This is a genomic window from Cytobacillus mangrovibacter (assembly GCF_042865275.1).
Lineage (GTDB): Bacteria > Bacillota > Bacilli > Bacillales > Cytobacillaceae > Cytobacillus > Cytobacillus mangrovibacter.
On record NZ_JBIACJ010000003.1, the window covers coordinates 1 to 112,999 of the forward strand.

A 112,999-nucleotide genomic window follows, 5' to 3' on the forward strand; every position below is an offset into this window, starting at 1 on the left:
TGCGGAAGGGATAAGTGCTGAAAGCATCTAAGCATGAAGCCCCCCTCGAGATGAGATTTCCCATAGCGTCAAGCTAGTAAGACCCCTGAAAGATGATCAGGTTGATAGGTTTGAGGTGGAAGCGTGGTGACACGTGGAGCTGACAAATACTAATCGGTCGAGGACTTAACCAAAAACGAAAGGCGAAGGCGACTGTTCAGCTTTGAGAGACGTTGGAAAGCCAGCACTGCAAATCCTGCTTTTGGATTTGTAGGGATGGATTGAAACGGCCGAAAAGCTAGGAGCCGTAGCTGGACAAATGAATAAATGATTACTCTATCTTCTTCTTCTGCATTATCTAGTTTTGAGAGAATAAAATTTAATTTTTCTCTTGCAAAATTTCAAAAAGACGTTATAATAAGATATGTCTTTTAATAAAAGTTTGGTGGCGATAGCGAGAAGGTCACACCCGTTCCCATCCCGAACACGGTAGTTAAGCTTCTCAGCGCCGATGGTAGTTAGGGGCTGTCCCCTTGTGAGAGTAGGACGCCGCCAAGCTGTTATTATTCCGCAGTAGCTCAGTGGTAGAGCTATCGGCTGTTAACCGATCGGTCGTAGGTTCGAGTCCTACCTGCGGAGCCATAAGGAGAGCTGTCCGAGTGGCCGAAGGAGCACGATTGGAAATCGTGTAGGCGGTTTATAGCTGTCTCAAGGGTTCAAATCCCTTGCTCTCCGCCATTTATATATTGGCCCCTTGGTCAAGCGGTTAAGACACCGCCCTTTCACGGCGGTAACACGGGTTCGAATCCCGTAGGGGTCACCATTTGATATACTAAATATGTATATCGAGCAATTTGGAGGATTAGCTCAGCTGGGAGAGCATCTGCCTTACAAGCAGAGGGTCGGCGGTTCGATCCCGTCATCCTCCACCATATTAACTTTTTAAGTACATATGGAATATTACTATCGCGGGGTGGAGCAGTCCGGTAGCTCGTCGGGCTCATAACCCGAAGGTCGCAGGTTCAAATCCTGTCCCCGCAATTTGGTCCGGTAGTTCAGTTGGTTAGAATGCCTGCCTGTCACGCAGGAGGTCGCGGGTTCGAGTCCCGTCCGGACCGCCATTTATACATAGTGGCTCAGTAGCTCAGTCGGTAGAGCAAAGGACTGAAAATCCTTGTGTCGGCGGTTCGATTCCGTCCTGAGCCACCATGATTTCTATTATGCCGGCCTAGCTCAATTGGTAGAGCAACTGACTTGTAATCAGTAGGTTGGGGGTTCAAGTCCTCTGGCCGGCATGTCTCATAGCTTTTGGAGGGGTAGCGAAGTGGCTAAACGCGGCGGACTGTAAATCCGCTCCTTCGGGTTCGGCAGTTCGAATCTGCCCCCCTCCACCATTTATAGGGGTATAGTTTAAAGGTAGAACTAAGGTCTCCAAAACCTTCAGTGTGGGTTCGATTCCTACTACCCCTGCCATTAATTATGGCGGTTGTGGCGAAGTGGTTAACGCATCGGATTGTGGTTCCGACATTCGTGGGTTCGATTCCCATCAGCCGCCCCATAATTTTAAATGAACAAATTGAATTATGGCGATTGTGGCGAAGTGGTTAACGCATCGGATTGTGGTTCCGACACTCGTGGGTTCGATTCCCATCAGTCGCCCCATTAAATACGAATCACATAAACTTTGTTTAATGCATATATTATTAATAACTAATGGGCTATAGCCAAGCGGTAAGGCATCGCACTTTGACTGCGACATGCGTAGGTTCAAATCCTGCTAGCCCAGCCATTTTGCGGAAGTAGTTCAGTGGTAGAACACCACCTTGCCAAGGTGGGGGTCGCGGGTTCGAATCCCGTCTTCCGCTCCATTATTATTATTTTAAGGCGGCATAGCCAAGTGGTAAGGCATGGGTCTGCAAAACCCTGATCACCGGTTCAAATCCGGTTGCCGCCTCCATATTTTACTAGTATATGATTTTTTAATAGATACGCCGGGGTGGCGGAACTGGCAGACGCACAGGACTTAAAATCCTGCGGTAGGTGACTACCGTACCGGTTCGATTCCGGTCCTCGGCACTTTCCGAGAATAATTTAATATGCCGGTGTGGCGGAATTGGCAGACGCGCACGACTCAAAATCGTGTTCCTTCTGGAGTGTCGGTTCGACCCCGACCACCGGTATCAATACTTTGTTTATTTTAATAAACGTCAATTACAGAAGAATTAAGTAATATCAACGTTTTAAACGTCTCTACAGATAATTGTAGAGGCGTTTTTTTGTGTTTATTTTTGGTTATTTTAAGCACGACAAAAATAGTTCTAAACGTGTTCATCAATCGTGTTCACTGTTACAGGAAGGAGGTACTTTAATTGGCTAGGCGTAAGAATGCTTTAGATAAAAGTGAATTAACCATAATGAAAAAAGAAACAAAATCGTATGTAGAAACATTTGAGGAAGCAATCAATTTATTTGTAAAAGACTGTGAGTTACGAAACCTTAGACCATTTACCATTCAGTACTATTTTAATGAATATAAGGCATTTCTAAATCACCTTTCTGATCAAGGAATTGATATTTCAGTTTTGAAACCGTTTAACGTGACAGAAGAACATATTAAAGATAACGTTATTCTTTATATGAAAAATTATAAAGGAAATAGAGTTGTTTCTATAAACACTCGTTTACGGGCGTTACGATCAATCTTTAATTTCTTATGTAATCATAAGCATATTCCCCACAACCCTATGGAAAATATAAAGCTATTAAAGGATAGAAAACGTGTAATACCAACATTTTCAAAAGAACAGTTAAACAAGCTATTTAGGCAACCTGATCTAACTACATTTACTGGTGTTAGGGATTATACGATCATGCTGCTAATGCTAGAAACAGGGATAAGAGTTAATGAACTTGCTGGGTTATCTTTAATTGACATACGTTGGGAAGATAATTTAATTGTTATAAGAAATGCAAAAAGCTATCGTGAAAGGCTAGTACCTATTCAAAATGATATGAAACAACAATTAAAAAAATATATTGCTATTCGTGGTTATGTTGAAAGTGAGGGATTATTTGTCACTGTTGACGGTACAAAGTTATCAAAAAGGGGGATTCAGCAAAGAATTATTAAATATGGAGAAATGGCAAAAATTCAGGGCGTTCGTTGTAGCTGTCACACTTTCAGGCATACATTTGCAAAGTTAAGTGTTCAACAGGGTGCAAATATATTTGAGTTACAAACTATTCTTGGACACTCAAGCATGGAAATAGTAAAAACATATGTAAATTTGTTTGGTACTGATGTTAGAGATAGTCATAGAAAATTTTCACCATTAAAGATGATAGATAAGCGATCCTGATTTATTATAAACAAAGAAAAGCCACCTATTCGCAGTAGGTGACCAATTAAAGCATTAAATTTCAAAAATTAAATACGAAATGCCGTATTTCTTGCCTTAATTTTAGCGGAAAAATTGAGAATATGCAAGGTATCCTTAGTATTGTCTTTTTTACGGTAATTCCAACGTGGAAACCTAATAACACGTTGTCAAAATAAACTTGATAGGTACTGGTTGTAGCCAATGTAGAAAATACAACCGTAACCACGTTAGCAGTTTTCCTTGTTTACTGGTGGTTACTGGGTGCGAACGACCAGTAAAGGTTCGGTTTGGTAGCTAGGTGTATTACGGTACAGGTAGCAACGAATAGATAAAAGCATATAGGACTAGCTTTGTATGTAGAAAGTTCGTTGTTGGAGGAGTCCAAGCGTTCAAACAAGGTGATACGATGGGAACCTCAGCAAACTCAGTTCAATTCAGTATGAAGGGACGTCTACTTTTATAGCATTTTCCTTTTTAATGCTGTAAAGGTAGTCATTCTCTTGTCCAATGTTTCCTAGACAAATCTAGTTAATTCAGCAGAGGTCAAAACCAAAAGTCAAGAAAAATATAAAAGAATAAAAATATATGGAGGAAACAAAAAATGACAAATAGTGAAGCGTTAGGATACATGTTACTAGCTTGTAAAGAATTGAGGATTGAAAAGGAGACAGTCAGGAAGATTAGGAAATCAATGTACTATCAATTTGATATAAAAACGGAGGATGAAGCAGATGAACAAGGTCATGATTGGTATTATACATTAGAAGAATAAATGAAAGTAAATATAAGTTTCATATCGCTTGTCCTAATTCATGTGATTGTTGTCAGTACAAGTATTGTAAGGGTACTTACAAAATCCTATGAAGAAGGGAAAGTTTTATATGCTATACAAACACGCAACTCAAATGAAAATAAACATTATTGATTCGATTATGGGGAGTGGGAAAACAAGCTGGGCTATCCAACATATGAAAAATGCACCAGCGTATCAGAAGTTTATTTATATTACACCATTTACAAATGAAGTGGAAAGAGTAATTACTTCCGTTAATCGTGATTTTAAACAACCACAAGCCGACTTTAAAGGTGAAACTAAGCTGGAAGATATTAAACGTTTAATTGGTAATGGGGAAAACATTGTTTCTACCCATTCACTATTCCAACGTGTTGACAGTGAAATTATCGACCTGTTGGAGATGGAAAACTACACGTTAATACTCGATGAAGTAATGAATGTTGTGGAACAAATGGACGAATTTTCAAAAGACGATTTAAAGATGCTATATACCAAAGATGTTATTGAAGTAGATGAAAAGGGCTTTGTTCATTGGAAACAAGCTGATTATAAAGAAGGTTTTTTTGAGAAAATTAGAAACCTAGCTAATTCAGGTAACCTTATGATGTATGAGGACGAAAGCAGAGAACCTGTAGCAGTATACTGGACTTTCCCTGCAGAAACTTTCCAATGTTTTGATGATATATATATTTTAACTTATATGTTTGATGGACAGATTCAACGTGCCTATTTCGATTTATTTGGTAGGCATTATATCTATAAATCTATTGAAAAGGAAGGAAATGAATATAAACTAGCTGATTATATTTCTTACAGCAGCGAAAAACGTTCGCAGATAAGAGAACTAGTTAACATCTACTATCCAAGGATTACTGACAAGAAGAATATGAATAAAATTGGCAGTAAAACAACTTCATTTAGTGTTTCTGATTTGAAAAATAAAACGAAAGCAACAGAAACAAAGCGAGTTCTAAAAAATTGTGCTTATAATTTCTATCGCCATAAATGTAAAGTTCCAACGGATGAAGTCATGTGGACTACATTCAAGCAGTTTAAAACTCAGCTAACACCTACAGGGTTAAAAGAACAGTTTGTTAGTGTAAATGCAAGGGCAACAAATGAATTTCAACATAAAAGTACATTGATATATTTTGCAAATATCTACACAAACCCAGTAACGAAAAATTTCTTTAGTAGGCAAGGTGTAGAAGTAAATATGGATTTATTTGCATTGTCAGAACTCCTTCAATGGATTTTCCGCAGCCGTATTCGTACTGGAAAACCAATAAATGTTTATATTCCATCTATGCGGATGAGAACATTATTAGAAAAATATTTAAACAATGAAATGTAAAGTTGTCATTCTTGATTTCTTTGCTAGACACCCCTTAGCAAACAAACGCTGAAAGCATTGGTAATACTGGGTTTATAGGATATTCCCTTATAAGGAAGAGGTAGAAAAATGTTTAAGGTAATAAAATCATCCCTGAATAACATTACAAGGGATAGCCTAAAAAACAGGCTACCCTTTCCATGATTATTCTGGGTATATGATAGCTGTTTTATTTAACACTTACTACTATTACTAGAAATAGTGGTGAGGGTGTTTTTTGCCCGAACACGAGGTGTTTAGCCGAGTTATTGTTTGGATTTTGATTTCTGTTTTTGTTTATTCTTGATTCGAGTTGAAAATAAAACAATAAAAGTTCACAACAATTTTTGTCATTGACTAGAATAGATGGAAAGAGAGGATTTAAATTTGATCAAAAAACACAATGTAACTATTAGTTTGAATGAAGTTGAATTTAAAATGTTAGCAGACCTCAATGAAAAATTAAAGAAACGATCATATAAAGAACCTAATAGAACGGATACTTTGAAATTTGCCATTAAATTTACTAGAGATAACCTTAATGTTCTAGAGTTGGTTGGTGACTTACAAGAGGAATTGATGAAGGTAAAAAAGGAAAGTGATTTATTTAAACATGCCTTCTATCAGTTTCAAGAAAAAGTAAAGTTATGAAGTAACTGAGTAATAGAATCGTTGTTAGGTTAGTAAAACCCGAACTCTTTCATTTCCTTTTTTAAGGGAAGATGTTACCCATTTCTATATTTGACATAGGTAGGAATTAAAGAGGTAAAGATTTAGGTAAGTGGTAACAGGATTTTCCATCACTTTCAGTAAAGAAGATTTTTGCTATGCACAGTACTTCAAAATAAAAGGAATGATACTAATGAGTTTTAATAATGTGAAAATCACGGATAAGGAAGTGTACAAAATTTTATATCTAAACAAGGTGAAAGGTTTTCCACCTTATCAACTAGAAACCATGTTCCCTGTCTCAAAGACAACCATTAAAAATATTGTAAATGGCAAAAGTCGCAAAGATTGCTATTTTGCTTTCATTGATTATATGGAAAAACATCCTAAAGAAATTTTGACACTATTTGAGGTTATTTGATAGTATTTAAAGCTAGTAGGTTAATTTGTTCCTACTGGCTTTTTTATTGCAAAATATCCCTAATCCCCTTTGTATGTGCCCAGTTGTTCAAATATTTTTTATGTAAATTCGTGAATCCTTTGGGGCTGTAAGGACGAAGTACTTTTGGTTAAGTACCAAGCACAAATTCGGAAAAATAAAAAAAGGGAGACACTATTCCCCCCTCAATAATTTTCCAACTCTTTCGCTACAAGGAAAAACTCTTTTCTAATTTGCTTATTTAATTCAACAGGAACAAAGATAGTATGTTTTTTATCAATGGTAAAACTGAATGGTTCATCATCTATCAACCTTGCCATAGCAGATAACCGCATGGTATGAGTTCCGATACAGTCAGGCATATCTATACCATGTCAGACACTTTATTTACCTGTCTGTACGCTTGTATTCTTGAAATAGAATCAAACCTTGTGATAAGGAAACAGCCGTTCAGTTCATTGTAAAACGCAATAATTTGGAGGTCTAATTCCTTTAGAATTATTTGTCAAGTGAATAGTAATAGTACGGATTAAGACTTATTACTATTTTAATAGCTAATTTCTTTACTCTTAAAATCATTTATCTTTGGACACTCTTTCATTTTGGAACAAATTGAGGTAATCGATTTGTGGGTGCACATGTTATAATAGTATATTCAAACAATAAATTTATGTTATTATTTATACAAACGTTTGTTCCGTTTCGAAAGATGAAGAATAATAACTTAAATATAATAAAAATAGGTGGTATTTATGGTTGTAAGTTATACAGAAATCAAAAACAAATATAATTTAGAAATTAAGAAAGTAACAGATAATAAATTAGCGTATATAACTCACTTCCTTCAAAATATTGGGGATAATTCGGCTGAATACTTTAGACTTGAGGCAGAAAAATACTTATCAAATAACGATTTTGATTTCAATAATATAAAATGGAATGTTCCTTTTCCACCAACTGATAATCCTACCTTCAAATTCATTGATTTATTTGCTGGTATTGGTGGTATGAGAACGGCTTTTCAAAATCTTGGTGGGAAATGTGTCTTTAGTTCTGAATGGGATTTGTATGCCCAAAAGACATATTATGAAAATTATGGAGAAGTACCTTTTGGAGATATTACAGAAATAGACGAAAACAGTGTTCCTGAACATGATGTTTTAGTTGCTGGTTTTCCTTGTCAAGCCTTCTCGATTGCTGGTAGACGTGGTGGGTTTGAAGATACTAGAGGAACATTATTTTTTGATGTAGCTAGAATTATTCGTGCTAAAAGACCTCGTGCAATATTTTTAGAAAATGTAAAAGGTCTAGTTAATCATGACAAAGGGAAAACACTAGAAGTTATCCTAAATACGCTTAGAAATGATTTAGGCTACTATGTACCCGAACCAAAAATAATCAATGCAGTTAATTTTGGAGTTCCTCAAAATAGAGAACGTATCTTTATTGTTGGGTTTAGTCTAGAAACAGGGATAAATGAATTTAATTATCCAACACCTAACCCAAATGATTTAAGATTTATTGATATCCGTGAAGAAAATCCTGTATCAGTTAAATATTATCTTTCAACTCAATATCTTGAAACATTAAGAAATCATAAAGCAAGACATGAAGAAAAAGGGAATGGTTTTGGTTACGCTATTATTCCTGATGACGGTATTGCAAGTGCTATTGTTGTAGGTGGCATGGGTAGAGAAAGAAACCTTGTTATAGACAATCGTTTAACTAATTTTACACCAGTAACCAATATAAAAGGTGAGGTTAATCGTGAAGGCATAAGAAAAATGACACCAAGAGAATGGGCTAGATTACAAGGATTTCAAGATGAATTTAATATTGTAGTTTCTGACGCCCAAGCATATAAACAGTTTGGAAATTCAGTTGCAGTTCCAGCCGTTCAGGCTACCGCTAGTGTATTGATAAACAATTTAATTGGTATGGGAGTGGTTTAATAATGGGTCATAGTTACAATAAGGGTGAGTGGAGTGAACCTTATGTTCTCCTTAAACTTCTAGCAGAAGGAAAACTTCATGCTGCTGATGAAAATTTAGACGCTATTCCTCACCTATACTATCCTTTAATTAACATACTGAGATTTGAGGCAAAATCTAAATTTGTCTATGGATATGAAAATTATTCTTTTAAAGATAGTACAAATATCCGTATAACAGATTGCAATAATAATACTTTAGCAACTATTCCTATTAAAGATTTTAAGGAAAAGTCACTAAAATTATTTGAGGAAATAAAAGCTGGTAAGGGAACCTTTCCAGTAAGTTCAAATATAGAGAATTTCTTGAATGCAATTCAGGTAACTCGTAAGGCGGAAAAGCCGACTAGTAAAAGAGATATTACCATTATCGTGCATGATGAAGAAACTGGACATACGCCTGAATTGGGTTTTAGTATTAAATCAAAACTTGGTGGTCCAGCTACTTTATTGAATGCTGGATTTACAACCAATTTTATTTATAAATTGGAAGGCGGAACACCTTTATCAGATATTGAGATTAAGAATATAAACCTAGACACAGCTTTGTTAACGAAAAAGCCTTCTGATAAAACAATAGCTGATAAAAAGAAATATGGTTTTGACGTGTATGAGACTTTGAATAGTTCAGATATCATCCTAACTGAAATAGAAAGTAAAGGATATTCTATAAAATTTTATAAAACAGAAAATGAAATTTTCAGCACCAATCTTCAAATGTTTGATAGTAATTTCCCTTTGGTTTTTTCCGAAATACTATTAGCGAATGCAAGAAATTATTGTACTAACAAAATGGAAGATATACTAGATTATATTGAAACTAAAAATCCATGTAAATATAATTTAGGAAACAATCACCCGATCTATCGTTATAAAATGAAAAATTTTCTTACAGATGCCTCACTTGGTTTAATGCCTGGTCAAGTTTGGACTGGTAAATATGACGCTACTGGTGGTTATATTATCGTTAAGAAAAGTGGGGAATTAGTTTGCTACCATATTTATAATAGAGATGAGTTTCAAGAATATTTAGTTAAAAGCACTTATCTTGAAGCAGCCTCACGTTTCAAACATGGTTACGGATTTGTATATAGAGAAAATGGAGAATTGTTCTTTAAACTAAATTTACAAGTAAGGTTTAAGTAATTGGCGGTTTCCTATAACCGTCTTTTTTTATCTAAAAATATCATACTAATGAAAAAAAAGGAGGCTAACACCTGTTATAGTGTCGCCTCATATTCTTTAACCTTTTTATAGAATGTAGCCTTTTTCATTCCGATAGCATCCATAAAAGCCACTGCTGTTATCTTTCCAGCTTTCCACTCTTTATATATTTTAGTCCATTCTTTAGGAAGTTCTAAAACTGGTCTACCTAAATGCTTACCTTTAGATTTAGCAACAGCTATCCCCTCTTTTTGACGCTGTTTAATGTCCTCACGTTCCTTTTCAGCCATTGAAGTATAAACCTCTATGATAATATTGTTAATCATGTCAATAACCCATTCTTGACCCTTAGGAACATCTTGCATAGTGGTAGGAAGGTCAATGATCTTAACCCTAATACCTTCTTTTTTGAAGTGTTCTAAATACTGTTTAATCAGTTCTTTATTACGTCCTAAGCGGTCAATAGATTTTATGTAAAGAGTGTCGCCACTTCTCATAGCCTTTAACAAGTTCTGAAATCCTTCACGTTCCATATCCTTACCACTAGCCTTGTCTGAATATATGTATTTTTCGTTACTTACATAGGGTTTTAGTGCCTCTAATTGTCTATCTAGGTTCTGTTCTTTGGTGCTTACACGCATGTAGACAAAGTTAATTCCTGTCATAATTTAAACCACCATTTCTTTAAGAATACTATTATATTTATATTCGAAAATAGAATGACATTAAACTTCGTTCCACTCTCTTAATTCTTCCTCAGCTTCTTTTAAAGTTTTGTAGACCCAAGCCCATTGCATGTCCAGTTCTTTTTCATCTTTGTCGGTTTCGTCTATAATACAATATACTTTATTAGCTACTTCTTTACCGTCCTCTAAGGACTTAGCATATTCTTTGCTTTCATATAAGTAATCAAAAATTCTATGCATTTCCTTGATTATTTTTTTATTTGTCATTTTGTTGTTCTCCTTTTTTATTGGATAGTCAAAATATACACCAATAGTCTAATAAGGTCAATTGTTTTATGGACGTTCGTAATGATCGAAATAACTTAGTTAATAGACGTTGAAAAAATGGTTTTTTTAGTATCTATTTAGGTGTACCTTAATAGACTATGTTTTTAAGATGTATTTTTTATAGGGAATCTTTACTACAGATGTGTTCCTAATAACCACGTAAAAATTCGTGATTTAAAATCACACTATTAAAACTGTACACAAGTGATTGACGATAACTATAACCACAGGAACAAGGAGTAAGGTACTATCAAAAGTCACTATCATTCCAGTGTCACTAAATATGGTCATTGTCATAGGCTATAGTAATGTACATAACAATTACCAACCGCCTCACAAAACACCTCACCACAGTTACCAGTAAAGCTATTCGGCAGGATAGAATGAATGTGTGAAATAGTAACGGAAAAGGGAATAGGGAATAGGACTGCAAATGAGGCATGAGAGTAATAGACAATGACTGAACGAATGAAGAACAAGCAAATGGACAAGGGATGAAAGTTAAGTAAGCAACAACGAGTATAGATCATGAGAGTATCTATTAACACAGGAGAAGATTGTTGTCAACTGGTAGCATCCCCCCTATGGGGAAGGCTACTATACCCTAACCCCTCGACTGCTATTTACTATGGATACGTAATTTTATGAAACCTTTTTAGGTACAATGTAGCCAATACACAAGTTGACAAAACTTTAGAAATAGCAAAGCAGCCAAAAAAATTTTGGGGGATTTTTCGTAAACTTTTTAAGGATAGTTTGATTTTCTCACTACTGATATAATAGGAATAAAAAGGAGATTTACCAATGCCCACAGAACCTAAGTTAATATATCATTTCACTAATTATGGGGAATTTGAATTGATCTGTTTAGAAAATGAAGGTTTAGCTTTTCCCGAACTAGAAAAAGTTATGTATGACTATGTATTAAACCAGCCTGAAAAGTCAGTAGAGTTTAAAGAGTGCTGGATTCATCATGAACAAGGGGAAGAAGGGGAAGTAAGAACAGTTCAAGTCACTTTTCAGGACGAGAATATAAATAAAGCTGTTCGCCTTTGGGGTACAAGGGAAATTGAAAGTGGAAAAGTTTTGAAAATGACAATCGACTTTATTGACTTAGATACAAAAGAATTAGAATATGAACATGAATTGGAAGTAAGTAGGATAGTAAATGAGTAATAAACCAATGAACGCTGATCAGATGATTACTTATATAAAAAATATGGACAATCGACTTTATACATTACCAATCTAAGAACCATTTTTATGTAGGAAAACCTATTGATGACATGATCTCAACTGTAAGGAATCATATTGAGGATTACTTAGACAGGGATTTAACAGAAGAAAATACAATCATAAAACTAGCTTATGAAAGTGGCTATAATGTTGGGGTTAGTGTTGGAATGGAGAAGGCTTTTAAAAGTGGGGAATTTAAGGACTAAAAAGGCTAAGGTGCATACCTTAACCCGAATTCTTAAAAATATCCAAACTATAAAAAAGGGTTGAATAATGTAAATCTAGCATTTGGTATTTAATTTTCTTTCAATACCATACAATTTCATATCATGTATACCAAATTTCTCGGCTAAAAATTTTACATCATGATTTAGAATTATTAACTCTTTTTCAATTTTATTTATTATTTTTCGAGTATCCTCAGATTGTTGTACTTCAACTGTATCAAGATACTTCTTTATTTTATAAAGTTCTTCACTTACACTGTCTAAACGATTATCAAACTGTTTTTCTAAAGTATCAAAGCGTTTGTCTATACTTGATTTTAATTCAGTTATTGCCAGTAATATTTCTTTATTTTCCATAGGAGTTACACCTCTACTTTAGTAACTTAATCATAATTAAATATTTATTGAAGTCGTCTAAGGCAAATGATTTAAGCCAATGTAAATCTAATTCGTAATTTCAATACAATTTCTTAAAACTACAGATTGATTAGACTTACCAATGAACTCATTTTTGTTCTCCTTAACAAATATTGAATTATTACTTTTAGTATAATGTATTTCTTTAATTAAATAAATAAAAATAATCAATTATACCATTTTATTAAAAAAATACAATAGTTCAGTGTGAGTTAATATGATTTCTTTCATAGTAAGTTAACTTAACACACTATCAATTTCCAAATAATTTTATACTAAAGAACAAAATCAAGGGGTGCAATCTTAAAAAGCAACCTCTAATTTTTATCTTGAAAAATAGTACTGTTACAGCTATAATGAACAGTGTTGAATAAATCGTGTGAACCGATTGAATGAACAAATTTCAATTACCTGTAGAATTACTTAATATCACTGTATTCAAAGATATTTTTAAAATAAACAAAAGGAACTTTCTGACTCAAAATCGTGTTCCTTCTGGAGTGTCGGTTCGACCCCGACCACCGGTATCAATGCTTTGAACGTCTTTCTACAAGTTGTAGGAAGGCGTTTTTATTTGTTTTTGGCTAAGTTTTCACAAGACAAAATTACTTCAAAACGTGCTTCATAAGGCCGTGTGCACTAACGAAGTAAAAATCTAGTTAATATTTATTAAAAAGGCAAACCAAATCCGTATCCCATTTTTTCATAATGAAAAAGTCGAAATCGCAACTTTCTAAACTCATCATAGTTTTCATCATCTAATTCTAAGACGCATACATCTATAATAATTAATTCGTCTAAATATCCTTTTCCATACTCCTTAAAGTGATGTTCCATTATTTCATCTATCAGCTTTGCACCATCCATTGCTTTTAAAACAACATACTCATGATCTCCGTAAAATTTCCAATGGACATTTTCCATTTAACACCACCTTAATTGTTTTTTCAACCGTTCTGACTTTTGTTTAAACAGTAATCAAAAGTGTTAATTATTCTAGCCTCACTTAATAAGGTCTAAATAAGTACACTGATTTAGAATGACTCTTTATATTTTAAAAATATTTTGAGAAAATAGCTATAAGTAAAATAAAGAATAGAACGAATCGAGGTAAAAAAATTTTGAAAGAAACTATTTTAAAATCCTTATTGAAAATAGAAAAAGATTTTAATGTAAAGATTCTTTATGCGGTAGAGTCAGGGAGTAGAGCTTGGGAATTCCCGTCAAAAGATAGTGATTATGATGTCCGCTTTATATATGTTCATAAAGTGGAAGATTATCTAACAATTGACCACATGGGAATTGGAAAAAAACGAGATGTTATTGAATTACCAATAAACGATTTATTAGATATTACAGGGTGGGAACTTACTAAGGCATTAAGATTATTTAGAAAATCCAATCCACCATTATTGGAATGGTTATGTTCTGGTATCGTATATTACCAAGCCTATTCGACCATTGATCAGATGAAAGAACTTAGTAAAAATATTTTTGCTCCTAATTCTTGTTTGTATCACTTTTTAAATATGGCAAGTAATAATTTTCGAGAATATTTACAAGGGGACCAAGTAAGAATTAAAAAATATTTTTATGTACTTCGACCAGTTTTAGCTGCTAGATGGATAGAAAAATACAATGAGTTTCCACCATTAGAATTTCCGAAACTTTTGGAAGATATATTACCAAATGGTGAATTAAAGAACCAGATTCAAATTTTATTAAAAAGAAAAATAAGTGGTGAAGAACTTGATTTTGAACCAAGAATTGAGGTTATAAACCACTTTTTAAATGAGGAAATCTTGCGACTTAGAGAATATACAAAAACAATAAATATCGATATACCTGACTTTACACACTCTCTTGATCTGCTTTTCAGAAATACTTTAAAAGAGGTCTGGAACTAACTTAATAAAAGCTATTAGATTTAAATCATCATTAACTTGATAATTGCGGTAAGGCAAAAAGAAGATGGGCTTTATACAAACAATGGTGGTTACCTCTTCCACAAATAAAGTATTTACGTCTTTAATTCAGCAGTGTTCACTAACGAAATAAAAGTCCCGTTGATATTTATTAAAAAGGTAAACCAAATCCGTGTTAGAAGATATATATATATATATATATATATACTGGTTATCACTTTTTTAAACGCAACATCTTGAAAGTGCTAACTATAGAAATGGACTTTATGATTAATAGGAGATAAAAAGAGTACATTAGGGAAACGTATAATAAAATGACATGCTCTAGGTGAAATAAATGAAAACTGTTAAAAAGTTTTACATACCCGTCATATTTAAGTTTTGGATTAGTCATGGATTTGCCTTGTTATGGCTGACTTTTTCTGTTTATCTGTCATTGCCTTGGGTTCGTGATTTAGCTACTATTATTGGAATTGTTCCAGCTATTTTATCCATTGCGGGGATTGCTTATTTTCCTGGATATATGAATGCGTTTATGGTCATTAGTCTACTCATAGAAAAACAGCCAAAACTGAAGGTTTTCAATCCAACTGACCCACTTTCGATTTTGATTTCTTGTAAGAATGAAGAAAAAGGAATAAGGGATACACTTAAATTGATCTCCCAACAAGATTACGAGGGGGAGTTAAAAGTTATTGTGATTGATAATGCTTCGACAGATAAAACGAGCATGATGGCATTGAGAGCGGGACAAGACTTCAATCTGGATGTAAAGGTGATCTATGAGGGAAAACCAGGAAAGAACTTTGCACTTAATAAGGCTTTAAAAATAGTTGATACTCCATTTGTCATTACGCTTGATGCTGATACGCTTTTGACCCGCTCCGCTATCCGGTTACTTGTTTGTCGATTGTTATCTGCACCTAAGGAGATTTGCGCTGTAGCGGGAGCTGTTCTTGTACGTAATAGTCGTAAAAATTTTTGGACAAAGATTCAAGAGTGGGATTATTTTTTAGGAATTGCATCTATAAAAAGACTACAAGGATTTTACCAAGGGACTTTAGTTGCACAAGGAGCTTTTAGTTTATATAAAAGAGATACTCTTTTAGAAATTGGCGGATGGGATGATGCGATAGGGGAGGATATCGTGCTAACTTGGAAAATGCTGCATATTAATTGTAAAATATATTTTGAACCTCTTGCTGTAGCTTTTACCGATGTCCCTGAAACTTTTATTCATTTTGTAAGACAAAGAAGCAGGTGGGCAAGGGGAATGATTGAGGCAGTTAAAAAGGTGAAGCCTTGGAATCAACCTACTGTTTTTACACGTTATCTTACGGGATCTAATCTTTTTTTTCCATTTTCAGATTTTGTATATACTTTTATTTGGATTCCAGGACTTATCCTTGCTTTTTTTGGACATTACTTCATTGTGGGTGCCACCTTTATTTTTGTTCTGCCATTAGCATTGATAACGAATTATGTTATGTATAATTTTCAACGCAAAGTGTTTCAATCTTTGGACTTAAAAATCAGAAAAAATATCTTCGGATTTTTTGCTTATGTTTTAACATACCAAATATTCATGTCTCCAATATCGGTTTGGGGATATACACAGGAATTTTTCAAATTGAAGAGGGTATGGAAGTGATTGAAAAAAGGTAAGAACATGAATCCATTGTCCTTACTTTTTTCGATTTATGTTTGTTCAAATCCATTCACAAAGTACTCGATGATTTCTAAATCATCTTCAGTTAACTCACGTCCAAAAATCGAAGACATCTCTGCAGTAATTTCCTCTAGCTTCCCTTTATGTTTCTTTGTTAATTCAGCACTTGTCTTTAATAATGAAACAAAGGAAGAAAATTCATCTTTTGTTAAAGGGGCTGGATGATGAGAGAGGAAGAAATATGTAGCATCATAGCCTTCAATTTTCTCCAAAAGCTTATTCATTTTTTCAATCGTATAATGCCATTTTTCTGCGTACATATTTGCATAGAGGCAATCACCAAGAAATAGCGCCTTTTCCTCCTCTATATAGATGAGATTTGAATCAGATGAATGATCTCCACCAACATGCTCGATGATACAGGTAACCCCACCGATATTCAGTTTTATTTGCTTTTCAAAAAGGATAGTGGGATCTGGTATGATAACTTCTCTTTTACTTCCAAGCTCTAGCTTGATTGCATCTGCACAAAATGGAATTTCAATCCCTGCTTCGACACGTTCATCCAACTGCTTGTCTTCCCATGATAATTCCTGTAGTTCTTTAATCTTGTCATAGGTTATGGAGTTAGCAATGGAAGGCATATTCATTTCACACAAGCCAAATACATGATCCCAATGCCAATGTGTAAGAGCCAGCATATCTCCGGTGATATGATAGGAAGCTAATTGCTTCTTGAAGAGATTAGCGTGACTAGAAGAATTCCCAGCATCAATTAACAGTGTATAATGGTCCCCTACAACTGCAGCTAATATCGGCCGATCTGTTTTTTGATAGGGAGGCAGGTAGAAGAGTCGATCGGAAAGTTTTACTAATGATTGCATGTGTTAGAACTCCTTTAAAAATGATTGTAACGTTCATTATATACTCTTTACAGAGATGACAAAACAATACTAGAGGTATTTCTACTTTTTATAAAAGTAACGGGGGCTATTCTTCAAGAAGGAGAATAGAATTTTATTAGATAAGTTTTTTTCTAAATCTGAGGATACAATATTTTGATAAAGGGTGTGTAATTATTAAAGCGATCATTTTTGATTTTGATGGTACTCTTGCTGATACTTTGCCAGTTTGTTATTATGCCTTTCAAGCTGTTTTTAAGGAATTTGATCATATTGAAGTGACTTCAGATGAAATTAAGGCCATGTTTGGTCCATCTGAGACAGGAATCATCAGAGAAAACCTCATGAATTCAAATCATGATGAAGCAATTGAATTATATTATGAAAAATATCGTGAAAAGCACCGAGAACTCGTTCTTGAAAATGAGGAAATAAATAATTTGCTGCAGCTTTTAAAAAGAGAAGGCTATCAATTAGGAATTGTAACAGGAAAAGCAAGCAGAAGTCTGTTTATTTCTTTAGAATATCTTAATATGAATGACGTATTTGATGTAATCATTACTGGTGATGATGTGAATAAACCGAAGCCTCATCCAGAGGGAGTAAAAAAGGCATTGGAACAGCTTAACATAAGTAACACCGAAGCTATTTTTCTAGGAGATAGTGATGCTGATATTCTGGCTGGTAAACAAGCTAATGTACATACAATTGGAGTACAGTGGTTGCCAAATTACCAGACACTAGAATTTAGTGTTCAACCAGATCAAATGTTCAGTAGCGTAGCTGAATTAATACAAGCACTTAAAATGACGGCTTAAACCGAAAGTAAAAGTAAGCAAGATGTCGGAAGTTTTGGTCTGTTAACAATAGTGTTAGAAATGGGACATATGATACTAGATGTCCCATTTCATTTTTAACATTAGAATATAGTCTATTGGCAGAAAATAATATAGCTATGTTTATTTCATTTAGACTCTTTTCTAAAAGATTATTGTTTTTTGAATAAATGTTGTGAGTGTAAATCAAAGACAAATATGGTTAGTTGATTGTAGCGGAAGGTGCGAGACTCCTGCGGGAGGAGGCTCAGCGCCCACCCCGCGGAAAGCGAGTGACCTGGAGCGGAAATCAACTTCTACGAATTCATGTTAAAAGCAACAATGTTTGCGAAATCTACCAGCCAGGCTCAGCAAGACATTATCCCTAGTAGTGGTTACACACTGCTTGCGGATTTTGTCTTTTTTTATCCATTAAATTATCGTTTCCTGCTAAGAAGATGTTCTTTATATCTCAATACTTAAAAATCCGACAAAAATATACACTATTCTATGTGTATATTCTGTACTATAGACATAATAGGAATAAAATAGTTAGTCGATGATAAGCAAAAGCTAGAGCGATAGAATAATAGCTAAAAGTAAAGGGGGGACACTAATATGATCCCAATAAATATAGATTCTAATCAAATCACTGCGAATTTCCAAATGAGCCTAGAATCCATCGTTGATTGGTTTGATCAAAATAAGGAATCGTTTTATACACTCGGTTGGGCCTATCTTAGGAATCAGGCGCAAATGGAAGAGCTTTTTTATCGAGTGATTTTAAAAATACATAAGGAACTGCCTCGATTTAAAAGAGAAGCTTCATTGGAGATTTGGGTTACTTCTATTTTTATACATATGTGCCGTGAGGTTTCTGCTGATCGCAGTTTAAAAGCTTCAGAGGATAGTGAAATACGTCCGGACGTGTTTAAAGCACTTGATCAATTGAAAGAAGACGATAAAGAAGCGATGGTCCTCACCTATGTCATAGGGTTCTCAATGGAGGAAATAGCTGATATTCTTCAAGTTTCAGTTGAAGAGATTAAGAGGCGTTTGTTTTCTGGCATTCAGTTACTTCGAGAAAAGTTGGGATATGGATCACATTTTGATGGCTGTAAGGAAAATCATAAGCTGTACATTGATTACTTAGGAAGAACGCTCGATCGTCCAGAAAAGGTTGACTTCGAGGTACATATTTATCACTGTCAAAACTGTCAGGAGGATTTGGCTACTTTTCAAGAAGTTATGTCAACCATGTTAAAGCTTTCTGAAGTGGTTGGAGATTTCCATGTGCCATCAGGTTTCATGAAGAAGATTCGGGCTAGACTGGCAGAAATGGAGAAGCGTAGACAACTGAAGGCTAAGAAACAGAAGAAAATAGGACTTGTTTTAGCTGGTGTCTTCGTCGTGTTCATGTGTACTGGCTTTTTAACTGGATGGTTTCCCAAACTTTATTATACGTGGACAGAAGAAGATCAACAGCTGCGCGCCTTTCTTCAACATGATCTAGGCAAAAGGCTGAATCTAGAAGCGGAAAGTGATGGGGTGAAAATCAAGATCAAAAGTGTAATTGCCGATGATGTTCAGACGCTCATTTTTTATGAAATTGAAGATATGAATGAAGATAATCAATATATGATGAATTATTATGATGGGGTTATCGTTGAGAACGAAAATGAAATCATGAACCATGAAGCATTTCCAAAATACTATCCTCCTACTCTAAATAATGAAGAAAAGAATGTGTATCAGGGGAAGATGAGCCTTCTTCCACTTACAGAGGATAATGGGACAATCAAACTGAAGGTTATAAAACTTGAGAAATTGATTCAGGATCCCTCTACACCTGAGGGTTTTAGGGGTTACGGAGAAATTCAATATGAAACAGGGGAATGGAATTTCGAGATTCCTGTAACCAAACATCCTTCGATCGAATATGCACTGGATAAAGAATTAGAAATCGAGGGGATTCCGGTTCAAATAAGTAAACTTACGTTTGCGCCAACAGCAACAATTGTGCAGTATGGCATTAAAAATGAACAGCCAGAGAAGCGGATTGATTTTGTTACTTTTGACAGCCTTGAAGTAAACAAGAAAAAAGTAAAAACCGATCCCTATGGCAACACCAATTTGTATTCACAACCAGATATGAATTGGACTAGTTTTCAAGCACAATTCGACCCTCTATTTGAAGAACAGCCAAAAGAAGTGAATATTCAATTTGGCTCCATTTATTTTATGATCGAAGACCATAAGACAATTGAACTTGATGCTTCAAAGGATGATCCCCAATTGTTTGAATATGCGGGCAGTACAATCTCTATCGACAAGGTGGAAGTTGGTGATGTGAGCACTGTGGTCATAAGTGATTATCAAATTAAGAATCGGCAATATGAGACCTTTCATTTCCGAGTGATTGGAGAGGATGAAACGGAAGTAAGTACAATGGGAATGAATTCTGAAGGAGTGCTCGTTGATAAAAGCGGAAAGGAATACGATATTAATGAACTCTCGATCCCATTTGAACAACTAGAGCAGCCTCGCTATTTCACGACAGTACAAAATATAGAATTGTTCAATGATTACGCTGGAAAAAAGGTGATTCCTAAAAAGTTGGATATTTATGGATATAGTACAACGAAATATGTGGGTGATGTGGTGAAGATTTTATTGGATTGACCGTTAAAGGGCGCAGTTCTGTAGTATGAATTACGTCCTTTCTTAATACCAAATAGTAACATAGAATGATTATTAAACGATGGATTTCAGGAGGGAAAATGGATGGAAATAGAAAAGTTAAAAAAAGCCATCAAAGAATTGCCTGAAGAGGAAGCGAAATCCCTGCTATTTTATGTTCTTCTAAGAGTGGATCTTTTGAGGGAAACAGAGTATTCGGAGACTGAGTTTGTAAGGGATATAGAAAATATATATGATATGGTTTTCGATCGATCAAGAGAACGGTTGAGAATGACTCAAGAGGAAAATTATCAAATGGTACATATTCTTTTCGGTGATTCTCCTGCAGGATCTTTAAAATACGCTTTAAAGGAAATGGGCGTTTCTAAAGAGGAAAAGATTATTTCCTTTTGGGACATGTTCTCGGTTGGTCCAGTTTGGAAGCTGGATGAAAAGACTGGACAGGAAGCAAGATTTGTTTTTATGAAACATGTGATGAATGATGAAAATGATGATTTTCGAGATTATCAGCAAAGATTCTATGAGACTGTTAATCAAATACATTCCATCCCAGCGGATGTACCGATTACTATATGGGTGGCTGAAAATGCTCATGAACAAACGGGACTGCGATATGCTATGCACTTATTAAGAAACAAAATAACTGACATTAAAGTGATTAATACAACAAAAATATTTGCGGAGAAATTTAATCGACCAGATATCGAATATATTGTTTTAAAAACAGGAGAAATAAGTCCGGAAAAACTAAGCGTGATCTATGAGGAAAGTAAAGCGAATGTTTCATTATCACAGCATGAAAGAAAGGAATTGGAAAAAGAGTGGTTAGCCCTAGCAGATACCAAGGAAACTTTGCGTATTTGGCAAAATAACAAGATAAAGAGTGTCAGTGAGGACTATTATGACCAGTATATGATAAATTTGGCGAAAAAACTTCAGGTCGAGCGAGAACGTATGAAAGAGCCTGAAGCGTTTATGAAATCTGCAAGATTAATAGGAGAAGTGATTGGGCATTTAGACCAATATATGGGGGATGAATTTTTTGAGTATCGGCTAAGAGGGCTAATAGAAAAAGGCGTATTTGAGATGGAAGGTAACTTAAAGGCGATGAGATATTATAGCGTGAGATGGAAGGGATGAGTGGAAGATCAGAATGACTTGAACAGGGGTATTCCGAACCGTATGAACTTAAATATTCGAGTGGAGGTAGGTCATGAAAAAGTCGTTTGCTCTTATATGTTTAATCATAATGATTGCCACTGGTTGCGGTTTAGAAACAAAAACCATTCCTGAATTTTATAAAAGAAACCTTGATGAAGTAACTAAGATTGTCATTGTAGATGGTAGTACAGGATACAGAAAAACAATGACAGATAATCTTGTGATCAAGGAATTCTTAGATAAGATTAAGGATATCAAATTCATTCCAGAAGAAAACCAAGAAGATCGGACTGGCTGGCGTTATTCAATTACTCTGTTTCAAGATGAAGAAAAAACTTTTCAATTTGGATTAACACAAGTAAATGAACATTACTATTATACCGATCCAGATATCCACCCGATTGTTGATGATTTTTATAAAAGTCTTGATGGTCAAGAGGAGTAAGCAAGCTGTTTTGGAGATTAGGGCCATCAGTTAAAGTTGAAGCAGCCAAATGATATGTTGAATAAAGCCACATATAATTATTGCTAAAACGGAAAACGGGGAAGTTTCATATGATGGCTTTCTAAAGAATAATCAATGTTGACCTATTCTGTCTTTTATTGTAAACCGATTTAGCTGAAATTCCTTAACTTAAGGACGCGTCCAATACTCCACCAATTTGTCTGTATACTTCATTGCCAATTCCATAAAATATTTTATAGAATTACCAATTGAACAATTGGAGGTATTTAACTTGGGCGTTTTTGGGAAAGAAAAGCCAAACTCTTTAACTGCAGCCGAGGTATCTGCTCTTTGGCTTCAATATTTGGGGGATAGTATGGCAATATGTATTTACAAATATTTTCTTAACATTGTTGAAGACAAAGAGATCAAAGTCATTTTAAAATTTGCTTTACAGTTAGCTGAGAGCCATGTAATGAAGATCACTGAATTCTTAAAAAGTGCTAATTTCCAAGTCCCAATCGGATTTAAAGAAAATGACGTGAATGTTAATGCCCCACGTCTCTTTTCTGACGAATTTTTACTTTTTTATTCCTATATTATGACCATACATGGGTTAACGGCTTATAGCTTAGCTATTACTAACTTAGAGAGAAAAGACCTTCAAAGTTATTTTTTTGAATGTACGACATCTGCTAAGGAACTGTTTATAAAAATAGTAGAATTGGCTAAAAATCAGCCGAAATTTACAAGTGTTCCAACCATTCCATCACCTGATATGCCGAAGTTTGTGGATTCAACAGGATTTATTGATAATTTAATTGGAGACAAAAGACCATTAATTAGTTCGGAAATCAGCACGCTTTTCTTTAATTCAATGAAAACTGGATTTATCAGTTCATTAAGCCTAGCCTTCAGTCAAGTAGCTGTACAGGAAGACGTTCGGCATTTTATGTTGAAAAACGTAAAATTATCAAGGAAAGATGCTCAAAGCTTTGACTCAATTTTACAACAGGATCATTTGCCAATACCTGAGAAGTGGGATAATGAAATTACTGATTCTACTGTAAGTCCTTTTTCTGACAAATTAATTATGTTTCACGCAGGTTTTTTAGTCAATGCGGCTCTAACTTATTATGGCGCTTCAATAGGTTCGAGCTTCAGATCAGATATTATCTTGAACTATTCTAAAGTATTTACCCATGCTATGCAGGCGGGGGCACTTTCTTACAATATTATGGTTAAACATGGCTGGTTTGAAAAACAACCTGAAGCGATTGATAGAAAATCTTTGGCACAAGGTTCCAATAAAAGAGAGGGGAATCTGTGAAAACTTAAAAGCATAGGAGATACGAAATATGAAAATCCATCGAATCGATCATGTAGGCATAATGGTTAATGATCTTCCTGCTGCGAAAGCCTTCTTTCTTGACTTTGGCCTTGAAATGCTGGGTGAAGCAGAAGTGGAAGGCGAGTGGATGGAGCGGATGATAGTGCTTCACGATGTTAAAGAGGAAGTTGAAAAGTTGGAAGTTGTAATGTTGCGAACGCCAGACGGTGAAGCAAATATAGAACTAGTAAAATTTCACATGGCATCAGATGAAAATGGCATAGAGCGTCCTTTGGCAAATACTTTTGGTATCCGGCATATTGCCTTTGCTGTTGAAGATATTGAAGCCCTTGTTACTAAGTTGAAAATGACAGGCGCAGGATTGATTGGTGAGATACAAACCTACGAAAACGCATATAAGTTATGCTTCGTTCGCGGGCCAGAAGGAATTATTTTGGAATTAGCTGAAGAAACCAAATAAAGTAAGTGTAATTCAAAAAAGCCTTAATCTCTTTAAAGGGTTTAAGGCTTTCTCATGTAATCATTTTCTAATTTGCTTTTTTTGAGAGTCTAACTTTATCAAATAATCGATAAAGAGCAAGTCCTATAATTGCTCCAATCGTATTCAGTATAAGGTCATCCACATCAAATGAACGTATAGAGGTGAATAACTGTATAACCTCAACTAAACATGAAGTAAAGAATCCTAAAAGTATTACTTTCCAAAACTTATTTACTTTAAATCTTAGTGGAATAGAAAAACCTAAAGGTATAAATAATAGGATGTTTCCAACTATATTCCTTAATGAGAACATAAAATTAGCATTCGTTAATAAACCATATATGGTCGCAAAGGGAGTCAGGTTTATACCTCCTCTTTCCATATGTGAATAAGCATAAAAAGGGAAAGGAAAGAGGGTTAAGGAATAAATAAAAATTATTGAGAAATAGAAAAGAGCTTTAATCATTTCGTTTTTTAAGGAGAGCTGCTTTTTAACTGTTAAAACTACAACTCTGAAAATTATCCATGGAATAGCTAACAATATTAGTGAGTCTAATCTAATCATACTATTAATCTCCCTACCAGCTTAGTTATTTCTGTTTACCATCTTATCATAAATTTTTCAACAAATGGGGTGCAAACATTGGTGCAAAATAATCCTACTAAAATGAAATGAGGCACACAATTTTGGTAGGGGCTTCCCTTACGTAAGGGATAGCCACTAGACTAATAAAAGATTCACTTACCATGCGATTTTTTCGTCACAAAAGAATTGAAATAAGAAAACGGGGATGTCTGTTTGGGACATCCCCGTTTTCTGTGTGGCGAATATTGATTCGGTTTTTAACAAATTACTCCATAAGTTTTTTCCAAGTAATATTAAAGGCTAGTTTCCAAAGAACAACTAAACAAATGATTGCAATTACCATATATACATAAATTCCGTAAGAGAACAAAGTGCTGACAAAATGTAGACCAGCAAACAATGCAACAAACAGCATTAAACCAAATACAATGGCACTATTGCTATTTTGATTGTACTGATCAATAGACTCTGAGAAGGGAATAGACTTTTTAAGAATCATAAAACAAATGACAGCATAAATGATGGCATTTATAAATACAATGATAAGATCTGGCAAAACTCTTACGCCAAATACTGCAAGAAACACTGCACTTATAAGCAAATAAACTGGTAAATAGAGTCTAAAGATAAACGCCTTTATCGTACCGCTAAATATTGGTTTTAGCTGTTGGATAGGAGCAACCCGGTATATCCACGCACCTTTATATTTTCCTGAAAACTTTAGGAGGATCATGATGGTCGGGATGATGATTAAGCTAAAATAGATAGATAAATAGGATTTGCTAGTGGATAGATCATTAAGATTAGTGTCAAATCCATTCATGATAAATAGAAAAGGAATCACGATGGAAAAGCCCAAAGATGGGTAGACCTTCAATTTAAAATCTCGCTCGTTTTTCATCATGGAACTTGCAAAGCGAAAATAGGCTCTTTCTTCCTTCGATTGACAAATAACTGTAAGGAGCAACTGGCGAAGCTTGCTTTGTTTATTTTCCTTTGCCTTTCCATGATATGTGAGCTTTTGAAGATTTTCTTCAAAAACATGATTAAATCTCATATAAATCCAAATGGATAGGAGAGGAATCGAGATTCCTAAAGCAGTAAAGAGAAGGTTAAACAGCTGAAAGGAACCATTCATGATCATTTCTATATTTGCCCCAAACCACATCGGAAAGATAAATATTTGCCACCATTGCGGTTCAAGCGAGACGGATAAGTCAATGAACTGAAAAGAGCGAATAAGCAATTGGTACCCAATCATAATCATAAGTGACAACCCAATTTGAACATAATTAATAATATCTTTTAATTTTTCTCCATCAAAGAATCGTAAAATAAATAAATAGATAAGGGCGGTTAACCCAATGATTAACAGGTCAATTAGGATGATATTTAACGTTGAAACGAGAAAAAACAACAGCCCATTTTTGACAAGCCCAACAAACAAAGGGATACTAACAAGCGCTATGGTAAGGAAAGATAGATAAATCGCAACATGCACCATTTTTGCAGTGTTAACCGTTTTTCGATCGACTGGCTTTGGAAACAGGATGTTCCGATCACGGATGTCTAGTAAAACAGAAGAAAAGTCAGCAATCATTGAAGTCATGACAAAAAAGGTGAATATTCCAAAGAAGAGACTCATTTGAAAAAGATAATTGTCATCCATAAGGACAAATGGAATCATAAACAGTCCAAATAACACGTAAATCCATAACGATTTTATATATTGATTGTTGCTTTCCTGGTCCTTTTTTTTCGCGTTTTGTGAGAAAATGGTTGGCACACGCCGTCCATCCATTGTTAGTTTAACTTGTAAAATCTTTCTCATTATCTTGTAATCTACGCCAAAGCTGCTAAAAACTTTCTCAAAGCGATCCAATAGTTTCAGCGTTCGAAAGTCTTGCATTCTTACATCTCCTTTACGACCGATACAAATTTTGAACCAAGTTCTTTATGTTCATTAAATCCTGTCAGTTGGTTAAAAATTTGTTCCAGTGACCCCTTCGTATTTTGCTGTTTTAATTCTTCAAATGTACCATCTGCAGCAATTTTTCCGTCATGCAGGAGAATGATGCGGCTGCTTATTTTTTCGACTACATCCATAATATGAGAAGAGTAGAAAATCGTTTTTCCTTGTTCGGAAAGCTGTGCCATGATTTCTTTAAAAATCATCACGCTATTTGCATCCAACCCATTGATCGGTTCATCAAAAAATAAAAGTTCTGGATTATGTAATAAGCTCGAGATAATTAAAAGCTTTTGACGCATTCCTTTTGAGTAAGATGCAATTCGAGAATAATAGACTTCGCCTATCCCGAATAGCTCCATCAGGCTTTTTGCCTTATAATCAGCAAGGTCAAGGTCGAGACCATACAATTCACCAATAAAGGTTAAATACTCTTGGCCGGTTAAATTGTCGTAAACTTCGGCGATTTCCGGTACATAACCAATTTTCCTTTTATATTCGATATTTCCATCAGAAATATCATGACCGAAGAGTTTGATCTCACCGAAATAATCGTCTTCAATGCCAAGTATGATTTTAACAGTGGTACTTTTCCCAGCTCCATTCGGTCCGATATACCCGATGATTTCTCCTTTTTTCACTTGAAGAGAAACGCCATTTAAGACTGACTTTGATCCATAATTCTTCTTCAAATCAGTAATTTCTAAGATAACTTCTTCCATCATCCTCATCCTCAACTCCTATTGCTGGATTATATATCCATTTAATCTAACTCTAGTGTAACATTAACTCCTTTGCTAACTAAAGATAGAATGGAAAAATTTCCATAAATCACTTTCTGTTTTTCATCTAAGGGCCACTTAATGGAGGAAAACTAACTAGGAAAATTGAATACTTATGGTAATAATAGTATGGTGTGTTAGTGAAAGCTTGTATTTAAACGAATGTGGCAGGATCCATTTTGAATTTTATCAATTGGAGGTTAGTACGATGAAAATAAAAGGTTTCGGTGGGATTTTTCTGCGATCAAAAGATGTTGTTACATTAAGGAATTGGTATAAAGAAGCACTAGGCATGTCGATGGAAGACTGGAATGGAACTGTCATCAAACCAGATACTGACAATGAGACGATCTTTTCTCTCTTTAATGAAGAAAGCGATTATTTTCCAAAAGAACAATCTGTCATGTTAAATTTTCAAGTAGAAAAGATTGAAGCTTGGATGGAGCATTTCAACAAAATGGGAGTACCACTTCTAAAAGAACCTGAAACGAGCGAGTTTGGCACATTTATTTGGATTTCTGATCCAGAAGGAAGATGGATTGAAATTTGGGAGAAAAAATCACTTGAATAAAATTTCTCTATTCTCTACTTGCACAAACAGGGACGTTAATTAAAGAAGAATTAAGTGATTGTAGGTTTGAGAAGTTAGTTTAGTTATTTTATTAAAGGGCGCAATTCTATAGCAAGAATGGTGCTCTTTCTTTATGTAAAGGGTCATATTCTAGAGTGATTAGACACTTTTATTCCCTTCAAAGGAGTGAGTATAAAATTAGAAAGATCCTCACTGTAATTATTATCTTGGGATTTATTGTTTTAGGGGCTTTTGTCATTGTTCCATTTCGCTCAGAACCACCTATACCAACTGTAACAGCAGGAAATAAAGAAATTCCCACTACACAAGGTTCATATTGTTGGGAAGGACTTTTTTCAGCTGAGTGTGTAGATAAGGTTTATACAAGTGTGTTAGATATGGCAAAAGAATATCAGCCAACAGTTGTATCTCCAAATGAAGAAATTAAAATGGACTTTAAGAAAGAACCTGAAACAATGGTAGTGGAACGGTGGATTGGTAATGAACATAAAGAAACGATTGAAGTCAAAAATAGTGCAATTGTGGTTCCAAATGAAGAAGGAAGTTATATCTATCATGTATTAGGTTATTGGAAACAAGGAGACGTAGATTATGTGTTCATGATTGAAGTAAAATAAGTAATGTTTATTCAATGAAAAGGTGTGTTTCTGAAATTTGAAATCTTCATTGACCAGGCAATTTAAAAGAATTCAAATGTTTGAGCAGAAACTCACCTTTAGAATGATAAGACAATCTGTCTGAACTCTTGTAGAAACTATTATCTGAAATAACTTAGTAATCTATCAAGAGAATGGATCTCGGCATATGGTTTTATATTGGTATTATTCTTGATCATATGAGGATTGAACCATATGCCCTTTATATTCGCATTTTGACAACCACCAATATCCTTTTCTAAGTCATCTCCAACGAATAATGCGTCTTCCGGATGCACATCAAGCTTATTTAATGCTAATTCAAATATGCTTTTGTCAGGTTTGCTAAATCCCACTTCTTCAGAAATGAGTATTATATCAAAACAACGATTTAACTGGGTGTGAATGATTTTCGCTTTTTGTCTCTGAGTGGAGCCGTTAGTTATAATTGCAACTTTCCCCTGCTTATTTATTGTATTTACGATATTTATAGTATGTTGATTAATAGAAAAACAATGAGGGAAGTGGGTATTCCAAAAATCTTGAATGGTAGTGCGTGGCAATCTGAATTTTGGTGGAAATTCATCAAAAAGCGATTCCAAAACTATTGTTTTATTACCATTGCCATAGCTTTTAGAATCATGTTCCTTGAATTTCCGCAGCATTTCACTTTTTACTGAACAGTTCACATCCTCATAACACTTCTCTAAAATAATGAAAAACATTTTATCTACGGCCTTATCCCTATCAAGTAATGTATCATCTAAATCAAATAGTATTGCTTGATAACTTCGCAAATAACTTCACAGCCTTTCCTACATGATATAAATAATCCTCGTTCGCACATTCAAACTTTTGGTTAATTAATAAATGTCATATTAAGAAAAAAGGGTGCCATACGGGCAGACTGATGAATAGAATCGTTTTTATTTGAATTAATTTAAAGTGCCGTTCTGAGAAATTCATCAATAAATTCCATAAAAAGAGCATAAGGAATAAGACTGATCGGCAATTCACCCCTCTTTATAAAGAATATACCACAATGTACCGTGGGGCTAATCTTCATATTTGTTTTAGTAGAGAAGATTGTGAAGAATAATCCTCAAGTTAACAACCCGTTTAATGGAGGAAGGACATTCGCATATATAAAGAGAATTAATGAAATAGTTGAACAGGGGGGAGGAAGCGATGGCTGAATACATAAAGGAAATAAGAGAACTTATTGGCAGCAGACGATTAATTTTACTAATGGTCGAAACGCTTGCTTAAAATATTTATTTAAAGTTTACGAGGGGAAGGTTAGGATGCAAATAATTAATGTTAGGGAGCAACCAGCGTATAAAGAAAAAGCAATTACCTATTTTCAGCGCATATGGGCCAACGAAAATAGTATGAAAGTATATGAGGATTGTATTACCCACAGCATCACAACGAAAAGTCCGCTTCCTATTTGGTATTTGATGGAGGACTCCGGTGAAATTATTGGCTGTGCAGGTCTGATTAGCAATGACTTTATCAGTCGTATGGATTTGTGGCCATGGATATGTGCTCTTTATATTGAAGAAAGCTATCGTGGAAAGTCTTTAGGTCAAGAGCTGCTTCTACGTGTTAGAATGGATGCCAAAAAGGCAGGATTCAATAAAGTTTTCCTTTGTACGGACCACATGGGCTACTATGAAAAGTATGGCTTCACATATATAGGTGACGGATATCATCCTTGGGGAGGCAACTCAAGAATTTATGAAAGCAGCGAGTTCAAATAATCATTTTTCAATTTAGCACGGAGGCTAGAAGATGAAAAGAAATAAGGGAATTTTAATTGTAATGTGTACTGTCGTATTTGTCCTTTTATTGGTCGGTTGTAAAAATGCATCGGAAGAATCAAGTGCTACGCTGGATAACCAATCACCAAAAAACAGTACATCGCAAAATACAAAGGACGATTCTTCTAATGTGGATTCAAAAGAAGATCCTTCAAACAACAATCATAGTGATACTACAAATCCAGACAGTATGAATCAAAATGAAGAGGATACATCTGTGCCTACAAGTGATAAAGACTCATCAACAAATACTACAGCGAGTCTGAAGGAAGAGTATCTAAAGAAATTAAATGCTACTAAAATAGAACTGGAAAAAGTAGAAGCAGAAGATTCATCAACATACGCATTGAAAAAGGTGGAAAATGATAGATATGATGTTTGGGATAAATGGTTAAATGAAATTTATGGAGCCCTAAAGGAACAACTTACAACAGAAGAAATGGACCAACTGAGAAAAGAACAACGGAATTGGATCACCTATCGAGATGATACGGCAAAAGAGGCTTCCCTTAAATTTCAAGGTGGTACAATGGAACATCTAGAGTATGTAGCTGTATTAGCAAACCTTACAGAAGAAAGATGCTTTGAATTAGTTGAAGATTATATGAAATAAAAACTTGGGGACGGTTCTTATGTTTCCTTTGAAGCGGCCAGATTCGTGCAGCATGCACTAGAAGTAAATTGGTTAATTATGTTAAAATATAGAGAGTATGGTAAAGATTTGTTTTAACTAAGGTATCTTTATTAATTGCTTATGGAGGGATAGCAGTGGCAAGGTTTATAGACGACTTGGCTGGAGCAATTTATGATTTCTTCAAGTTTATTTTATCATGTATTTCTTACCTTTTAGCAGGGATGTTACTGGTCGGAATTCCACTCTATCTGATTGTTTTTGTATTTAAAATGTTTCATTAAAAGGTGCTAGAGTTTAAGGCTGAATATAATTAAAAAATAAATGAGGTGAAAGCAATGGTAAGAAGGAGATAGATAGCCTCCTAAAGCAGATGTGTATTAATTTTAGGAGGCTATCTTAATTTAGGAGATGTATGGATTATGAAACAAAATAAATATGATGATGAAAATTTCTTTGCTGCTTATGAAAAAATGTCACGATCAATAAAAGGACTGGAAGGAGCAGGAGAATGGCATGTATTAAAAGCATTGATGCCAGAATTGCGAAACAAGAGTGTACTCGACTTGGGTTGCGGTTTTGGCTGGCATTGCCGGTATGCTCGTGAGCAACAAGCAAGTTCGGTAATTGGAATAGATATATCCGAAAACATGCTTCAAAAAGCTCGTGAAATGACGGACGATTCTTCGATTTCGTATATAAAAATGCCAATTGAAGACATTCGTTTTGAAGACTCTCAATTTGATGTGGTAATCAGTTCACTGGCTTTTCACTATATCAAGTCGTTTGAAAAAAGCTGCAAACATGTCCATGATTGTCTAAAACCAGGGGGGACTTTTATTTTCTCAGTTGAACACCCAATTTTTACTTCTAATAATAAACAAGACTGGTATTACGATGATCAAGGGAATCGCCTGCATTGGCCGGTAGATCAATATCAATCAGAGGGAGTACGTGAAACCACATTTTTAACAGAAAATGTAATCAAATATCACCGTACAATCTCTACATATATGAATGACTTAATCGGTACGGGTTTTAGGATTAAAGCAGTCAAAGAACCGATTCCTGACGATGAAATGTTAAAGAGTATACCCGAAATGAAAGATGAAACGCGAAGACCGATGTTTTTAATAATCTTAGCGGAAAAGGGATAATTACCGGCCACTAGATAACCATGGATTTTTATTGTTGGATACGGAAGCAGGAGAATTTATGAAAACATTTAACATATCTCAACAAGATCTAGAATTAGTAGAAGCAGCAACAGAGAAGATCACAAGACTTTATGAAGATAATAAACATCATGTGGGAGCAGCTATTCGTACGAAAACAGGAGAAATCATTTCGGCAGTACATATTGAGGCGTATATAGGGAGAGTAACGGTTTGTGCAGAAGCTATTGCGATTGGTAGTGCAATTTCGAATGGACAAAAGAAGTTTGAAACAATTGTAGCTGTTAGACACCCCTATTCTGACGAAGTAGATAGAAATATTCGTGTGGTAAGTCCCTGTGGTATGTGTAGGGAGCTGATTTCAGACTACGCACCAGATTGTTTTGTGCTATTAGAAATGAATGGTGAGTTAGTCAAAACTACGATTGAAGAACTCATTCCACTCAAATATACCCGAAATTAAAAGTTATAATAAATAATGGGTACAATTGTAAGCAATTCGCTTTTCAAATTAAATACCTTATTGCTTATAAAATAGGCATTTAATTAACAGTCCGATCCCCTTTTAATAACATTAGCAACTACCTGTCTATAAGTTTGATAGGTAGTTGTTGTTTTTCTAGGTTTAAAATGAAACGACTTTATTATCTCTACACACATTTTTTATGTAGGGGGCAAGATTGTTTCATAACTGTAAAGAATTTTGAAAAAGTCTCTTTGGGAATTACGTGGTTTTTATTAAAATAATATTTATGACTAATAAGTGGAGGTACTGCATGGAATTATTGGATGTGTATGATATCAATCGAAAGAAAACTAATCGTACGTGGATTCGTGGCGAAGAGATTCAACCTGGTGATTTTCATTTAGTTGTTCATGTATGCATTTTTAATTCAGATGGGGAAATGCTCATTCAACAAAGGCAGCCCTTCAAAAAGGGATGGTCAAATCTGTGGGATCTGACGGTAGGCGGGAGTGCAACAGCTGGAGATACGAGTCAAACAGCTGCACAAAGAGAATTGTATGAAGAAATTGGCTTGGAATTAGATTTTCAGCAAATGCGGCCTCATTTAACAATTAACTTTGAGAAAGGTTTTGACGATTTTTATCTAATTGAAAAAAATGTGGAGTTACATACGCTCACTTTACAGGAAGAGGAAGTGCAAAACGTGAAATGGGCGAGCAAGGAAGAAATTTTGATGATGATCAAAATTGGAGAATTTATTCCTTATTATGAAAGCTTTATTCATTTGCTATTTGATAGCCGAAAACAGCGTGGGGCGTTTCAAGGAAAATAGAATGGCTGCAGTGTTAATTGGAGTCAGCAGGTATATATAGAAAGTTGGTGTCATTTTGGAGCATTTGATGGATTTGGAAACTCTGTTTATGAAGAAAAAAATAAAGTACACGCATATTCCTAAGTGGGGGACGTATTTGAGGAAGCAATGGGAAGACCATTTTGCTAATCATCTTAGCGATAAAGAAAAGAAGTCAATCTATCTGTATGATGAGGACGGTTGTTGCGGGTATCTATGGCATCTATTTAGTTATCAGAAAAAGAATTGCTTGGAGCAGGAACAGGCAGATGACGCTTTTAACAAGGAAGCGAAACAATACTGCTATGTTTTTTATCAGCATTCAGATGAAGTGCTAATTCTTGAACATGCCTCTTCATTGCATGCTGATGATTTTATAAATGAAGAGGACATATATGTTGTAGATAAGGATTTTACCTGGACTTATGTACGAACACATGAGACAGGCTGGTGTGGTCCTTATTTTAGTGGAAAAGGGATGCAACAAGTGTATGTTGAATAATTGGAATTTTTGGTTGTTTAGTGACAAGCAAAGTCTATGATATGTTACGATCAAATCAAGTAGAAATCTATCATTGAGAGAAATAGATATTTTAGTCATTCTAAAGGAGGATTCACATGGAAACATTATTATGCCAAGCTGGAATTATTTATGATTTTAACAAAACACATAAGCCGGTTAAAACAGTTGCTTCAGGAACGACGATCGAAATTGAAACATATGATTGCTTTCAAAATCAAATCCAATCGGCAGATACGGTTGTTGCTGAAATTGATTGGGATCAAATTAATCCAGCGACTGGTCCCATTTTTGTTGAAGGAGCGGAGCCTGGTGATGTACTGAAGGTGCAAATTGAAAAAATAGCTATTCAAGATCAGGGTGTCATGGTTGTTGGACCAAATCTTGGTGTAATGGGGCATCGGATTGAGGAAATGGAAGCCAAAATTATCCCGATTCGTGATGGAAAAGCGCTCTTTAATGAGATTGAAATTCCATTAAACCCAATGATTGGGGTAATCGGTGTTGCACCATCCGCTGAAGGTGTGAACTGTGGGACGCCTGGTGCACACGGGGGAAATATGGATAATAAAATGGTAACAGAAGGGGCAACCTTGTATTTTCCTGTTTTTGTAGAAGGTGCTCTATTCGGTTTAGGCGATTTCCATGCAGCAATGGGGGATGGCGAGGTTAGTGTTTCTGGAATCGAAATTCCCGGTAAAGCGACGGTTACACTTGAAGTGCTTAAAGATGTAAAACTGAATCATCCGATGCTAGAGACGGACGAGGTAGTGACACAAATTGTCTCGGCGGAAACATTGGATGAAGCATGTAAAATCGCAACAGAGGAAATGATTGACCGTATTGTAGAAAAAACAGGACGCCCATTAAGCGAGGTCACCATGCTTATGAGTGCCGCAGGTCAAGTCGAAGTTTGCCAAATTGTTGATCCCTTGATGACGGCTCGAATGGTCGTGCCAAAGTGGCTGTTAAAGCAATTAGATGTTGAGTTGATTTAGGGCAGTCTATAGAACCACTAGTAAAATAAATCCCTAAACTACCTGATCCCGCGATTGTATGGGGATAGGTAGTTTAAGTTTGTTTTTTTAGATAAGTTCTCTACTTGAGCTAGGAGGAGAGAAAGATACCTAGATGATAGAATGGTAGAGAAAGGTAAGGGAGGACACAATATGATCCCAGAAAAAATAAATTCCAATCGGCTCACGGCGAATTTCCAAATGCGATTAGATTCCATCGTTGATTGGTTTGATCGAAATAAAGAATCATTCTATACACTCGGCTGGTCCTATCTTAAGAACCAGAAACAAATGGACGAGCTTTTTTATCGTGTTATTTTAAAAATACATAAGGAATTGCCACGATTGAAAAGAGAAACGTCATTGGAAGTGTGGGTTGCTTCCCTTTTTATAAAGACGTGCCGTGCACTTTCTGCTAATCGTTCAGAGGGAAGTGAACAACAGAAGGATGTGTTCGATGCATTAGATCAAGGGAAAGAAAATGAAAAGGAAGCAATCGTCCTCACTTATGGAATTGGATTCACTCTAGAGGAAGTAGCTGAAATACTTCAAGCTTCCGTTGAGGAGATCAAGGGGCTCTTGTTTTCTGGAATCCAGTCGTTTCGAGAACAATTGGGGGATGGATCACAGTTTGATGGCTGTAAGGAAAATCATCCGCTTTATATTGATTATTTAGAAAGAACACTTGAACGGTCGAAAAAGGTGGATTTCGAGGTGCATATTTATCATTGTCGCAACTGTCAGGAGGATTTGGCTACCTTTCAAGAGGTGATGTTAAAGCTTCCTTACATGTTTGTAGATATCCAATTACCACCAGGTTTCATGGAGAAAGTCAAAGGAAGGCTGGCAGAAAAGGAAGTGCGCAGGCAACTGAGGGTAAAGAAGCGAAAGAAAATCGGACTTGTTTTTGCAAGTATCTTCGCACTGTTCATCAGTACTGGCTTTCTGACTGGCTGGTTCTCCCAACTTTATTATTCGTGGACAGAAGAAGATCCACAGCTGCGCCAATTTCTTCAGCATGATTATGGTGAAAGGTTAAATCTTGAAGCGGAAAATAACGGTGTGAAAATTACAATAAAAAGTGCGATTGCTGATGATATTCAAACGCTCATTTTTTATGAAATTGAAGATATGAATGAAGACAATCAATATATGATGAATTTCTATGAGGGGGCTTGGGTTGAGAATGAAAGTGACATCTTGGACAGCTCTGCCTATCGAAAATATTATCAACCTACCCAAAATAATGAAGAAAAGAATGTGTATCATGGGAAAATGAGTCTTCTTCCAATTACAGAGGAAAAGGGAACAATCAAACTGAAGGTTACAAAACTTCAGAAGTTGGCCAATGATCCTTCTAGACCAGATGGCTTTATGTTTTACGAGGGAAGTGAATATGAAACAGGAGAGTGGAGCTTTGAGATCCCTATAACAAAATATCCTTCTGTCGAATATGAAATAGACGAAGAGATAGAAATTGAAGGGATTCCGATCTATTTTAATAAATTTACGGTTGCTCCAACGACAACACTTTTGCAGTATGCGATTCTCAATGAACAGTATGAGAAGCGAATTGATTATGTTAATTTTGACAGTATTGAGGTGGACGAGAAGAAACTAGAAATCGATCCATATAGCATGGGGAATGGGTATCAAGCACATTTCGACCCACTATTTGAGAAAAAGCCGAAAGAAGTACATGTTCGATTTGGCTCTATTCATTTATCAATCCAGGACCATAAGCGGATTGAACTTGATGCTTCAAAGGGTTATCCTCAATTATTTGAATATGCAGGGAGTACGATCTCCATCGATAAGCTGGAAATTGGCACACCGAGCAAAATGGTCATAAGTGATCATCAAATTAAGAATCGTCAATATGATTACTTTCATTTCCAAGTGATCGGTGAGGATGAAAATGAAATAATTTCAATGGGAACAGCAAGAGATGAATTCGTGATCGTTGATAAAAGTGGGAAGGAATATGATCTGAATCGTGGCCCTATCCCATATGAGACGCTGGAATGGCCTCGCCGTTTCACAACGGTTCAAAATGTACAACTGCATAATGTTAACTCTGAAGAAAAAGTGATACCTAAAGTGCTGGAGATTTACGGATATAATACAACGAAATATGTGGATGATGTAGTGAGGATTTTGTTGGATTAATTAGTGTTCCTTATTCAATTATTTCTGGAAATTGGAAGGAAACAGGAGAACCGTCCCATTGTTTAGGGCATACTAAGTCTATCTAATTAGTGGGGGGATATGATTTTGAGCACGAATGAGAATCTATTATCTATCTTCGCCTTAGGCGGCTTAAATGAAATTGGGAAAAACATGTATGCAATAGAGTATGCAAACAATATTGTGATTATCGACTGTGGGAATAAGTTTCCTGATGAAAGTTTATTAGGGATTGATTTGATTATCCCTGATATCGCTTATTTAGTAGAAAATAAGGATAAAATTAAAGCGTTGATTGTCACACATGGACATGAAGATCATATCGGGGGAATTCCTTTCTTTTTTAAAAAGTTGAATGTACCCGTTTACGCTACACGCTTCACACTAGGATTAATTGAAATCAAATTAAAAGAACATAAACTACTAAGGGAAAGCGAGCTTATTGAAATCAACCCAAGCTCCAAATTGGCATTCGAAAATATGAGTGTAAGCTTTTTCAAAGTGACCCATAGTATTCCGGATTGCTTGGGCATTGTCTTTCACACACCAGAGGGAAATATTGTCCATACCGGAGACTTTAAATTCGATTTAACCCCTGAAAATAATGAGCATGCAGATATTCATAAAATGGCTGAAATCGGAAAAGAAGGGGTCCTGCTTCTATTGTCTGAAAGTACAAATGCAGAACGTCCGGGTTTAACTCCATCCGAACAAATGGTAGGCGAACATGTAGAAGCAGCTTTTATGAAAGCCAAACGTAAAATTGTTTTTTCTACCTTTGCATCAAATATTAGTCGCGTTCAGCAAATTGTGAACGCAGCACAAAAAACAAAACGAAAGCTTGCCTTGCTTGGAAGAAGTATGGTTAATGTTGTAGATGTTGCAATAGAGCGAGGCTATTTAAATGTGCCTGAAGGAATGTTAATCAGCCAGCATGAAATAAATGAGTGGCCTCCTGAAAAAGTAGCTATTTTATGTACGGGTAGCCAAGGAGAACCATTCGCTGCACTTGCTCGTTTATCGACTGGAAACTTTCGCGGTGTTGAGATTTTACCGGATGATATGGTTGTCCTTGCTGCAGGTCCGATACCTGGAAATGAAAGAAATGTAACGAGACTTGTGGACAATTTTTTTGAGCTTGGGGCCAAGGTAATTTATGGATCAGGAAGTACATCTGGCATGCATGTTTCCGGCCATGGTTATCAAGAAGATTTAAAACTAATGCTTACACTAATGAAACCGAAATATTTTATTCCTATTCATGGTGAATATAGAATGCTGCACCATCACCGTTTATTAGCTGAATCGGTTGGGGTGGAGCAAGGAAATACGTTTATTATTAATAACGGCGATGTGGTGGATATTGAAAATAGCAAAGCTCGCCAGACTCGAACCATACCAGTTGGGAATATCTACATAGATGGTGGGAATGTCGGTCATGTTGGTGAATTTGTGCTGCGAGACCGTAAACAGTTTGCAGAGGATGGCATGTTGATCATTGTTTTAACGATGAGCAAAGTAGAAGGAAAACTGATTTCTGAACCAGAAACCATTTCTCGTGGATTTGTAGATGGAGATTTCTCAGAACTTCGAAGAGACATAAACCAACTGACGACTCAAACGATAACTGAGCTTCAGGAAGCCAATCGAAACAAATGGAATGGAATGAAAAAACAAATAAAAAGAGCAGTACAGCAGTATGTATATACAAATACAAAGAAAAAGCCAATGGTTGTTCCTATACTTATTGAGATTTAAAGGAATATGGGTCTGTCCCTGGTAAAAGCATTAATCCACTAGGAGACAGGCTTTTTTTGACGGGTAAAAGACTGATAATTTGATTGAAGCATTTTATAAGCAATAACCCTGCTAGAATGGAACTCCTTTACGGTTTTTTCGAAACGTATTTACGACTAAATGAAGAGGAGGAAACGCAAATGAGAGAAGAAATCACAAAACTCCCTAAACAAGAAGTAAAACAAGTCCTCAAATTACCGAATTCCTATTATGAAAAAGGTCTAGAACAAGGAGTGATGAAAGGAATCGAACTAATGATTTTTGAAATGGTTAAGAAAGGTTTGCCAGAGAATTTAATTGCCGATATAGCAAAAATACAAATTGAGGAAGTTAGAGAAATAAAAGAAAAGATGAATAGGTTATCTTAATTACTTCCGATTATCATTCTTGGATTTCTTGCCGAAAAAAGAGGCAAGGAGTTCTTGTTATTTTAATCAATAATTTTGAATGTCTGGCCCCAATTTTTAACGTTGTAGGAGACGTCTGTCCTAATGTTTTTCTTGTGACTGTCATCACGAAAGTGTCATCACATTTGGCGTATTCTTTTAAGAAGAGTGAATAAGTTCGACCGACGCTATCATGTATTATTCGAACTTAGATGTTTAGTGAAGAATGCCCAAGGAGGAATTTGACGATGGAGGCTTTGAACGTTGTATTAAGCTCGCCACTGCAGCAATTAAAGGACGAGCATGTGCTGCTCAGGAAAGATATGAATCTCTTCTATGAGATCACAGAAGAGATAGAATTCGAATCAGGACCTACTGTGATTCAAGAGTTTGCGAACTTATATGAGCAGATTTCGGCCTTCAATGTGAAGCTGAAGGCACATTCAAAAAAAGAGGATGAGGGATTGTTCCCTATGATGGCCCGCCACCTTGGTGAGAATGACAAAACAATTGAAGTAATGGAATTTGAACATGAGAAGGCTGAGAAGCATCTAATGGATTTTCTAACTGAAGCTGAACAAGCTGGACCCGCCATTGACGAAGACGATGCGCAAGCAATTACAGTATACGCCGTCCAAGCCTATGCTACTTTAATACAGCACTTTGCCAAGGAAGAAACAGTACTGTTTCCGTTGGCAGAGAAAATACTGTCGATTGGAGAGAAGGAGGAGCTTGAACGGCTGTTTTTGGAATGATAGGATATCGCCCCCAAAAAAAAGGGAGATGAACAAGTTATTTTAATTGCTTTAATCTTATTTTGACTTCTTGGTTTATCCATGAGTAGAATGAATTGGCAGAAACTCTATAAAGTTTTGAAAGCGAACTTGTAAATTCAGGAGGATATGTAAATGAGCCAAGAAAATATTGAGTGGACAGCTGTCCTTGATGTGTTAAAAGGTCAATTAAGTAAACCATCATTTGAGACATGGTTAAAGAATACAAAAGCTTCGAAAGATGGAAATAGATGGACAATTGTGGCTCCGAATGGTTTTGCAAGAGATTGGTTAGCTGAAAGATATGGGATTGTAATTAAACAAACCATATATCAACTAACAAATGAAGTGGCCGGAGTAGAAATTGTAAATGGTGAGAATGATGATGCCGAACATGACAATCGGATAATGAGTATTATTAACCAGATTGATGTACTGACATTTAATGAACGGGAAAAATTCTTTGTGCTTTTGAAAGACAAGTATCCTCAAGATCATTCGATAAAACATGAAGGAAAATTAACTAATGAAAATAAAAAAGATTGCTTTAATAACTTTAATGAATCTTCAACTAATATGAAAATGGTTGAAGACGTTGATCGGATCAGCAAATTGGAAACTAATCTAGAGTCATTAAGATATGATTTAGAAAAGATTGAAAGAGAACTTCAATCATTAAGAGAACAAAATTTTAGTGATGGTTGTTGAAAATTAATATTAATAATATATAACCTTCTCCATTAAAAGTCTTGTTGCAGTATTTAATAAGTTTCATCATGTAGGGCAAAGAATTGCAACAAGAAAAAATGTATGTTTACAGAAGATTATTCAAAAGTTTTTCCACAGATTATTTAGTTAGGCAGTTGCAATGCTTGACTCCTTTTCCATTGAGACTTTGACTTTAGAACTTACCTCCTTACTAATTCAAATGCTAAAATAGAATATATTCACAAAAGTAGTTCACTATATGAAAAATAATATTTGACAATGTAGGGGGTGGAATGAAATGTTTGAAAAAATTGATCAAAAAAAGACACTTCTTGATACAAAACGGCCATTATCAAAGTATACATTAATGAGTTTACGAGAAAAACTTTTGGTTGAATGGACATATAATTCAAATGCAATTGAAGGGAATACGTTAACCTTACAGGAAACGAAAGTAGTGTTAGAGGGTATCACTGTTGGCGGGAAAACAATGCGTGAACATTTAGAAGTTATTAATCATCGTGATGCTATCACTTATGTAGAAGAAATTGTCCAAAGGAAAGAACCTTTATCAGAATGGCAAATTAAGAATTTACTTCGGCTCATTTTAAAAGGCATTAATGATGATTATGCAGGAGTTTATCGGGATCAACAAGTATTTATTTCGGGTGCTAAACATACACCGCCAGCTCCATATCTTATTAAGGAAGAAATAGAAAAGCTAATGAGCTGGTATGAACAGGAAGCTAAACAAATGCATCCAGTTACTCGTGGTGCGATGTTACATGCAATATTTGTAGGCGTACATCCTTTTATTGATGGAAATGGACGAACTTCACGTTTATTATTAAATCTAGAACTAATGAAAGATGGTTTTCCGCCAATAGTTATCAAAGTTGAAAATCGATTAAACTATTACAATGCTTTAGATAAGGCACATACGCAAAAAGATTATAATGATTTTATTCAGTTGGTCGCAAAGGAAGTAGAGGATTCACTAGATTTGTATTTAAGTGCATTTGTATAAAATTCTAAAATTCATTAAGACCCAAATCTCAAGTGGTTTTGGTTTTTACTTCCCCGAAATAAAGGCAGACGCTCAGTTCACAGCACCTGAACTATTTATTTAGTAAACAGGAGAAACGTCCCTGTGTTCCATAAAGGATGATTAAGATGAAGAAAGCAGATAAAGTAGCCTCCTAAAAATTAATTTAAAATTTTAGGAGGCGTTGAAGATGAAATTTAATAGGATAGATCGTGAAAATTGGCATCGAAAAGAGTATTTTGAACATTATTTACAACAACAAACAACATTCAGTATAACGAATGAAATAAATATTACGATTCTTATGGAGAACTTAAAGAAAAAGAATGTTAAATTATATCCAGCCTTTATTTTTATGATTACAAAAATAGCTAATTCATATCGAGAATTCAGAACTAGTTTTAACTCAGAAGGGGAGTTAGGGTATTGGACGGAGGTTTTACCTTCTTATACCATTTTTGATAAAAAGACATGTACCTTCTCAAGTATATGGTCATCAAATTCACCTGCGTTTTCAGAGTTTTATTCTCAGTATGAAAAAGACGTAGAAAAATACAATGGAACGGGCAGTATGTTTCCGAAGACGCCTATACCAGAAAATAATGTTCCGATCTCTATGATTCCTTGGAGTTCTTTTACTGGATTTAACTTGAATATTAATAATGGTGGAGACTATCTTCTACCCATTATTACTGGCGGTAAATATTCTCAAGTGAATGGGGAATTTTTCTTACCTATCTCGCTACAAGTTCATCATGCTGTTTGTGATGGGTATCATGCGAGTGTTTTTATGAATGAATTTCAAAGGCTAGCTGATGAAAGTGAAGAGTGGCTATAGGTTTTTGGTCTTCAACAATCGTAAAGTAAGAATGGAACAATAGTGGACTGTTTCTAGCAGTCCATTTTCTGATTCTTAATCCGTTATAGTTCTAGGATTCTGGAAAAAATGAGTACTGAGGTGTTCAATTTGATAAGAGAATTAAATAAGGATGAGGAATGGCCAATGGAGTTACTGTTGTTGGCAGATCCATCAGAAAAGCTTGTCAGAGAATACGTTTCAAGAGGTAAGTGCTTTATTATGAAACTTGATGGAATAAATTTAGGTACATATATCCTTATTCCAACTCGGCCAGAAACAGTAGAAATTGTAAATGTAGCGGTGAATGAAAATTATCATGGTCAGGGATATGGGAAGCAACTTGTCCTCCATGCAATTGAAACGGCAAAACGTGAAGGCTATAAAACTATTGAAATAGGAACTGGAAATTCAGGGGTTGCTCAATTGGCATTATATCAAAAATGCGGTTTTAGAATGACTTCTATTGATCGTGACTTTTTTGTCAGACATTATGATGAACTCATTTTTGAAAATGGCATCCAAGTCATCGATATGGTTCGACTTTCACAAGATTTATAAAGATAGATGAAGTATCTTGCATTTAAAATTAAACAAGCATAACCCAGTCCTATGTAGAACGGGGTTATGCTTATTTGATCTAAGCGAGAAATTTGGCCTTTTCTTCAAAATGCGACAGTGTATTCTATAATAAATTATAGTCTAACCTTCACCTCAGTACCGTCCTTTGCTTTGATATCTACTAGCACCATTCCTTTATAATTTTTCAGTTCTTTGACGATAGGACTAAGCATTTTTTTGTCTATTTGTGGAATGGTAAAGTCCAGCTTTTTTCTTTCGAAGTGCTCTTTTGTCCATTTGTTTGCATGCTGCTGAAGAAATTTTGAAGATAAAATGGAAATAACTATCTTTAAAATAGCATATGGAATGGGGATGGTAAATCGAACGTCTTTTGCTTTCACTTTTACATGCATCATAAGCCAATCACTAATCAATGAAGACCGAAACGGTATCCCCGTTTGCCGATTTAATATCAACAATTTGGCCATCTAATTCGTTTTCGATTGCTTCAATAATAAGGCTTATGTCTATATCTTTTACATATTTCTCAGATTGAGGGATACTCGCTGCAATGCTGTGTCCAGCCTTTAATACAGCCTTGAGAAGTTTTATCGGCAAATTGACCGTGACGTTATCATTTTCGGCTGAAACGACACGAATTTTTAATGTTTTATCTAAATATTTAGTTGGTTTTTCAAAAAGCTTATTACTAGTTTCTTCTTTCTCTTTTAAAACTTGAATCAGTTCGGAACCCTTATCTGCATCAATCTTTCCTTCTTGAACCATTGTTAATACTCTTGAAATTTCCTCTTTCATGATAAATTCCTCCCTATTCCTCTTTTAAGAGCTTAATGGCTTCTTCTGGTGTGATTTCGCCATTTTCTAACATGGTGACAACCTTTTTCTCATCTACTTTCTTCTTCTGTACATATCCAAGGGATGAAATAATGTCTGTTAGCTTGCCTCGAACCGTCGGATACGAAATCCCCAGTTCTTTTTCAACTTCTTTGATATTCCCTCTGCATGTTAAAAATACTTCCACAAAATGCAGCTGATCCTTTGATAAGGATGCCAGCTTAGATAATTCAAACTCATTTTCAATCGTTGTGTGGCAATGAGAGCAGTGCAGCTTTGTAATTTTCAATGTTTTACTGCAGACAGGGCAATTTGTGATTACTTTATAAGCCATAATGAAATTCCTTTCTTTTTCTTGATTTGATTATACAATAATAAAATGAAAATATAAATAATAAAATTAAATATTTTTATCAAAAAAATCAATGATATTAATTTGTTATTTAATATTATTAATCATTCGTTGTGATTATTTATTCGGATATTATATTTACCATAATGGATGGAATTGTAGACAGTATATAATTGAACTACACACTTTAAAATAAATTGAATATACATAGATGGGATTATGAAGAGATGATCGGACAAGTTAGTTAAATAATTATCCATCCCATTTATAGATCCAAATACAAACGAAAGTTGGTGCATCGATATGGAAAAAGAAGAGTCCTTTTATGATAAAGTCTACAAGACTGGTGGAAGTTCCAGGATGTATAAAAAACATTATACACAGAGCATTTATTTACCAATCTGGAAAAAAGCATTGGAATTGATACAAAATGTTAAACAACCGGACATCATTGATATTGGCTGTGGAGTGGGTCAATTCGCCAATATGCTTTTTCATAACGGTCTATATAACTATAAAGGTATAGATTTTAGTAAGGAAGCGATTCGTTTAGCCAGAGAACAAAATAGTGATCAAATGGATAAATTCGAGGTGGACAATGCTTATTCCTCAAAAATTTATCATCAGAATTATAACATTGTCATCCTTTTCGAGGTGCTTGAACATTTACAAGAAGATATAGACGTGTTGGAAAAGATAAGAAGCGGGGCAACTATTTTCTTCAGTGTACCGAATTTTAATTCTGAAAGTCATGTAAGATGGTTCACATCAGAAGAGGATATCAAAAATCGATATGGAAATTACGTACAAATTGATAAGATTTACCCATTCAGAATAGGAAGAGAAAACAAAATTTATTTATGTCATGGTACTAAAAAATAAAATGATCTGAATCAATTTCAATGATATCAGGTCTAATATGTGAGGTTAGGTTTGCAAGTTGAACCCGTGCATGAGAAATCATTGTTTGAGGATTTTGCTAGCTTAGCATGAATTGTGTTATTTATTATTTATAAAAGGCTTTTTTCTAAAAGAATGTTGTTTTTGAATAAGCTTTCTATTTACAAAAAGACTAGTTGATTGGAGTGGAAGGTGTGAGACTCCAGCGGGAGTAGTGGGACAGCTGAGACCCCGCAGGAGCGATTGCTCCGAGGAGGCTCAGCGCCCACCCCGCGGAAAGCGAGCATCCTGGAGCGGAAATCAACCTCTACGAATTCGTGTTAAAAGCAACAATGTTTGCGAAAACAGCCTTATAAAAAGAGCCTAAAATTATAGAAAAGCTTTGCTGAAATGTGCTTGAATTAAATGGATTATACTAATAATAAAACTAGGTAAGGCGTCAATAAAAGGCGCTTTTTTTTATGGAAAACAGAGCTACTTCATTTTTCCTAGGGAAAAATTTTTAAGTAGATTAATAAAGTTGAAACTTATTCATATCAATTTCACTCTAATAGGCGAAAAGGGGGGCAAATAATGAATGAACTTAAGCTTATTAAGAAGGCAATAAAGGGGAATAAAAAATGTCTTCAAGAACTTCTTATTTTACATAGTGATCAATTGTACCGAACTGCTTACTTATATGTTAGAAATCGTGAAGATGCTCTGGATGTTGTTCAAGAGACATCTTATAAAGCTTTTTTGTCGATCAACCAACTGAAAAATGAGGATTTCTTTTTAACTTGGCTGACAAGAATTCTTATAAATTGTGCCTATGATGTTTTAAAAAAGAAGAAGAAAGAGATTCCAATAGACAATATGATCGAGCGAGAGTTTGATAAAGGCGTAACAGGCGTAGAGAGTCTGGACTTATTGGAGGCAGTCAATCAGTTAAATGAAAAATATAAAAATGCAATTATTCTTTTTTACTTTCAGGATCTCCCAATAAGTGAAGTGGCTAAAATCATGAACATCCCTGAAAATACAGTAAAAACATATTTGAGTAGAGGGAAAGAAAGGCTAAAAAAGCTGTTAGGAGGAATGAATCATAATGGAAAAACACTCATTTCAAGAAGTATATGAGAAAATTGAAGTACCAAAAGCGGATGTTTTGAAAGCCATTCAGAATGGAATGAATCAGGCTAGTTTTGATGCACCTAAAACAAAAAAGAATACCAAAACAGTTGTGTGGTCGACAGTTGCCGCTGCTGCTATTTTCGTTTCTTCCAGTTTCATTTCTCCTTCCATGTCTCATGTAATGGCTGATGTTCCTTTACTTGGAAAGGTATATGAATCTTTTAACGATGCCATTGGAAGAAGCTTACAATCACAAGAATTAATAACTGAACTAAATAAAACAGCTAGCAGTAAAGGGATAGATGTCTCAATTACCAACGCCTATTATGACGGTGCAGTTGTTGGAGTAACTTTTAATGTGAAAGGAAAAATGAAAAAGGAGGAAAGTGGGCAGGTGGTTGGATTTTATGAGATTTTTGACGGGGATGGGGGAATTTCAGATAGTAAAGAACTTGTTCATATGGAAGCGACAGATGATGGGTATATTGGACATATCCAATTAAGTTACCCAGAATCAGAATTACCATCAGAGACTACCTTCCCACTTGAATTCAAAACAATCGGGGGAAAAGATGGAAGCTGGAGGTTTGATGTTCCAATTAATCAGCTGCCATATGATACGGTTACTATTGATCAAGAGAGTAGTGAAGAATTTTCAGATGTTAAAGTTCATTTTGATTCGATTATTTTTGGCCAAGCATCGACTGCCATTAACTACACTGCTACTTTTCCTATTCAGGGAAAGCATGATCAAGTGAGGTTAGAAGTCTATGATGACAAAGGGGATGAAATAAACATCTCAATGGATGGGATTGACCTGGAAACGATTAAAGATAATGACCATATCATTGTTAAAGGAAGAAGTATCATTCCACAGTCGGTAAAAGGGGAAACAAAGTATGTAGAGGTGCATCCGAAAGTAGCAATAAATGAACAAGATCAATTTGTTTCGCTGAATGCGTCAACACCTGTTGAAATCAAGGCAGATAGACAGAATCTGGCTGTTACCATTGAAGGGATAACGGTTGATGATAATCGTGTTGGCTTTGACTTTCAAGTTAATAACGGGGATGAAATGGACTGGAACTTTGGTTTCTTTAAGGATTTTGCTCGAAATTATGTCATTTTAGTTAAGGAAACCGAAAAGGAAATATATATAGAACCCATCCAACACACAGTCAAAACAATTCATAAGGATGAATTACGATTTAGAAGTACATTTGATATTCGTAAACTTAATGATTTTGACCTAAACAATTATGTAATTAGGGTTAATATGGGGTCTCTAAGTGCGAATATTCCTGTTGAATTAGATAAAGTTAAGATTGCTTTAAATTAAGACTCTTTTCTAAAAGTATGTTGTTTTTTGAATAAATGTTGTGAGTGAAAATCGAAGACAAATATGTCTAGTTGATTGTAGCGGAAGACGCGAGACTCCTGCGGGAAGTGTGGGACAGCTGAGACCCCGCAGACGCTATAGCGTCGAGGAGGCTCAGCGCCCACCCCGCGGAAAGCGAGCGATCTGTAGCGGAAATCAACTTCTACAAATTCGTGTTAAAAGCAACAATGTTTGCGAAAACAGCCTAAATTAAAGCTGATTTTTGCTATGATAGATTTCAGAACAACTAAGGGAGGAAAAATTTATGTCCAATAGCTTAAGACCAAGAAGAATCATTTTAGATTTAGCAGTAACTTTAGATGGCTTTATTGAAGGGGAAAATGGAGAAATTGATTGGTGCATAATGGACGATGAGATGGGTTTTAATGATTTTCTCAATCAAATTGATACGATTCTGTATGGAAGAAAAAGCTACGATTTATGGGGGCAATATACTCCAGAAACGGAGATGACAGATTCTGAAAAGGATATGTGGGAATTAGTTCATAGTAAAGAGAAATATGTATTTTCCAGAACGCAAATAGGAACGGATAATAGCGCAACATTTATAAATAAAAATATTCCTGAAGAAGTAAATAAATTAAAGAATAAGGCTGGCAAAGACATCTGGTTATACGGTGGAGCAAGTCTGATTACAACGTTTATTGATTTAGGGCTTGTTGATGAATTTAGATTATCTGTGCATCCTGTTATTTTGGGAGAAGGAAGACCGTTGTTTACTGATATTAAACAGAGGCTGAATTTGAAGCTGATTCATACAAGAACTTTCTCTTCCGGCGTTGTTCAACTAATCTATCACTTAAATACTTGAACGAAATGAGCTGGGTTAGTTTACTTAAGAAGGAATGTTAAAAGTAAGACTGAATAATTAGAGATGTGGTTGAAAAAGCTATTGTAAAAAGGATGCTTTTTGCGATGCTTGGACTTATTATTGCAATTATACTTTTTAATTTGTTAGCTTTTACAATCAATAAACGACTAAATAAAAATCAATTGCTGCATATATGGACGTTTACAATCGCTTTCCAGGCGGTGACTGAGACTTATTTAGACTTTAAATATCATGGTTATTGGTACTTTACTAAAGAAATTAATTGGTGGGTGCTTCCTGCTTTCACTATATTAATTCCGCCTGTTAATATCATTTTTTTAAATTGGTATCCATTTAAGCAATTCTTCTACAAACAAATACTTTATATACCGTGTTGGGTAATAGCTATTACATTGTATGAACTCATCACACTATTACCTGAGCCTTGGGGTTATTTTCGTCATGGCTGGTGGCGTATAGGGTATTCATTATTAGTTAATCCGTTTTTGTTACTCGCTGTTTTATTTTATTATAAATATGTCTGTAAAATTGAAAATCAAACAAATTAATGAGCTTAATAATTTCACGAATGGGCGCTTTCCGGTATAAGGATAAAGGATAATATAGGCTGACTTGGGAAGGATATCACTAATTCTTTTCAAATGAATGGTGGTCATTATTATATGGAATGGAATTATATATGGAAAGCCATATTGATTGTTTTTGCAGGAACAGTACTTTTGAGAATTGCTGGCAGGAAAACAATTTCTCAGATGACATTGGCTGAAACAGTGATAATGATTGCAATTGGGACTCTGCTTATTCAACCAGTTGCAGGAAAAAGTATTTGGACAACCTTTTTGATTGGTGGTGTTCTTGTTGGAACACTATTAGTAATGGAATTTATCCAATTAAAATCTGATACTTTTGAAAAGATGATAACAGGTAAAGCAAAGGTGGTAATCGATAACGGAGCTTTGAATGAGAAAAATTTGAAGAAACTTAGATTATCGGTAGATCAACTTGAAATGAAGCTAAGACAAAATAGTGTATCTAAAATAAGTGATGTAAAATGGGCCACATTAGAGCCAAACGGCCAACTGGGCTTTGAGTTGAAACAGGATGCTCAACCTGTTACGAAAAAGGATTTTGAAGATTTTAAACAAGCAATAATTAATTTGATACCTAGTCAATCGCAACTTACTCATATAAACGACATTTTAAATTTGATAAATAAGCAGCATATGGCCGAAAGCAAAGAAGATATATTCGCGGAAGTACAGAATATAACACATCAAAACGCTCCGCCCAAGCATTTACAATAATCGAAGGATCAGTGATTATTTTCATTTAATGGCCAGATTATTGAGGACTCCTCTTTATAAATTGCTTATATGATAAAAAGAAAAGACTAACTGTTCGTTAGCCTTTTTTAGTTTATGGGTATGTACGTTTAAAGTAATGTCATGAGTGAGCCGCCAATTGCCCCAGTCACCACAATCATCCAAGGAGGCAGCTTCCAATACACTAACATACTAAATAAAATCGCTGCAAAGGCAAAATCAATTGGAGCTAATATGGAACTTGCCCAGATAGGGTGATAAAATGCAGAAATTAAAATCCCAACAACGGCCGCATTGACTCCCATTAATGCGCCTTTAATTTTGGGGTTGTGACGTAAATCATCCCAAAAAGGCAATGTTCCTAAGATAAGCAGGAAAGCAGGCAAGAAAATAGCAATGGTTGCGAGTATTCCTCCTTGCCAACCATTCATAACTGCACCTAGATAGGCTGCAAATGTAAATAGTGGGCCCGGTACAGCTTGTGCAGCACCGTAACCAGCTAAAAATGCTTCTTCGCTTAACCAGCCTGTTGGTACAAATTCACGTTCAAGTAAAGGTAAAACGACATGGCCACCACCAAAAACTAAAGAACCTGAACGATAAAAGCTATCAAACATAGCAATCCAACTTAAAGAGGTTATTTCTCTCAATATAGGTAAAAGAATAAGTAAACCAAAAAACAAGGATAAGCAGCTAACGGCAAAACCACGAGATATTGGAAAATATACTCTTGAGTCATCACTTTCAGAGTGTTGTTTATAAAGCATTAATCCAATAATTGCAGAAATAACGATGACACTGACCTGGGTAAATGCGGTTTGCCACAAAAGAGTAACGACCAATGCAAACAAGGCGAGTGCTTTTCGTTTTAAATCAGGCGTAAGTTTTTGTGCCATCCCTAAAGTGGCATGTGCGACAACGGCTACGGCTACTATCTTTAATCCGTGAATCCAACCTGCGTCACCAATTTTAAGTCCCTGCAGAACTAAGGCAAATATAATTAGAGCAATCACAGAAGGCAGGGTAAAACCAATAAATGATACAATTCCGCCTAGCACTCCTGCTCGCATCACCCCAATTCCAATTCCTACTTGACTACTTGCTGGACCTGGCAGGAACTGACATAAAGCAACTAAATCAGCGTAACTTTTCTCATCCATCCACTTTCTTCTATGAATATATTCATTATGGAAGTAACCTAGATGGGCAACGGGTCCCCCAAATGATGTGAGCCCAAGCCTAGTCGAAACGAGTAGGATCTCTAAAAGAGACTTAAAAATATTTTTTTTTTGATTCTGTTTCACTTGATTTCACCTTTTATTTTAGTCTTTAATTTCTTTAAATAGCTCGTATGATTTTTTATTGCCACATCAAGCAATGTAATACTTATATCTTTTGCAGTTTATTTTATCGATATTGAGATCATATAATATATTCTAATTTTTTCAATATAAAACTGATTATTTACAAAATCTTTACATGTAGGTAATGATAATATGCATTTTTCGTCTTCCGTAATTGGGCATGATTCTACATAGAATTTGAAAAAGTGAATATAAGTGTGACGTAAAATTGTTAATAATCAATTATATTTTTATTGACGAACGCACGTTCTGTATTATAAAGTATGTTTATAGTAATAATAGTAGGTAGTTACTGCTACTTTGAAATTACTAAGAATTGTAAACAAATTAGAATTAAGGAGCTGTTGAATGATGTCAATTAGTTTGAACCCGTATTTTGTTTTTGAAGGGAACGCGAGAGAAGCGGTCTATTTTTACGAGAAGGCGCTTGGTGGGAAAGTGATGGGTATCATGACGTTCGGAGATATGCCGGCGGACCCGAATTATCCGTTGACAGATGACATGAAGAGCCGCGTTATGCATGCACACTTGAAAGTTGGAGAAGCAGATCTCATGTTCAGCGATACATACGAAGGCATGCCTTATCAGCCAGGCAATGCAATTCAGATGGCCATCCACCCGAAAGAAGAGGCTAGAGCTAGAGAAATCTTCGATGCTTTGGCAGACGGCGGACAAGTCATTATGCCTCTTCAGAAGACGGATTGGAGTCCTTTGTATGGGCAAGTAAAGGACAAATTCGGCGTTACTTTCCAAGTGAATGTCCCTGGAGAGTAACCGAGGTATTAGCAAAAGACTTTTGCTCTACTAACAAACAGAATGTTATTCTTCAAGGAATGGAAGCGATACTTCATTAACGAAGCATCGCTTTTTTATAAAGAAAAACCCATTGAATTTGGGAATTCAATGGGCTTTTCAGCAGCTTCTAAAACGAGAACAGTATTTTTATATTACAGGCTTAATAGCTTTAAATTCTTCAATCGTTTCAGGGGTATGTTTACCTTCTTTTCCTTTGAAAAGGTCGATATTAACGGTTACATCCATACAGCCAAGGTATTTTCCATTTTCATCACGTACTGCCATGAATTTTTGGTAAATTTGACCGGCTTCTTCACCAGAGCGTTTTGGGAACCAAAATTCCCATTCGTCGCGTGCTCCTGAACGGAAATCATTCAACAATTTTTCAACGTGGTGAGCCATTTTTGGGTGAAGCTCAAGCACAGGGCGGCCAATCGCTTCTTTACGGCGACCATGCACGCGGTCTGGATTATTTGAATACCAGCGGAAAATATCGTCGGCATCGCAAAAGCCCATTTCAAATGGCAAGAGATTGATGATTGAATCCAAAGTGCTTGCTTTAATCGCACCAGATTCAAAATTAATCACAGCTTCAGGACTAATTAATTCTGACAATTTTTCTTCAGACATATATAAGACTCCTTTATGAGAATAATATAATATAAATATTAGTGAGCAAAAAAGATTACCCACTAATATTATAATCCTTTTATTACTATTAGCCAATTGGTAGATTGCTGCAGATTTCAAGATTGTAGAATAATATTTGTTTATTATTAAACACGGTGAATATAAGGTTGGTTTATAATTTGAGTTAGATAATCAATGTATAGGTAAGGAAGGAGTGGTTTAAATGAATCAGCTGCTACAGATGGGAGCAAATACAGCTTTAAGTTCGCCAAAAGGTACTATTACTGTTAGCTATGAAATGTCTAATGTGATAGATATTTCCTTAACAGCTTTTCTTTTAACTGATTCGGATAAAGTACAAGGAGATAGTGGAATTATTTTTTATAATCAGCCGAAGAGCTCTTCTGGTGTAGCTACTCTTATACCGTCTGAGAGAGTTGGTAATACAATCGTACATAAAATTAATTTTGACATGAGTAAAGCCCCTGAAGGTATTACGAAAATAGCTGTAACTCTTACAGAGGATAATAGTACGGGATTTTCAAATGTAAAGAATTTAAAGGCTGAGATATGGACTGATCATAATTTTATTCAGTTAACCCCATCTAGCTTCACAAATGAAAATGGAATTGTTGTATTAGAATTATATCTAAGGAATGGACAGACAAAGGCAAAATCAATTTGGCGCGGATTTTATTCTGGGCTTGAAGGATTATGTGAAAATTATGGTGTTGAGGTGGAATCTGATGAGCCAAACAAGCCATCTGAGCCTAAAATAATTCCAAAACAGACCAAAAAAGAACCTAATAAGACTATACCTGTTTCTGAAAATAAAGAAAACATGTTGTCACCGGTAAGCCTTGAAAAGGTAAAGGGGAACATAAGCCTCGACAAAGGTCAAAAGCCAGTGATCATTGAGAAAACACCAGAAATTACTGCTACGGTATCTTGGAAGTCTGGGACAGATTATGATATTTATGCTTTAGTCTATACAAGGAATGGTGAGCAGATTGATGTAGCAATGTTTGGAGCGCAAGGAACTCCTCCCCTCAGGAGTTTTGGCAATGGAGCAGTGGAACATATGGGGGATGTTAGAAGAAACAATCAATCAACAAAGACAGAAGTAATAAAATTAAGATTAAATAATGATATTCTAGCGGTTGTTCCTGTTGTTTATTCTGCGCAGTCAAATGGAACTGGCTCATTCTACAGATACAAAGTGTCCATGAGTATTGATAATCATAATGGTACCTCCGTTACAATATTCGCCAAGAATGCAAATAATAATGATAGAATTTATTCCTGCGTACCTGGAATCCTTCATAATACACAAGATGGAGTGATGATAAGCCCATTGGAGCTTTACAGTACACCGAACTCAGAGCGTAGACCAATACTTAAGATGGGGCGTTCAAATATGGTAGAAGTTATAATGGATAAAGGACCAATAAATGATTACAAGTAGACCGGAATTATATAATAGTTGAAAATAAAATAGCTAGACAGATAGACCTTTAATCAATATAGGTCATGTCTAGCTTTTCTATTTGTATATGTGCTTCAAGAATGTGTTAGTTTTGTTGCAGAAAATCCTCAGTTGAAATTACATTGGCATACATGCCATTAAGTGCGCCGACAAACGCATAATGAACCTGTTCTGCTGGTACAACCTTATCTTGGTAAGTTAAGTCCCTTGTCGCACATGCATCTTCAATAAGTGTTGTTTCAAAGCCTAAATCGACTGCAGCTCTAACGGTTGCATCAATACACATATGTGTCATCATCCCTACAACGATAACCTTGGTTACACCTTTTTCTCTTAATTTGCTTTCTAAATCAGTCTTTAAAAAGCTGTTAGGGAAATTTTTTACGATCACGTTTTCATGTTCTAATGGCTGAACCGTTTCATGTAGTTCAGCCCCCTTTGTATTTGGAAGGAAGAAGCCTAACTCCGGGCTACTTGCGATATGCTGAACATGAAAAATATTTTCTTTGTTATTTTGTCTAAACCAATCAAGAACTCTAGCAGCATTAGCAGCTGCTTGATCAGTGTTGCTTAACTCCATCTTTCCGTTTGGAAAATAATCGTTTTGAATATCGACAATGATTAAAGCTGAACTCATTTTATCCACCTCATTCATAAAATTTTGTTACAATATAATGATAAATAACATGGCTATTTCTATCGATACTTTGATGAAACCCTTTTGTATTAATTTATTTCATGGTGAAAGGAATTTAAGATGGAACTTGATAACATTGATTTTCAGATCCTTCGGTTATTATCCGAAAATTCACGTATTCAATGGAAAGATCTAGGTCAACAAATTCATATGACAGGGCAGGCTGTAGGGAACCGTATTAAAAAACTAGAGGATAGTGGGGTAATTAAAGCCTACACTCTACTAGTAGATGAAATGAAAGTAGGTTTGATTTTTACTGCGTTTGTTATTATTTATATGAAAACAGCAGACCATGATTCGTTTATACGTTTTGTTCAGGATCGAAATGAGGTACTAGAAGTTCACCGGGTATCGGGAGAAGGCTGCTATCATATAAAAATAAAAGTTAAATCACAAGATCAGTTAAATCTTTTTCTTAATGAGCTTCTCGAATATGGGAATTATAGTCTACATTTATCTATAAAGGAGATTAAACAACAGAATCCGTTAACAGCCACATGACAGAGATTAAAGTTAAAGGTCTTGAGTTTAAGAAATACTAGCAATACAATTTTGTTGACTGTATACCCTTATAGGTATAACATGAAGGTATGCTAATGTTAGATAGAAGGGGTTTCGCCTCTTTTATTTTTAAATATATTAATACCCCGATGGGTAATGGAAAATCATTAATTAGGAGGTTATATGATGTCCGATCAGGAAAGAAAAATCAAAGAGTGTTCTACGGCTGGTTCTTGAGGAATCAGCCAGACAAAGGTTTCTGGAGTTGGAAAAAAGGTTAAACAGCCGCTTCCAATATGACCAGGAACAATTGTATGGCTCCTGGCAGGAGTCATTTACCTAATTTTTAAAGTTTTTAATTGAGTTTAAATTTACTAAAGAAGAGGAGCATTTATAATGAACCAAATTACTGTTTACACAACAAATACTTGTCCATATTGTGTGATGATGAAGAATTTCTTAAAGGATCAAGGACTTCTATTCAAGGAAGTGAACGTACAAATGGATCAGATTGCCGCTGACCGTTTAGTTGCAACGACTGGTCAGTTGGGCGTACCGCAAACTGAAATTAACGGCCAATGGGTATTAGGATTTGATCCGGAAAAGGTTATGAGCTTAGTAAAGTAGAAACGTAGGAACCGGAATTGCTCAAGGATAAGGATATAGGAATCATATGTCAAAGCAGCATGAGTGCTTGAAATGAAAAAACTGCTGGTTCCATCAACTTCAAAAGACGGGGGGAGACGGGAATAGAGGTTATTCAAATTGGTTCTTTTACTATTATGATGAAGTGGGTTATTTTTGGCATTGCGATTGTGATCGGATTTGTTTTTTTGAAATTATGGCTGCTTCGTTCTCAAAAAAAGGAATCGGGAAAACAATTATTTGATACGGCATTAAACAGTGTTTTTTGGGGCTTTCTGATTTGGAAAGGCAGTTTGCTGCTGCTGGAGCCGAAATTAATTATTGAAAGTCCAATGTCGTTACTGTATTTTACCGGCGGAACAAAAGGATTAATGTTGGGAATACTAGGTGCGTTCATTTATTTTGTGTTGAAAGCGAGAAAACTAAAAATAACAAACCTTATGATTCTGCAGTCGGTAGTTGTTTTTGTCTTTGCTGTTTTGAGTGGGTCCTTTTTATTGAATCTCCTTTTAAATGAGGATAAACCAAAAGTAAATACAGCCGGCACAAATACAGTAGAAGTTGGACTTCAAGAAGGAAATAAATCACCTGATTTTCAATTAAAGACATTAAACGGTACGGAAGTAAGACTGTCTGATTTGAAAGGAAAAAAGGTGATATTAAATTTCTGGGCAACCTGGTGTCCGCCCTGTAAAGCAGAAATCCCGCATATGCAGGATTTTTATGAATCAAGTGACAAAACAAAAGTGGAAATACTTGCTGTCAATTTAACGACATCAGAGAATAATCCGGGAAATATAAAGGGATTTGTGAAAGAGAGAAATGTAACTTTTCCTGTTTTACTCGACCAAGATGGGGATGTAGGCGACCTATATCGAGCCATCACCATTCCAACAAGTTATCTGATTGATTCCAATGGGATTGTTCGCAAGAAAATAATCGGTCCTATGGATAAAGAAATGATGAACCAATTAATAGAAAGTATTAATTAGAAAAAATAGTAAGAAAGAGCATAAAAAAATTAAATCTCACCATTTACATACCTACCATGGGTATGGTAAGATAACCTTAGGTTAGGAGGTTTTGTTGATGGAACACACAGTGAAAGAAGTTACTTGCCATTCAGAGGATGTTGCATCTTGTCGAAAAAGTCATCATCCAGAACGTGTAAAAAAAGATTTAACAACTCGGTTAAATCGTATCGAAGGTCAAATTCGAGGTATCAAAGGAATGATAGACAAGGACGTTTACTGTGATGATGTGATCACACAACTTTCTGCAACTCAATCTGCTTTAAACAGTGTAGCCAAAATTCTTTTGGAAGGTCATCTAAAAGGTTGTGTAGTTGATCGTCTTTCAGAAGGTGATGAAGAGGTTTTAGATGAATTAATTGTGACGATTCAAAAGTTAATGAAAAAATAAATTTTTTAGCTTTTATATACCTGTACAGTGTATAGTATGAAAAAATATATCATTTAAAGGAGAGAGAAAACATGAAAAATGTAACATTAAACGTACAAGGAATGTCTTGTGGACATTGTGTGAAAGCAATTGAAGGAAGTGTGGGTCCATTAGAAGGTGTTAGTCAAGTGAATGTGAAATTAGCTGATGCACATGTAGAAGTAACCTTCAATGAATCACAAGTAACTCTTGAAAAAATTAAAGAAACGATTGAAGAACAAGGATATGACGTAGAATAAGAGTGCTTCCAGAGCACTCTCTTATTTTCAAAAAAATATACCCTATATAGGTATTAAGAGGTGAAAAGCATTATGAGTACGGAAGTAAAAGAAGCGAGTATTGGAATTACGGGAATGACTTGTGCAGCCTGTGCGACACGTATAGAAAAAGGATTAAATAAAATGGAAGGTGTCGAGCAAGCATCCGTCAACTTAGCACTTGAAAAGTCATCGATTAAATATGACCCATCAAAACTGAGTGAAGCTGATTTCGAAAAGAAAATTGAAGCACTAGGTTATGGTGTTGTAAAGCAAAAAGCAGAAGTTGAGATTACAGGAATGACTTGTGCAGCCTGTGCAACACGTATAGAAAAGGGATTAAACAAAATGGGTGGGATTGCGGCAGCGAACGTCAATTTAACACTTGAAAAGGCAACCATCGAATTTAATCCTTCGGAAGTAACAATAGCTGACATTATTGCGAAGGTAGAAAAGCTTGGTTACGGTGCACATCAAAAGCAAGACGAAAAAGAACAAGTGGATCACCGTGAAAAGCATATTAAAGATCAACAGCGTAAATTCATTATTTCAGCGGTTTTATCGTTGCCATTATTGTGGACGATGGTTGCGCACTTTTCGTTTACATCATTCCTATACGTACCAGAATTCTTAATGAATCCATGGATACAACTCATTTTGGCAACACCGGTACAATTCATTATTGGGAAACAGTTCTATGTAGGTGCTTATAAAGCACTACGTAATGGCAGTGCAAACATGGATGTACTCGTCGTCATGGGTACTTCCGCAGCCTACTTTTATAGTGTATATCAAGCGATTGTAACAGCTGGGACACACCACGGACCGCATCTATATTTTGAAACAAGTGCGGTACTGATTACATTGATTCTTTTAGGTAAATTATTTGAAGCAAAAGCAAAAGGCCGTTCATCTGAAGCGATAAAAAAACTAATGGGGCTTCAAGCAAAAACAGCTGTTGTTCTACGTGACGGTATTGAAAAAGAGGTACCGTTAGAAGAAGTAGTAATCGGTGACACGATTTTAGTGAAGCCAGGTGAAAAGGTTCCTGTTGATGGGGAAGTATTAGAAGGCACAACAGCTGTTGATGAATCGATGTTAACGGGTGAAAGTTTGCCGGTTGATAAAAAAACGGGTGACGTATTATACGGATCTACGATTAATAAAAATGGTTTTATCAAAATGAGAGCAACGAAGGTTGGACGTGATACAGCCTTAGCCCAAATCATTAAAGTAGTAGAGGATGCACAAGGTTCAAAAGCTCCAATTCAACGTTTGGCTGACTTAATTTCAGGTATATTTGTTCCAATTGTAGTGGGAATTGCGATTTTAACCTTTTTGGTGTGGATTATCTTTGTTCAACCGGGTGAGTTTACACCAGCACTTGAAGTGTTAATTGCTGTACTTGTCATCGCTTGCCCATGTGCCCTAGGTCTCGCAACACCAACCTCTATTATGGCAGGAAGCGGTCGTGCTGCAGAATTTGGGATATTATTCAAAGGCGGCGAACATTTAGAGCAAACACAGAGTATTGACACAGTGATTGTGGATAAAACAGGTACTGTCACACATGGGAAACCTGTACTTACAGATGTTTTAGTAGCAGATGGTCAAGACGAAGAGAAATTTTTATCCTTAATTGGTGCAGCAGAAAAACAATCGGAGCACCCATTAGCAAAAGCAATCGTTAAAGGGATTCAAGATAGAGGGATTGAACTTGGTGACGTCCAATTTTTCGAAGCGATTCCGGGTTATGGTGTGCAAGCGACCATTTCAGGTCAAGGGGTAGTTATTGGTACACGGAAACTCATGCATCAATACGGAATTGATATCCAATCCGTTCTACCTGCAATGGAAGAATTAGAGCGAAATGGGAAAACAGCGATGTTAGCTGGAATTAATGGGCAATATGCTGGACTAGTTGCTGTAGCTGATACGATTAAAGATACATCTCGAGAAGCTGTACGTCGATTACAAGAAATGGGCATCAAGGTTATTATGATGACAGGTGATAACGAACGTGCCGCCCAAGCGATCGGGAAAGAGGTAGGAGTGGATGCAGTCGTTGCGGAAGTGCTACCAGAAGGGAAAGCAGAAGAAGTGAAAAAGCTGCAGCAACAGGGGAAAAAAGTGGCAATGGTTGGGGACGGTATTAATGACGCACCTGCACTTGCAACAGCTGATATTGGAATGGCCATCGGTACAGGGACAGATGTTGCCATGGAAGCGGCAGATATCACCTTGATTCGTGGGGACTTAAATAGTATTGCTGATGCAATTTTAATGAGTCGCAAAACAATGCGAAATATTAAGCAAAACTTATTCTGGGCATTTGCCTACAACACGATTGGGATTCCAATTGCTGCAATAGGGCTGCTTGCACCTTGGGTAGCAGGAGCAGCAATGGCCTTTAGTTCCGTATCGGTAGTATTAAATGCATTGCGTTTACAACGAGTAAAATTAAAATAAGAAAATAACTGTTAGTGATAGAGTAAACCGCGATTTAGGCAGTTTACTCTATCGTTTTATCCCTAAAAAGGATTAATAGATTGACAGGATGTGTGAATAGCAGTGGATCAAAAGGAAAAAAGGGTTAAATTGGCTGTGAACGGTGGGATCGCATTCGGTGCAAAATTAAATGCAAAGCAACTGGCTGTTATTGCTGAGTACATGATTGAAGGCGATGAACTGGAGTTAACAACCTTCCAACAGCTTTACATTGAGGTGCTGGAAAGGGATGTCGAGCTCGTTAAAGAAAAATTTATGGAAGCAGGATTATCTTGTTATCCTGTGGGGAATTTTGTGAAAAGCTTAAGAACCTGCAATTTTTGTAAAGGTGCAGAAGAAGAAGGAATGCCCGTTGCCATTGAATTAAATAAAAGAATAGCTGGCACTCCAGTACCTTTTACACTAAAGCCAGCTTATACAGGTTGTCCCGTTGGCTGTGGTGAACCTCTAGTGAATGATATTGGCGTCATGAAGATAGGAAATGGATATGATCTCTATATTGGCGGAAAGGCAAAGGGAAAGGATGCCAAAACGGGCACTTTATTGATGGAGCAGCTAGCCCCTGAACAACTCTATGAGGTTGTTGAAAATATGATTAGTATCTATGCTGAACAGGGCAAGAAAAGAGAACCGTTTTTTAAATTTATTCATCGTTTTGGATTGGAGAACCTTAAGAGCCTTTTACCTGTAATCGATAAGTAATAACTGGCTTGAGAAAACATCATAAATAAAGAACCTATTTTGATGAAGCTTTTATCAAGATCTAAATTGTAAAAAGTAATATTATATAAAAACTTACCCTAAGCATTCAATTTTCATGAGATTCTTCCTTTATTAAATGGCTCGGGTCTTTTTTTCAAAATGGGTTCTTCTTGTTGTCAAATTTGTGAAAATTCAAAATGTATTGATTTCCCTTTCGAAATAGGTTATTTTATAGACAGCTTAGCGATAAGCAAATTCCTGACACGAAGGGAGATGTGTTTTAATGGCAACTTTTTATATGGTGGTTTCGTCTTAAAACTGAATAGCAGGCATACGTGAAAAAGACGGGGAAACGCCCGTATTATTTGGTATGCCATCCAAAGTAACCTTTCGTGAATATTGCTGTTTGCAGGATACGATGAAAGTCGTATCTTTTTTGTTCGCCCAGCATGGGCGAACTCTAAAGGGTGAAAGTCCCAAGTACGACCATGTAGCGGTAAGTACATAGCTAAAAGCAAGGGTGTCCATGGTGACGTGGAATCTGAAGGAAGCTCAAGGCAAACCTCTGGTCTGACGAACAGAAATCATATAGGAGGCAACGTATGAGGACAAGACTGCAAAAGAAGTTAAAATCCAATAGCTACAACAATCATACGGTGTATATATGGCAGATAGATGGAGGGAAAGAGTTCGCACCTTAACTGGGGAGGTCTCACTGGTCTACACCAAAATCTTGTAGTGATACAGGACTGGATAGTGAGAAGTCAGCAGAAGCCGTAGTAGTGAAGACGTCTAATGAAAGTTAGAAAGAGCGAAGGGCTGAACAATTTTATCGTTATAGAAATCTCAATTGGGGGAGGAAATAGACCACTGGCAAACTGCGGAAAAGTGGATACCGACCTACGAGAAGGAAAGGAAATAACAAGCATGCACGAAAGGAAACTCCTCGACAAAATACTCGATAAAGATAACCTTGACCAAGCAATCAAACAGGTTAAAAGAAACAAAGGCTCTGCCGGTGTTGATGACATAACAGTGGATGAGTTAGTCGGGTATATGGCGTTGAATAAGGATGAAATAATTCGTCAAATTCGAAACAGAGAATACAAACCAAAACCAGTACTAAGAGTCGAAATACCAAAACCAAACGGTGGAACACGACTTTTAGGAATTCCAACTGTCCCAGACAGAGTTATTCAACAGGCGATTGCCCAAGTGCTAACACCAATGTTCGATAAACTATTCAGCGAATATAGTTATGGTTTCCGACCAAGACGTCATGCCGAGATGGCTATCTTGAAAGCTTTAGAGCTCATGAATGATGGATACGAGTGGATTGTAGATATTGACTTAGAGCGTTTCTTTGACACGGTACACCATGACAGGCTGATGAATCTTATATCGAGAACAATAGATGATGGAGATGTCATTTCACTCATTCGTAAATTCTTAGTAAGTGGTGTACAAATGGACGAAGAATACAAAGAAACAGTAATCGGCACTCCACAAGGTGGAAACTTATCGCCGTTACTTAGTAATATCATGCTTAATGAACTGGATAGGGAACTCGAAAGTCGAGGATTGCGTTTCGTTAGATACGCAGATGACTGTATTATTATGGTTAAAAGTGAAATGTCAGCGAAACGAGTCATGAGATCTGTGTCGAGATTTATTGAAGAGAAACTAGGGTTAATCGTAAATGTGGAGAAATCGAGAGTGACGAAACCAAATGACCCCGATATGAAGTTCTTAGGGTTCGGATTCTTCAAAGATCACCAAGCTGACTTATACAAAGCGAAACCACACCAAAAATCTTTAGAAACCTTTAAATTTAAACTTAAACAACTAACAAGAAAGAATTGGAGTGTTGATACGAAGTATCAGGTGGAGCGAATCAATCAGTTAATAAGAGGGTGGGTTAATTATTTCAGGGTCGGTTATATGAAGAAAGCACTTGAGAGGATAGATGCCCATACAAGATTTAGACTGCGGATGTGTATCTGGAAGAAATGGAAAACACCGAAGAATCGCAGGGGAAATCTTATTAAACTAGGCATGGATAGATACAGTGCATACAAAAATAGCCACACAAGTAAGGGTGCAACCCGCATAGCCTATTCTTGGATACTGACCACGACTATAACTAATGAGAGATTAGCCCAATTTGGTCTAATCTCATGTGAACGACACTACATCAAAGTGCGTGCTTAATATAAAATTGAACCGCCGTATACGGAACCGTACGTACGGTGGTGTGAGAGGTCGGATAATCAATTAATGATTATCCTCCTACTCGATGCGTCATGATGCCGCGCGACAGCAGCTTTTTTAGAGGCTGCTTGTCCGTGGCATTTTTGCGTCCAAAAAACAACATTAAAGGAGCTAACAAAAAAAACATGATGGATTTGAAAACCTATGGCTATACAGAAATAGATACATTTCGCGACGGATTATTGCCCAGCAAGGTGACGGAGATTCGGCGCGAGCGGCCGCGTGAATGGTGGGAGTTTTATGTTGCCCAGCAGAATGAGAACAAGTATGTCCATGATAAAACGAGCTATCTCATAGAAAAAAAGGTGAGAAACAAAACGACCGCAAGGCAGAGCAAGCAAACGAAGAAAAAAGGAGATTGGAAGAAATGAATATTAAATTCGAAACACTGATCTGTGCCTTAAGCCAATTGTTCAAGAAGGATATCATCTCAGCCGAATGTCAAACTATGCCGTTACAGGGCGGAACTGTGGGGAATGTATACCTGGTAACGGGGATCGCCGAAACCGCAGATGGAGAAAAATTGTCGTATCGTATCGTGTTGAAAATCCAGAAGAAATGGGAACGTTACGGTGATCCGGGTTCATGGCGCCGGGAATATGATCTTTATACGTCTGACTTTGGAGCAACGTTCTCGGATGCCTTCCGCTGGCCGGCATGTTATTATGCAGAGATCAATGAAGAAGAAAATGAATTCCAGCTGTGGCTGGAATATATCGATGGCGTAACTGGTTTAGACTTGACTGGTGACATGTATGAACAGGCTGCGTTGGAGTTAGGACGCTATCAAGGCAAGTTGTATGCGGAGCAGCCCTCTGTTCTGCAGAGCCTGAATAACCTAAGCCATGCGGATCTCATGAAGAACACATATCTGCATTACCGTTCATGGCCAGTCGTCTACGATTATATACGTTCGGAGGACTGCGAATTCCCGCAGCAAGTGCGGCAAATGCTCATTGACATTGATGACCACGCGGACGAGATACTTCCCCGTATCGAAAAATTGCCACTCGTGCTATGCCACCGGGACTTCTGGGTGACCAACTTGATCTATGCCGATGGGAAAATAGTGGTCATCGACTGGGATACTTCCGGATGGGGATACTTGGGCGAGGATCTCGCAAGCCTGATTGCGGATGAAGCGGATATCGATCACATGGTCGAATACTACCGACGATGTGTTCCCGCGTATTACAAAGGCTTTTCGGAGTATGCAGATGTATCCCCAATCGCCGATCATTGCGTCTATGAGCTGATCCTTCTCGTATTCGGATACAGGCTTGTGGAGTGGTATCTCCATACAGAGGACGATGACGAGAAGACGAAGATTGTCTTCACTCTTCAAAAAATCTATGAAATGAAGACCAGCCCTGCACAGGGTTGACTTTAAAAAAGAACTCCGAAAACCTTTGAATGTAGTGGGTTTTCGGAGTTTCTTTCATACTCCCATTCGATCTTGGCTGGTGGCTTGCTCGTCGTGTCGTTTTTAGGTGGGGCTTATTTATTTTATATGGTAATATTGGAACTTTTTAGCTAGTTAGTCGTAAGGTAAATGATGGGGAAATTCTTAGTGTGGCAAGTAAGTGAATCTTGGAAATATTTAGTGAGAGAAGGTGGAATTGATTGAAGTCAAACTTTCTTTTAATCACATGCACTTTATTATTATTCTTATTATCAGGTTGCACGAAAGCAACCGTGACTCATCCACTTGTAAAAAAAGAGATAGAAGGAATTGAAGACTTTTCACATGATTTTAAATTGCCGACTTTTATGCCATACAAAGTAAAAGAAACTTCATTATTTAATTATAATGATGGCAAGATTTTGGGTAGGAAAGATGGAAATTTCATCCTGGAAGTTTCTTTTCGCGGCAATGCTGAAAACGAATTTATCATTATTAGTATACAGTCAGAGATTGATCTTAAAAACTCAACTGGGGCAGCAGAGAAAGCAATACGTTTAAGTGATGGTACCGAAGCCGAATATTACTACAATGGTAGTTCACAGATAGTGACATGGAATAATTTAGGCTTAAATTACTCAATACATGTATACTTAAAAGAAAAGGGGAAAGAACAGTATTCCCTAGAAGAACTTATAAAAATAGCTGATTCACTTGAACCTTATTATAAAGGGTAATGAAAGATGGTTCTGAACTTAGAGGTTTTGATAGATATCCGAAAATATCGGTAAGTTTTGACATACAGCAATCTGGCGCATTTCTTTAATAGGGAATGCGTATTTTTCCATTTATGGGCCCGATTCATTAGTGACGTTAATGGATATTATGAAGAAATACACTAAAATACGCGGGGGACAAACATGGAAAATTTATCTGTGATGGTGACGGACTTAAAGATTATTCTTTTTTGCAGGAAATTGGACTTGTATTTTAGAATGTAATAATGATGAAAATAATGTAAACAAGTAATTACTTAGAGAATAGGAGAGCGCATATATGTATGAACCGAAGATGAAAGAGACCGACAAAAGTGTAATTGAATTTATTGAAAATGTGGAAAATGAGAAGAAGAAGGCAGATGCCTATCAGTTATTAGAAATCTTTGAAGAGGTAACTGGTTACGACGCAAAAATGTGGGGTCCTAGTATTATAGGTTTTGGTAGCTATCACTATAAGTATGCATCAGGACATGAAGGGGACGCGCCTATAGTGGGTTTCTCACCGAGAAAGGCGAAAATTAGTCTATATTTGGCCTATGAAAGTGAGGAAAGAGAAAAATTATTAGAAAGCTTTGGTAAATACACGAAAAGTAAGGCTTGTATTTATGTTAATAAATTAGCTGATATCGATACCAATGTTTTAAAGGATTTAATTATATATACAGTAGAAACATATCAGAATCTTTATCCGAACAACTAAGGATATAGTCATTGTTCTAAATCCATGTCCTACTGACTTTTTGTAACTGTAATTATCTGTTTCCCCATCCGCATCAATGCCTTGTGAAAATCGTTTATTGGTGCTATAAAAATCAGAGGAGCTGAAAAAAGTGAAATTTATTCCTTATTTACAGTTGAACGGAAATGCAAGTGAAGCAATTGGATTTTACGAAAAGGTATTTCATGCAGAAAATTTAGGAGTTATTACATTTGGTGAAATGCCTACTACCCCAGATTTTCCTTTCCCCGAAAATGCAAAAGACCTTGTTTCACACGCTATGATAAAGGTAGGAGAATCAGTAATTATGTTTTCAGATACATTCCCAGGTCAACCAGCTCAAGAAGGAAACCTGGTGACCATTTGTGTCACGTTCGACAATGCAGACAAAGCTCGCCAAATTTTTGATGCCTTACAGGATGGCGGACAAGTTGAAATGCCACTAGCAGAAATGGGTTTTAGTCCTGCTTACGGGGTGATTAAAGATAAATTCGGTGTAACCTTCCAAATTTACACTGAAGGAAATCAAGGTTAGTACATACGTTAATAGTAAAAAAACGGCTTTGTACGAATCACAAAGTCGTTTTTTTATGGCTCCTTTTTGTCGGAATAACCTGCGTATGAATAAGACTCTCCTTGGAACATAAGTTAATCTAGATTAATTGATTTAAACAATAGGAGAATCAAAGAATACAGATATTCAGAAGTGTGGGAAAAGTATCAACAAGATAAAAAGACTTTATTTAATCGAGTCTTATCGTAATATAGGAAGAGGAGGTAATAAATTGAAAATAAGAAAACGTATATTTGGATATGTCATAGATTTTTTTCTTTCAATAGCTATCTGTATATTTCTTTCAATCCTAACATTTATTATTGCAGCAATAGTAGCTTTACTATTTTTACCTTTCGTTGCAAGTGACGGAGATACATGGAATCCAATATTAAATGTAATAATGAATGGCATGCTGTTGTTTAGCGTTTTCGTGTTTATGGTCACATCACTAGGAGCTAATTTCAAATTAACCTTAACATGGGGTTACAAATTTAACGGTTTGATACTGGGGAATACTAGTAAATTTAAATTGTTTACATGGTGGTTTATAAGAAATGGAATAGCAGGTCTCTTTATCTTCTTATTTGCTTATCATTTAGCAAATGACAAGGACTATAAGTATCTATTCTTGCCTATTTTTATTTACATAATCTATTTATTGATAGATGGGATCGTGTTCCTCGTTACAAAGGGAAAGAGAACTTTTACAGATATTTGGACGGGCATAGAAGTGTTAGAAAAAATAAAGTAGTAAAAGATAAACGGTCTGGATCTAAAAGGTAAGGCATATTTATTATTTGGGAATGTTGGTTTTTTTATTTCAAATTCCTTTATGAATAGAGCGCAATTCTGCAGCAAGAATTACGCTCCTTCTTATAAACTACTTTAAATCATTACTTATTTTTTTTACAGCTTTTGCTGGCACTCCTGCAACAACTGTATTTTCTGGGACATCCTTAGTCACCACTGCTCCTGCCGCAACAACAGAGTTGTCACCAATTGTCACACCTGGCAGGATGGTTGAGTTTGAACCAATCCACACATTTTTCCCAATTACGACTGGAGAGGGGTATGTCGTGTTTCTAGTTTCTAAAGGCAACCCATGATTAAGTGTAGCAATGGTGACATTCATACCGATTAGGGAACCATCTCCTATAGTTATTCCACCTCTATCTTGGAAGGAACAGCCAGTGTTAAAAAACACGTTTTTTCCAATGGTGATATTTTTTCCAAAGTCTGTATAAAAGGGCGGAAAACACATAAATGATGGATCCACTTTATTACAGGTCAGTTCACTGAAAATATCCACTATCTCTTCTTTTGAATGATAGGATGTATTCAGCTCCATTGTTATTCTTTGAGCTTCATAACTGCATTGAGTTAATAGGCCATGCAATTCTTTATCCTCACCTGAAATGGGATTGCCTTGCTTGCAAAAATCGATAAAATCTTTCATGTTCATTTGAATAGATCCCCTCTCTTTTTCTATGTGGAAAATAAATGGTCAGTCTGAGTAATTGATGTACGAAGTAATAACCAGCGAAGTAGAATTAGGCAGACTGACATTTACATACTTGGTTGTGAGTAGATGCTTATAAATGTTTTTTGTTAGTATTTCCTATTCAGTTTTCAAATAAAGAAGGGGTCCCAAAAGCAGGGGCTTTTAAGACACCTTAAAATGAACATTAAAATAATCACCAATCACATTGTACTGATGTCAATCACGAATCGATACTTCATCTACTACAAAAGAATCTATTATGAAAATAAGTAGTTCTGTTTTTGTAGAGAAAACTATAAATAACATAGTAAATAGGTGTTAAATCGTTATAATGGTAAATTATAGCAATTTTTCCAAAATTTAAAATTTAATGTATAATTATTAAAGAATAGTTGTTACAGACTGTGAATAACAAATGAGGGGGGAATTTATATGAATTCATTTATTGAAGTAACTGATAAAAAGTCAAAAGAAAAAATACTGATTAACACCTTGTTAATAGTGGATGTAAGAGGAAGTTGCATAACAACTACTATGGGTTTTAATATATGTAAATACAAAACTTTAGAAACTTATGAAGAAATAATGGAGAAATTAATCAAAAAATAAAATACTTTTTACTTCACTGTTCGTGAAAAAAATACAATAAAGTTATAAGAGGCTGGGACAAAAGGTTTTCAGCAACTAAAAAAGCCGAACTATTATTAGAAATGCTAACACAGCATTCTGCAATAGTTCGGTTTTCTATATTTAGATACTAAAAAAGTGAATTTATCATACGGCTTTGGACACGGTTAAATTAGTTATGTCCCAGCCTCTTTTTGTTATTATTATTGCTAATTTATATGCAATTTTCTCACATATTTTCAATTTGACAAGAATGTAAGATACACATAAAATAAAATTAATTGAACGACCAATCAAAAAAATGAACGATCAAATAATTTGAGGGTGAATAGGAATGGATGACAGACAATCATTTATAGCAGAAGCTAGGAGAGAACAAATCATCAGGGCGGCGATTGACGTATTAAGGGAAATTGGTTATGTAAGCACAAGCCTTGGAAAGATTGCGAAAAAAGCGAACATAAGTACAGGTTTGATTTCTTATCATTTTTCAGGTAAAGAGGATTTGATGAACAATACGCTAATGTATTTGGTTGAAAATGAGTGGGATTTTATTAATGAGCGGGTAGAACGGAAACATTCAGCTACTGAAAAATTAATAGCCTTCATCGAAGCTAGTCTAGCGCATCAAATCACAAACCGAATCAATAATATCGCTTTAATAGAAATTGTTTTTAATGCACGTACACCAGATCATGTTCCCTATTATTTGATAGAAGATGATGAAGAGGATTTAAAAAGTGGGTTATTAAAAGAAATTCTTCTTCAGGGGCAAGAATCCAAGGAATTTGGAGAGTTTAATCCAAAAGTTATTTCAACTGTCATTCAAGGGGCAATATCGGAATCGATGTTAACATCCCAAAATGAAGGCAGCATAGAGGAATTTAGTGAAGAGCTAGTAAAAAGTATATTGAAAATAGTTAAATAAACACGTTTCTGTGAAATTGAAAATAGTTGATTCTTTATATAGTAAAGATGAAAGGACAGAATTCATGAAAGAAAAAGTTCTCGGGCTCAGTAAGTTCGAAAAAACCCTAATCTTTATAGTCCCTATGATACTAGGAGGCTTGCTTGGCTGGTATTTACCTGTCATTGGAAATTGGATATTAAAACTGCCTATCGTTCCTTTTGAGAAAATAATTGAATTCATTGCCTCATGGAATAGTCTATGGGTTTCTATCGCAGCCGCCATTATTGGAATCATTTTGGGCGCGCTGCTGGCATTGATAATATTTGCTGAAAGCCTTGAAGTTGTAATTACTTTCGAAGACCTGAAATTAAAATTAGGTGATAAGGAAGACACCATTGATAAGAAGGATATTTCTGCGATTTATATGGAAAAGAAGCAGCTGATTATTCTTGGAAAAGATAGCAATGAATTATATAGAGAGATTTTTGATGTGAAAAAGGAGCCTGTTGTTCAGGCGGCTTTTAATGAGTATCAATATCCATGGGTTGAGAAAGACCCATTCGAAGATCAATACCAGCGATGGGTGCTCGGACATCCTGACTTTCCAGAAAAAATAAATGCTTTATTATATGCTCGGGAATGTGCTTTAAGAGAGGACAAAAAGAAAGATGCTAAATATCTGCGAGTGGATTTAGCTAAGCTCGGCGTTGTCATTAAGGATGAAAACAATGGTCAATATGTGAGGCTTGCTGAAAGGACAAATTAGAGTTATTCAGATAGAGGGAAGAAGAAGGGCAAGGAGAAGAATCATTGAACAAACAACCAAACAATCAATCTTTTAATAAACGAGCCATTTCATTAGATTTAGCCAGAGGATTTATGCTTTTATTAATCGTACTTGCTCATGCACCATTATATTTATACACTTCAGAACCAGGGATCATGAGTCGCCCGGAAAGTCTTGGTTTTATAGATACGATTATAAACACTATTGGAGAACTATTGATAGATAATCGTGCCCGTCCAATGTTTGCCGTTTTATTTGGCTATGGATTAGTGATGATATTTGAAAAACAGCTCTCAAAAGGAAAATCTATAAAAGAAACCCAAAAAACAATTAGACGAAGATGTTTCTATTTAATCTTGTTCGGAATAATATTGGCCGTCTTTATCGGTGGCCAAGATATATTGATGGCTTATGGGATCGCTGGTCTTATGGTAATCTGGTTGTTGCCACGCGGTAATAAGGCTTTAATTAAAGCTACCATTTTAATCACATTAATTACGATGCTGTATCTTCCATTTATATGGGGCACATTTATTAATGATATGGGCAGGTATGGGTTTGGCACTGACTTTTCGGAGAATGACAGATATCTGCAATTGTTTACGGAAACTATTATTTCCTTTCCTATTATTCCTGTCTTCATTCACTTTCTTTTTCCTGTAATCCCTTCTGTGCTTATAGGAATTTGGGCTGGAAGAAAGCGACTTTTAATTGATTCACATTTGTATCATACGAAATTAAAGAAAATCGCTAGTATCGGAATAACCATATCAATTATTGGTGCTCTTCCATTAGTAATGATTGATAAAGGATGGGAACCTAGCTTTTTTGCCGCTGGTATCATTTGGGCGGTTCACATTATAACAGGGATGGCTGCTGGAATAGGGTATGCGGCCTTATTTGGAGTAATAGGCAACTCGATTAAAAACCCTCGTTGGCTAACAAATTCATTGACTGCTTTAGGTAAACGTTCGCTCACCTTTTATGTTCTAAATGAAACCTTGTTAGTGATTCTCTTGTCGCCCGTCGCTTTCGATTTGGGTGGAAGATTAACCAATACCGGAGTCACATTGATTGCTATTTCTGTATGGATACTAGCTGTAATCTTTGCAACCATCTTGGAAAAACTCCATATGAATGGACCACTTGAAACCTTAATGTGTCGTTTAGTTTATAGGAAATAGGTAAGGTGCTTTATAATAGTAGGAATAAGATGGCCCTCTCAAATGAGAAGGGCTTTTTAATTTGCTTGTTAATTTTTAAAGGATGTTAGCTTAAAGAGAAACCGAAACAAGAGCCACTAAAGAAATTAAAAATTGTTTACAATTGAAAGAAGAGATTAAACAATGATGTAAATTAATTTTTTTATGCAAAACGGGGCAACACCCCTGTGCTGTAATAGATTAATGGAAAAAACGTATCCATATACTTCAGATGCCAAAATTGAAATTCCTCTTATAATTGTTAATTGATCAAATGATCTTTCTCAATCGGGCTCTAGCTTGAAATAATGATCAGCACTCATTTTTCATTAGATTTCTACTGTACTAATCCATCTAAATCCGGTTGCAATTTATTCCGCAGAATATACAACATGACGGCTCCAACAAGGAACGCGACGGCTTCTGCAATGACGAGTGACCAGACCACTCCGTGGAAGCCGTTCATTCGATTGGCGATATATAACACAGGAATCAAAGTAATTCCTTGAATAATTGACATGATAAATGCGGCGGTTCCTTGCGCTGTTGCTTGGAAAATCCCCGTAAATAACATGGTCAATCCATTAATAAATAAGGATAAGAACGTTACATGCAGAATGTAGCTGCCCAATTCAATTAATTGCGGGTCATTCGTAAATAAACCAATTAAATGGTCAGAAATCAGATAGACAATAACGCCGAGCATGACGGCTAAGACTAAAATTGCTTTAATAATAAACCCAATTGCTTGCTTCATACGTAATTTATTCGCTGTAAAAGAGAAGGCAATCAATGGTACGACTCCCTCGCATAAGCCCATCAGAATAAACTCAGGAAATTGTAATAAACGTGATGAAATTCCGTAAGCCGCTATAGCCTGATCTCCATACTCGACAAGAAAATGATTCAAGATGAGCGACATTGCGCCCAGAAAGATACTCATAACAAAGACCGGAACTCCAATTTTGATTACATTACTCAGAATCTCTTTAGTAATCTTGAACCATTTTACTGAGATGGTTAAGAATTGACTCTTACGTTCCAAATAGACGGCGAAGTAAACACTCGCAACCAAGTTGGAAATGACTGTAGCTGATGCAACCCCGATCACCTCCCAATGGAACACGAAGATGACTAAAGCATCAAGAATAATATTTAATACAACACTGAGAATCATGCCGATCATAGATGTGATTGCTGCACCCTCTGAGCGGACAATATTCTCCAAAGTGAAGAATAATATTACGAATGGGGAACCAATAAGCATAATCATGACATAGTCCTTCGTATAGTTGAAGGACTCAGGTGTTGCCCCTAGACTATGAACGATGGGATCGATTAACGGGAGGCTGACGACAATTACGATAAGACCGAGAACTAAACTGCTGTAAAAGGCGAATGAAGACACATGCTTAACCACAATATAATTCTTCTCTCCCAGCAAACGGGAGATGAACGTACCGCTGCCCATGCCAATCAAGTTGCCCAATGCCATTATGATCGCGAATAACGGTAAGGTTAGTTCGAGTGCGGTTAACATGGCAGTACTGTGAAGGGTACCAAGGAAATAGGCATTCAAGATGGAATAGATAACGCTCATTGATGAGCCTAACATCATCGGTACAGCAAAGTGAGCTACGGCCTTTGGAATCGGTGCTTTTTCAAAAAAATGGAGGTTTTCTTTATCCATTTGGATCACTACTTTCTATATTTATGATTAATCTAACAGTGTTAGTTTGAATCTTACAGTGTTAGATGCTATCATAATTGTAGAAAGCTGTAAAGAAAAAACTTACACTGTTAGATAAAAGGATGGAGATGTATGAAAAAACAACAGCCTCCAATTTCAGAGGATACGATCTTAGAAGCTTCGTGGGAGCTTCTGGGGGAGGAGGGTCTTGAGAAGTTCAGCTTAAGACGTTTGGCGACCCGGCTTGGGATTCAGGCTCCCTCTTTGTACTGGTACTTCAAGAGCAAGCAGAAACTCTACCAGCGTCTGGCCAACCATGTATCAAAAACAATTCTAGAGGAGTTTCACTCAGACGGAGATTGGAAGGAACAGCTGACGGTGCTTGCGGTAACTGTACGCAGTGTGCTTAGTCGGTATCCCTGCTCAACACAGCTCATGATGATGACTTTGCCCCATGAACCGGACATTATTCGGTTCACCAATCGTATGCTGCTTTGCGTGGAATCGACACCTCTTAAGCAAGAGCAGAAAATGCAGGTGGTTACTACGCTTGTAAACTATGTCTTTTACTTCGTGCTAGATGATTATCAGCATGAACGCAATATTTCCGTTATCCTAAAGGAACAGGAAACGTCTCCTGGTGAGGAAATGGTTCGACTTCTGAACTCCATGAGCGAGAAGGAAGCAGGACTATTCCAGAGGATGTTTACAAATGGGCTGTTCGACCTGATGGGAACCGATAGGGCGTTTGAGTTCGGCTTGAATTTGATACTGTTAGGGATTGAGCAAGTGATAATGGTTCAGGGGAAGTAGGACCATAGATTGCCTAGTACTTTAAAGTCTGGAAATATATGATTGACTAATCTTAGTGGGAAGTGTAATATGTCAATGTTAATAATAATTCCTCGTTAGGTGAGGCTCCTATACAAACATAGGCTACTGCCCGGAAACATCGAAAGATGCCAATGGGTAGAACAGGAATTGCCGAATTAAGGCTTTTCATAAGGTAGCTAAGGATTTTTCCTTTACGTTGTATAGTGCCAAAGCTCTACTGTGGGGGAGAAGTTTACGTGCTTTTTTTGTACGCTTATCTAACCCTCTAGGAATCTATCTAGAGGGTTTTTTTATATTTGAAAGGGGGAACAAATTACATTGGATAGTAGCAGTGAGAGGTGCCAATTATATATAACTTGTATCAATATTCTGTACAGAGAGACTGCAAATCTTACAGTATCCCAACATGTTCCCCCTACTTTAGTTTGGATTTATCAACTTGTGTAGGACATGTAAATTTAAGAAATTCCTATTTTACATGTTAGTGTAACATGGTTGTTTTCGATTTAGCAGCGATCCCTGTTTTCAGGAAAGATCGAAAGGATGAGAAAGCCATGTTGAAAATCTATAAAACTGATGTAGCTGGAAAAACAAATGAGATTAATCAATTTGAAAAGGGTTACTGGATAAATCTTTCTACTCCTTCAAATGATGAACTTAAAAAGGTATCACAACTTTGTAATATCCCAATTGAGTTTTTAGAGGATCCGTTAGATTTAGAAGAAAGTGCTCGAATTCAATATGATGAAGAGACAAATTGTACATTAATTATTAATGATTTTCCGACTATTGATGCTAGTAACCATCAATTTGATTCATATATTACCATCCCTATTGGTATAATCATAGGAACGGATTATATTGTTACGGTCTGTAACCAATCCACAAACCTTTTAGAAAATTTAATTAAGAAAAATGTTAACACCTCTATGAAAATTCGTTTTGCATTAGAAATATTATTGTCAATTTCAATGCAGTATATAGAAAAACTAAAACTGCTTAACAAACAACGTCTTAAAATTGAGAGTAACTTACGTGATTCATTAACAAACAAGCAACTCTATGACCTAATGGAGATCGAAAAAAGTTTGGTCTATTTTCTCACATCATTAAAAGCTAATGCGGATGTTATAACTAAACTATTTCGTACCAATTCCATCAAGTTATATGAAGAGGACAAAGATCTTCTAGAGGATGTAAAAATTGAAAATAATCAAGGAATTGAGACCACTGAATTATATACAAGAATTTTGAACAGTATAACGGGGTCGTATTCTTCGCTAATATCTAATGAATTGAATAAAACAATGAAAACTCTTACGTTATTTACAGTTTTTTTAACTCTTCCAACACTAGTATTTAGTTTCTTTGGTATGAATGTTACCTTACCTATTGAAGATAAAGATCCATTTTCTTGGATTATTACATTGATAATCGCATTAATTTTAGTTATTTGGATCGGATTGGCATTATGGAGAAAGAGAATATTTTAATTATCATTTATTAAAAAAAGGCAGTCGATTGATTAACAAATCGGACTGCCTTTTTATATGATCTGTCTTCAGTTGTGAGGACCTTATTCAGAAGCAACCGGTTTGTACGGTGAACACCGGTCGTGATCATGAATGGAACTTACGTTACCGGGTCATCTCGCTACTTTGTAATGAAGTCTCAGATATTTGGGCCACCTATTTTAATCGGGGAAACTGTTAATAAAGAGAAGACAAAACAAAGGTTTTTAACTATGATAAACATGAATGAACATTTTATTCCAGCAAAATCATGAATGGAAAAGTAGTTGAATTAAGAAAATTAAATACGGAGGGTGGTCTTTACTATAAAAAGAAAATCATTTGCCGTTTTTTTTATTTTTTTGTTAATAACATCAGGTTGCTCTAACAACGAATCAAGTGAGTTTAATAGTAAGTATCGGCTTAAAATTGATAACTTCTATTCTGTCAGCATAACTGTAGATGGGATACAAATTTTGGAATCAAGTGATAAAGCAGTAATAGAAAAAATAATTAATGAAATAAACAAAAGTAAAAAAGAGCTGGCAGCAGAAATGGAATTTACAGAAGAGCCAAATGGTTTGATTACATTAATTGGTGAGAAGGAAGTAGAGGTTCCCTATTTTAAAAGAACTGGAAGAGCCCTTTTTAATCATTATTATCTTCATACTGAGTTTAACTTCGAATAGTCTTCTTTCACAATCGAGTGCTTTCCTGCAGCAAGGAATAGCGCTTATTTTCATTTTAGGGCGATTTAATGAAATAAATCTAACGGTTTTTTTCCTTTATAAAAACATAAATGCCCAACTCAAAGCTCCATAAACTCTGTATCTAATAGAAATAGCTGGTTTTAAAAATATTAGAAATTCCAGTTGACAGTCAATCTACTGCGTGATACGATATACTTGTAGTAAGTCTTACTGAATACTGAGATGAAAAAAATCTCTAAGAAAAATAATTGAGGCCATACTTAATAGCATGTGTTTCTAAAAAGCTATTAAGTAAAAATTTTGTCCTTAGTAATAAGTTATACTGAATATAAGTCAGACAGAATAGAGGAGGCTCTGAACGTGGAAAATTTAACTGAAATGCTTAAGGGTTCGCTTGAAGGCTGTGTACTGGAAATCATCAGCCGCCATGAAACCTATGGTTACGAGATTACCCGCCGCCTGAACCAGCTTGGGTTTACCGAAGTCGTGGAAGGGACTGTCTATACCATTCTTGTGAGATTAGAGAAGAAAAACCTCGTGAACGTAGAAAAGAAACCTTCAGATATGGGGCCGCCCCGCAAGTTTTACTCACTTAATAAGGAAGGCCGACAGGAACTTGAATTGTTTTGGAAAAAGTGGGATTATGTATCATCAAAAATCAACGTTCTGAAGTCTATCTAACTGCATAAGATATTCCATCGCTATTTTGGGCGTATCTAGTTCAGCTTAATAAAAAAGGAGGAAAATAACATGTTGGAAATGTTCAAAAAATTAATTGGTGATAAAAAAGAGTACAAAATGATGATGGCTCGGGTTGAAGACTTGCCAAAGGATTACCAGTTTGTATTTAAAAAGATTCAAAATTACATGTGGAATTTTACAGCGGGCAACGGAATGGATATGCTGCACATTCAGTATGAATTAATCGAGTTGTTCGAAGCTGGTGCTGCGGAAGGCAGAAATGTACTGGATATCACTGGGGACGATGTGGCATCCTTTGCTGATGAACTAGTGGCAAACGCTAAAACCTATGTCGCCAAGTATCGTGAAGATTTAAATCAGAGTATCATGAAGCAATTAGGAAAAAAGTAAATTCAATAGATCATACCGACTGAATAGATGGTTACAAATGTGAATTGCTGCTATCGCTATTCAGTTATATTTTTATCCAGTAGTAAGTATTACAGATTATCAGTGAGACTAAATAGAGGGGAATCCTCAATCTAGCTCTGCAAGGAGCATCTAATAAGGAGGAAAAACGTATGAGTATAGCGATTTCTGTAAAAGAGTTAAAAAAATCCTTTAAAGACAAGGAAGTCTTAAAGGGGGTTGATTTTGAGGTGAAGCGTGGCGAAATTTTCGCATTGCTGGGCTCAAATGGAGCAGGTAAGACGACGACGGTTAACATCCTCTCGACGCTGATGAAATCCGATGGCGGTAAAGCAAGTATTTGCGGCTTTGACGTGCAGAGTGAGCCGGATCATGTTCGCCAGTGCATCAGCCTGACAGGGCAGTTCGCTGCTTTAGACGGTATGCTCTCAGGAAGGGAAAACCTAATAATGATTGCCAAGCTGCGGGGAGTTTCCAATCCCACCGGGGTTGCTGATGATCTGCTTGCAAGATTCAGCCTGCTTGATGCGGCCAACCGCCGGGCGGACCAGTATTCTGGCGGGATGAAGCGCCGGCTAGATATTGCCATGAGCCTGATCGGGACACCAGCAGTCATTTTTCTCGACGAACCAACGACAGGTCTTGACCCTGAAGCACGGCTTGAAGTCTGGGAAACCGTCAAGGAGCTTGCAGGAGCCGGAACGACTATTTTGCTGACGACCCAGTACCTGGAGGAGGCCGAACAACTGGCGGACCGTATTGCCATCTTGCATGGCGGAAAAATCATCACGACTGGTACTCTTTCAGAACTTAAAGAAATGTTCCCGCCAGCAAAAGTGGAGTACATTGAGAAGCAGCCGACATTGGAGGAAATTTTTCTCGCGATTATCGGCAAAAAGGAGGAGATGTAAATGAAAAGCAAAACAGGCGTTTTACTAGGGCGTTTAATGCGCAATATCATGCGCAGCCCAGATACGATTATCACAGTGGCAATTACACCGATCATGATGATGATGCTGTTTGTCTACGTATTTGGCGGAGCCATAGAGTCAGGTACGGACAACTACGTCAATTATTTATTGCCGGGAATTATATTGATGGCCATCGCATCCGGCGTTGCTTACACTTCATTGCGGCTGTTTACAGATATAAAGAGCGGGCTAATGGCGCGTTTCATTACTATGCCTATCAAGCGCTCGTCGGTCATGTGGGCTCATGTGTTGACCTCTCTTGTTTCCAATGCGCTAACTGTCGTAGTGGTTTTCCTTGTCGCTCTCTTGATGGGCTTCCGTTCCAGCGCTGATATCCTGGATTGGCTTGCCGTAGCTGGAATAATCGGTTTGTTTACGCTTGCGCTGACCTGGCTGGCGATCATTCCAGGATTGACAGCGAAGTCTATGGAAGGGGCGACAGCCTACTCGTACCCGCTAATTTTCCTGCCGTTTATCAGTTCGGCTTTTGTCCCTACTGAAACGATGCCTAAAGTTGTCCGTGCGTTTGCTGAGAACCAGCCCGTGACTTCAATCGTGAATGCGATTCGTGCCCTCTTGTATGATGGAGCTGTTGGCAATGATATCTGGATCGCACTTGTCTGGTGCGTCGGCATCATGATTATTGCTTATTTCTTCGCCAGTAAAGTATTTAAACGCCAGTTAGGGTAAGTACACCATCAGTTATCTTTCTCCCAAGTGCGCGAACGATAAGTGCTCATTTTTTGCCAAATTGTCGAGAAATGTCTTTATAAGAATGGTACAGAAGTGCTTGTATGGATATAATTATCTTATACTTAAATCAAAGGGGGATTTGCTAAATGAGCCAAAGAGTTTCTTACTATGAAATTTCACCTGATGGTATGGAAATTATGATGAGTATGGAAAAGTACACGAAAACAACAAGTATTGAACGAAAACTTCGTGAGCTAATTAAAATTCGTGTTTCTCAGATTAATGGATGTGCCTATTGCTTGAACATGCACTCAGCGGATGTACGAAAAATGGGTGAAACAGAACAAAGAATTTACTGTGTTAGTGCGTGGAAAGAGTGTGAATTCTATACAGAAGCAGAAAAAATAGCTTTGGAGCTGGCAGAGCATGTGACATTAATCCCGACAAAAGGGGTTCCAGACGAGCTTTATCAACGAGTACGTGAACACTATGACGAAAAACAGTATGTTGACCTTGTTCTAATCATTAATCAAATTAACAGTTGGAATAGAATATCAATTGCAATGGGCAATAGAGCCACAGTAAAATAATAACTCTAAAATGCATTTTTATAAGATCTAGCTATGGGGTGCCATTATTGAATAATGGCGCTTTTTTATGGTTAATTGTTACGTGGCATTTTGTTGCAACGATTTTGTAAAGGGGCAAATTATTAAAAACGAAACGAACGAGTCAGTTGATAAGGTGTTGAATCTTTAAAGACAGTCAAAGGAAAAGTGTTTTTAACAAGCAATAGAGTCCTGTTAACATAGTTTCAATTGCTTATCATATCAAGATGGGGTTTGAAATTGAAAAGGAAGATAACAAAATTGATGATGTTTCCATCAACACTGAATATGATGGCCCAAATCAAGATCGAGTATTATTTTTGAAAGAGTTAGTTTAATATGAGAAACATTTCTCCATTAAAGGACGCGTTTCTGGAAAAAACAGAGACACACTTTTGTAGGGTTAATAACAGCATGACTGTCACTAACCCTACAAGTAGCTGGATTTATTAATCATTATTTTTGAAATTCTTTTATCAAGACTGAAAGCGCGTCACCCACAGGTGAAGATTCCATTGAACGAATGATTTTTCCCCTGTTTTCTTCGAGGGCTTCCAATGATTGAATGAGACTGTTTTTTGTTAATTTCTCTTCCTCCAAAGTCAGTGCGTATCCTTTTTTCGTAAAGGCTTCTGCGTTTAAAATTTGATCACCTCTACTTTGCTTCTTGGTTAGAGGGATAATTAACATGGGGATATTTAAAGCCAGAAATTCGAAAATAGCATTGGATCCTCCCCTTGTAACGATTGTGTCTGTTGCAGCAAGGATATCAGGAAGCTCTTTGTTTACGTACTCGAATTGTCGATAATTTTTAATGTTATTCAGTCTCTCATCTATCTGCCCTTTTCCGCAAAGATGAACGATTTGGTAGCGGGAAGTAAGCTTATTTAGACAATCCCTGATGGTTTCGTTAATTTTTTTCGCTCCCAGACTGCCTCCCATTACTGTTAAAATGGGTTTTTCTTTCTTAAAATTAAGAAACTGTATTCCTTTTTCCTTATCACCTAAAAAAATCTCCCTCCTTATTGGAGAACCAATGGCAACCGTTTTATGTGCTGGAAAATGCTTGGCTGCTTCTTCAAAGGATGTAAAGATTGTTGAAGCAAAACGCTGAGAAATTTTATTAGCCAATCCTGGAGTCAAATCACTTTCATGTATATATATTGGTATGTTTAGTGAACTGGCAGCAATGATAACTGGAACAGAGACAAAGCCTCCTTTTGAAAAAACAAGTTTAGGTTTTAGCTTTTTTAGAAGCTTTCTTGCTTCTATAATTCCCTTTAATACTCGAAATAGATCCTTCACATTTTCTGCATCCATGTACCGCCGGAGCTTGCCGCTGCTAATTCCGTAATAGGGGATATGCATGGCGGTAATTAGCTCTTTTTCTATTCCTTTTTTTGATCCAATATAATGAATGGTCCACTCTTCTTTTGAAAGCTCGTTAATAATGGCGATATTGGGAGTAACATGTCCTGCAGAGCCGCCTCCAGTAAACACGATTGATTGTTTATTCATTTTATACCTGCCTATGAGTTTATATATTTTCATTATAATTTATAAAGAGATGCAAGATAAGGTGAAAATGGATTTGTTGTTGAAATAAGTGCATGAAGAAAATAGCATAATGTTGTTATTGTTGTGCAAGCTTTGTAATTATAAGGAGAAGGTTATCATTTGTAATTTCGGGTATTAATAAGTTTTAAATCTGAAGGGGCGATAATCTAAGAACGGTTATCGTTCCCCAAAATGTTTTTAATGCTGACTTGTTTTCTGAAAGGCATTATTTCTTAATTCGATCTTCATCCATTCTTCTTTTGGAATGTCTCTATGTTTATAATTAAGAACTTTAATTTGGCTTCCATAAATTTGAAATGTAATTGTTTCTTCACCATAAGGCGGATTATGGGCACCCTCGAAAGTTCGAACTTGAACAGTTACATTTAAGTTGGAATCTGTCTCATCTCTCTCTATTTTTAGAATTTTTTCAAATCCCCGATCCCACAGTTTAGGTTGATAATATGTGTCAATAGCTTTACTTATTGGGTCTACTAAGCGTTCAATCAATGCTTCTTTAAGTAATTGTTTTGGAACGGGTATCCGGTTAATTTTCTTTCTTTTACTATCAATAATTTTCCACATATCTTTTAATGGCCCACTTGCTTGTTTTTCAACTGTATAGAGTACATTTGTGCCATCTTTCTTCCAAAGGTGCACATACCCTTTATTACCCTTGATATATAGTTGTGGTTCATCAATCCACTCTTCTTCTAACTGAATAATTGTAAAATACAATTGAGCAAGCGGTGTTATTTTATAACCCAGCTGATTAAAATCTCCAAATCCATAGAGTTGATAACCTGTTAAGTCTATGTCGAAATTCATCCTATTATTATTGCCTTTTTGTTCAGTTGCATGGGATGTGTAAGGTACTAAAATACTCATAAGTAGGACAGTGATGACAGCAATTGTGGATAACTTTGAACTCATATTTAATCACCTCCATGATATATTGTGAGAATTGAGGTGATTTTATTTTTTTCCAAAGTAAAAAGTAGAGGTGATGATTGTATGTTTGATCAATTTCCATATGTTTGTCGTGTTGAATGGGGTAAACATGCTGCAAAGGAAGCCGCTGAATTAGTGGGGGGGGAATCATGAAAAGAGTAATTCCTAGTTTAATTATTCTATTTTTTATCGTGTTAATCATAACTATGTATGTAGGGATTATTAGTTGTTTCTGGGTCAGTGTTGAAGTAAAAGAGTATGAGGATATTCCAATGGATATGGTGACCCAGACCATACCTCCACAAAGATATGCTGTTCTAAGACGTATAGGTGCCAATAGCAAAATAGTAGAAGCATATAATGACTTACATAAGTGGATTGAAGACAATAATTTTGTAAGAATAAAAATAAATGGCATTTAGAAAAGTATTACGAATGGAAGGATACTGAAAAAGTAGAAGTCGATTTGTTAGATGGAGATACTTCTGTGGAGACAAAATAATAGGAAAAGGATAGCTTAGACGATACAGTCCATGCTATCCTTTCTTCACTAATTAACTTTTCACCTGAGTTTTGCAATAAATTTCAACAAGATAAGCAGGGTTTAATTTTTCACCCGTTACTTGGCTAATTTTTTCATTCCAGTTATATAGGGCAGCAGGTTTGAAGAATTGATTGATAAGCATTTCTCCCGTTTCTTTTGTGAAAAATTCAGGAGAAATCTTCGTTTCAATATGACGCTGAAGCTGCGCTGCCATTAATTCTCCAAGTAGATAATTTTGGTAGTAAATTGGTGCGAGTGTAAAATGAATTTTTGCAGCCCAATCGGGATTATCAGTTGAATCAGGAGGAGTGACCAGCTGCACTTCATTTACTGTTTTCCACCATAAAGCGTTTAAATCTTGATCGGGATTTTCGTACAGTTCTTTTTCAAAAAATACAAAGGTAATAATCCATCTTACTGCAATAAGCATTTGTAACTGTTGGTGCTTTTCTAATTCAGGAGTAAGCTCATTTACTGTTGCTTCATCAACTTGTAAGAAGCGCTTTAACCAACGTGGGTCTTTGCCCATTTTTCCAAATAACATCGCGATCGCTTCGGTTGTTAATGTATGACTTACTGTACGTAATCCGAATGGAAGACTCGCGTCTACATACTTGAAATAAGCTGCATGGCCAAACTCATGCAGGTTCGTTTCCATCCAATACGCATCTTCCATTAAGTTACAAAGGACACGTACATCACCTTCGCGGTCAATTTCTGTGCAAAAGGCTGTTGGGTTTTTCTTTTCTCTAGGGAATAAATCGCTTTTGGCATATAGGTCATCAATTTCGATTCCCATTGAGTTAAACGTATCTGTTGTGATTTGGACAATATCCTTCCCTTTGTAAAAAGGATCTAGATTGGTTGAATCAGATGGCGGTGCCTCTTGGAAAAAGGGATCGACATAATGCCATGGTCGTATATCCGCTGGATTAATCCCAAATCTAGTTGCTAAACGTTCATCTAGTTCTTTCTTCATCGAGCGGTAGGCTTCATCTGATTGAGCAATAAGTTCGTTGAAAATAGCGAATACCTCGTCACGGTCAAGTTCTTGAAGGGTAAAGCCCATTTGATGATGGTTATCAAACCCGAGTAGTTGTGCAGCTTCATTGCGCTTCTTCACAAGCTCAAGCAGGCCCTTTTCTACGGCTTTACCAACTTCCTTACTTGCAAACCATACTTTTTTGCGTAATTCTTGGTCACCGCTATTAACCAATACCTCTCGAATATCATTGGCAGAATACTTCTTACCATCCACAACAGGCTCGTATGTGTTAAATAATAAATTAAGTTCAGAAGAGCGTTTTGATAAATCAGCAATCACTTCTTCAGGGAGTTGATTCCCTTCCATCTCGCTTAGTAGAAGTTGAAGCTGACGTTTTTCAATCTCGGTTACGTTTTCCATTGCTAGAAATTGTTTTGTTTTCTCATATGAATCTTTTGAAGAGAATAAAAGATTGTACCTGGTTTCAGCTTCACTTAATTTAGCAGCCCACTCAGGGTCTCCAGTTGTTTGGGCCATCCAGCTTGCTTGAGCCCCCTCTTTAAATAATACTTGCATTTGATCATTGAGATCTTTTAGAAATGTTTGCAGTGTTTCCATATTTATCGCTACCTTTCTACAATTAATTATCACAATAGTAACCTTATTAAGGATTCGTTAAAGGTATTCTTAAACCTTTAAAAGCTTATAAAATATTTAAATTCATTGGGTTAAGAGGGCAGCAGATTAGTGAATTAATTCCCTGTTAACAAAGCAAGTATTCCTTTTTGGGAAATACCTGCTAAACGAGGATAAGAGCAAGTTCCCTTGTATAGATGGGATATCACCAAAAATGCCAGATTTCCTTATACTTTTTATAAAGGAATCTGGCTTTAATAATAAGTGAACTTCATCCCAATAATTAGACATGATTTAACAATTATAGAGTAACAACAATCCACCTTCTTCTGTTATGATTTTAGTATGAAAATCTTAATTTTATGAAGACTTTCACTTAAATTAACGAGCAGTAATTGAATAGGGTAGGTATTTAGGCTTGTGCTAGTAAAATTCTTTTTCAGAATGGGAAGGTGTCAAAATGAATATTGCAGAGGAAATCATAATTTCTCCATTAATGGATGAATTAATTGAGGACATCAATAAAACAAATGATTATTTTAAAGTGTTTGGTAAGGTTGTACCCAGTTTTCAATCAGGAAAATGGTCTTTTGAAGAGAATCTATTTGATGAAACTAAAGAAATTCGTTTCCCAGATGATAAACTTGATTGGAGCCGATATATAAACCGTGAAGATAAAGCTCTATTTTTAGCTTATAAGAATAATAATTGCATTGGGCAGATTAGAATAATTAAGGATTGGAATCGCCTTTGTTATATTGAAAATATCGCTACAAAAAAGGAATTTAGAGGATATGGAATCGGGAAGTTGCTCTTAACTAAAGCGGAAGAATGGGCAAAACAAAGAAAACTTATCGGAATGTCTCTAGAGGCTCAAGATGATAATCTTGGAGCGTGCAGGTTTTATGTGAAACAAGGATTCATACTAGGTGGAGTTGACACATTGAAACAGTCCTATAATCCAAATATAGAAACCACTTTGTATTGGTATAAGTTATTCAAGTAACGGGGTCTTTAGTTGAATAAGGTTTATCCTTTATTACAAGATCTGTTGTTGCACGGTACAACATATGAACTAATCCTTGTTATGTTCGGGTACAGGCTTGTGGAGTGGTATAAATTCGCTGAGTCGCCCGAAGATAAAGCACTGCACCTTAATACCTTACAAAAAATCTATGAGATGAAAAATGTGTGAGAAATATACTACTATAGTTGGAATTAATATTTTTTCTCTATATTATCATCACTAAATTTTAGCAGAGCTTATAGAAAAAATAAGGGCTAATAGCAAGATTGGATAGTCTTATTGAACAGGAGGAGATGAGAAATTTGTAGAGAAATATAACTATAGAGTCATTAGAGGTTTATGAAAAACCAATATTGCATATACAAATAAAATAACACCTATATATTGTATCAACGTATTTTCAATGCCAACAAAAAAGCCTGGATTAATTCCAGGTTCTACTTCTCACAAAATAAATTAATCTCTTATGCAACTTTTAGTATCTTTAGTTCCCCAATGCTATCAATCATCGGGTGTGGGTTTATATCCACTAGTATTGATTTTATGAACGAGGTATAAAACGTCTCTAATTGTATTTTTAAAAAGATTATGGACAACTTCTGCTGCTACCTTATTAGTTATTACTAACTCAGTAATATTTTCTTTTGACCATGTATCAAATAATTCGGAAAATTTATCGCCTCTTGGATCATCTGTATCTAAATAAGCCAAAAGAAAACAAGCATCAACAGCAACCGACGCTTGGCTGAAATCTTCATAGATAACATCGTTAGAATCAATTATGAAACCAGACATTTACTTGCCTTCCTTACAAAGTTCAGCCAAACGTTTACCTGCTAATGTTCGAACTCCACGTTTTTTTCTAATATCCATAGCCGTTTTTCCTGTTGAGTGACTTTGTTTTGTTACTTGCTTTAAAGGTGCTGCAACTGGTACCAAATTTATCACTCCCTCAATACTTTTGTAAATATTATACAAGTTCACATTATCATTGTCCATAATAATCACCACCTTTTTCCAAGGACATTTTATTATCATTATTGCCATTTATCTTAAAAGTACCCTCTAATAATTTTCAATAACATATTCGGACAGAATTGCAGATTAGTAAATTAATCCCCCGTAAGTAAAGTAAGTATCCGTTTCGAGTATGTATTAGTAATGACCATAAAAGCTCGTACTATAACTGAACAGGAACGAATGCAGCTTCAAGAAGAATGGAATTCCTTGGCACAAACAAAAGAAGTTCTGCGCCTGTGGCTGAAGGGTGAAATAAAGGGCATTAATGAAAATCACTTTGATCCACTGATCATAGATACCATTGAAATGCTTCATCGTAAACAGGAGAAAAAGGACTTCATCAAGGCTGGAATGGTGATTGGAGAAATCCTTTCGGAGTCAAACGAACTGATGAATGCTTTCTTCTTAGAGTATAGGATTCGACATTTACTATATAGTGGGATACTTGAATTGAAAGGAATACCTAAATCAATGGGACACTATAGTGTTAAGTTATGATGAGGAGTAATGAGCTACTAACACTGAGGAGGGATTAACGGAAAATGAGTGTTCTTTTCAGAGTTGAACTGTATGTAAAGGACATCGAAGAATCTGTAAACTTTTATCAAAACATGATCGGGTTAGATTTGTATGGAAGAGGTAAACGTGGTGCACGTTTTAATTTTGATTGTTTTTCATTATTACTTACTTCTGAATCAGCGTTAGGGGATAAACATTACTTTAAAAATAAGGCTATAAGTGATATTAAAGGAAATGGTTTTGAGCTAATTATAGTTGTCGATAAATTGGAAAAGGTGTATCAAAGATTTCTTGATAACAATTACCCAATTGAGGTTGAAGTGGAAAAATACCCTTGGGAAATGAGAGGTTTTAAGGTTGCTGACCCCGATGGATATTTTATAAGGATTACTTCTGAATGATATTTGTAAAAACTTGTACTTAAACAAACAGGGGCGATACTGGAACTGCGGTAATGCCCTTTTTAGTTTTGAGTAAGGAAGATGAAAACTTCAATAATTGAAGTAAAGAATAGTTCAATACGAAATCACAAAAGGAATGAGCTGGTATGTCAACACTAAACTAGACAATTTTTTTAAGGTGTCTTTGCTTATAATCAATCGGACTTTCATATCCGAGGGTTCCATGAATTCTTATGCTATTAAACCAGTGAATATAGTCCTGTAATTCCCTTGATAATTCTTCTAAACTACTAAAATGTCTGCCCTTCACAAACTCTGTTTTGATGATTTTAAATGTCGCTTCAGCTACTGCATTATCATACGGGCAGCCCTTCATACTTAAGGACCGTTGAATATTAAAAGTGGTTAAAGCATCATCAATCAATTTATTTTTAAACTCATTTCCACGATCCGTATGAAATAGTTGTATCTTATTAAGATCGACCTTGATAGAAGCTAACGCACGATAAACGAGTAATGCATCTTTATTGGGCCCTGTACTAAAACCGACGATTTCCCGATTAAAGAGATCGACAAAGACACATACGTAGTTCCATTTTTGGTTGACTCTTACGTATGTTAAATCGCTAACGATTGTGGTCATTTCTTGTTCCTGATCGAATGCACGATTCAGTTCATTCGTTTGTTCTGATTCATTACAGGATTTTGCATGTGGTTTAAATTGTGCGATTGTGTATGAAGAAACTAGACCCTGTTCCTGCATGATGCGCCCAATTCTTCGCCTGGAAACAATATGACCGCGCTTTTTTAACTCTACTTTGATTTTACGTGTTCCATAGTTCTGACGGCTTGCGTGAAAAATATCGATTACATCAGAGGTTACGGGATCCCCTGATACTCTTTCTTTTGCTTCATAATAATAAGTACTTCTAGGAATTTGTAGGACTTTGCACATTGCTGATATCGAGTATTTATGTTGATTATTCTTGATTACATTTACTTTCGTCCTAGTATCAGCGCGGCTTGCTTTAAAATGTCATTTTCCATTTCTAGTTGCTTGTTTCTTTTTCGGAGTTCCATTAATTCCTTTTGTTCATCTGTTAAATTATCTTTTTCCTTAAAAGAACCAGATTTTTGACTCTGGCCCACCCACTTGTCTAAAGAAGAAGGTGTAAGATCATATTCACGAATAATCTCTTTTCTTGGCTTTCCATTTTGGTACAGCTGCACGATTTGTTGCTTAAAATCTTCAGTAAATGTTCGGCGTTCTCTTTTGGCCATGTAGATTCTCCTCAAATGTATTATCTGTAGTCTACTTGACCTTAAAAATTCTGTCCAACTAAGTGTAGCCTATCCAAGCATTTACTTTAAAATAAGATTAAAAGGAGGTTTGAGATGCGAAAAGTTTATCTAGATAGAACAGAATTAACTGGAGCCATAAATGTAAATTTAAAAGATACTGAAATTATATCAGCAGGTACAACAATTTATTCTATGAGTGTTTATCATAAAAATGAGGAGTATCAAAAATATGCTAACGATTATGATATTCAATTTATCTTTGACGATGACATTCTAAATTTAGAATTTTATACGGTTCCATATGTAGATATTATGGCAAAAGATAGTAAAGGTGGATTTATCGGAACCGTTGGCCAACAATCTGATTTGGAAAGTGACGCACCAATTTGTTATATCAATAGAGATTTAGAGTGCTTGATAATTTCTGAAAACGGAGAAGATTTTCTGAGTATTATAGAATCATGGCAAGACAACTTGAAACCCTATGATAAAATTACCGTTTATCGTTCGAAAGCAGAAGCAGAAATGGAACTAGAATTTATCAATTTGTCTGTCTGATAGTTCTCCGTCATTATAAATTCATATTGAATTAACGGGGTACCTTAGTTGAAGAAGCATTAAGTGATTTTTGGATTGAGATCATATTCTAGTTATTCCATTAATGCGAAGTGCAAAAAGGTACTTGAGTGGCAGAATACTTAAATTAGGAATATGGGTGTTTAGTAAGAATATTTTAGTAAAGGGGGAGTGGAAATGAGTAAAAAAAGGAAGGTACTATTCAGAATTTCAATCGGTTTGAATATATTACTCGTTGCAATTGTGGCTTGGGGATTTATCAAGATAAACTTCGTAAAAGAGCAAGTTTTTATTACAGAAGTCCAAAGTAATTTAGTAGAATTGGAAGGTTTAATTGCTCACCAGAGTGTTGATCATTGGTCTGAACCTAACTTGGTTACAACTGAATTAGGAGATGTGTTAAATGGAATTTGGCTAGGGATGACAACTGGAGAGCAGCTTGGAACGCTTTCGAAAAGTGACAAGGAAATTCTTGAGCATTTGTATTCCAAATTAAGTCAATATCCTACTGATGAATTATATAGCTTTATTGACTTAACCGAAGAGGATAAACAGAATTTTGAGGGCCTACGGAAAACACTTCGTGAAGTTGGATTAGGATTAAATATTTCTATAAGTAACAATATGGACTCCTTTATAAGCAAAGCAAAGGCATTAAATGAAAAAATAGAATCCCCATTAAATTAAAGCACAGCAAATAATACCGGGAAAACGCTCAGATTAAAATATGAACGTCACCCCAATCATTAGACACAATCTAATAATTAGCGGTGCAGTATTTCTATTGCTAAAATGACTGCAGATAATACCTTACAGTCAGTAAAAATACTTTTATATTTTATTAGAGTTTCCAAGAGCATTACGAATTTTATAAAATTCAAGTTTATTACCAACAAAGAAAGAGGGGGAGTTTGCTATTCTTTTAAAGAGAAAAATACTAGCTGCTATTCTTAGTAGTTTGTTATTTGCACTTATTTTTTCAGTATTTGGTGGCTTCGAAGGGGATGGATTTTATAATTTATATTATATAAACATTATGATTGTCATTACGTACGGTGTGATTGCTTCCCTTATTAGTGACTGGATTAGTAATAAGATTGTTAAAAAAGCCTATGCTCGTGAAATTACCTCTTTCCTCCTTCATTGTATTTCAGGTGCAATATTACTAGTCCTCGGTCTTTTTTCTGCTATCTTATTCTTTATTGTTGACCGTTTATTAGAAAAGGTAAAGATTAGTTGGCTGTCAGTGATCATAGCCATTTTTATCGTAGTGCTAGTATTTATCATTTTGATTAATAGATAGTTAAAATAAGCGAACAGTTAGAGTTAGATGTTCCTGCTTTTTTATGGGGAATCATTTAAAAAGAGAGGGATTGTTATGAAATATAAAGAATATGATCATAAAATAGATGATGTACTATTGATTATATTGACAATCTTATTGGCAGTCTCTGGATTGGCGTTCTATCCAATATTGCGAATGTTTCCTAATTGGAATCTATGGATTTTCATTTATCCCCCCATACAAATAGGGTTCATCCTGCTATTAATTGCTGGAGTAAAGTCTAAAATAAAAACGATTAAGTTGTTTCTGGTCATTGTTAACACGATCTGTGTAATTCTAAACTTTGTTTTGATCTATTTTTATATGTTTCCCCGTGGCATTGCTTGAAGCAAAAAAAGGAATAGTCCCATCTTTTGAAGTGAATATGATTATGAAAATTTGTGAAGGAATGAACTTAAACAAACAGCTGCGATGCTTCATTAAGAGGTATCGCATTTTCTTATTTCATTAAAGAAGCGGGATTGTAGAAGAGTTCAGATTCATCTTTATTCAGCAGTCGGACTAGATTGGTAGAGTGACGCTAATTTCGCAGTTGACTGATCCTGCGTAATAATTGCGTCCGAAATTATAGAATAAAATAACAATAATCCACCCATTTCTGTTATGATTGATTTGGGTATAAAATCTGTAATTTTGTGACAACTCCAACTTGAATTAACGAGCAGGTTAGTTTCAGAAGAAAAATTGGAAATTAAGTATGATCCTTGATATGAGTGGAAATAAAGGAGCGAAAAATGACTACAAAATTTGTTCACCATATTTGTATCCAAACAAATAATTACGAAGAATCCCTAAAATTTTATAGGGATATTCTTGGTTTTGAATTAATCGAAGAATTTCCTAATTTCCATAAACGCTATTATAACTCTTGGTTAAAATTGGGTACATTCTATATAGAGCTTCAAACTGGAAAAATAGGTGAGAATCTTAATAGTGTAAATCCAAATACACAGGGCATCATTCATTTTTGTCTTTGGGTAGATGACTTAGTTAAAGAAGTCCAAACGATTGAACAATTGGGTTATGATTTTATACTAAAAAATGGAGAAAAAATTTATCGAGTGGAAAATGGAAGTTTGTGTAAATTAATAGCGCCTGAAGGTACAATAGTTGAACTAAGGGATAATAGAGGCATATAGCCTATTATACAGAAAGTTTCTATTCAAAAAATTGATTGGAAATTAAACATTCCCAGTTACAAAATAGTTTGTGGAGAAACGCACTTAAACTATAGGGTGCGATAGCTGAACAAAGCTGTCGCATCTTCAACTATTGGAGCAGAATGCTTCATTAACATTACAAGGAGAAATTAATTGTTCAAACTTCTATCTGTTCTTTGTCCTATACTTATTGGTGTTTTTTTCTCCCCATCTAATTCCCTTATTATGAGTCATGTTTTGGCTGTTCTTGGAACTATTTTTAGCATAATTAGTGTGAAAGAAAAACCAGATTTATTCAGAAAAATAATCATGATAATCAATCTATTGATTCTCGTGTTTTTTGTAGTAACAGATTTGTTTGTACTATTTAGGAACATTTAAATTCATATAATTTCATAGTGTATACGGGTGCGATAGCTGAACAAAGCTGTCGCTTCTTCAACTATTGGGAGTTTTAGTTGAATAAGGTTTATCCTCTATTACAAGGTCTCTGGTTGCTCAGTACAACGATACTCTGAAATAAAAAACTAATATTCCACAAGCAGGCGCTTTTCTAAATAAGGAAAGCGTCTTCCTCATGAAAAGGGCCATTTTGCGGATCAAAAAAGGGGTATTCGGATTTTATGGTGGAAAAGGGTCTATAAGTTACCCTTCTCCAATTTCTTAATAAGTGTGGAAAAATCAACCCCGTAGTAGCCTGTTATGTGATGGTCGATCACTTCATTCCAGTTGAAAGGATCGTATAACAGCGCCTTGCTAAAAGCACTCGAATTCAATCGGAGCTTACGTTTTTTATGGAGATTTTATTGCTCTAAGGTATGTCAAGTTGTTCATCCTTTGTGATTCTGTGAGATTAGGGCATCAGCTTACGATATTTAATGAGTGATATTCAAACGTTTAATCAACCAGTGCTTTATCAATGACTGCACTGTTACAGGCTGCATAGCTTTGGTGTGATCCATATCATTTCCTTTTATGATTTCTATATCCCATCCAAGGTGTTCTAACTCTTGTTTATTTTTTTGAAGTATACCGACCATATCTACTGTTACACCGCCAAAGTTTTCTCCATAAACAATCGTGTCTTTTTCCCCAGCAAACGCCAATCTTGGAATAACTAATTTATGCTGGATTTCACGATCATCGAATTCCATCAAATTTTTGTACATGGTAACGAATTGTTTCGTTTGATTCGTGTCGATCTTTACCTGTACGTTATCCCAATCAATCTTTTCTGGATGAATATGATCATGTTCCTTAATAACAGAAGAATTCTGATTATACAAAGCTTGCTCGTATGTTTTATTTGTTACCACCATCATTTCTTTATATGGACCATCTATTGGTGGAAAACCACCCATAATTAAGCTTTCTAATCTATCCGTCTGAATGGCTAATTGTAATCCAACTAAAGCTAACCAAGAATATCCGTAATAGCTAAACTTCTTAACGTTCATTTCATCAGCAATTGTTAACAAATCTTTTACTACATTTTCAGGTATGAGATTCTCAGGGTTCGGATGTTGCAAACGGTGTCCTTCGTAGTCAAAATATAGAATCTGAAACTTTTCCACGAGTCCCTCAATAAAATGTTTTCCTAATTCGGGGTCTACTCCCCACAACTTTAAGTATTCAGCTTCTTGACCATATACTGATTTTTTAGCAACTGGAAGCATGATGGTTGGAGAGTCGGGATTCCCAACTAAACCAACCTTTAATTCTGATTCATCCATAAGTTTTATGTTCTTCTCCATATTTATCACTCCTACATTGTTTTTACTATTATCATATAACATTCATGCAATATTTCGGTTTTCTGTCATTTTTCCTTTATATATTGGGATTATATTTAAAATATGTTATTGTAGCACTTTAAGGTTTTACTTTAAAAAAGGAGTCAATAAATGGAGTCATATACCCCTAAACAAATTGCAAATGCCTTAAATGTTAGCACAACCACTTTGAGAAGATATGAAGAACAAGACCTCATTCCTGTTGTACCAAGAACGAATAGTAATCACCGTTTTTATAAATCGATTCACTTCCAAGCCTTTACTACCATTAGAGCCTTGTTAAAAGGATATGATATACCCATTGTTTACGAAGTTATGAGAATGATTAAAAGTTCAAGATTTGGAGAAGCCCTATGGCTAGTGAATGAACAGCAATTCCATATACAAGTGGAGAAACAGCGAGTGGAAGAAATCCTGACTATGATTCAAAATGCTGAATTTACTCAATATAAAAATATAAAATTAAATGAATGTATGAGTATTGGAGAGGCCGCGAAAATAGCGGGAGTAAATACTTCAGCGATCCGCCATTGGGAAAATGAAGGGTTAATCCATTCAGAAAGAAATAATGAAAACGGTTATAGAATCTATTCGATCCCTGAACTACGAAAAATACTGCTCATAAGCAGTTTGAGAAAAACCGTTTATTATATAGAAAATATGAAGACATTATTAAACGAATTAGACACAGAAAACTATGATAAAATTGAACGTTCCTTTCAGTTAGCATTGGAAAATCTGAATAATCAACTAGTATTTCAATTCAAAGGAATTACAGAACTGATGCACTATATACACTTTTACAAGAATTAAATTCATAAAAAAAGAGATAAGCGCACGGCTATCTCTACATTCATGACAACTTATCAATCGTATTAGATTGATGCCTTAATAAAACGATTGTTTGATCGATTCCCATCAAATAATCGGATTGTTATTTAACGATTAAACAGGAAATTCCACTATCTATTCCGATGACTCAAAAAAAGTAACTTATTTAACAATTTTCCGTCTAACCAATCAAGGAGGATAATATAAGGGAAAATACACTTCTGAAGAAAAGCGACATTATTTAAAGGAGCGATTAAATTGAAAACGCACTATTCCATTTGGAAAAGTATACCGGTACTAGTTATAGTTTTCCTGCTTACTGCTTGTACAGGAGAAACAAGGCCTTCCGATACAACGATAAAGGAAACGACAGAAGCTGAATCAATACCGTCTTCTTCATCCGGCCAGAAGCCAAACGCTCTAGAAACTCGCCCAGCAGTTAAAAGCTTCGAACTGCTAACATCTAAGGGGAATCAGTCACTGGAAGCTACTCTATATCAGGGGGAAGGATTTTCTTTGTATGTCTTTGAGAAATTTACATTTGATGCAACTACGGGTCGCTTATCATTAAGTGGAAATCCGGGATATTACGTTGATATTGAACCACTGTCATCCGATTATGATTTGGCTCAACTTGAAGTAGTGGGTAAGGAAGAGCTGCATCAAATTGGTGATGTATCCAATTTTAGCGGCGAGTTGCTCGAACATCCTCTTGGTTTCGCGGATCTCTATCTTCAAGCTTCCGGAAAGGAAGGCATTAGCGATTATATCGTGTGGACATCGGAATCGGGCGATGCTTTTTTGTTCCATCTTCATAATCCGAAAGGCGCGGAGGCACCCGATTTCGCCGGACCCATTCAAATTTCCCTATCTACTGTACAATGTGAATAAAACACTGCCGATTTTACCTAATTTGAAAACCTGTCTAAAGAAACAATTTATTAACTCTGTAAACTAGGTGTTTTTTCATTATAGGGCTTTAGTTTAAATAATCTTCAACAAACGGGCACAATTCCTGAATTGGAATTGTGCCTTTTTCAATACTAGAACTAATATTCCGCCATAAGCAAGTACTAGCTAAATTTTATTATAATGCCATTGACTCTACTAATCTTTATTGGAATTTAACACTATATACTTCAAACTTAGTATCTACCACAATAAAATTAATATTGTAATATACTATTATAAATAGGTTTACAATGTTAATATATGTTTTATTCAATGATCTCTAGAATGTTCAGTAAAAGATACTATAAGGAGTCCTAAAATGAAAAAGAAAATAAACTATTTAATCTTACTTTTAACGGCCATCTTAATAGTTGGTTGTACTAATGTAGAAGATGTATCGCATACGGATGGGAAAGCTGATTCACAAGAAGTAACTACAAAAAATAGTGAAAAAGAAAAAACTACGACTGAAAAACAAGTAGTAGAGGAAACATCAACAGAATCAAAAGATCAACTGTTTAAAGGTTACAAACGAATTGAAGTTGATGGTGGTGATTTGTCTGGACATCGCGAACCTAACGCCGTCGTTGACATTGGTTTTGGGGATCGAGAGTATTGGTCCTTTACGAATGAACATGGGCAACTAGTCCGTGTCATTGCTGACGAAATCGTTCTACAAGATGATCGTACCGAACCTGTAACATCGTCTGGCAGATACTATGCTGATGAAGCAAAAGTTCCTGGTGTAGAAAGAGCAGATTTAGATGAAGGACATGTCATTGCAGATTCACTCGGAGGGGTTTCCAATGCTTACAATATTACTCCACAAGAAAGTACGCTTAACCGACATGGGGATCAAGCATATATGGAAGATGCCATTCGTAAAGCTGGTGGGGCTACTTATTTTGAAGCAATTATCACATATCCAAATACGGAAACGCAGATTCCTTCTCATTATAAGTACACTTACACTTTAAAAGGGAATAAGATTGTAGATGAGTTTGAGAACGGCAACCCTGATGAAATAAATAAATCTCTAGGCTTAACTGAAAGTAAATCAACTAACTCAAATAAGTCAACTAGTTCTAATAAGTCGAATGGCACTGCCGATATTTCTAGTGTTGATACAGATGGGAATGGACAAGTGACGATTAAAGAAGCAAAAGCAGCAGGTTATAGCATGCCAATAATGAGTAATCACTGGTTATATCCATTTATGGATGATCGAGATAATGATGGCATGGTAGGGGAATAAGCACCTATAACTCAAAGCAAATTAAATGAATGAAATAAACGGATGACTTCACAGAATCAATTGGGCGCGAGTGTAAATAAAACTTAGATTTTCAAACAAGCATAACCCCGTCCTTATTTGAACGGGGTTATGCTTGTTTGAGCTTTGTGTTGGATTTAAGATAAAAAGGATTTCAGTTTTAGTTTGGAATCCTATTTAAATAATATAAATGTATTCGCTCTACAAAGTAATTTAGTAGTATAATAGGATTGTTATTTTTGTAAAAATTTACAAAAAGGGGATAGTTATGAAGAAATTTGCCTACCTGTTTATGATAGTATTATTCGTTTTCCTTACAGCTTGTTCATCAAATGAATCAACTAGCAAAGAGGAAAATGCTGAAACAAAGAATGAAGAGAAACAGAAAGAAGAAGCAGAAACAAAAGCGAAGGCAGAAGCAGAAACTAAGGCGAAAGCAGAAGCAGAGGCTAAAGCGAAGGCAGAAGCAGAGGCTAAAGCGAAAGAAGAGGCAGAGGCTAAAGCGAAGGCAGAAACAGAGGCTAAAGAGAAGGCAGAAACAGAGGCTAAAGCGAAGGCAGAAGCGGAGGCTTTAGCAAGTTCGACACCTTCTAGTGAAGAGTCCTTTGCCAACTGTACCGAGTTAAGAAAGGTATACCCAAACGGCGTACCTGCTGATCATCCAGCGTATCAATCTAAAATGGACAGAGATAAAGATAATTATGCTTGTGAGAGATAGAAGATTTATTAGGTAATTTATTTGTTTTAATCGGTCCCTCTTGCATAAATGAGAAGGGCTAATAAAATAACCTCTACAACAATCGGGCCAATTCCGAATTATGAATTGTGCTCTTTTTTTATGCTTTATACAGGCTGCTTTCATTCAAAATAAAAATAATTTCTGATTTTGCAACTTTTTATATGGCTGTTTCGTGGATAGGGTGAAGGGGGGAAAGTGGTGGATTTAGATGAAGTGTTTGAAGAATATGTAGATGATCTATATCGATACTTGTTTTCCCTTTCAAAAAATTACCATACGGCAGAGGACTTAGTCCAGGAAACGTTTTACCGGGCGTATCTTCAGCTGTCGGCAGAGGACATTAGTCATATTAAACCTTGGCTGTTTAAAGTGGCTTATTATGCTTTTATTGATTTTATTAGAAAACATAAACGGCTGGTCGTTACGGATGAAGTACATAATCAAATAAGCTTGAAAACACCGGAAATAAATTTTTTAGCGAAGGAAGGCTTTAACGCACTTATGAACGATATTCATTCATTGAAGGAAACCGAAATGCATGCACTCCTTCTTTGTGACTTGCATCAGTTGAGTTTAAAAGAAGCGGCTGAAATTCTTCAATTAAATTTGAATACGCTTAAGAGCCATTTATCAAGAGGAAGGAAAAAAGTGATTGAAAGGGTCAAGGAAAGGAGGAGGCAGGATGGATAAAGAGCAAAATCAAAACGATAAGGAACTTTATCAATCTTTTTTAAATGAATCGATGCAAGACTATGGAAAAAGCCATATTATACCGAAAAAAAATCAAAAGAGACTGATTAAAGCGGGGAGAAATCATGCCCTTAGAACAAATATTATGATCAGTCTGGCTGTCTTATTATTAATTGTGCCTGTGCTTACATTAAGCAGCTATTTGTATTACGCGTTTGGCGGAAAAGCGAACCATCTCATTGATATCGCCACAAAAACAATTTATGTAACGGAACCGAACATGAGTTTAGAAGAGATGGAGCTAGAAGAAGATATCGGATTTTTTACGATGAATGTTTATTTTGATGTGTTTAAGTGGATTGGAAAAGAGGATTATAAAGCTGGAGCGTACTCGGTTCGTTTTGCTCTGTCTAATCCAAATATTCCTGAACGAGATATGAAACTGGAGAGGCCGCTTCCAAATATAGGAGGCATGGAAACAGACATGCTTTATCATCCGGACGGACCATATGGCAAAACGGCCTATTCAGACTGGGATATTCTGAAACACCTTCCGGATGGAACGGTAGGAGAGATTTATCTTTCTTTGGATCGATTAATGAAGCCAGAGGAAATTGAAAAACAGCTCGGGAACAAAGTTGAAGTAAGGTGGGTAGCTGTTGATACGGGGCTTGAGGATAAAAGCCTATATGAAGCTGAATATTCAGTTGCACCAATTGGCTATCCGCTGCAGATTGATTCCACTACATGGTCACCATTTAATGGAAGAGATAAGTCAAATGAAGAGGTATTTTTAGATATTTTACATTTCCTGGCCAAGGATGAAAAAACAGCTGAGAAAATATCGCGGGCAAGATCTTTAGTTTTAAAAGAAAGAATCCCGTATATCGAGAAAAATGGAATCCATGTCTATGGAGCAGTTGTCACCGGACCCACTTCGGAATTAAGAAAGCTGAAGGATAATGATTGGATTAGAACGATGAAGGTGGGGGAAGTGAAGCTATGGAACTGGAAATGAACAATAAGAACAAAGAAAAACAAAGCAAACTGCAAACGATTTCGGGATTCCTCTCCTTCCTGTTTGCTCTTATTGCGCTCGCTGGGGTTAATATTACATTATTAATGGATATCGATGATTTTCCGAAACTATTTCTTGTCGACATGCCAATCGTTGGCTTTTTCCTAGGGCTGTTTGGGTTAATTACATCTAAAAGATCGAGATTACATGCGTTTTGGGGCATAGGGATTAGTTTGTTTATTTTAGTTTTTACATTTCTAATGATTGGGCTATCTTGGGTGGGGATTAATCCGAAGCCTTGAAATGATCGTGCAGAGGGAAAATGGCCGGCGATCGGGATGGGATGTTAGAGCTTTGTATATATTTTAGGCTCTGTTGAAATTGAATTGATTTTACTTTGTTTGAAAAATAAACGGAGAAACTCCGATTAAATTGGGAAATACCCATATTTCCTTAAAAATAAGGGAACTGTTTCCGCTTATTTGATCTGAATTGATGGATTTTGTCAGATTTAGAGCTGATAAGCGGACTTTCTCCGCTTATTTCTGCTTCTACAGCATTCTTTTTTAAAAAAGGCGGAAATTCTCCGTCTATTACTCCTCATACATAGATACTTTAGTAAAAAAAATAGAAGTATTATGCACCGTTAAAAAAGCCGAATTCCTCAAAGCTTAGGAATCGGCTTTTTAATTGGACTCTAATTCGCACAATTTTATCAAAAATAAAAGGATTTCTCACTCTCCTTAGATAGCTCCACTCTTCCATGAGAATGACTAACATTCCATCTAGTTGCTTTGGAAAGTAATTAAAAATAAATCCAAGAGTAATTATTTATTGCTTTATAACGCTATTTAACTTACTATATAAAGTAAAGGAGGAGTATTATGGAAAAAGCAGATGACTTAAGACTAAATGTAAGTTTATTACGTAGGAAAGTTCCGAATTTAACAAGTGCAGCCCGGCTAGTTGGTTTGCGGCCAGCTACCGTTTCTAATCTATGCACGGGGAAAATACCTGTTGGCAGAGCAGAGGTTCGAACGTTAGTTGCACTGGCATCTTTAGCCGATTGCAGTTTAGATGATCTGATTATCAGGGCGGAGAAAATCGAAATGATAGAAACCAAAATTAAAACGTTGGATTTATTTGCTCCGTTGGCAAAAGGAGGGACTGTAGGTTTGGTTGCTCGCCCAGGAATGGGGCAGCTCGTTGTGTTAGCAGAATTACTCTATCGGCTTAAGAATGAATCATATAAAACAATTCTTTTAATGCCTGAAGGTGAACACCGAGGGTTAAGTGATGTGATTGAACATGCAGAAATCATTACAAACACAATCGAAGAAACATATGCGAGTATTGCGAGTAACGGTGGAGATCAGGATATTATTTTTATTGCAGACAGAACGCATGTGATAACAGGCGGCATCCAACAGCTGCAGGAGAATGTGCAAGGAATTGGCATTCATTCTGTTACTACGTTCCTCGTTGATTTGACAGGGGAAGTTGTTGATGAAGATTTACCTTATGGACCACTTGAAACCTTATGGCAATTCGATGCCGACCTTGTCGCAAGACATCGCTACCCAGCCGTTAATCCTCTAAGTTCAACATCATCTGTTCTCGAAGTAGCTCATTTAGATCAAGAACACTTTGCCATTCAACAAAAAGCCCTAAAAATTCTTCGCCGTTATCGGGAACTCCGTTCATTAGTGAATGTGAGCGGGATTGAACGGATTCCAACTTCTGAGTTACAAACTTATCGAAGAGGCGAGAGACTTGAAGCCTATTTAACTCAGCCTTTTTATGTTGCCGAGGCATTTACAAAGAAGTTAGGCCAAGCGGTTAGCCTTCAAGATACTTTGAATGATGTGAAAGAAATTATGAACGGTGCCGCAGATTCTAAAAACGTATCAGAATTAGAGTTTATTGGGAATTTACAATCTTAGGATTTGGAAGTGTTTCTTCACTTATGTCATAAACAACACTGTATGCTCAAAATAAATATATAATCCATTATTTTATAAAAAAGGTAGGAATTACTATATGATTTATAACGATAGTTGGGTTGATAATAATGGTATTAACATACACTTTGTTGAAACAAATGCTAATTTAAAGGAAGAGACTCCTTTGGTAATTATTCCTGGACTCTTGGAATCGGCAGAAGATTATATTTCTGTAATTGAAAATCTCTCCGCTAGACATTGTATCATTATCACGCTTAGGGGGCGCGGCAAAAGTGACACTCCAAAAGCTGGATATAGTTTGGATGATCATATCAGCGATATAGAAGCTGTTATTACACATCTAGAGCTAAAAGGCTTTATTTTATTCGGCTTTTCTAGAAGTGTTTCATATGCACTTAAATACTCTTTAATAAACAAAAACTTAGTTAAAGGGTTAATCATTGGTGACTATCCTGCTATTCATACACAACTTCCTCAAGGCTGGGTTGAGTTTTTCTCATCCTTACCGCCTTGGAGGGGAAAACCTTTATCCGAAAGAATGAGTCTTACAGCATTACATGGGATACAAAAAGAGTCAGCTCAAGTTATATTTTGGGATGATTTATCATCAATTGAATGCCCCGTCCTTATTATTCGTGCCGGGAAACATGGAGCAGCGTTATCAGTAGAAGCTGCGGAACAATACTTAGAGAAAATGCCCCAGGCAAACTTAGTCGTATTCGATGAATCGAATCATAATATTTTTGAACCTAATTTAGATACATTTATACAAACTATCGATTTATTTATGGATAATTGTCATGCAGGATTATGAGAGCTTTCCCCCTTTTTTAGGGGGCTTTCTTTTTTCCAAAGCAGTGTGGAAAGACTGCTCAATTCTTATCTTATAGAGATAACTTCTCCGTAATGAATGACAAAAAGCTATCTTTGCATAAAAGAAAAGATAGCTTTCAATCTTACTCTACTTCCTAGGAAACATAATCATGTCTTTTCCCATCTTTTTGTTTTCCCTTTCCATGATGAAAGTGAAAAAACTGCAAGTGAAAGCCAAATAAAACCAAAGGAAAACCATTGAGATAAGGTGATTGAATTTCCAAAGAAACATATCCCTAGGAGAAAGGTGATAGTTGGAGTAATATACTGAAAAAATCCGATTGTTGTTAATGTCATTCTTTTTGCACCTTCTGTAAACCATAGAAGCGGTAAAACAGTAAGGATACCTGCTCCGATTAATAAGATCGATAAATGAATGTCTGAACCAAAAAACATTTTATTACTTCGTTGTAAAAGCACTAAAATAAGCAATGCAAAAGGAGTAACCATCATTGTTTCAATACACATTCCGATTAGTGCATCTACCTTGATATACTTTTTCACTAATCCATAAATCCCAGAAGTAATGGCTAAAGAGATAGCGATCCATGGAATTTTGCCATAGTCATAAGTAAGAACCGTTACTCCTAAAAAAGCTATTAACATTGATATGAGAGTGCCTGTTTGAATCTTATCTTTTAATATAAAGGCTCCCAAAATCATACTTACGATAGGCGTAATATAGAGTCCCAAACTAGCCTCCATGATATGACCGAAGTTAACTGCCCATATGAATATGAGCCAATTTGAACTTATTGCAAGAGAGGCTATAAAGATATAAAAGAATTGTTTGATGTTTACTTTAAATTCTTTAAGCAGTGTAAAGAAAGCCAACCGCTTTTTAGAATGAATGATCATAATAGTAACAACAAAGATAAATCCCCATAGAATTCGGTGAGCTAATATTTCTATTGAGGAAACTGTATTTAGGGAATTCCAGTATAATGCTAGAAACCCCCAAAGCAAGTAAGCTAAGGAGGTATAGACATACCCCATTATTTTCTCTGGATGACTGGAGATTAGAACTTTTTCTTTAACTAATGGATTCCATGCAGTCACAGCTTTCACCTTTCAGTATTGATCTATTTAAAAGTATGCAACGAATATTATTCTTCTACAGGAGTTTTAGGACCGTTAAGTTCTTTTTGATAAAAAGCTAAATCAAGCCATCTATTGAATTTAAAACCTGCTTTTTTTATTGTGCCTGAATGAACAAAGCCAAAGTTTTTATGCATGGCAATGCTTTTTTCATTTGCAGCATCAATTCCAGCAATTAAGGTCATATACTCTCTTTCCTTGGCAATAGCGATTAATTCTTTCATTAAGGAAGTCGCAATTCCCTTTTTTCTGTATTCCTTATCCACATAAACAGAATGTTCTATTGAATATTTATAAGCCGGCCAGGCTCTAAAAGGACCGAATGTCGCAAATCCAGCCACTCTATTATCCTGTTCGAAAACTACTATTGGATAACCTTCACTCATCTTTTGTTCATACCAAATTTGCCTGCTTTCAAGCGTTTGGGGTTTATATGCGTATACAGCAGTCGTATTGAGAATGGCATCATTATAAATTTCCAAAATGTCCATTAAATCTTTTTCAGTTGCTTCTCTTATCATAGTTGTCTTCCTCTCAAAAAAAGTTTGTTAATCTCTAATTTATTGTAGAACGCTCTATATAAAACGTAAAATTGAACTTTTTAACCTTTTGCCATAGAATAAAGTTATAGCAAAGCAATTAGTGAATGAAATAAAAAGGATGGGACGAACATGACACTCCAGCAATTTCGTTATATCGTGGAGATTGCCAAGCATAATTCTATCAGTAAAGCTGCTTCCGCACTTTACGTGACACAGCCCAGTATCAGCAAAGCAGTACGTGATCTGGAGGCTGAGTTAGGAATTACGATTCTTGATCGAACGAATAAAGGCGTTGTCTTCACCAAAGATGGTACAGAGTTATTATTTTATGCTAAAACCCTTTTAGAACAAATGGAATCTGTCGTCTATCATTTCAATAAGGAAAAGGCGGCAGACGTAACAAAGTTCTCTATTTCCTCTCAACATTATGGTTTTGCAATAGAGGCTGTTGCAAATTTGATGGATTATTTTAACGAGCAAAAATATGAATTCACGATTCGGGAAGGAAAGTCAACTGAGGTAATTGATGACGTGTACGCAAGCAGAAGTATTCTCGGAATTCTATCTCTGACTGATTTAAACAAGAGCTTTTTTGAGCGTTATTTTACCTCAAAATCATTACTGTTTACTCCACTCGCTTCAATAAAGCAACATGTCTTTCTCCGTAAAGAGCATCCTCTGGCTCATCTCGAATGCATTACGTTGGAGCAGTTAAGGAACTATCCCTTTTTAACCTATCAGCAGGACGATGTAATGCTTCACTTTGCAGAAGAAACGATCAATGTAGACGAAATTGGAAAAGTGGTCTATTTAAAGGATAGGGGCACTATGAATAATCTCCTGTCGAATACAGATGCCTACAACATCGGAACCGGCTGTATCGTAAATAATTATATGAACTCCAATATTATCTCGATTCCATTGGAAGGAAGCAACCTAATTCAGGTGGGATTGGTGAAGCGAAACGATGTGTTTTTGCCAGAGGAGGTTCTGGTATATATTGATTTTTTAGAATTAGCTTTAGGGAAATCTATGCCTGTTGATAGTAGAAAGTAGGAGTACTATTTCAACGAAAAGGGCAGATTGCAGAACTAGATAGGAAAGCTAATTTTATTTTAAAGCAGCACTTATAAAATTTATAATGCAGAATAGAAATCTGATGAAGATTGTTGAACCAAATGTAGAATCATTTGAAGTTCCACAATAATTGATTGGTTAAACGATTCGAGGCAAACTTTTTTATTATAAACGTATACTTAATTAAAAAATCCTGTGTACATTCAGGATTTTTTGTTATTCCACAATTGGACTAGATTGTGAAATAACAAAATAGGTTCAAAATTTAAAAGGATTTCAAATATTTTAAAAGAATTATTAGGAAAAATAGAGCAAAAATAATCTTTTCTTTTCATGAACATTAAATTTTATTGGTAAAGGAGTGATTAAATGAGTAATTTAGAACTAATTGAAACCTATAAAATCGAACTGCTAAAATATTCACTTGAGCAACTAAGATTTATAACAGCTGATGGAGTTTGGTCCATTGGTCAAATGTACGACCATGTGATTCTTGTTGCTATGGAGTACCTAGATAATGTGGAAGCTTGTGCAGCATTAAAGGAAGAGCAAAAGCTTGGGAAAACGGAGTCTGGAGAGCATTTTTATAAAATTGGAGGGTTCCCACCAATCAAAATCAAGTTACCAGACGAACTAAATACCCCACCAAGTAATTCGGATAATATAGAAGAACTATCGGGTAGACTAGATCAAGTAAAACAGAGGTTGAGACAATGGGAATCTAGAGTAGATGCAATAAATCCCAACTACAAAGTTAAACATGGAGGACTTGGCTGGCTGAACGCAAGAGAATGGTTCGATCTTGTCGATATGCATTTTCGCCATCACTTACGTCAGAAGTCTGAACTAGAACATAAGATTAGATTCAGACACTGATTGGAAAATAGTGTGGACAAATAATTTAACATTTGTAATAAAAAACCTAAGATGAAAACCTAAAGGAAATGTTTTCATGAGGCTTGGTTTTAACGCCTGTTGTTGCTGTTTTAGTCTATAAGGATTATTTAAATAAAAAGAAATAAATAGACTTATTAATGAATCCACTTCTGTTTTACTAGGAAGTGGATTTGTTTATTAAAATACATTAATTCCCAATTATTTACCTACGTTTATTTTTACTATGTGCGAAAAATTCTATTTGTAGAGGTTCACTGCTTCCTCTAGAAAGTTTAAATAGTTTGAAATAAAACCTTTTGGCTCCATAATTTTAACTTTATTACCGAATCCGGCTAAAAATTGGTAGGCAAATTGATTCTCAGGCAATTCAATTGTCGTAAGGTAGCTTCTTGTCGTCACTTTTGTAACGGCATTTTTTCCGTATCTCTCGATAAATTGATCTTTTACTGCAACATCTATCAAGAGCTGTACACTAACTAAATTTAGTGGTTCATTATGTTGTTTTTTTTCTTCAAATACCTTCTCGGGTCTTGGGACAAAATAACCGTCTTTTTGGATATTTGTGATCCTCGTCAATTTAAAGATTCGATAGTCTTCCCGTTCTAAACTATAACCAAAAAGATACCAATGCATTTCACTTAAATGTAATTTATAGGGTTCTACGATCCTGTGAGTTATGTTTCCCATTTGGTCTACATACTCAAACTTTAATAACCAATGATTCTCAATTGCTTGCTTGATAAATAAAATATCTTCATTCATTTGGCTTCTTCCTGTCCACTCGTAAAAAGATAAATTAAGTTTTGGAGAAATCTCTGAGCTTGTCATTCCTTTGATTTTTTGAATAGTCATTTGAATCTCTTGATTTGTAATCAGTCCTTCAAAACCCCCTAAAGCTATGAAGATATTTTCAACATCCTTGTGATTTAGTAATCGTTTATCAAATTTATACTCTTCCATTAGTGCATATCCGCCTTCAGCACCATATTCTGCATAAATAGGGATGTTCGCATAGCTTAATGCTTCCATATCACGTTGAATCGTTCGTCTCGTTACATTGAAAAGTCGGCTAAATTCGGATGCCGAAACAACTTCTTTTTGTAACAAAATCATCACTATCGAGATCAGTCGTTCAATTTTTTTCATATTTCCCTCCCATATACGACATACAGTTGTCGTATATGTCCTATTATACTTCAAATATGAAAAGGAGGAATGAAGTGATGAAAGCAATATCTTATCTACAATTTGATGGACGAGCAGAAGAAGCGTTAGCCTTTTATGAACAGGCATTACAAGCAACAAACGTAAAAATGGTGAGATTTGGTGCCTTTGGTCAAGATCCAAATGCCCCATTAGCAGAAGAAGAACAAAACATGATTATGGAATCTCGTATTGAGTTTTCAGGGAATATTTTAATGATTTCTGATGTTCTGCCATTTATGCAAGCTGGGATAGGCGGAATCATAAAAGGGAATACCGTCTTAATTAGTATGATTGATGCTGATCCAGAAATGAATAAACAATATTTTGAAGGTCTTTCAGAAGGGGGTACTGTGATCATGCCGCTATCTTCTACGCCATGGTCAGCAAGTTTTGGTGTGCTAGTTGATAAGTTTGGGGTAATGTGGAAATTTAATAGTGACGCGAGTAAATTTCTAGATCGTTTCGTAAATTAAATATGTATTATTAAAGTTGGGGTCCAGCCAGCATTCTACGTAACACCCATGTTGACACCGTATTTCCACTACATATCTTGAAATTCCTATATGATTAGGAATTTCAAGGTCTGAAGGAGATATAACATTAGTTTAATAATTTATAAAGGATCAAATGTTTTAGCGATACTAATTCGATAAGCGATCAAGTAAATAATGATATATATTGGAAAGGAATAAAAAACACTCCAGTTTACTTCTGTGTAAAATCCTATCCATTCAAATAGAGGTTCACCAATAAAAGAAGACAATGCGGAATAGATAATAGCTTTGAAAAGAGGATTATATGTTGGTTTATATTGCAACCAAAGCATGATCGTTACTGGTATCAATGAAAAATCCCAAGGTAAAAAGGCTGGAATTGTCGGTAAAACTCTTCCCGAATAATGCCAAAGCCCAGATATTACCCCTATGAAATCTAACCAACAAGCCATTATAATACCAAAACTTCCAGCCAAGAGTAGCCTTGCTTCACTTCCTCGTTTACGAACGATAAACCATACAAGCCATGGAATTATTGATAAAAATATTGAAACCCAAAATTCCCAATCCCATAATGTATTTTCCATCCAATAATCTAAATATTCCATTTCAATCTTATGGATTTGTTGAAAAAACTCATCTGATTTTTTAATTTCTTCTTCACTGATTAATGGTGCCATTTTGTTCAATCACCTTCAACAAAAATAATACCATTAATATTCCCTATAGTTTTTTCAAATAATCTTTTATAAAAATACAATTGCACAGTTAAAGGGCGCTTTTTATTTACAGAAAAGAAGAGAAGAGACATGTTTTTAGACATGAAGAGCGATTACCAATGATTTCGTATGAAAGTTGTGAACAGATGTGGACCAATGCCATTCCGTATGAAGACGTATATGTAGCAGAAAGCAATGAGGGATTAATAGTTGGTTTTTCCAAAGGCGGTAAAGAGTCAATAGGATGCCGTAGCATCCTATTGTTTATTTTGAAGCATCTATTTAATTAAAAATCTGCATTTCCAGGTGTACGTGGGAATGGGATGACATCGCGGATGTTCTTCATTCCAGTTAGATACATGACAAGTCGTTCAAACCCAATACCATAGCCAGAATGCTTGGTACCACCATATTTTCTAAGCTCGAGATACCACCAGTAATCTTCTACCGCCATACCTAGTTCTTTAATTCTATTTGCAAGGACATCTTCTCTTTCCTCACGCTGGCTTCCTCCAATTAGCTCACCAATACCGGGAACCAATAGGTCAGTCGCTGCTACTGTCTTGCCATCCTCATTTGCTCTCATATAAAAAGCCTTAATTTCTTTCGGATAGTCGGTTACGAAGACAGGACGCTTGTAAACTTCCTCGCTTAGATAACGTTCATGTTCAGTTTGCAAATCTGTTCCCCATTCAACAGGGTAGTCAAATTCCTTGCCGGAGTTCTTTAATAATTCAACAGCTTCGGTATAAGTAACTCTTCCAAAGTCGGATTCTAATGCATTCTTTAATCTTTCAATAAGTGTTTTATCAATAAAGCTATTAAAGAAGGCCATTTCTTCAGGTGCCTGTTCAAAAACGTAATCAATGACATACTTGACCATTTCTTCTCCAAGGTCCATGATATCAGGTAATTCGGCAAAAGCAACTTCTGGCTCAATCATCCAGAATTCAGCGGCATGCCGTGCTGTATTTGAATTTTCAGCTCTAAAGGTCGGACCAAAGGTATACACATTACGGAATGCAAGAGCAAAAGTTTCCGCATTTAATTGACCGCTAACCGTTAAGTTGGATTCTTTTCCAAAGAAATCTGCGCCTTCATCCACTTTTCCCTCTTGGGTTTTAGGAAGCTTGTTTAAATCCATTGATGTCACACGGAACATTTCCCCGGCGCCTTCTGTATCGCTACCAGTAATAATCGGTGTATGCACATTGACAAATCCTTTATCTTGAAAGAATTTATGAATCGCGTACGATGCAAGAGATCTTACTCTGAAAACGGCTGAGAAGGTATTGGCTCTCGGACGCAAATGAGCGATAGTTCTTAAATATTCAAGGGAATGTCGCTTTTTTTGTAAAGGATAATCTGTATCCGATAATCCTTCCACAACGATTTTTGTCGCTTTAATTTCAAAAGGCTGCTTCATTTCTGGAGTTGGAACAAATTCACCTTCAACTAATACAGATGAGCTAATAGGTAATTTCGTAATTTCTTTGAAATTATCAAGGGTATCCTCAAAAACGATTTGTACACTCTTAAAGAATGTTCCGTCGTTTAACTCCATAAAACCAATGGTTTTAGAATCTCGAAGAGTACGGATCCAGCCTGAAATTTGAACAGTCTTGTCCTTGAAATTTTCTTGATTTCTGTATAAATCTTTTACTACAGTCTTAAGCATAATAATCCTCCTTATGGTATTAATTACATTAAAAAAGCCTTCATCCCGAAAAAGGGACGAAAGGCTTGCTTCCGCGGTACCACCCAAATTGTCATCAAATGACCAACTCTAAAGCTAAAATTGCTAACTCCAGTCAGGTAACGTGCTGGTAACGTCTAAGCCTACTTAAGATATCCTTTTCGGTTAGAACTCAAAGGTGTTCTTCGTTTATGCTTTATCGCCAGGCTTCCACCGTCCCTGACTCGCTATAGAACCTAGCAAAAACTACTTTCCTCTTCATCGATTTAAAATATTTTAATAAATTTTTTATTATAATAATTTATCACAAATCATAATCCTTTGTCTAGTTGCCCCAAATGATCTTTGGATGAAAAGGCATATACTCCTGGGTTGGATATTTATGTTAATAATTAAAATGAAGTAGAAGGTTTGGAACATCACTTAGTAGAACTTATTACTATAATACCCCATATGGGAGAAGGAGAAACTTGTAAATGACACTACTTATTACTAAAGAGATAACTACAAAGTGTTTGGAAGTATAGATAATGTAGGAAGAGATTTTGAGCATTATTATTTAAGGCTGTTTTCGCAAACATTGTTGCTTTTAACACGAATTCGTAGAAGTTGATTTCCGCTCCAGATCGCTCGCTTTCCGCGGGGTGGGCGCTAAGCCTCCTCGACGCTAAAGCGTCTGCGGGGTCTCAGCTGTCCCACACTTCCCGCAGGAGTCTCGCGTCTTCCGCTACAATCAACTAGACATATTTGTCTACGATTTTCACTCACAACATTTATTCAAAAAACAACTTTCTTTTAGAAAAGATCCTTATTTAAAGAAAGATTTAAATTAGTTAGAAGGTAAGAATACGGAATGAAAAGGTATTTTTAAATCGGTGCCTTCGATTTTATTTGATTATGAATGGAGTGTTGAAAATGAAATTTAAAGTTTATGATAATCCTCATGATTTTGAGAGAAAGATAGAGTCGTTTTTATTGGAAAAGGAAGATGTATTCAGTCTTTTTTACGGTATACTGCAAGCTATTAAAGCTGGTAATTATGAGAATCCATTTATGGCGACAATTGAGGAAGATGGAAAGGTGTTAGCCTTCTTCCAAATGACACCCCCGCATCCGTTAAATCTTATTTTTGTCGATGAAAAACGTTTAGAAGAAATAATAGATTTCTTCATAAGAAATATGGTTGAACTTGAAATTGACTTTCGTTCGATCATTAGTTTGAAAGAGTGGGCATACAAAGTCGCAGCAAAGTGGGAAATGAAAACCGGTAAGACGCATCAACTGCTTATGGATCAGGGATTGTATCGTTTGAACAAGGTGAATGAAACGCTTGAACATAGTCCTGGTTCTTGGCGTTATGCAAAAGAGAGCGATTCTCCACTTATCGAGAAGTGGTACAACTTATTCGAAAATGATGCCGGACTGCCGATTTCCCCAATCGAACAAGTGAAAAAACGTGTGGCAATGTTTCTGAAGGAACAAGAGGTTTTTATTTGGGAGGATAAAGGAAAGATCGTATCTATGATGAAGAAGTCACGTCCTACAAAGAAAGGTGTAACTGTTGGTTTGGTTTTTACGCCAAAGGAAGAACGCAAAAAAGGATATGCTCGGACGCTTGTTACGGAGATATCAAGAGAACTACTTAAAGAATTCAACTTTTGCGTACTGTACACAGATATGATGAACCCGACATCAAATAAGATCTATAGAGAAATTGGCTATGAAAGGATTGCAGACTCTGTTCATCTCGGTTTTGATAAAGGCGAATAATTTTGTTTAAATAGCTAATCAATATTAAATCAGTTTTTCAATTATCTGGCGCTGATTGTTCAATAAGAACAGACGCTTCAGGTGCTAACGGTGCAATTGAATTTAAGAAAAATCAATTTCAATTGTGATATTATTGCTGAAATAAGAACTTTTACAGGGGAGATTATGATTACTAAATTTGAAACAAGGTATTTCTTTATTAAGTCTTTGATGGACGAAAAGTTTATCAGATGGAATACAGTAGAGGGAATACTTAGTGAAGATATATTAGATGACTATGACATTATTTCTGAATTAATGGCTCAAGATGTACGCGATAAGTTTGGAGAAGAATATGATGTTTGGGAAATTTCTAAAGATGACTTTGATGAGAGAATAAAGCCTGACACAGAATAAAGTAATAGTAATATCTTATTGCACTAAACGGGCGCTATCCTTGAAAAGGATAAGTGCTCATTTTTCATTTAAAGGCCAGACTGTTTAGTAATGCTTAGTATGATAAGTTGATATTGTGAAGAAATGTATTTAAACTAAAGATGAGTTTAGCGGAACGAACAAAAAAACCATCTTTTTTTAAGGGATGGTTTTCAAAAAAATGTTATTTATGATCTTCTTAATAAGAATGCCAAATGCTATCCCAGGAAAAACAAACAACATTGGAAGCCAAACAGGACCCAATAATACTCCAAATATCATTAATTTGGATGAAAAAATCAGTCCCACTGTTACAAGAAACGCTGACAAGGCATAGGGGAGGGAAGAAATAGGGTCTTTCCCTCCACCTGCATCTTTAACGGCATCCCATATAGCAAAAAAGTATAAACAAGGATAAAACATCAACCACTGATAATCTGCATGTTTTATGGCCTCATCAATTTCTCCGTGAAAACTCATAATAATGATCTGATTGAAATTGGATTGTATATTAATCAAAAATTCAAGTATCAATAAAACGATGCCTTTAAAATATTTTCTGTTTAAAAACTGCCCAAACCCAGGAAGAGCGATGCTCCATACTAGTTTTTCAATTATGTTTTTATTCATTAAACAAAACCATCGTTTAGACTATGATTCTTTTGCAAGTTCATTTCTATTAGGAGCAAGAGGGGGCTGTTCTAACCATTTATTTTGTACCATTAAGTTATACCATTTTTTTG

At 35.8% G+C, this 112,999-nt stretch carries 125 protein-coding genes, 17 tRNA genes, 2 rRNA genes, 1 pseudogene, 1 riboswitch and 1 other annotated feature (1 of these 147 cut by a window edge); of the genes and pseudogenes, 112 read left to right on the top strand and 33 right to left on the bottom strand.

Features of this window, described 5'->3' with window-relative positions; translation table 11 throughout:
• The 24 genes from ACFYKT_RS06240 to ACFYKT_RS06355 form a co-directional block, all read left to right on the top strand.
• Nucleotides 1-173 (top strand): 23S ribosomal RNA (locus ACFYKT_RS06240); the annotation flags it as partial.
• Between the two features lie 247 nt (nt 174-420).
• Nucleotides 421-537 (top strand): 5S ribosomal RNA (rrf, locus tag ACFYKT_RS06245).
• A gap of 9 nt (nt 538-546) precedes the next feature.
• A tRNA-Asn gene (locus ACFYKT_RS06250) sits at nt 547-621 on the top strand.
• A 3-nt stretch (nt 622-624) separates the two neighbouring features.
• Nucleotides 625-717 (top strand) — tRNA-Ser (locus tag ACFYKT_RS06255).
• 10 nt (nt 718-727) lie between these two features.
• Nucleotides 728-802: transfer RNA gene (locus ACFYKT_RS06260), tRNA-Glu, on the top strand.
• A 33-nt stretch (nt 803-835) separates the two neighbouring features.
• Nucleotides 836-911: transfer RNA gene (locus ACFYKT_RS06265), tRNA-Val, on the top strand.
• Between the two features lie 35 nt (nt 912-946).
• Nucleotides 947-1,020 (top strand) — tRNA-Met (locus tag ACFYKT_RS06270).
• Nucleotides 1,021-1,023: 3 nt separating this feature from the next.
• Nucleotides 1,024-1,100: transfer RNA gene (locus ACFYKT_RS06275), tRNA-Asp, on the top strand.
• A gap of 12 nt (nt 1,101-1,112) precedes the next feature.
• Nucleotides 1,113-1,188 (top strand) — tRNA-Phe (locus ACFYKT_RS06280).
• A gap of 13 nt (nt 1,189-1,201) precedes the next feature.
• Nucleotides 1,202-1,274: transfer RNA gene (locus tag ACFYKT_RS06285), tRNA-Thr, on the top strand.
• 15 nt (nt 1,275-1,289) lie between these two features.
• Nucleotides 1,290-1,373 (top strand) — tRNA-Tyr (locus ACFYKT_RS06290).
• A 5-nt stretch (nt 1,374-1,378) separates the two neighbouring features.
• A tRNA-Trp gene (locus ACFYKT_RS06295) sits at nt 1,379-1,452 on the top strand.
• A 9-nt stretch (nt 1,453-1,461) separates the two neighbouring features.
• Nucleotides 1,462-1,537: transfer RNA gene (locus ACFYKT_RS06300), tRNA-His, on the top strand.
• A gap of 28 nt (nt 1,538-1,565) precedes the next feature.
• Nucleotides 1,566-1,641 (top strand) — tRNA-His (locus ACFYKT_RS06305).
• 52 nt (nt 1,642-1,693) lie between these two features.
• Nucleotides 1,694-1,768 (top strand) — tRNA-Gln (locus tag ACFYKT_RS06310).
• Between the two features lie 4 nt (nt 1,769-1,772).
• Nucleotides 1,773-1,847: transfer RNA gene (locus tag ACFYKT_RS06315), tRNA-Gly, on the top strand.
• A gap of 15 nt (nt 1,848-1,862) precedes the next feature.
• Nucleotides 1,863-1,936 (top strand) — tRNA-Cys (locus tag ACFYKT_RS06320).
• Nucleotides 1,937-1,969: 33 nt separating this feature from the next.
• A tRNA-Leu gene (locus ACFYKT_RS06325) sits at nt 1,970-2,055 on the top strand.
• 22 nt (nt 2,056-2,077) lie between these two features.
• Nucleotides 2,078-2,159 (top strand) — tRNA-Leu (locus ACFYKT_RS06330).
• A 189-nt stretch (nt 2,160-2,348) separates the two neighbouring features.
• Nucleotides 2,349-3,338 carry a tyrosine-type recombinase/integrase gene (locus tag ACFYKT_RS06335; RefSeq protein ID WP_389217077.1) on the top strand — a complete coding sequence of 330 codons (990 nt, stop codon included), beginning with the start codon at nt 2,349-2,351 and terminating at the stop codon, nt 3,336-3,338.
• 622 nt (nt 3,339-3,960) lie between these two features.
• On the top strand, nt 3,961-4,131 hold the full coding sequence (locus ACFYKT_RS06340) for a hypothetical protein (RefSeq protein ID WP_389217080.1): 171 nt from the start codon (nt 3,961-3,963) through the stop codon (nt 4,129-4,131).
• A gap of 109 nt (nt 4,132-4,240) precedes the next feature.
• Nucleotides 4,241-5,509 (top strand): hypothetical protein, encoded by a 1,269-nt coding sequence (locus ACFYKT_RS06345; protein ID WP_389217083.1) that lies wholly within the window; start codon nt 4,241-4,243, stop codon nt 5,507-5,509.
• Nucleotides 5,510-5,914: 405 nt separating this feature from the next.
• Nucleotides 5,915-6,178: a hypothetical protein gene (locus ACFYKT_RS06350; protein WP_389217086.1), complete on the top strand. Its 264-nt coding sequence runs from the start codon at nt 5,915-5,917 to the stop codon at nt 6,176-6,178.
• Nucleotides 6,179-6,389: 211 nt separating this feature from the next.
• On the top strand, nt 6,390-6,617 hold the full coding sequence (locus ACFYKT_RS06355; RefSeq protein ID WP_389217089.1) for a hypothetical protein: 228 nt from the start codon (nt 6,390-6,392) through the stop codon (nt 6,615-6,617).
• A gap of 203 nt (nt 6,618-6,820) precedes the next feature.
• On the opposite strand, the gene ACFYKT_RS06360 is transcribed toward ACFYKT_RS06355, so the two are convergent.
• The gene (locus tag ACFYKT_RS06360; RefSeq protein WP_389217092.1) at nt 6,821-6,955 is read right to left on the bottom strand and encodes a hypothetical protein; all 135 of its coding nucleotides are present in this window, start codon (nt 6,953-6,955) and stop codon (nt 6,821-6,823) included.
• A 432-nt stretch (nt 6,956-7,387) separates the two neighbouring features.
• On the opposite strand from ACFYKT_RS06360, the gene ACFYKT_RS06365 reads away from it, so the two are divergent.
• Both ACFYKT_RS06365 and ACFYKT_RS06370 read left to right on the top strand, forming a co-directional pair.
• On the top strand, nt 7,388-8,587 hold the full coding sequence (locus tag ACFYKT_RS06365) for a DNA cytosine methyltransferase (protein ID WP_389217095.1): 1,200 nt from the start codon (nt 7,388-7,390) through the stop codon (nt 8,585-8,587).
• 2 nt (nt 8,588-8,589) lie between these two features.
• On the top strand, nt 8,590-9,771 hold the full coding sequence (locus ACFYKT_RS06370) for an HpaII family restriction endonuclease (RefSeq protein WP_389217098.1): 1,182 nt from the start codon (nt 8,590-8,592) through the stop codon (nt 9,769-9,771).
• 74 nt (nt 9,772-9,845) lie between these two features.
• Here ACFYKT_RS06370 and ACFYKT_RS06375 read toward each other — a convergent pair whose 3' ends face one another.
• Both ACFYKT_RS06375 and ACFYKT_RS06380 read right to left on the bottom strand, forming a co-directional pair.
• A complete protein-coding gene (locus ACFYKT_RS06375; protein ID WP_389217101.1) occupies nt 9,846-10,454 on the bottom strand; it encodes a recombinase family protein in 609 nt (202 codons plus the stop codon).
• Between the two features lie 60 nt (nt 10,455-10,514).
• Nucleotides 10,515-10,742, bottom strand: a complete 228-nt coding sequence (locus ACFYKT_RS06380) for a hypothetical protein (RefSeq protein ID WP_389217104.1) — start codon at nt 10,740-10,742, stop codon at nt 10,515-10,517.
• A gap of 864 nt (nt 10,743-11,606) precedes the next feature.
• Between ACFYKT_RS06380 and ACFYKT_RS06385 the strand changes: the two genes are divergently transcribed.
• On the top strand, nt 11,607-11,978 hold the full coding sequence (locus tag ACFYKT_RS06385) for a hypothetical protein (protein WP_389217107.1): 372 nt from the start codon (nt 11,607-11,609) through the stop codon (nt 11,976-11,978).
• A gap of 110 nt (nt 11,979-12,088) precedes the next feature.
• Entirely contained in the window at nt 12,089-12,244 is a 156-nt protein-coding gene (locus tag ACFYKT_RS06390; RefSeq protein WP_389217110.1) for a hypothetical protein, read from the top strand.
• Nucleotides 12,245-12,319: 75 nt separating this feature from the next.
• Here ACFYKT_RS06390 and ACFYKT_RS06395 read toward each other — a convergent pair whose 3' ends face one another.
• Nucleotides 12,320-12,622, bottom strand: a complete 303-nt coding sequence (locus ACFYKT_RS06395; RefSeq protein ID WP_389217113.1) for a hypothetical protein — start codon at nt 12,620-12,622, stop codon at nt 12,320-12,322.
• A 729-nt stretch (nt 12,623-13,351) separates the two neighbouring features.
• Nucleotides 13,352-13,606, bottom strand: coding sequence for a hypothetical protein (locus tag ACFYKT_RS06400; protein WP_389217116.1), 255 nt, complete (start codon nt 13,604-13,606; stop codon nt 13,352-13,354).
• 197 nt (nt 13,607-13,803) lie between these two features.
• On the opposite strand from ACFYKT_RS06400, the gene ACFYKT_RS06405 reads away from it, so the two are divergent.
• Both ACFYKT_RS06405 and ACFYKT_RS06410 read left to right on the top strand, forming a co-directional pair.
• Nucleotides 13,804-14,589, top strand: a complete 786-nt coding sequence (locus tag ACFYKT_RS06405; RefSeq protein ID WP_389217119.1) for a nucleotidyltransferase domain-containing protein — start codon at nt 13,804-13,806, stop codon at nt 14,587-14,589.
• A gap of 355 nt (nt 14,590-14,944) precedes the next feature.
• Nucleotides 14,945-16,258, top strand: coding sequence for a glycosyltransferase family 2 protein (locus ACFYKT_RS06410; protein WP_389217122.1), 1,314 nt, complete (start codon nt 14,945-14,947; stop codon nt 16,256-16,258).
• 47 nt (nt 16,259-16,305) lie between these two features.
• Here the strand turns inward: ACFYKT_RS06410 and ACFYKT_RS06415 are convergent, their stop codons facing one another.
• A complete protein-coding gene (locus tag ACFYKT_RS06415) occupies nt 16,306-17,160 on the bottom strand; it encodes an MBL fold metallo-hydrolase (RefSeq protein ID WP_389217125.1) in 855 nt (284 codons plus the stop codon).
• Nucleotides 17,161-17,351: 191 nt separating this feature from the next.
• Between ACFYKT_RS06415 and ACFYKT_RS06420 the strand changes: the two genes are divergently transcribed.
• The 6 genes from ACFYKT_RS06420 (at nt 17,352) to ACFYKT_RS06445 (ending at nt 24,110) form a co-directional block, all read left to right on the top strand.
• Entirely contained in the window at nt 17,352-17,996 is a 645-nt protein-coding gene (locus ACFYKT_RS06420; protein ID WP_389218276.1) for an HAD family hydrolase, read from the top strand.
• 615 nt (nt 17,997-18,611) lie between these two features.
• Nucleotides 18,612-20,675, top strand: a complete 2,064-nt coding sequence (locus ACFYKT_RS06425; RefSeq protein ID WP_389217128.1) for a sigma-70 family RNA polymerase sigma factor — start codon at nt 18,612-18,614, stop codon at nt 20,673-20,675.
• Between the two features lie 102 nt (nt 20,676-20,777).
• Nucleotides 20,778-21,833 (top strand): DUF1835 domain-containing protein, encoded by a 1,056-nt coding sequence (locus ACFYKT_RS06430; RefSeq protein WP_389217130.1) that lies wholly within the window; start codon nt 20,778-20,780, stop codon nt 21,831-21,833.
• A 73-nt stretch (nt 21,834-21,906) separates the two neighbouring features.
• The gene (locus ACFYKT_RS06435; protein ID WP_389217133.1) at nt 21,907-22,299 is read left to right on the top strand and encodes a hypothetical protein; all 393 of its coding nucleotides are present in this window, start codon (nt 21,907-21,909) and stop codon (nt 22,297-22,299) included.
• A 292-nt stretch (nt 22,300-22,591) separates the two neighbouring features.
• Nucleotides 22,592-23,629 (top strand): DUF3231 family protein, encoded by a 1,038-nt coding sequence (locus tag ACFYKT_RS06440; protein WP_389217136.1) that lies wholly within the window; start codon nt 22,592-22,594, stop codon nt 23,627-23,629.
• 28 nt (nt 23,630-23,657) lie between these two features.
• Nucleotides 23,658-24,110: a VOC family protein gene (locus ACFYKT_RS06445; protein WP_389217139.1), complete on the top strand. Its 453-nt coding sequence runs from the start codon at nt 23,658-23,660 to the stop codon at nt 24,108-24,110.
• A gap of 67 nt (nt 24,111-24,177) precedes the next feature.
• On the opposite strand, the gene ACFYKT_RS06450 is transcribed toward ACFYKT_RS06445, so the two are convergent.
• The 3 genes from ACFYKT_RS06450 to ACFYKT_RS06460 form a co-directional block, all read right to left on the bottom strand.
• Complete coding sequence (locus ACFYKT_RS06450; protein WP_389217142.1) at nt 24,178-24,696, bottom strand: VanZ family protein; 519 nt, start codon at nt 24,694-24,696, stop codon at nt 24,178-24,180.
• Nucleotides 24,697-24,982: 286 nt separating this feature from the next.
• Nucleotides 24,983-26,626 (bottom strand): hypothetical protein, encoded by a 1,644-nt coding sequence (locus ACFYKT_RS06455; RefSeq protein ID WP_389217145.1) that lies wholly within the window; start codon nt 26,624-26,626, stop codon nt 24,983-24,985.
• Nucleotides 26,627-26,628: 2 nt separating this feature from the next.
• Nucleotides 26,629-27,408: an ABC transporter ATP-binding protein gene (locus tag ACFYKT_RS06460; RefSeq protein ID WP_389218279.1), complete on the bottom strand. Its 780-nt coding sequence runs from the start codon at nt 27,406-27,408 to the stop codon at nt 26,629-26,631.
• Between the two features lie 268 nt (nt 27,409-27,676).
• Here ACFYKT_RS06460 and ACFYKT_RS06465 point away from each other — a divergent pair, with 268 nt between their 5' ends.
• Nucleotides 27,677-28,039: a VOC family protein gene (locus tag ACFYKT_RS06465; RefSeq protein WP_389217148.1), complete on the top strand. Its 363-nt coding sequence runs from the start codon at nt 27,677-27,679 to the stop codon at nt 28,037-28,039.
• A 155-nt stretch (nt 28,040-28,194) separates the two neighbouring features.
• Nucleotides 28,195-28,677: a hypothetical protein gene (locus ACFYKT_RS06470; protein WP_389217151.1), complete on the top strand. Its 483-nt coding sequence runs from the start codon at nt 28,195-28,197 to the stop codon at nt 28,675-28,677.
• Between the two features lie 140 nt (nt 28,678-28,817).
• Here ACFYKT_RS06470 and ACFYKT_RS06475 read toward each other — a convergent pair whose 3' ends face one another.
• The gene (locus ACFYKT_RS06475; RefSeq protein ID WP_389218281.1) at nt 28,818-29,474 is read right to left on the bottom strand and encodes an HAD family hydrolase; all 657 of its coding nucleotides are present in this window, start codon (nt 29,472-29,474) and stop codon (nt 28,818-28,820) included.
• Between the two features lie 525 nt (nt 29,475-29,999).
• Between ACFYKT_RS06475 and ACFYKT_RS06480 the strand changes: the two genes are divergently transcribed.
• The 16 genes from ACFYKT_RS06480 (at nt 30,000) to ACFYKT_RS06555 (ending at nt 43,489) form a co-directional block, all read left to right on the top strand.
• Nucleotides 30,000-30,458 (top strand): GNAT family N-acetyltransferase, encoded by a 459-nt coding sequence (locus ACFYKT_RS06480; protein WP_389217154.1) that lies wholly within the window; start codon nt 30,000-30,002, stop codon nt 30,456-30,458.
• Between the two features lie 31 nt (nt 30,459-30,489).
• Nucleotides 30,490-31,131, top strand: a complete 642-nt coding sequence (locus tag ACFYKT_RS06485; RefSeq protein ID WP_389217157.1) for a lysozyme inhibitor LprI family protein — start codon at nt 30,490-30,492, stop codon at nt 31,129-31,131.
• A gap of 155 nt (nt 31,132-31,286) precedes the next feature.
• On the top strand, nt 31,287-31,433 hold the full coding sequence (locus ACFYKT_RS06490; protein WP_389217160.1) for a hypothetical protein: 147 nt from the start codon (nt 31,287-31,289) through the stop codon (nt 31,431-31,433).
• Nucleotides 31,434-31,571: 138 nt separating this feature from the next.
• Nucleotides 31,572-32,306, top strand: coding sequence for a class I SAM-dependent methyltransferase (locus ACFYKT_RS06495; protein WP_389217163.1), 735 nt, complete (start codon nt 31,572-31,574; stop codon nt 32,304-32,306).
• Nucleotides 32,307-32,364: 58 nt separating this feature from the next.
• Nucleotides 32,365-32,787, top strand: coding sequence for a cytidine deaminase (locus tag ACFYKT_RS06500; RefSeq protein ID WP_389217166.1), 423 nt, complete (start codon nt 32,365-32,367; stop codon nt 32,785-32,787).
• Nucleotides 32,788-33,100: 313 nt separating this feature from the next.
• Entirely contained in the window at nt 33,101-33,622 is a 522-nt protein-coding gene (locus ACFYKT_RS06505) for an NUDIX hydrolase (protein WP_389217169.1), read from the top strand.
• A 67-nt stretch (nt 33,623-33,689) separates the two neighbouring features.
• Entirely contained in the window at nt 33,690-34,142 is a 453-nt protein-coding gene (locus ACFYKT_RS06510) for a DUF4275 family protein (RefSeq protein ID WP_389217172.1), read from the top strand.
• Between the two features lie 116 nt (nt 34,143-34,258).
• Entirely contained in the window at nt 34,259-35,158 is a 900-nt protein-coding gene (locus ACFYKT_RS06515; protein ID WP_389217175.1) for an acetamidase/formamidase family protein, read from the top strand.
• Nucleotides 35,159-35,329: 171 nt separating this feature from the next.
• Nucleotides 35,330-37,345, top strand: a complete 2,016-nt coding sequence (locus ACFYKT_RS06520; RefSeq protein WP_389217178.1) for a DUF4179 domain-containing protein — start codon at nt 35,330-35,332, stop codon at nt 37,343-37,345.
• A 105-nt stretch (nt 37,346-37,450) separates the two neighbouring features.
• Nucleotides 37,451-39,121, top strand: a complete 1,671-nt coding sequence (locus ACFYKT_RS06525) for a ribonuclease J (RefSeq protein WP_389217181.1) — start codon at nt 37,451-37,453, stop codon at nt 39,119-39,121.
• A 179-nt stretch (nt 39,122-39,300) separates the two neighbouring features.
• A complete protein-coding gene (locus ACFYKT_RS06530; protein ID WP_389217184.1) occupies nt 39,301-39,528 on the top strand; it encodes a hypothetical protein in 228 nt (75 codons plus the stop codon).
• Nucleotides 39,529-39,794: 266 nt separating this feature from the next.
• Nucleotides 39,795-40,301: a hemerythrin domain-containing protein gene (locus ACFYKT_RS06535; protein WP_389217187.1), complete on the top strand. Its 507-nt coding sequence runs from the start codon at nt 39,795-39,797 to the stop codon at nt 40,299-40,301.
• A 153-nt stretch (nt 40,302-40,454) separates the two neighbouring features.
• Nucleotides 40,455-41,027 (top strand): DnaA N-terminal domain-containing protein, encoded by a 573-nt coding sequence (locus tag ACFYKT_RS06540; protein WP_389217190.1) that lies wholly within the window; start codon nt 40,455-40,457, stop codon nt 41,025-41,027.
• Nucleotides 41,028-41,325: 298 nt separating this feature from the next.
• Nucleotides 41,326-42,054, top strand: coding sequence for a Fic family protein (locus tag ACFYKT_RS06545; RefSeq protein WP_389217193.1), 729 nt, complete (start codon nt 41,326-41,328; stop codon nt 42,052-42,054).
• Between the two features lie 208 nt (nt 42,055-42,262).
• The gene (gene catA, locus ACFYKT_RS06550) at nt 42,263-42,910 is read left to right on the top strand and encodes a type A chloramphenicol O-acetyltransferase (protein ID WP_389217196.1); all 648 of its coding nucleotides are present in this window, start codon (nt 42,263-42,265) and stop codon (nt 42,908-42,910) included.
• A gap of 108 nt (nt 42,911-43,018) precedes the next feature.
• The gene (locus ACFYKT_RS06555; RefSeq protein WP_389217199.1) at nt 43,019-43,489 is read left to right on the top strand and encodes a GNAT family N-acetyltransferase; all 471 of its coding nucleotides are present in this window, start codon (nt 43,019-43,021) and stop codon (nt 43,487-43,489) included.
• A 134-nt stretch (nt 43,490-43,623) separates the two neighbouring features.
• Here ACFYKT_RS06555 and ACFYKT_RS06560 read toward each other — a convergent pair whose 3' ends face one another.
• From ACFYKT_RS06560 to ACFYKT_RS06570, 3 genes are read right to left on the bottom strand one after another with little or no spacing between them, the layout of a single operon-like run.
• Nucleotides 43,624-43,905 carry a hypothetical protein gene (locus ACFYKT_RS06560; RefSeq protein ID WP_389217202.1) on the bottom strand — a complete coding sequence of 94 codons (282 nt, stop codon included), beginning with the start codon at nt 43,903-43,905 and terminating at the stop codon, nt 43,624-43,626.
• Between the two features lie 10 nt (nt 43,906-43,915).
• Entirely contained in the window at nt 43,916-44,305 is a 390-nt protein-coding gene (locus tag ACFYKT_RS06565; protein ID WP_389217205.1) for an SHOCT-like domain-containing protein, read from the bottom strand.
• A gap of 13 nt (nt 44,306-44,318) precedes the next feature.
• A complete protein-coding gene (locus ACFYKT_RS06570) occupies nt 44,319-44,678 on the bottom strand; it encodes a DUF2089 domain-containing protein (protein ID WP_389217208.1) in 360 nt (119 codons plus the stop codon).
• Between the two features lie 321 nt (nt 44,679-44,999).
• Here ACFYKT_RS06570 and ACFYKT_RS06575 point away from each other — a divergent pair, with 321 nt between their 5' ends.
• The 6 genes from ACFYKT_RS06575 to ACFYKT_RS06600 all read left to right on the top strand — a co-directional run bounded on the left by ACFYKT_RS06575 (nt 45,000) and on the right by ACFYKT_RS06600 (nt 50,244).
• A complete protein-coding gene (locus tag ACFYKT_RS06575; protein ID WP_389217211.1) occupies nt 45,000-45,578 on the top strand; it encodes a class I SAM-dependent methyltransferase in 579 nt (192 codons plus the stop codon).
• 591 nt (nt 45,579-46,169) lie between these two features.
• Nucleotides 46,170-46,715 carry a sigma-70 family RNA polymerase sigma factor gene (locus ACFYKT_RS06580; protein ID WP_389217214.1) on the top strand — a complete coding sequence of 182 codons (546 nt, stop codon included), beginning with the start codon at nt 46,170-46,172 and terminating at the stop codon, nt 46,713-46,715.
• Nucleotides 46,684-48,048, top strand: coding sequence for a DUF4179 domain-containing protein (locus ACFYKT_RS06585; protein ID WP_389217217.1), 1,365 nt, complete (start codon nt 46,684-46,686; stop codon nt 48,046-48,048). The genes ACFYKT_RS06580 and ACFYKT_RS06585 overlap by 32 nt, the downstream gene beginning before the upstream one ends.
• 304 nt (nt 48,049-48,352) lie before the next feature.
• Nucleotides 48,353-48,919, top strand: coding sequence for a dihydrofolate reductase family protein (locus tag ACFYKT_RS06590; protein ID WP_389217220.1), 567 nt, complete (start codon nt 48,353-48,355; stop codon nt 48,917-48,919).
• Nucleotides 48,920-49,023: 104 nt separating this feature from the next.
• Nucleotides 49,024-49,488, top strand: a complete 465-nt coding sequence (locus ACFYKT_RS06595; RefSeq protein ID WP_389217223.1) for a hypothetical protein — start codon at nt 49,024-49,026, stop codon at nt 49,486-49,488.
• Nucleotides 49,489-49,602: 114 nt separating this feature from the next.
• A complete protein-coding gene (locus tag ACFYKT_RS06600; RefSeq protein WP_389217226.1) occupies nt 49,603-50,244 on the top strand; it encodes a DUF421 domain-containing protein in 642 nt (213 codons plus the stop codon).
• Between the two features lie 128 nt (nt 50,245-50,372).
• Here ACFYKT_RS06600 and ACFYKT_RS06605 read toward each other — a convergent pair whose 3' ends face one another.
• Complete coding sequence (locus ACFYKT_RS06605) at nt 50,373-51,566, bottom strand: chromate transporter (protein WP_389217229.1); 1,194 nt, start codon at nt 51,564-51,566, stop codon at nt 50,373-50,375.
• 411 nt (nt 51,567-51,977) lie between these two features.
• Between ACFYKT_RS06605 and ACFYKT_RS06610 the strand changes: the two genes are divergently transcribed.
• A complete protein-coding gene (locus tag ACFYKT_RS06610) occupies nt 51,978-52,400 on the top strand; it encodes a VOC family protein (protein WP_389218284.1) in 423 nt (140 codons plus the stop codon).
• Between the two features lie 168 nt (nt 52,401-52,568).
• Here ACFYKT_RS06610 and ACFYKT_RS06615 read toward each other — a convergent pair whose 3' ends face one another.
• On the bottom strand, nt 52,569-53,051 hold the full coding sequence (locus ACFYKT_RS06615) for a PAS domain-containing protein (RefSeq protein WP_389217232.1): 483 nt from the start codon (nt 53,049-53,051) through the stop codon (nt 52,569-52,571).
• Nucleotides 53,052-53,274: 223 nt separating this feature from the next.
• On the opposite strand from ACFYKT_RS06615, the gene ACFYKT_RS06620 reads away from it, so the two are divergent.
• Complete coding sequence (locus ACFYKT_RS06620; protein ID WP_389217236.1) at nt 53,275-54,516, top strand: TerD family protein; 1,242 nt, start codon at nt 53,275-53,277, stop codon at nt 54,514-54,516.
• A gap of 106 nt (nt 54,517-54,622) precedes the next feature.
• Here the strand turns inward: ACFYKT_RS06620 and ACFYKT_RS06625 are convergent, their stop codons facing one another.
• On the bottom strand, nt 54,623-55,174 hold the full coding sequence (locus tag ACFYKT_RS06625) for a cysteine hydrolase family protein (RefSeq protein ID WP_389217239.1): 552 nt from the start codon (nt 55,172-55,174) through the stop codon (nt 54,623-54,625).
• Nucleotides 55,175-55,294: 120 nt separating this feature from the next.
• Between ACFYKT_RS06625 and ACFYKT_RS06630 the strand changes: the two genes are divergently transcribed.
• From ACFYKT_RS06630 to ACFYKT_RS06695, 14 genes are all read left to right on the top strand, one after another.
• Entirely contained in the window at nt 55,295-55,735 is a 441-nt protein-coding gene (locus ACFYKT_RS06630) for an Lrp/AsnC family transcriptional regulator (RefSeq protein WP_389217242.1), read from the top strand.
• Nucleotides 55,736-56,131: 396 nt separating this feature from the next.
• Nucleotides 56,132-56,362 (top strand): glutaredoxin family protein, encoded by a 231-nt coding sequence (locus ACFYKT_RS06635; protein WP_389217245.1) that lies wholly within the window; start codon nt 56,132-56,134, stop codon nt 56,360-56,362.
• 155 nt (nt 56,363-56,517) lie between these two features.
• Nucleotides 56,518-57,372 (top strand): redoxin domain-containing protein, encoded by an 855-nt coding sequence (locus tag ACFYKT_RS06640; protein WP_389217248.1) that lies wholly within the window; start codon nt 56,518-56,520, stop codon nt 57,370-57,372.
• A gap of 97 nt (nt 57,373-57,469) precedes the next feature.
• Nucleotides 57,470-57,802, top strand: a complete 333-nt coding sequence (locus tag ACFYKT_RS06645; protein ID WP_389217251.1) for a metal-sensitive transcriptional regulator — start codon at nt 57,470-57,472, stop codon at nt 57,800-57,802.
• Between the two features lie 71 nt (nt 57,803-57,873).
• The gene (gene copZ / locus ACFYKT_RS06650) at nt 57,874-58,080 is read left to right on the top strand and encodes a copper chaperone CopZ (RefSeq protein WP_389217254.1); all 207 of its coding nucleotides are present in this window, start codon (nt 57,874-57,876) and stop codon (nt 58,078-58,080) included.
• A 72-nt stretch (nt 58,081-58,152) separates the two neighbouring features.
• A complete protein-coding gene (locus ACFYKT_RS06655) occupies nt 58,153-60,567 on the top strand; it encodes a heavy metal translocating P-type ATPase (RefSeq protein ID WP_389217257.1) in 2,415 nt (804 codons plus the stop codon).
• A 102-nt stretch (nt 60,568-60,669) separates the two neighbouring features.
• Complete coding sequence (locus tag ACFYKT_RS06660) at nt 60,670-61,308, top strand: nitrite reductase (RefSeq protein ID WP_389217260.1); 639 nt, start codon at nt 60,670-60,672, stop codon at nt 61,306-61,308.
• 795 nt (nt 61,309-62,103) lie between these two features.
• A complete protein-coding gene (gene ltrA, locus ACFYKT_RS06665; RefSeq protein WP_389217263.1) occupies nt 62,104-63,519 on the top strand; it encodes a group II intron reverse transcriptase/maturase in 1,416 nt (471 codons plus the stop codon).
• 134 nt (nt 63,520-63,653) lie between these two features.
• The gene (locus ACFYKT_RS06670) at nt 63,654-63,950 is read left to right on the top strand and encodes a hypothetical protein (protein WP_389217266.1); all 297 of its coding nucleotides are present in this window, start codon (nt 63,654-63,656) and stop codon (nt 63,948-63,950) included.
• On the top strand, nt 63,947-64,963 hold the full coding sequence (locus tag ACFYKT_RS06675; RefSeq protein WP_389217269.1) for an aminoglycoside phosphotransferase family protein: 1,017 nt from the start codon (nt 63,947-63,949) through the stop codon (nt 64,961-64,963). The genes ACFYKT_RS06670 and ACFYKT_RS06675 overlap by 4 nt, the downstream gene beginning before the upstream one ends.
• A gap of 239 nt (nt 64,964-65,202) precedes the next feature.
• Entirely contained in the window at nt 65,203-65,718 is a 516-nt protein-coding gene (locus tag ACFYKT_RS06680; RefSeq protein ID WP_389217272.1) for a hypothetical protein, read from the top strand.
• Between the two features lie 319 nt (nt 65,719-66,037).
• Nucleotides 66,038-66,460 (top strand): DUF1801 domain-containing protein, encoded by a 423-nt coding sequence (locus ACFYKT_RS06685; protein WP_389217275.1) that lies wholly within the window; start codon nt 66,038-66,040, stop codon nt 66,458-66,460.
• Between the two features lie 130 nt (nt 66,461-66,590).
• Entirely contained in the window at nt 66,591-67,013 is a 423-nt protein-coding gene (locus ACFYKT_RS06690; RefSeq protein ID WP_389217278.1) for a VOC family protein, read from the top strand.
• Nucleotides 67,014-67,263: 250 nt separating this feature from the next.
• Nucleotides 67,264-67,785 (top strand): hypothetical protein, encoded by a 522-nt coding sequence (locus ACFYKT_RS06695; protein ID WP_389217281.1) that lies wholly within the window; start codon nt 67,264-67,266, stop codon nt 67,783-67,785.
• 129 nt (nt 67,786-67,914) lie between these two features.
• On the opposite strand, the gene ACFYKT_RS06700 is transcribed toward ACFYKT_RS06695, so the two are convergent.
• A complete protein-coding gene (locus ACFYKT_RS06700) occupies nt 67,915-68,496 on the bottom strand; it encodes a sugar O-acetyltransferase (RefSeq protein WP_389217284.1) in 582 nt (193 codons plus the stop codon).
• Nucleotides 68,497-68,967: 471 nt separating this feature from the next.
• On the opposite strand from ACFYKT_RS06700, the gene ACFYKT_RS06705 reads away from it, so the two are divergent.
• From ACFYKT_RS06705 to ACFYKT_RS06720, 4 genes are all read left to right on the top strand, one after another.
• Entirely contained in the window at nt 68,968-69,144 is a 177-nt protein-coding gene (locus tag ACFYKT_RS06705; protein WP_389217287.1) for a hypothetical protein, read from the top strand.
• A gap of 352 nt (nt 69,145-69,496) precedes the next feature.
• The gene (locus ACFYKT_RS06710) at nt 69,497-70,090 is read left to right on the top strand and encodes a TetR/AcrR family transcriptional regulator (RefSeq protein ID WP_389217290.1); all 594 of its coding nucleotides are present in this window, start codon (nt 69,497-69,499) and stop codon (nt 70,088-70,090) included.
• 64 nt (nt 70,091-70,154) lie between these two features.
• Nucleotides 70,155-70,838 carry a YqeB family protein gene (locus tag ACFYKT_RS06715; protein WP_449257594.1) on the top strand — a complete coding sequence of 228 codons (684 nt, stop codon included), beginning with the start codon at nt 70,155-70,157 and terminating at the stop codon, nt 70,836-70,838.
• Between the two features lie 44 nt (nt 70,839-70,882).
• The gene (locus ACFYKT_RS06720) at nt 70,883-72,043 is read left to right on the top strand and encodes a DUF418 domain-containing protein (protein WP_389217296.1); all 1,161 of its coding nucleotides are present in this window, start codon (nt 70,883-70,885) and stop codon (nt 72,041-72,043) included.
• Between the two features lie 355 nt (nt 72,044-72,398).
• Here ACFYKT_RS06720 and ACFYKT_RS06725 read toward each other — a convergent pair whose 3' ends face one another.
• Nucleotides 72,399-73,751 (bottom strand): MATE family efflux transporter, encoded by a 1,353-nt coding sequence (locus tag ACFYKT_RS06725; protein WP_389217298.1) that lies wholly within the window; start codon nt 73,749-73,751, stop codon nt 72,399-72,401.
• A 132-nt stretch (nt 73,752-73,883) separates the two neighbouring features.
• On the opposite strand from ACFYKT_RS06725, the gene ACFYKT_RS06730 reads away from it, so the two are divergent.
• The 8 genes from ACFYKT_RS06730 to ACFYKT_RS06765 all read left to right on the top strand — a co-directional run bounded on the left by ACFYKT_RS06730 (nt 73,884) and on the right by ACFYKT_RS06765 (nt 80,170).
• Nucleotides 73,884-74,564, top strand: a complete 681-nt coding sequence (locus tag ACFYKT_RS06730) for a TetR/AcrR family transcriptional regulator (protein WP_389217301.1) — start codon at nt 73,884-73,886, stop codon at nt 74,562-74,564.
• A gap of 84 nt (nt 74,565-74,648) precedes the next feature.
• Nucleotides 74,649-74,817, top strand: a riboswitch (M-box (ykoK) riboswitch).
• 322 nt (nt 74,818-75,139) lie between these two features.
• Nucleotides 75,140-76,078, top strand: a complete 939-nt coding sequence (locus ACFYKT_RS06735; RefSeq protein WP_389217303.1) for a magnesium transporter CorA family protein — start codon at nt 75,140-75,142, stop codon at nt 76,076-76,078.
• A gap of 494 nt (nt 76,079-76,572) precedes the next feature.
• A complete protein-coding gene (locus ACFYKT_RS06740; RefSeq protein ID WP_389217306.1) occupies nt 76,573-76,785 on the top strand; it encodes a hypothetical protein in 213 nt (70 codons plus the stop codon).
• A gap of 381 nt (nt 76,786-77,166) precedes the next feature.
• Nucleotides 77,167-77,487, top strand: coding sequence for a PadR family transcriptional regulator (locus tag ACFYKT_RS06745; protein ID WP_389217309.1), 321 nt, complete (start codon nt 77,167-77,169; stop codon nt 77,485-77,487).
• Between the two features lie 69 nt (nt 77,488-77,556).
• On the top strand, nt 77,557-77,898 hold the full coding sequence (locus tag ACFYKT_RS06750) for a DUF1048 domain-containing protein (protein ID WP_389217312.1): 342 nt from the start codon (nt 77,557-77,559) through the stop codon (nt 77,896-77,898).
• A gap of 170 nt (nt 77,899-78,068) precedes the next feature.
• Nucleotides 78,069-78,827, top strand: a complete 759-nt coding sequence (locus ACFYKT_RS06755) for an ABC transporter ATP-binding protein (RefSeq protein WP_389217315.1) — start codon at nt 78,069-78,071, stop codon at nt 78,825-78,827.
• A complete protein-coding gene (locus ACFYKT_RS06760) occupies nt 78,828-79,577 on the top strand; it encodes an ABC transporter permease (RefSeq protein ID WP_389217317.1) in 750 nt (249 codons plus the stop codon).
• 149 nt (nt 79,578-79,726) lie between these two features.
• Nucleotides 79,727-80,170, top strand: coding sequence for a carboxymuconolactone decarboxylase family protein (locus ACFYKT_RS06765; RefSeq protein ID WP_389217319.1), 444 nt, complete (start codon nt 79,727-79,729; stop codon nt 80,168-80,170).
• A gap of 474 nt (nt 80,171-80,644) precedes the next feature.
• Here the strand turns inward: ACFYKT_RS06765 and ACFYKT_RS06770 are convergent, their stop codons facing one another.
• A complete protein-coding gene (locus tag ACFYKT_RS06770) occupies nt 80,645-81,706 on the bottom strand; it encodes an undecaprenyldiphospho-muramoylpentapeptide beta-N-acetylglucosaminyltransferase (RefSeq protein WP_389217321.1) in 1,062 nt (353 codons plus the stop codon).
• 237 nt (nt 81,707-81,943) lie between these two features.
• The gene (locus ACFYKT_RS06775; protein WP_389217323.1) at nt 81,944-82,678 is read right to left on the bottom strand and encodes a DUF3888 domain-containing protein; all 735 of its coding nucleotides are present in this window, start codon (nt 82,676-82,678) and stop codon (nt 81,944-81,946) included.
• 167 nt (nt 82,679-82,845) lie between these two features.
• Between ACFYKT_RS06775 and ACFYKT_RS06780 the strand changes: the two genes are divergently transcribed.
• On the top strand, nt 82,846-83,118 hold the full coding sequence (locus ACFYKT_RS06780; protein WP_389217326.1) for a GyrI-like domain-containing protein: 273 nt from the start codon (nt 82,846-82,848) through the stop codon (nt 83,116-83,118).
• A 132-nt stretch (nt 83,119-83,250) separates the two neighbouring features.
• Here ACFYKT_RS06780 and ACFYKT_RS06785 read toward each other — a convergent pair whose 3' ends face one another.
• Nucleotides 83,251-84,843 carry a M2 family metallopeptidase gene (locus tag ACFYKT_RS06785; protein ID WP_389217329.1) on the bottom strand — a complete coding sequence of 531 codons (1,593 nt, stop codon included), beginning with the start codon at nt 84,841-84,843 and terminating at the stop codon, nt 83,251-83,253.
• A 478-nt stretch (nt 84,844-85,321) separates the two neighbouring features.
• Between ACFYKT_RS06785 and ACFYKT_RS06790 the strand changes: the two genes are divergently transcribed.
• Nucleotides 85,322-85,867, top strand: coding sequence for a GNAT family N-acetyltransferase (locus ACFYKT_RS06790; RefSeq protein ID WP_389217332.1), 546 nt, complete (start codon nt 85,322-85,324; stop codon nt 85,865-85,867).
• A gap of 522 nt (nt 85,868-86,389) precedes the next feature.
• On the opposite strand, the gene ACFYKT_RS06795 is transcribed toward ACFYKT_RS06790, so the two are convergent.
• Both ACFYKT_RS06795 and ACFYKT_RS06800 read right to left on the bottom strand, forming a co-directional pair.
• On the bottom strand, nt 86,390-86,683 hold the full coding sequence (locus ACFYKT_RS06795) for a hypothetical protein (protein WP_389217335.1): 294 nt from the start codon (nt 86,681-86,683) through the stop codon (nt 86,390-86,392).
• Nucleotides 86,684-86,887, bottom strand: coding sequence for a hypothetical protein (locus ACFYKT_RS06800; protein ID WP_389217338.1), 204 nt, complete (start codon nt 86,885-86,887; stop codon nt 86,684-86,686).
• Nucleotides 86,888-87,049: 162 nt separating this feature from the next.
• Between ACFYKT_RS06800 and ACFYKT_RS06805 the strand changes: the two genes are divergently transcribed.
• The gene (locus tag ACFYKT_RS06805; RefSeq protein WP_389217341.1) at nt 87,050-87,406 is read left to right on the top strand and encodes a DUF3658 domain-containing protein; all 357 of its coding nucleotides are present in this window, start codon (nt 87,050-87,052) and stop codon (nt 87,404-87,406) included.
• Between the two features lie 44 nt (nt 87,407-87,450).
• A complete protein-coding gene (locus ACFYKT_RS06810; RefSeq protein ID WP_389217344.1) occupies nt 87,451-87,828 on the top strand; it encodes a VOC family protein in 378 nt (125 codons plus the stop codon).
• A 160-nt stretch (nt 87,829-87,988) separates the two neighbouring features.
• On the opposite strand, the gene ACFYKT_RS06815 is transcribed toward ACFYKT_RS06810, so the two are convergent.
• A protein-coding gene (locus ACFYKT_RS06815; RefSeq protein ID WP_389217347.1) for an IS3 family transposase occupies nt 87,989-89,109 on the bottom strand; the annotation gives its coding sequence in 2 pieces (ribosomal slippage) (nt 87,989-88,860 and nt 88,860-89,109; 1,122 coding nt in all).
• 114 nt (nt 89,110-89,223) lie between these two features.
• Between ACFYKT_RS06815 and ACFYKT_RS06820 the strand changes: the two genes are divergently transcribed.
• The 5 genes from ACFYKT_RS06820 (at nt 89,224) to ACFYKT_RS06840 (ending at nt 92,190) form a co-directional block, all read left to right on the top strand.
• Nucleotides 89,224-89,688, top strand: coding sequence for a hypothetical protein (locus tag ACFYKT_RS06820; RefSeq protein WP_389217350.1), 465 nt, complete (start codon nt 89,224-89,226; stop codon nt 89,686-89,688).
• 195 nt (nt 89,689-89,883) lie between these two features.
• The gene (locus ACFYKT_RS06825) at nt 89,884-90,393 is read left to right on the top strand and encodes a hypothetical protein (RefSeq protein ID WP_389217353.1); all 510 of its coding nucleotides are present in this window, start codon (nt 89,884-89,886) and stop codon (nt 90,391-90,393) included.
• Nucleotides 90,394-90,664: 271 nt separating this feature from the next.
• Nucleotides 90,665-91,009: a hypothetical protein gene (locus ACFYKT_RS06830; RefSeq protein WP_389217356.1), complete on the top strand. Its 345-nt coding sequence runs from the start codon at nt 90,665-90,667 to the stop codon at nt 91,007-91,009.
• 75 nt (nt 91,010-91,084) lie between these two features.
• On the top strand, nt 91,085-91,378 hold the full coding sequence (locus ACFYKT_RS06835; protein WP_389217358.1) for a hypothetical protein: 294 nt from the start codon (nt 91,085-91,087) through the stop codon (nt 91,376-91,378).
• Between the two features lie 407 nt (nt 91,379-91,785).
• Nucleotides 91,786-92,190 carry a VOC family protein gene (locus ACFYKT_RS06840; RefSeq protein ID WP_389217361.1) on the top strand — a complete coding sequence of 135 codons (405 nt, stop codon included), beginning with the start codon at nt 91,786-91,788 and terminating at the stop codon, nt 92,188-92,190.
• 659 nt (nt 92,191-92,849) lie between these two features.
• Here the strand turns inward: ACFYKT_RS06840 and ACFYKT_RS06845 are convergent.
• Both ACFYKT_RS06845 and ACFYKT_RS06850 read right to left on the bottom strand, forming a co-directional pair.
• Nucleotides 92,850-93,011, bottom strand: a pseudogene (locus ACFYKT_RS06845) (ISL3 family transposase); the annotation flags it as partial.
• A gap of 75 nt (nt 93,012-93,086) precedes the next feature.
• Nucleotides 93,087-93,965: an alpha/beta fold hydrolase gene (locus ACFYKT_RS06850; protein ID WP_389217364.1), complete on the bottom strand. Its 879-nt coding sequence runs from the start codon at nt 93,963-93,965 to the stop codon at nt 93,087-93,089.
• A 150-nt stretch (nt 93,966-94,115) separates the two neighbouring features.
• Here ACFYKT_RS06850 and ACFYKT_RS06855 point away from each other — a divergent pair, with 150 nt between their 5' ends.
• The 9 genes from ACFYKT_RS06855 to ACFYKT_RS06895 all read left to right on the top strand — a co-directional run bounded on the left by ACFYKT_RS06855 (nt 94,116) and on the right by ACFYKT_RS06895 (nt 102,284).
• Nucleotides 94,116-94,817, top strand: coding sequence for a MerR family DNA-binding transcriptional regulator (locus ACFYKT_RS06855; RefSeq protein ID WP_389217367.1), 702 nt, complete (start codon nt 94,116-94,118; stop codon nt 94,815-94,817).
• A 276-nt stretch (nt 94,818-95,093) separates the two neighbouring features.
• Nucleotides 95,094-95,726 carry a hypothetical protein gene (locus tag ACFYKT_RS06860; RefSeq protein ID WP_389217370.1) on the top strand — a complete coding sequence of 211 codons (633 nt, stop codon included), beginning with the start codon at nt 95,094-95,096 and terminating at the stop codon, nt 95,724-95,726.
• 379 nt (nt 95,727-96,105) lie between these two features.
• Nucleotides 96,106-97,041: a DNA/RNA non-specific endonuclease gene (locus ACFYKT_RS06865; RefSeq protein ID WP_389217372.1), complete on the top strand. Its 936-nt coding sequence runs from the start codon at nt 96,106-96,108 to the stop codon at nt 97,039-97,041.
• Nucleotides 97,042-97,327: 286 nt separating this feature from the next.
• The gene (locus ACFYKT_RS06870; RefSeq protein ID WP_389217374.1) at nt 97,328-97,777 is read left to right on the top strand and encodes an excalibur calcium-binding domain-containing protein; all 450 of its coding nucleotides are present in this window, start codon (nt 97,328-97,330) and stop codon (nt 97,775-97,777) included.
• A 219-nt stretch (nt 97,778-97,996) separates the two neighbouring features.
• Nucleotides 97,997-98,488, top strand: a complete 492-nt coding sequence (locus ACFYKT_RS06875; protein WP_389217376.1) for a sigma-70 family RNA polymerase sigma factor — start codon at nt 97,997-97,999, stop codon at nt 98,486-98,488.
• Nucleotides 98,481-99,506, top strand: coding sequence for an anti-sigma factor (locus ACFYKT_RS06880; RefSeq protein WP_389217379.1), 1,026 nt, complete (start codon nt 98,481-98,483; stop codon nt 99,504-99,506). The genes ACFYKT_RS06875 and ACFYKT_RS06880 overlap by 8 nt, the downstream gene beginning before the upstream one ends.
• Nucleotides 99,491-99,808 (top strand): hypothetical protein, encoded by a 318-nt coding sequence (locus tag ACFYKT_RS06885; protein ID WP_389217381.1) that lies wholly within the window; start codon nt 99,491-99,493, stop codon nt 99,806-99,808. The genes ACFYKT_RS06880 and ACFYKT_RS06885 overlap by 16 nt, the downstream gene beginning before the upstream one ends.
• Before the next feature lie 582 nt (nt 99,809-100,390).
• Nucleotides 100,391-101,449, top strand: coding sequence for an ATP synthase beta subunit C-terminal domain-containing protein (locus ACFYKT_RS06890; protein ID WP_389217384.1), 1,059 nt, complete (start codon nt 100,391-100,393; stop codon nt 101,447-101,449).
• A 97-nt stretch (nt 101,450-101,546) separates the two neighbouring features.
• Complete coding sequence (locus ACFYKT_RS06895) at nt 101,547-102,284, top strand: alpha/beta fold hydrolase (protein ID WP_389217387.1); 738 nt, start codon at nt 101,547-101,549, stop codon at nt 102,282-102,284.
• Nucleotides 102,285-102,451: 167 nt separating this feature from the next.
• Here ACFYKT_RS06895 and rarD read toward each other — a convergent pair whose 3' ends face one another.
• Nucleotides 102,452-103,402: an EamA family transporter RarD gene (rarD, locus tag ACFYKT_RS06900; RefSeq protein WP_389217390.1), complete on the bottom strand. Its 951-nt coding sequence runs from the start codon at nt 103,400-103,402 to the stop codon at nt 102,452-102,454.
• A 47-nt stretch (nt 103,403-103,449) separates the two neighbouring features.
• Nucleotides 103,450-103,962, bottom strand: a complete 513-nt coding sequence (locus tag ACFYKT_RS06905; protein ID WP_389217393.1) for a GNAT family N-acetyltransferase — start codon at nt 103,960-103,962, stop codon at nt 103,450-103,452.
• Between the two features lie 150 nt (nt 103,963-104,112).
• On the opposite strand from ACFYKT_RS06905, the gene ACFYKT_RS06910 reads away from it, so the two are divergent.
• Nucleotides 104,113-105,039, top strand: a complete 927-nt coding sequence (locus tag ACFYKT_RS06910; RefSeq protein WP_389217396.1) for a LysR family transcriptional regulator — start codon at nt 104,113-104,115, stop codon at nt 105,037-105,039.
• A 390-nt stretch (nt 105,040-105,429) separates the two neighbouring features.
• Complete coding sequence (locus ACFYKT_RS06915; RefSeq protein WP_389217399.1) at nt 105,430-105,936, top strand: DinB family protein; 507 nt, start codon at nt 105,430-105,432, stop codon at nt 105,934-105,936.
• A 258-nt stretch (nt 105,937-106,194) separates the two neighbouring features.
• On the opposite strand, the gene ACFYKT_RS06920 is transcribed toward ACFYKT_RS06915, so the two are convergent.
• Nucleotides 106,195-107,103 (bottom strand): helix-turn-helix transcriptional regulator, encoded by a 909-nt coding sequence (locus ACFYKT_RS06920; protein WP_389217402.1) that lies wholly within the window; start codon nt 107,101-107,103, stop codon nt 106,195-106,197.
• Between the two features lie 77 nt (nt 107,104-107,180).
• Here ACFYKT_RS06920 and ACFYKT_RS06925 point away from each other — a divergent pair, with 77 nt between their 5' ends.
• Nucleotides 107,181-107,636, top strand: coding sequence for a VOC family protein (locus ACFYKT_RS06925; protein ID WP_389218287.1), 456 nt, complete (start codon nt 107,181-107,183; stop codon nt 107,634-107,636).
• Nucleotides 107,637-107,776: 140 nt separating this feature from the next.
• Here the strand turns inward: ACFYKT_RS06925 and ACFYKT_RS06930 are convergent, their stop codons facing one another.
• Nucleotides 107,777-108,337: a CBO0543 family protein gene (locus ACFYKT_RS06930; protein ID WP_389217405.1), complete on the bottom strand. Its 561-nt coding sequence runs from the start codon at nt 108,335-108,337 to the stop codon at nt 107,777-107,779.
• 158 nt (nt 108,338-108,495) lie between these two features.
• Between ACFYKT_RS06930 and ACFYKT_RS06935 the strand changes: the two genes are divergently transcribed.
• Complete coding sequence (locus ACFYKT_RS06935; RefSeq protein ID WP_389217408.1) at nt 108,496-108,666, top strand: hypothetical protein; 171 nt, start codon at nt 108,496-108,498, stop codon at nt 108,664-108,666.
• On the opposite strand, the gene asnS is transcribed toward ACFYKT_RS06935, so the two are convergent.
• A complete protein-coding gene (gene asnS, locus ACFYKT_RS06940) occupies nt 108,663-110,054 on the bottom strand; it encodes an asparagine--tRNA ligase (protein ID WP_389217411.1) in 1,392 nt (463 codons plus the stop codon). The genes ACFYKT_RS06935 and asnS overlap by 4 nt on opposite strands.
• Before the next feature lie 49 nt (nt 110,055-110,103).
• Nucleotides 110,104-110,343, bottom strand: a binding site (T-box leader).
• Between the two features lie 644 nt (nt 110,344-110,987).
• Here asnS and ACFYKT_RS06945 point away from each other — a divergent pair.
• Both ACFYKT_RS06945 and ACFYKT_RS06950 read left to right on the top strand, forming a co-directional pair.
• A complete protein-coding gene (locus ACFYKT_RS06945; protein WP_389217413.1) occupies nt 110,988-111,842 on the top strand; it encodes a GNAT family N-acetyltransferase in 855 nt (284 codons plus the stop codon).
• 90 nt (nt 111,843-111,932) lie between these two features.
• Nucleotides 111,933-112,238, top strand: coding sequence for a hypothetical protein (locus ACFYKT_RS06950; protein WP_389217416.1), 306 nt, complete (start codon nt 111,933-111,935; stop codon nt 112,236-112,238).
• Between the two features lie 177 nt (nt 112,239-112,415).
• Here ACFYKT_RS06950 and ACFYKT_RS06955 read toward each other — a convergent pair whose 3' ends face one another.
• Both ACFYKT_RS06955 and ACFYKT_RS06960 read right to left on the bottom strand, forming a co-directional pair.
• Nucleotides 112,416-112,886 (bottom strand): hypothetical protein, encoded by a 471-nt coding sequence (locus ACFYKT_RS06955; protein ID WP_389217419.1) that lies wholly within the window; start codon nt 112,884-112,886, stop codon nt 112,416-112,418.
• A gap of 21 nt (nt 112,887-112,907) precedes the next feature.
• On the bottom strand, nt 112,908-112,999 hold the 3' end of the coding sequence (locus ACFYKT_RS06960; protein ID WP_389217421.1) for a DUF3231 family protein. Its footprint extends 913 nt past the window's final position; 92 of the gene's 1,005 nt are visible here — the last part of the coding sequence; its start codon lies off the right edge, out of view — the gene reads right to left on this strand; its stop codon occupies nt 112,908-112,910.

What these genes read in the sequence shown, in the direction of transcription:
- ACFYKT_RS06340 (WP_389217080.1), top strand. Translation starts at nt 3,961, where the DNA reads ATGACAAATAGTGAAGCGTTAGGATACATGTTACTAGCTTGTAAAGAA.
- ACFYKT_RS06345 (WP_389217083.1), top strand. Translation starts at nt 4,241, where the DNA reads ATGCTATACAAACACGCAACTCAAATGAAAATAAACATTATTGATTCG.
- ACFYKT_RS06355 (WP_389217089.1), top strand. Translation starts at nt 6,390, where the DNA reads ATGAGTTTTAATAATGTGAAAATCACGGATAAGGAAGTGTACAAAATT.
- ACFYKT_RS06360 (WP_389217092.1), bottom strand. Translation starts at nt 6,955, where the DNA reads ATGGCAAGGTTGATAGATGATGAACCATTCAGTTTTACCATTGATAAA.
- ACFYKT_RS06365 (WP_389217095.1), top strand. Translation starts at nt 7,388, where the DNA reads ATGGTTGTAAGTTATACAGAAATCAAAAACAAATATAATTTAGAAATT.
- ACFYKT_RS06370 (WP_389217098.1), top strand. Translation starts at nt 8,590, where the DNA reads ATGGGTCATAGTTACAATAAGGGTGAGTGGAGTGAACCTTATGTTCTC.
- ACFYKT_RS06375 (WP_389217101.1), bottom strand. Translation starts at nt 10,454, where the DNA reads ATGACAGGAATTAACTTTGTCTACATGCGTGTAAGCACCAAAGAACAG.
- ACFYKT_RS06380 (WP_389217104.1), bottom strand. Translation starts at nt 10,742, where the DNA reads ATGACAAATAAAAAAATAATCAAGGAAATGCATAGAATTTTTGATTAC.
- ACFYKT_RS06385 (WP_389217107.1), top strand. Translation starts at nt 11,607, where the DNA reads ATGCCCACAGAACCTAAGTTAATATATCATTTCACTAATTATGGGGAA.
- ACFYKT_RS06390 (WP_389217110.1), top strand. Translation starts at nt 12,089, where the DNA reads ATGATCTCAACTGTAAGGAATCATATTGAGGATTACTTAGACAGGGAT.
- ACFYKT_RS06395 (WP_389217113.1), bottom strand. Translation starts at nt 12,622, where the DNA reads ATGGAAAATAAAGAAATATTACTGGCAATAACTGAATTAAAATCAAGT.
- ACFYKT_RS06400 (WP_389217116.1), bottom strand. Translation starts at nt 13,606, where the DNA reads ATGGAAAATGTCCATTGGAAATTTTACGGAGATCATGAGTATGTTGTT.
- ACFYKT_RS06410 (WP_389217122.1), top strand. Translation starts at nt 14,945, where the DNA reads ATGAAAACTGTTAAAAAGTTTTACATACCCGTCATATTTAAGTTTTGG.
- ACFYKT_RS06415 (WP_389217125.1), bottom strand. Translation starts at nt 17,160, where the DNA reads ATGCAATCATTAGTAAAACTTTCCGATCGACTCTTCTACCTGCCTCCC.
- ACFYKT_RS06425 (WP_389217128.1), top strand. Translation starts at nt 18,612, where the DNA reads ATGATCCCAATAAATATAGATTCTAATCAAATCACTGCGAATTTCCAA.
- ACFYKT_RS06430 (WP_389217130.1), top strand. Translation starts at nt 20,778, where the DNA reads ATGGAAATAGAAAAGTTAAAAAAAGCCATCAAAGAATTGCCTGAAGAG.
- ACFYKT_RS06435 (WP_389217133.1), top strand. Translation starts at nt 21,907, where the DNA reads ATGAAAAAGTCGTTTGCTCTTATATGTTTAATCATAATGATTGCCACT.
- ACFYKT_RS06445 (WP_389217139.1), top strand. Translation starts at nt 23,658, where the DNA reads ATGAAAATCCATCGAATCGATCATGTAGGCATAATGGTTAATGATCTT.
- ACFYKT_RS06450 (WP_389217142.1), bottom strand. Translation starts at nt 24,696, where the DNA reads ATGATTAGATTAGACTCACTAATATTGTTAGCTATTCCATGGATAATT.
- ACFYKT_RS06455 (WP_389217145.1), bottom strand. Translation starts at nt 26,626, where the DNA reads ATGCAAGACTTTCGAACGCTGAAACTATTGGATCGCTTTGAGAAAGTT.
- ACFYKT_RS06460 (WP_389218279.1), bottom strand. Translation starts at nt 27,408, where the DNA reads ATGGAAGAAGTTATCTTAGAAATTACTGATTTGAAGAAGAATTATGGA.
- ACFYKT_RS06465 (WP_389217148.1), top strand. Translation starts at nt 27,677, where the DNA reads ATGAAAATAAAAGGTTTCGGTGGGATTTTTCTGCGATCAAAAGATGTT.
- ACFYKT_RS06480 (WP_389217154.1), top strand. Translation starts at nt 30,000, where the DNA reads ATGCAAATAATTAATGTTAGGGAGCAACCAGCGTATAAAGAAAAAGCA.
- ACFYKT_RS06485 (WP_389217157.1), top strand. Translation starts at nt 30,490, where the DNA reads ATGAAAAGAAATAAGGGAATTTTAATTGTAATGTGTACTGTCGTATTT.
- ACFYKT_RS06495 (WP_389217163.1), top strand. Translation starts at nt 31,572, where the DNA reads ATGAAACAAAATAAATATGATGATGAAAATTTCTTTGCTGCTTATGAA.
- ACFYKT_RS06500 (WP_389217166.1), top strand. Translation starts at nt 32,365, where the DNA reads ATGAAAACATTTAACATATCTCAACAAGATCTAGAATTAGTAGAAGCA.
- ACFYKT_RS06505 (WP_389217169.1), top strand. Translation starts at nt 33,101, where the DNA reads ATGGAATTATTGGATGTGTATGATATCAATCGAAAGAAAACTAATCGT.
- ACFYKT_RS06510 (WP_389217172.1), top strand. Translation starts at nt 33,690, where the DNA reads ATGGATTTGGAAACTCTGTTTATGAAGAAAAAAATAAAGTACACGCAT.
- ACFYKT_RS06515 (WP_389217175.1), top strand. Translation starts at nt 34,259, where the DNA reads ATGGAAACATTATTATGCCAAGCTGGAATTATTTATGATTTTAACAAA.
- ACFYKT_RS06520 (WP_389217178.1), top strand. Translation starts at nt 35,330, where the DNA reads ATGATCCCAGAAAAAATAAATTCCAATCGGCTCACGGCGAATTTCCAA.
- ACFYKT_RS06530 (WP_389217184.1), top strand. Translation starts at nt 39,301, where the DNA reads ATGAGAGAAGAAATCACAAAACTCCCTAAACAAGAAGTAAAACAAGTC.
- ACFYKT_RS06535 (WP_389217187.1), top strand. Translation starts at nt 39,795, where the DNA reads ATGGAGGCTTTGAACGTTGTATTAAGCTCGCCACTGCAGCAATTAAAG.
- ACFYKT_RS06540 (WP_389217190.1), top strand. Translation starts at nt 40,455, where the DNA reads ATGAGCCAAGAAAATATTGAGTGGACAGCTGTCCTTGATGTGTTAAAA.
- ACFYKT_RS06545 (WP_389217193.1), top strand. Translation starts at nt 41,326, where the DNA reads ATGTTTGAAAAAATTGATCAAAAAAAGACACTTCTTGATACAAAACGG.
- catA (WP_389217196.1), top strand. Translation starts at nt 42,263, where the DNA reads ATGAAATTTAATAGGATAGATCGTGAAAATTGGCATCGAAAAGAGTAT.
- ACFYKT_RS06555 (WP_389217199.1), top strand. Translation starts at nt 43,019, where the DNA reads ATGAGTACTGAGGTGTTCAATTTGATAAGAGAATTAAATAAGGATGAG.
- ACFYKT_RS06560 (WP_389217202.1), bottom strand. Translation starts at nt 43,905, where the DNA reads ATGATGCATGTAAAAGTGAAAGCAAAAGACGTTCGATTTACCATCCCC.
- ACFYKT_RS06565 (WP_389217205.1), bottom strand. Translation starts at nt 44,305, where the DNA reads ATGAAAGAGGAAATTTCAAGAGTATTAACAATGGTTCAAGAAGGAAAG.
- ACFYKT_RS06570 (WP_389217208.1), bottom strand. Translation starts at nt 44,678, where the DNA reads ATGGCTTATAAAGTAATCACAAATTGCCCTGTCTGCAGTAAAACATTG.
- ACFYKT_RS06575 (WP_389217211.1), top strand. Translation starts at nt 45,000, where the DNA reads ATGGAAAAAGAAGAGTCCTTTTATGATAAAGTCTACAAGACTGGTGGA.
- ACFYKT_RS06580 (WP_389217214.1), top strand. Translation starts at nt 46,170, where the DNA reads ATGAATGAACTTAAGCTTATTAAGAAGGCAATAAAGGGGAATAAAAAA.
- ACFYKT_RS06585 (WP_389217217.1), top strand. Translation starts at nt 46,684, where the DNA reads ATGGAAAAACACTCATTTCAAGAAGTATATGAGAAAATTGAAGTACCA.
- ACFYKT_RS06590 (WP_389217220.1), top strand. Translation starts at nt 48,353, where the DNA reads ATGTCCAATAGCTTAAGACCAAGAAGAATCATTTTAGATTTAGCAGTA.
- ACFYKT_RS06595 (WP_389217223.1), top strand. Translation starts at nt 49,024, where the DNA reads ATGCTTGGACTTATTATTGCAATTATACTTTTTAATTTGTTAGCTTTT.
- ACFYKT_RS06600 (WP_389217226.1), top strand. Translation starts at nt 49,603, where the DNA reads ATGGAATGGAATTATATATGGAAAGCCATATTGATTGTTTTTGCAGGA.
- ACFYKT_RS06610 (WP_389218284.1), top strand. Translation starts at nt 51,978, where the DNA reads ATGTCAATTAGTTTGAACCCGTATTTTGTTTTTGAAGGGAACGCGAGA.
- ACFYKT_RS06615 (WP_389217232.1), bottom strand. Translation starts at nt 53,051, where the DNA reads ATGTCTGAAGAAAAATTGTCAGAATTAATTAGTCCTGAAGCTGTGATT.
- ACFYKT_RS06620 (WP_389217236.1), top strand. Translation starts at nt 53,275, where the DNA reads ATGAATCAGCTGCTACAGATGGGAGCAAATACAGCTTTAAGTTCGCCA.
- ACFYKT_RS06625 (WP_389217239.1), bottom strand. Translation starts at nt 55,174, where the DNA reads ATGAGTTCAGCTTTAATCATTGTCGATATTCAAAACGATTATTTTCCA.
- ACFYKT_RS06630 (WP_389217242.1), top strand. Translation starts at nt 55,295, where the DNA reads ATGGAACTTGATAACATTGATTTTCAGATCCTTCGGTTATTATCCGAA.
- ACFYKT_RS06635 (WP_389217245.1), top strand. Translation starts at nt 56,132, where the DNA reads ATGAACCAAATTACTGTTTACACAACAAATACTTGTCCATATTGTGTG.
- ACFYKT_RS06640 (WP_389217248.1), top strand. Translation starts at nt 56,518, where the DNA reads ATGATGAAGTGGGTTATTTTTGGCATTGCGATTGTGATCGGATTTGTT.
- ACFYKT_RS06645 (WP_389217251.1), top strand. Translation starts at nt 57,470, where the DNA reads ATGGAACACACAGTGAAAGAAGTTACTTGCCATTCAGAGGATGTTGCA.
- copZ (WP_389217254.1), top strand. Translation starts at nt 57,874, where the DNA reads ATGAAAAATGTAACATTAAACGTACAAGGAATGTCTTGTGGACATTGT.
- ACFYKT_RS06655 (WP_389217257.1), top strand. Translation starts at nt 58,153, where the DNA reads ATGAGTACGGAAGTAAAAGAAGCGAGTATTGGAATTACGGGAATGACT.
- ltrA (WP_389217263.1), top strand. Translation starts at nt 62,104, where the DNA reads ATGAAAGTTAGAAAGAGCGAAGGGCTGAACAATTTTATCGTTATAGAA.
- ACFYKT_RS06675 (WP_389217269.1), top strand. Translation starts at nt 63,947, where the DNA reads ATGAATATTAAATTCGAAACACTGATCTGTGCCTTAAGCCAATTGTTC.
- ACFYKT_RS06685 (WP_389217275.1), top strand. Translation starts at nt 66,038, where the DNA reads ATGTATGAACCGAAGATGAAAGAGACCGACAAAAGTGTAATTGAATTT.
- ACFYKT_RS06700 (WP_389217284.1), bottom strand. Translation starts at nt 68,496, where the DNA reads ATGAACATGAAAGATTTTATCGATTTTTGCAAGCAAGGCAATCCCATT.
- ACFYKT_RS06705 (WP_389217287.1), top strand. Translation starts at nt 68,968, where the DNA reads ATGAATTCATTTATTGAAGTAACTGATAAAAAGTCAAAAGAAAAAATA.
- ACFYKT_RS06710 (WP_389217290.1), top strand. Translation starts at nt 69,497, where the DNA reads ATGGATGACAGACAATCATTTATAGCAGAAGCTAGGAGAGAACAAATC.
- ACFYKT_RS06715 (WP_449257594.1), top strand. Translation starts at nt 70,155, where the DNA reads ATGAAAGAAAAAGTTCTCGGGCTCAGTAAGTTCGAAAAAACCCTAATC.
- ACFYKT_RS06725 (WP_389217298.1), bottom strand. Translation starts at nt 73,751, where the DNA reads ATGGATAAAGAAAACCTCCATTTTTTTGAAAAAGCACCGATTCCAAAG.
- ACFYKT_RS06730 (WP_389217301.1), top strand. Translation starts at nt 73,884, where the DNA reads ATGAAAAAACAACAGCCTCCAATTTCAGAGGATACGATCTTAGAAGCT.
- ACFYKT_RS06735 (WP_389217303.1), top strand. Translation starts at nt 75,140, where the DNA reads ATGTTGAAAATCTATAAAACTGATGTAGCTGGAAAAACAAATGAGATT.
- ACFYKT_RS06750 (WP_389217312.1), top strand. Translation starts at nt 77,557, where the DNA reads ATGTTGGAAATGTTCAAAAAATTAATTGGTGATAAAAAAGAGTACAAA.
- ACFYKT_RS06755 (WP_389217315.1), top strand. Translation starts at nt 78,069, where the DNA reads ATGAGTATAGCGATTTCTGTAAAAGAGTTAAAAAAATCCTTTAAAGAC.
- ACFYKT_RS06760 (WP_389217317.1), top strand. Translation starts at nt 78,828, where the DNA reads ATGAAAAGCAAAACAGGCGTTTTACTAGGGCGTTTAATGCGCAATATC.
- ACFYKT_RS06765 (WP_389217319.1), top strand. Translation starts at nt 79,727, where the DNA reads ATGAGCCAAAGAGTTTCTTACTATGAAATTTCACCTGATGGTATGGAA.
- ACFYKT_RS06770 (WP_389217321.1), bottom strand. Translation starts at nt 81,706, where the DNA reads ATGAATAAACAATCAATCGTGTTTACTGGAGGCGGCTCTGCAGGACAT.
- ACFYKT_RS06775 (WP_389217323.1), bottom strand. Translation starts at nt 82,678, where the DNA reads ATGAGTTCAAAGTTATCCACAATTGCTGTCATCACTGTCCTACTTATG.
- ACFYKT_RS06780 (WP_389217326.1), top strand. Translation starts at nt 82,846, where the DNA reads ATGAAAAGAGTAATTCCTAGTTTAATTATTCTATTTTTTATCGTGTTA.
- ACFYKT_RS06785 (WP_389217329.1), bottom strand. Translation starts at nt 84,843, where the DNA reads ATGGAAACACTGCAAACATTTCTAAAAGATCTCAATGATCAAATGCAA.
- ACFYKT_RS06790 (WP_389217332.1), top strand. Translation starts at nt 85,322, where the DNA reads ATGAATATTGCAGAGGAAATCATAATTTCTCCATTAATGGATGAATTA.
- ACFYKT_RS06795 (WP_389217335.1), bottom strand. Translation starts at nt 86,683, where the DNA reads ATGTCTGGTTTCATAATTGATTCTAACGATGTTATCTATGAAGATTTC.
- ACFYKT_RS06800 (WP_389217338.1), bottom strand. Translation starts at nt 86,887, where the DNA reads ATGGACAATGATAATGTGAACTTGTATAATATTTACAAAAGTATTGAG.
- ACFYKT_RS06805 (WP_389217341.1), top strand. Translation starts at nt 87,050, where the DNA reads ATGACCATAAAAGCTCGTACTATAACTGAACAGGAACGAATGCAGCTT.
- ACFYKT_RS06810 (WP_389217344.1), top strand. Translation starts at nt 87,451, where the DNA reads ATGAGTGTTCTTTTCAGAGTTGAACTGTATGTAAAGGACATCGAAGAA.
- ACFYKT_RS06820 (WP_389217350.1), top strand. Translation starts at nt 89,224, where the DNA reads ATGCGAAAAGTTTATCTAGATAGAACAGAATTAACTGGAGCCATAAAT.
- ACFYKT_RS06825 (WP_389217353.1), top strand. Translation starts at nt 89,884, where the DNA reads ATGAGTAAAAAAAGGAAGGTACTATTCAGAATTTCAATCGGTTTGAAT.
- ACFYKT_RS06835 (WP_389217358.1), top strand. Translation starts at nt 91,085, where the DNA reads ATGAAATATAAAGAATATGATCATAAAATAGATGATGTACTATTGATT.
- ACFYKT_RS06840 (WP_389217361.1), top strand. Translation starts at nt 91,786, where the DNA reads ATGACTACAAAATTTGTTCACCATATTTGTATCCAAACAAATAATTAC.
- ACFYKT_RS06850 (WP_389217364.1), bottom strand. Translation starts at nt 93,965, where the DNA reads ATGGAGAAGAACATAAAACTTATGGATGAATCAGAATTAAAGGTTGGT.
- ACFYKT_RS06855 (WP_389217367.1), top strand. Translation starts at nt 94,116, where the DNA reads ATGGAGTCATATACCCCTAAACAAATTGCAAATGCCTTAAATGTTAGC.
- ACFYKT_RS06865 (WP_389217372.1), top strand. Translation starts at nt 96,106, where the DNA reads ATGAAAAAGAAAATAAACTATTTAATCTTACTTTTAACGGCCATCTTA.
- ACFYKT_RS06870 (WP_389217374.1), top strand. Translation starts at nt 97,328, where the DNA reads ATGAAGAAATTTGCCTACCTGTTTATGATAGTATTATTCGTTTTCCTT.
- ACFYKT_RS06880 (WP_389217379.1), top strand. Translation starts at nt 98,481, where the DNA reads ATGGATAAAGAGCAAAATCAAAACGATAAGGAACTTTATCAATCTTTT.
- ACFYKT_RS06885 (WP_389217381.1), top strand. Translation starts at nt 99,491, where the DNA reads ATGGAACTGGAAATGAACAATAAGAACAAAGAAAAACAAAGCAAACTG.
- ACFYKT_RS06890 (WP_389217384.1), top strand. Translation starts at nt 100,391, where the DNA reads ATGGAAAAAGCAGATGACTTAAGACTAAATGTAAGTTTATTACGTAGG.
- ACFYKT_RS06895 (WP_389217387.1), top strand. Translation starts at nt 101,547, where the DNA reads ATGATTTATAACGATAGTTGGGTTGATAATAATGGTATTAACATACAC.
- ACFYKT_RS06905 (WP_389217393.1), bottom strand. Translation starts at nt 103,962, where the DNA reads ATGATAAGAGAAGCAACTGAAAAAGATTTAATGGACATTTTGGAAATT.
- ACFYKT_RS06910 (WP_389217396.1), top strand. Translation starts at nt 104,113, where the DNA reads ATGACACTCCAGCAATTTCGTTATATCGTGGAGATTGCCAAGCATAAT.
- ACFYKT_RS06915 (WP_389217399.1), top strand. Translation starts at nt 105,430, where the DNA reads ATGAGTAATTTAGAACTAATTGAAACCTATAAAATCGAACTGCTAAAA.
- ACFYKT_RS06920 (WP_389217402.1), bottom strand. Translation starts at nt 107,103, where the DNA reads ATGAAAAAAATTGAACGACTGATCTCGATAGTGATGATTTTGTTACAA.
- ACFYKT_RS06925 (WP_389218287.1), top strand. Translation starts at nt 107,181, where the DNA reads ATGAAAGCAATATCTTATCTACAATTTGATGGACGAGCAGAAGAAGCG.
- ACFYKT_RS06930 (WP_389217405.1), bottom strand. Translation starts at nt 108,337, where the DNA reads ATGGCACCATTAATCAGTGAAGAAGAAATTAAAAAATCAGATGAGTTT.
- ACFYKT_RS06935 (WP_389217408.1), top strand. Translation starts at nt 108,496, where the DNA reads ATGATTTCGTATGAAAGTTGTGAACAGATGTGGACCAATGCCATTCCG.
- asnS (WP_389217411.1), bottom strand. Translation starts at nt 110,054, where the DNA reads ATGCTTAAGACTGTAGTAAAAGATTTATACAGAAATCAAGAAAATTTC.
- ACFYKT_RS06945 (WP_389217413.1), top strand. Translation starts at nt 110,988, where the DNA reads ATGAAATTTAAAGTTTATGATAATCCTCATGATTTTGAGAGAAAGATA.
- ACFYKT_RS06955 (WP_389217419.1), bottom strand. Translation starts at nt 112,886, where the DNA reads ATGAATAAAAACATAATTGAAAAACTAGTATGGAGCATCGCTCTTCCT.